The 115343-nt window shown below is 59.2% G+C and carries 105 protein-coding genes, 1 tRNA gene and 3 pseudogenes (2 of these 109 cut by a window edge); 65 read left to right on the top strand and 44 right to left on the bottom strand.

The features are described from left to right. Together C0617_RS12785 and C0617_RS12780 are read left to right on the top strand one after the other, a co-directional pair. Positions 1 to 1891: the 3' portion of a mechanosensitive ion channel domain-containing protein gene (locus C0617_RS12785; RefSeq protein ID WP_291317420.1), read on the top strand. 341 nt of this gene lie to the left of the window's left edge; 1891 of the gene's 2232 nt are visible here — the last part of the coding sequence; its start codon lies beyond the left edge, outside the window; the stop codon is at positions 1889 to 1891. 43 nt (positions 1892 to 1934) lie between these two features. After that, the gene (locus tag C0617_RS12780) at positions 1935 to 2111 is read left to right on the top strand and encodes a hypothetical protein (protein ID WP_291317419.1); all 177 of its coding nucleotides are present in this window, start codon (positions 1935 to 1937) and stop codon (positions 2109 to 2111) included. A 313-nt stretch (positions 2112 to 2424) separates the two neighbouring features. Here the strand turns inward: C0617_RS12780 and C0617_RS17185 are convergent, their stop codons facing one another. Then, positions 2425 to 3114: an ion transporter gene (locus C0617_RS17185; protein WP_365889320.1), complete on the bottom strand. Its 690-nt coding sequence runs from the start codon at positions 3112 to 3114 to the stop codon at positions 2425 to 2427. 48 nt (positions 3115 to 3162) lie between these two features. Here C0617_RS17185 and C0617_RS12775 point away from each other — a divergent pair. The 3 genes from C0617_RS12775 to C0617_RS12765 form a co-directional block, all read left to right on the top strand. Then, positions 3163 to 3450: hypothetical protein (locus tag C0617_RS12775; RefSeq protein ID WP_291317418.1), on the top strand; the 288-nt coding region annotated here is incomplete at its 5' end. A gap of 389 nt (positions 3451 to 3839) precedes the next feature. Next, a complete protein-coding gene (locus C0617_RS12770; RefSeq protein ID WP_291317417.1) occupies positions 3840 to 5240 on the top strand; it encodes a mechanosensitive ion channel family protein in 1401 nt (466 codons plus the stop codon). Between the two features lie 115 nt (positions 5241 to 5355). Further along, positions 5356 to 6579 (top strand): cation:proton antiporter, encoded by a 1224-nt coding sequence (locus tag C0617_RS12765; RefSeq protein WP_291317416.1) that lies wholly within the window; start codon positions 5356 to 5358, stop codon positions 6577 to 6579. Between the two features lie 158 nt (positions 6580 to 6737). On the opposite strand, the gene C0617_RS12760 is transcribed toward C0617_RS12765, so the two are convergent. The 4 genes from C0617_RS12760 to C0617_RS12745 form a co-directional block, all read right to left on the bottom strand. After that, positions 6738 to 7373 carry a hypothetical protein gene (locus C0617_RS12760; RefSeq protein ID WP_291317415.1) on the bottom strand — a complete coding sequence of 212 codons (636 nt, stop codon included), beginning with the start codon at positions 7371 to 7373 and terminating at the stop codon, positions 6738 to 6740. A gap of 21 nt (positions 7374 to 7394) precedes the next feature. Continuing rightward, positions 7395 to 8108, bottom strand: coding sequence for a HupE/UreJ family protein (locus C0617_RS12755; protein WP_291317414.1), 714 nt, complete (start codon positions 8106 to 8108; stop codon positions 7395 to 7397). 331 nt (positions 8109 to 8439) lie between these two features. After that, a complete protein-coding gene (locus C0617_RS12750; RefSeq protein ID WP_291317413.1) occupies positions 8440 to 8853 on the bottom strand; it encodes a MarR family transcriptional regulator in 414 nt (137 codons plus the stop codon). Between the two features lie 10 nt (positions 8854 to 8863). Further along, positions 8864 to 9613 (bottom strand): sulfite exporter TauE/SafE family protein, encoded by a 750-nt coding sequence (locus C0617_RS12745; RefSeq protein WP_291317412.1) that lies wholly within the window; start codon positions 9611 to 9613, stop codon positions 8864 to 8866. A gap of 525 nt (positions 9614 to 10138) precedes the next feature. Between C0617_RS12745 and C0617_RS12740 the strand changes: the two genes are divergently transcribed. After that, the gene (locus C0617_RS12740) at positions 10139 to 10537 is read left to right on the top strand and encodes a DUF302 domain-containing protein (RefSeq protein WP_291317411.1); all 399 of its coding nucleotides are present in this window, start codon (positions 10139 to 10141) and stop codon (positions 10535 to 10537) included. 150 nt (positions 10538 to 10687) lie between these two features. On the opposite strand, the gene C0617_RS12735 is transcribed toward C0617_RS12740, so the two are convergent. Further along, positions 10688 to 10774, bottom strand: a tRNA-Leu gene (locus C0617_RS12735). A 166-nt stretch (positions 10775 to 10940) separates the two neighbouring features. Here C0617_RS12735 and C0617_RS12730 point away from each other — a divergent pair. Next, positions 10941 to 11852, top strand: a complete 912-nt coding sequence (locus C0617_RS12730) for a proline dehydrogenase family protein (protein WP_291317410.1) — start codon at positions 10941 to 10943, stop codon at positions 11850 to 11852. Between the two features lie 3 nt (positions 11853 to 11855). On the opposite strand, the pseudogene C0617_RS17180 reads toward C0617_RS12730, so the two are convergent. The 16 genes and pseudogenes from C0617_RS17180 to dnaA form a co-directional block, all read right to left on the bottom strand. Further along, a pseudogene (locus C0617_RS17180) lies at positions 11856 to 12560 on the bottom strand (NFACT RNA binding domain-containing protein); the annotation flags it as partial. 1 nt (position 12561) lies between these two features. Further along, positions 12562 to 13543: NFACT family protein (locus tag C0617_RS17175; protein ID WP_365889319.1), on the bottom strand; the 982-nt coding region annotated here is incomplete at its 3' end. Between the two features lie 281 nt (positions 13544 to 13824). After that, the gene (locus C0617_RS12725; protein WP_291317409.1) at positions 13825 to 14058 is read right to left on the bottom strand and encodes a DUF2164 domain-containing protein; all 234 of its coding nucleotides are present in this window, start codon (positions 14056 to 14058) and stop codon (positions 13825 to 13827) included. A gap of 102 nt (positions 14059 to 14160) precedes the next feature. Further along, positions 14161 to 14784, bottom strand: coding sequence for a flavodoxin family protein (locus tag C0617_RS12720; RefSeq protein ID WP_291317408.1), 624 nt, complete (start codon positions 14782 to 14784; stop codon positions 14161 to 14163). Between the two features lie 243 nt (positions 14785 to 15027). Next, positions 15028 to 16260 carry a group II intron reverse transcriptase/maturase gene (gene ltrA, locus C0617_RS12715; protein ID WP_291317407.1) on the bottom strand — a complete coding sequence of 411 codons (1233 nt, stop codon included), beginning with the start codon at positions 16258 to 16260 and terminating at the stop codon, positions 15028 to 15030. 714 nt (positions 16261 to 16974) lie between these two features. Further along, positions 16975 to 17571 carry a hypothetical protein gene (locus C0617_RS12710; protein WP_291317406.1) on the bottom strand — a complete coding sequence of 199 codons (597 nt, stop codon included), beginning with the start codon at positions 17569 to 17571 and terminating at the stop codon, positions 16975 to 16977. A gap of 266 nt (positions 17572 to 17837) precedes the next feature. Then, entirely contained in the window at positions 17838 to 18488 is a 651-nt protein-coding gene (gene nth, locus C0617_RS12705; RefSeq protein WP_291317405.1) for an endonuclease III, read from the bottom strand. A gap of 159 nt (positions 18489 to 18647) precedes the next feature. Next, positions 18648 to 19382, bottom strand: a complete 735-nt coding sequence (locus C0617_RS12700; RefSeq protein ID WP_291317404.1) for an endonuclease/exonuclease/phosphatase family protein — start codon at positions 19380 to 19382, stop codon at positions 18648 to 18650. Between the two features lie 84 nt (positions 19383 to 19466). Further along, on the bottom strand, positions 19467 to 20036 hold the full coding sequence (locus tag C0617_RS12695; protein ID WP_291317403.1) for a peptidylprolyl isomerase: 570 nt from the start codon (positions 20034 to 20036) through the stop codon (positions 19467 to 19469). Positions 20037 to 20056: 20 nt separating this feature from the next. Continuing rightward, on the bottom strand, positions 20057 to 21058 hold the full coding sequence (locus C0617_RS12690) for an NAD(P)H-dependent glycerol-3-phosphate dehydrogenase (RefSeq protein ID WP_291317402.1): 1002 nt from the start codon (positions 21056 to 21058) through the stop codon (positions 20057 to 20059). Between the two features lie 23 nt (positions 21059 to 21081). Then, positions 21082 to 21963, bottom strand: coding sequence for a tetratricopeptide repeat protein (locus C0617_RS12685; RefSeq protein ID WP_291317401.1), 882 nt, complete (start codon positions 21961 to 21963; stop codon positions 21082 to 21084). Beyond that, positions 21896 to 24400: pseudogene (gene gyrA, locus C0617_RS12680) on the bottom strand (DNA gyrase subunit A). Before gyrA ends, C0617_RS12685 begins: the two are co-directional and overlap by 68 nt. Before the next feature lie 63 nt (positions 24401 to 24463). After that, positions 24464 to 26851 carry a DNA topoisomerase (ATP-hydrolyzing) subunit B gene (gene gyrB / locus C0617_RS12675; RefSeq protein ID WP_291317400.1) on the bottom strand — a complete coding sequence of 796 codons (2388 nt, stop codon included), beginning with the start codon at positions 26849 to 26851 and terminating at the stop codon, positions 24464 to 24466. Between the two features lie 16 nt (positions 26852 to 26867). Further along, a complete protein-coding gene (locus C0617_RS12670; protein WP_291317399.1) occupies positions 26868 to 27956 on the bottom strand; it encodes a DNA replication/repair protein RecF in 1089 nt (362 codons plus the stop codon). Positions 27957 to 28021: 65 nt separating this feature from the next. Continuing rightward, positions 28022 to 29140: a DNA polymerase III subunit beta gene (gene dnaN / locus C0617_RS12665; RefSeq protein ID WP_291317398.1), complete on the bottom strand. Its 1119-nt coding sequence runs from the start codon at positions 29138 to 29140 to the stop codon at positions 28022 to 28024. Between the two features lie 240 nt (positions 29141 to 29380). Further along, complete coding sequence (gene dnaA / locus C0617_RS12660; protein ID WP_291317397.1) at positions 29381 to 30736, bottom strand: chromosomal replication initiator protein DnaA; 1356 nt, start codon at positions 30734 to 30736, stop codon at positions 29381 to 29383. A 317-nt stretch (positions 30737 to 31053) separates the two neighbouring features. Between dnaA and rpmH the strand changes: the two genes are divergently transcribed. The 18 genes from rpmH (at position 31054) to C0617_RS12575 (ending at position 46360) form a co-directional block, all read left to right on the top strand. Next, entirely contained in the window at positions 31054 to 31203 is a 150-nt protein-coding gene (gene rpmH / locus C0617_RS12655; protein ID WP_291317396.1) for a 50S ribosomal protein L34, read from the top strand. Between the two features lie 12 nt (positions 31204 to 31215). Beyond that, positions 31216 to 31596: a ribonuclease P protein component gene (gene rnpA, locus C0617_RS17170; protein WP_365889299.1), complete on the top strand. Its 381-nt coding sequence runs from the start codon at positions 31216 to 31218 to the stop codon at positions 31594 to 31596. Continuing rightward, on the top strand, positions 31575 to 31787 hold the full coding sequence (gene yidD, locus C0617_RS12650) for a membrane protein insertion efficiency factor YidD (protein ID WP_291317395.1): 213 nt from the start codon (positions 31575 to 31577) through the stop codon (positions 31785 to 31787). The genes rnpA and yidD overlap by 22 nt, the downstream gene beginning before the upstream one ends. A 32-nt stretch (positions 31788 to 31819) precedes the next feature. Then, on the top strand, positions 31820 to 33424 hold the full coding sequence (yidC, locus tag C0617_RS12645; protein ID WP_291317394.1) for a membrane protein insertase YidC: 1605 nt from the start codon (positions 31820 to 31822) through the stop codon (positions 33422 to 33424). Positions 33425 to 33443: 19 nt separating this feature from the next. Beyond that, on the top strand, positions 33444 to 34082 hold the full coding sequence (gene jag / locus C0617_RS12640; RefSeq protein ID WP_291317393.1) for an RNA-binding cell elongation regulator Jag/EloR: 639 nt from the start codon (positions 33444 to 33446) through the stop codon (positions 34080 to 34082). 4 nt (positions 34083 to 34086) lie between these two features. After that, a complete protein-coding gene (mnmE, locus tag C0617_RS12635; RefSeq protein ID WP_291317392.1) occupies positions 34087 to 35454 on the top strand; it encodes a tRNA uridine-5-carboxymethylaminomethyl(34) synthesis GTPase MnmE in 1368 nt (455 codons plus the stop codon). Positions 35455 to 35540: 86 nt separating this feature from the next. Next, on the top strand, positions 35541 to 37400 hold the full coding sequence (gene mnmG, locus C0617_RS12630) for a tRNA uridine-5-carboxymethylaminomethyl(34) synthesis enzyme MnmG (RefSeq protein WP_291317391.1): 1860 nt from the start codon (positions 35541 to 35543) through the stop codon (positions 37398 to 37400). 4 nt (positions 37401 to 37404) lie between these two features. Next, complete coding sequence (gene rsmG, locus C0617_RS12625; RefSeq protein WP_291317390.1) at positions 37405 to 38067, top strand: 16S rRNA (guanine(527)-N(7))-methyltransferase RsmG; 663 nt, start codon at positions 37405 to 37407, stop codon at positions 38065 to 38067. A gap of 149 nt (positions 38068 to 38216) precedes the next feature. Then, the gene (locus tag C0617_RS12620; protein WP_291317389.1) at positions 38217 to 38984 is read left to right on the top strand and encodes an AAA family ATPase; all 768 of its coding nucleotides are present in this window, start codon (positions 38217 to 38219) and stop codon (positions 38982 to 38984) included. Between the two features lies 1 nt (position 38985). Continuing rightward, a complete protein-coding gene (locus C0617_RS12615; RefSeq protein WP_291317388.1) occupies positions 38986 to 39837 on the top strand; it encodes a ParB/RepB/Spo0J family partition protein in 852 nt (283 codons plus the stop codon). Between the two features lie 50 nt (positions 39838 to 39887). Continuing rightward, positions 39888 to 40259 (top strand): polymer-forming cytoskeletal protein, encoded by a 372-nt coding sequence (locus tag C0617_RS12610; RefSeq protein WP_291317387.1) that lies wholly within the window; start codon positions 39888 to 39890, stop codon positions 40257 to 40259. Positions 40260 to 40431: 172 nt separating this feature from the next. Next, positions 40432 to 40857: an ATP synthase F0 subunit B gene (locus C0617_RS12605; protein ID WP_291317386.1), complete on the top strand. Its 426-nt coding sequence runs from the start codon at positions 40432 to 40434 to the stop codon at positions 40855 to 40857. A gap of 23 nt (positions 40858 to 40880) precedes the next feature. Next, the gene (gene atpF, locus C0617_RS12600; protein ID WP_291317385.1) at positions 40881 to 41465 is read left to right on the top strand and encodes a F0F1 ATP synthase subunit B; all 585 of its coding nucleotides are present in this window, start codon (positions 40881 to 40883) and stop codon (positions 41463 to 41465) included. After that, complete coding sequence (gene atpH / locus C0617_RS12595; protein WP_291317384.1) at positions 41462 to 42004, top strand: ATP synthase F1 subunit delta; 543 nt, start codon at positions 41462 to 41464, stop codon at positions 42002 to 42004. Before atpF ends, atpH begins: the two co-directional genes overlap by 4 nt. A gap of 9 nt (positions 42005 to 42013) precedes the next feature. After that, positions 42014 to 43525, top strand: coding sequence for a F0F1 ATP synthase subunit alpha (gene atpA, locus C0617_RS12590; protein WP_291317383.1), 1512 nt, complete (start codon positions 42014 to 42016; stop codon positions 43523 to 43525). A 24-nt stretch (positions 43526 to 43549) separates the two neighbouring features. Next, entirely contained in the window at positions 43550 to 44416 is an 867-nt protein-coding gene (atpG, locus tag C0617_RS12585) for an ATP synthase F1 subunit gamma (protein ID WP_291317382.1), read from the top strand. Between the two features lie 58 nt (positions 44417 to 44474). Beyond that, entirely contained in the window at positions 44475 to 45881 is a 1407-nt protein-coding gene (gene atpD, locus C0617_RS12580) for a F0F1 ATP synthase subunit beta (RefSeq protein ID WP_291317381.1), read from the top strand. 56 nt (positions 45882 to 45937) lie between these two features. Next, the gene (locus tag C0617_RS12575) at positions 45938 to 46360 is read left to right on the top strand and encodes a F0F1 ATP synthase subunit epsilon (protein WP_291317380.1); all 423 of its coding nucleotides are present in this window, start codon (positions 45938 to 45940) and stop codon (positions 46358 to 46360) included. A 93-nt stretch (positions 46361 to 46453) separates the two neighbouring features. Here the strand turns inward: C0617_RS12575 and C0617_RS12570 are convergent, their stop codons facing one another. Next, positions 46454 to 47185 (bottom strand): FadR/GntR family transcriptional regulator, encoded by a 732-nt coding sequence (locus C0617_RS12570; RefSeq protein WP_291317379.1) that lies wholly within the window; start codon positions 47183 to 47185, stop codon positions 46454 to 46456. 106 nt (positions 47186 to 47291) lie between these two features. On the opposite strand from C0617_RS12570, the gene dinB reads away from it, so the two are divergent. Beyond that, positions 47292 to 48491 (top strand): DNA polymerase IV, encoded by a 1200-nt coding sequence (gene dinB, locus C0617_RS12565; protein WP_291317378.1) that lies wholly within the window; start codon positions 47292 to 47294, stop codon positions 48489 to 48491. On the opposite strand, the gene C0617_RS12560 is transcribed toward dinB, so the two are convergent. Both C0617_RS12560 and C0617_RS12555 read right to left on the bottom strand, forming a co-directional pair. Further along, positions 48450 to 49223, bottom strand: coding sequence for a sugar phosphate isomerase/epimerase family protein (locus C0617_RS12560; protein ID WP_291317377.1), 774 nt, complete (start codon positions 49221 to 49223; stop codon positions 48450 to 48452). The two genes, dinB and C0617_RS12560, sit on opposite strands and share 42 nt — an antisense overlap. Further along, positions 49216 to 50229, bottom strand: a complete 1014-nt coding sequence (locus tag C0617_RS12555) for a potassium channel protein (RefSeq protein ID WP_291317376.1) — start codon at positions 50227 to 50229, stop codon at positions 49216 to 49218. Before C0617_RS12555 ends, C0617_RS12560 begins: the two co-directional genes overlap by 8 nt. Before the next feature lie 181 nt (positions 50230 to 50410). Here C0617_RS12555 and C0617_RS12550 point away from each other — a divergent pair, with 181 nt between their 5' ends. The 3 genes from C0617_RS12550 to C0617_RS12540 all read left to right on the top strand — a co-directional run bounded on the left by C0617_RS12550 (position 50411) and on the right by C0617_RS12540 (position 52518). Further along, positions 50411 to 51106: a GntR family transcriptional regulator gene (locus tag C0617_RS12550; protein WP_298038104.1), complete on the top strand. Its 696-nt coding sequence runs from the start codon at positions 50411 to 50413 to the stop codon at positions 51104 to 51106. 82 nt (positions 51107 to 51188) lie between these two features. Next, positions 51189 to 52058: an EamA family transporter gene (locus tag C0617_RS12545; RefSeq protein ID WP_291317374.1), complete on the top strand. Its 870-nt coding sequence runs from the start codon at positions 51189 to 51191 to the stop codon at positions 52056 to 52058. 112 nt (positions 52059 to 52170) lie between these two features. Further along, positions 52171 to 52518 carry a PilZ domain-containing protein gene (locus C0617_RS12540; protein ID WP_291317373.1) on the top strand — a complete coding sequence of 116 codons (348 nt, stop codon included), beginning with the start codon at positions 52171 to 52173 and terminating at the stop codon, positions 52516 to 52518. Between the two features lie 93 nt (positions 52519 to 52611). Here the strand turns inward: C0617_RS12540 and C0617_RS12535 are convergent, their stop codons facing one another. Further along, on the bottom strand, positions 52612 to 52785 hold the full coding sequence (locus C0617_RS12535) for a 4Fe-4S binding protein (RefSeq protein ID WP_291317372.1): 174 nt from the start codon (positions 52783 to 52785) through the stop codon (positions 52612 to 52614). Between the two features lie 184 nt (positions 52786 to 52969). Between C0617_RS12535 and C0617_RS12530 the strand changes: the two genes are divergently transcribed. Next, entirely contained in the window at positions 52970 to 54064 is a 1095-nt protein-coding gene (locus C0617_RS12530) for an AAA family ATPase (protein WP_291317371.1), read from the top strand. A gap of 107 nt (positions 54065 to 54171) precedes the next feature. Here C0617_RS12530 and C0617_RS12525 read toward each other — a convergent pair whose 3' ends face one another. After that, positions 54172 to 54939: a hypothetical protein gene (locus C0617_RS12525; protein ID WP_291317370.1), complete on the bottom strand. Its 768-nt coding sequence runs from the start codon at positions 54937 to 54939 to the stop codon at positions 54172 to 54174. Between the two features lie 482 nt (positions 54940 to 55421). Between C0617_RS12525 and C0617_RS12520 the strand changes: the two genes are divergently transcribed. The 5 genes and pseudogenes from C0617_RS12520 (at position 55422) to C0617_RS12500 (ending at position 60027) form a co-directional block, all read left to right on the top strand. Next, complete coding sequence (locus tag C0617_RS12520) at positions 55422 to 56189, top strand: DUF1295 domain-containing protein (protein WP_291317369.1); 768 nt, start codon at positions 55422 to 55424, stop codon at positions 56187 to 56189. Between the two features lie 15 nt (positions 56190 to 56204). Further along, entirely contained in the window at positions 56205 to 57485 is a 1281-nt protein-coding gene (locus C0617_RS12515) for an FAD-dependent oxidoreductase (RefSeq protein WP_291317368.1), read from the top strand. Beyond that, positions 57482 to 58699 carry a DUF1365 family protein gene (locus C0617_RS12510; RefSeq protein WP_291317367.1) on the top strand — a complete coding sequence of 406 codons (1218 nt, stop codon included), beginning with the start codon at positions 57482 to 57484 and terminating at the stop codon, positions 58697 to 58699. Before C0617_RS12515 ends, C0617_RS12510 begins: the two co-directional genes overlap by 4 nt. 12 nt (positions 58700 to 58711) lie before the next feature. Beyond that, a pseudogene (locus C0617_RS12505) lies at positions 58712 to 59452 on the top strand (cyclopropane-fatty-acyl-phospholipid synthase family protein); the annotation flags it as partial. A gap of 20 nt (positions 59453 to 59472) precedes the next feature. Then, positions 59473 to 60027, top strand: a complete 555-nt coding sequence (locus C0617_RS12500) for a DUF2878 domain-containing protein (RefSeq protein WP_291317366.1) — start codon at positions 59473 to 59475, stop codon at positions 60025 to 60027. A 3-nt stretch (positions 60028 to 60030) separates the two neighbouring features. Here C0617_RS12500 and C0617_RS12495 read toward each other — a convergent pair whose 3' ends face one another. Then, on the bottom strand, positions 60031 to 60438 hold the full coding sequence (locus tag C0617_RS12495; protein ID WP_291317365.1) for a DUF2177 family protein: 408 nt from the start codon (positions 60436 to 60438) through the stop codon (positions 60031 to 60033). Positions 60439 to 60803: 365 nt separating this feature from the next. On the opposite strand from C0617_RS12495, the gene C0617_RS12490 reads away from it, so the two are divergent. Together C0617_RS12490 and C0617_RS12485 are read left to right on the top strand one after the other, a co-directional pair. Beyond that, positions 60804 to 61901 (top strand): radical SAM protein, encoded by a 1098-nt coding sequence (locus C0617_RS12490; RefSeq protein WP_291317364.1) that lies wholly within the window; start codon positions 60804 to 60806, stop codon positions 61899 to 61901. A gap of 35 nt (positions 61902 to 61936) precedes the next feature. After that, positions 61937 to 62206, top strand: a complete 270-nt coding sequence (locus C0617_RS12485) for a hypothetical protein (RefSeq protein ID WP_291317363.1) — start codon at positions 61937 to 61939, stop codon at positions 62204 to 62206. 163 nt (positions 62207 to 62369) lie between these two features. Here C0617_RS12485 and C0617_RS17165 read toward each other — a convergent pair. Further along, positions 62370 to 63034 (bottom strand): ATP-binding protein (locus C0617_RS17165; protein WP_365889285.1); only part of this gene is annotated, 665 nt, incomplete at its 3' end. A gap of 276 nt (positions 63035 to 63310) precedes the next feature. On the opposite strand from C0617_RS17165, the gene C0617_RS12480 reads away from it, so the two are divergent. After that, positions 63311 to 64051, top strand: coding sequence for a hypothetical protein (locus C0617_RS12480; protein ID WP_291317362.1), 741 nt, complete (start codon positions 63311 to 63313; stop codon positions 64049 to 64051). Between the two features lie 95 nt (positions 64052 to 64146). On the opposite strand, the gene C0617_RS12475 is transcribed toward C0617_RS12480, so the two are convergent. The 6 genes from C0617_RS12475 to C0617_RS12450 form a co-directional block, all read right to left on the bottom strand. Beyond that, entirely contained in the window at positions 64147 to 64764 is a 618-nt protein-coding gene (locus C0617_RS12475) for a recombinase family protein (protein ID WP_291317361.1), read from the bottom strand. A 144-nt stretch (positions 64765 to 64908) separates the two neighbouring features. Then, the gene (locus tag C0617_RS12470; protein ID WP_291317360.1) at positions 64909 to 65511 is read right to left on the bottom strand and encodes a hypothetical protein; all 603 of its coding nucleotides are present in this window, start codon (positions 65509 to 65511) and stop codon (positions 64909 to 64911) included. A 286-nt stretch (positions 65512 to 65797) separates the two neighbouring features. Next, entirely contained in the window at positions 65798 to 66307 is a 510-nt protein-coding gene (locus tag C0617_RS12465; protein WP_291317359.1) for a hypothetical protein, read from the bottom strand. 27 nt (positions 66308 to 66334) lie between these two features. Continuing rightward, a complete protein-coding gene (locus C0617_RS12460; protein ID WP_291317358.1) occupies positions 66335 to 66940 on the bottom strand; it encodes a hypothetical protein in 606 nt (201 codons plus the stop codon). 298 nt (positions 66941 to 67238) lie between these two features. After that, positions 67239 to 67631, bottom strand: a complete 393-nt coding sequence (locus tag C0617_RS12455) for a hypothetical protein (RefSeq protein ID WP_291317357.1) — start codon at positions 67629 to 67631, stop codon at positions 67239 to 67241. Positions 67632 to 67647: 16 nt separating this feature from the next. After that, a complete protein-coding gene (locus C0617_RS12450) occupies positions 67648 to 67941 on the bottom strand; it encodes a hypothetical protein (protein ID WP_291317356.1) in 294 nt (97 codons plus the stop codon). Between the two features lie 513 nt (positions 67942 to 68454). Here C0617_RS12450 and C0617_RS12445 point away from each other — a divergent pair. The 10 genes from C0617_RS12445 to C0617_RS12400 all read left to right on the top strand — a co-directional run bounded on the left by C0617_RS12445 (position 68455) and on the right by C0617_RS12400 (position 84399). Beyond that, positions 68455 to 69060: a DUF1819 family protein gene (locus tag C0617_RS12445; protein WP_291317355.1), complete on the top strand. Its 606-nt coding sequence runs from the start codon at positions 68455 to 68457 to the stop codon at positions 69058 to 69060. Further along, positions 69057 to 69668 carry a DUF1788 domain-containing protein gene (locus tag C0617_RS12440; protein ID WP_291317354.1) on the top strand — a complete coding sequence of 204 codons (612 nt, stop codon included), beginning with the start codon at positions 69057 to 69059 and terminating at the stop codon, positions 69666 to 69668. The genes C0617_RS12445 and C0617_RS12440 overlap by 4 nt, the downstream gene beginning before the upstream one ends. A gap of 16 nt (positions 69669 to 69684) precedes the next feature. Continuing rightward, complete coding sequence (brxC, locus tag C0617_RS12435) at positions 69685 to 73212, top strand: BREX system P-loop protein BrxC (protein WP_291317353.1); 3528 nt, start codon at positions 69685 to 69687, stop codon at positions 73210 to 73212. Positions 73213 to 73254: 42 nt separating this feature from the next. Continuing rightward, on the top strand, positions 73255 to 76764 hold the full coding sequence (gene pglX, locus C0617_RS12430) for a BREX-1 system adenine-specific DNA-methyltransferase PglX (protein WP_291317352.1): 3510 nt from the start codon (positions 73255 to 73257) through the stop codon (positions 76762 to 76764). A gap of 72 nt (positions 76765 to 76836) precedes the next feature. After that, positions 76837 to 78192: an ATP-binding protein gene (locus tag C0617_RS12425; RefSeq protein WP_291317351.1), complete on the top strand. Its 1356-nt coding sequence runs from the start codon at positions 76837 to 76839 to the stop codon at positions 78190 to 78192. Continuing rightward, complete coding sequence (locus C0617_RS12420; protein ID WP_291317350.1) at positions 78179 to 78763, top strand: RloB family protein; 585 nt, start codon at positions 78179 to 78181, stop codon at positions 78761 to 78763. The genes C0617_RS12425 and C0617_RS12420 overlap by 14 nt, the downstream gene beginning before the upstream one ends. 26 nt (positions 78764 to 78789) lie before the next feature. Beyond that, on the top strand, positions 78790 to 81288 hold the full coding sequence (gene pglZ / locus C0617_RS12415; RefSeq protein ID WP_291317349.1) for a BREX-1 system phosphatase PglZ type A: 2499 nt from the start codon (positions 78790 to 78792) through the stop codon (positions 81286 to 81288). Positions 81289 to 81309: 21 nt separating this feature from the next. Beyond that, positions 81310 to 81612 (top strand): hypothetical protein, encoded by a 303-nt coding sequence (locus C0617_RS12410; RefSeq protein ID WP_291317348.1) that lies wholly within the window; start codon positions 81310 to 81312, stop codon positions 81610 to 81612. Positions 81613 to 81642: 30 nt separating this feature from the next. Continuing rightward, positions 81643 to 83679, top strand: coding sequence for a BREX system Lon protease-like protein BrxL (gene brxL, locus C0617_RS12405; protein ID WP_291317347.1), 2037 nt, complete (start codon positions 81643 to 81645; stop codon positions 83677 to 83679). A 357-nt stretch (positions 83680 to 84036) separates the two neighbouring features. After that, positions 84037 to 84399, top strand: a complete 363-nt coding sequence (locus C0617_RS12400) for a hypothetical protein (protein WP_291317346.1) — start codon at positions 84037 to 84039, stop codon at positions 84397 to 84399. 361 nt (positions 84400 to 84760) lie between these two features. Here C0617_RS12400 and C0617_RS12395 read toward each other — a convergent pair whose 3' ends face one another. Continuing rightward, on the bottom strand, positions 84761 to 85273 hold the full coding sequence (locus C0617_RS12395; protein WP_291317345.1) for a thermonuclease family protein: 513 nt from the start codon (positions 85271 to 85273) through the stop codon (positions 84761 to 84763). 96 nt (positions 85274 to 85369) lie between these two features. On the opposite strand from C0617_RS12395, the gene C0617_RS12390 reads away from it, so the two are divergent. Beyond that, positions 85370 to 86095, top strand: coding sequence for a hypothetical protein (locus C0617_RS12390; protein ID WP_291317344.1), 726 nt, complete (start codon positions 85370 to 85372; stop codon positions 86093 to 86095). Beyond that, positions 86092 to 86913, top strand: coding sequence for a hypothetical protein (locus C0617_RS12385; protein WP_291317343.1), 822 nt, complete (start codon positions 86092 to 86094; stop codon positions 86911 to 86913). Before C0617_RS12390 ends, C0617_RS12385 begins: the two co-directional genes overlap by 4 nt. Here the strand turns inward: C0617_RS12385 and C0617_RS12380 are convergent. The 5 genes from C0617_RS12380 to C0617_RS12360 form a co-directional block, all read right to left on the bottom strand. After that, the gene (locus C0617_RS12380; protein WP_291317342.1) at positions 86910 to 88697 is read right to left on the bottom strand and encodes a hypothetical protein; all 1788 of its coding nucleotides are present in this window, start codon (positions 88695 to 88697) and stop codon (positions 86910 to 86912) included. The two genes, C0617_RS12385 and C0617_RS12380, sit on opposite strands and share 4 nt — an antisense overlap. 57 nt (positions 88698 to 88754) lie before the next feature. Beyond that, positions 88755 to 89099 (bottom strand): helix-turn-helix transcriptional regulator, encoded by a 345-nt coding sequence (locus tag C0617_RS12375; protein ID WP_291317341.1) that lies wholly within the window; start codon positions 89097 to 89099, stop codon positions 88755 to 88757. Positions 89100 to 89108: 9 nt separating this feature from the next. Further along, positions 89109 to 90218, bottom strand: coding sequence for a tyrosine-type recombinase/integrase (locus tag C0617_RS12370; RefSeq protein ID WP_291317340.1), 1110 nt, complete (start codon positions 90216 to 90218; stop codon positions 89109 to 89111). A 318-nt stretch (positions 90219 to 90536) separates the two neighbouring features. Beyond that, entirely contained in the window at positions 90537 to 91328 is a 792-nt protein-coding gene (locus C0617_RS12365; RefSeq protein ID WP_291317339.1) for a magnesium chelatase domain-containing protein, read from the bottom strand. A 149-nt stretch (positions 91329 to 91477) separates the two neighbouring features. Continuing rightward, entirely contained in the window at positions 91478 to 95953 is a 4476-nt protein-coding gene (locus C0617_RS12360) for a BadF/BadG/BcrA/BcrD ATPase family protein (protein WP_291317338.1), read from the bottom strand. Positions 95954 to 96148: 195 nt separating this feature from the next. Here C0617_RS12360 and C0617_RS12355 point away from each other — a divergent pair, with 195 nt between their 5' ends. Further along, on the top strand, positions 96149 to 96985 hold the full coding sequence (locus C0617_RS12355) for a response regulator (protein WP_291317337.1): 837 nt from the start codon (positions 96149 to 96151) through the stop codon (positions 96983 to 96985). Here the strand turns inward: C0617_RS12355 and trxB are convergent. Beyond that, positions 96972 to 97898, bottom strand: a complete 927-nt coding sequence (gene trxB / locus C0617_RS12350) for a thioredoxin-disulfide reductase (RefSeq protein WP_291317336.1) — start codon at positions 97896 to 97898, stop codon at positions 96972 to 96974. The two genes, C0617_RS12355 and trxB, sit on opposite strands and share 14 nt — an antisense overlap. Positions 97899 to 98158: 260 nt before the next feature. On the opposite strand from trxB, the gene C0617_RS12345 reads away from it, so the two are divergent. Continuing rightward, complete coding sequence (locus C0617_RS12345) at positions 98159 to 99118, top strand: cation diffusion facilitator family transporter (protein ID WP_291317335.1); 960 nt, start codon at positions 98159 to 98161, stop codon at positions 99116 to 99118. Between the two features lie 50 nt (positions 99119 to 99168). Next, on the top strand, positions 99169 to 99522 hold the full coding sequence (locus tag C0617_RS12340) for a hypothetical protein (RefSeq protein WP_291317334.1): 354 nt from the start codon (positions 99169 to 99171) through the stop codon (positions 99520 to 99522). Between the two features lie 137 nt (positions 99523 to 99659). Here C0617_RS12340 and C0617_RS12335 read toward each other — a convergent pair whose 3' ends face one another. Then, positions 99660 to 100451, bottom strand: coding sequence for a carbon-nitrogen family hydrolase (locus C0617_RS12335; RefSeq protein WP_291317333.1), 792 nt, complete (start codon positions 100449 to 100451; stop codon positions 99660 to 99662). A 368-nt stretch (positions 100452 to 100819) separates the two neighbouring features. Here C0617_RS12335 and nhaD point away from each other — a divergent pair, with 368 nt between their 5' ends. The 7 genes from nhaD (at position 100820) to C0617_RS12300 (ending at position 110417) form a co-directional block, all read left to right on the top strand. Then, complete coding sequence (gene nhaD, locus C0617_RS12330; protein ID WP_363324381.1) at positions 100820 to 102193, top strand: sodium:proton antiporter NhaD; 1374 nt, start codon at positions 100820 to 100822, stop codon at positions 102191 to 102193. Between the two features lie 59 nt (positions 102194 to 102252). Next, positions 102253 to 103374, top strand: coding sequence for a radical SAM family heme chaperone HemW (gene hemW / locus C0617_RS12325; RefSeq protein WP_291317331.1), 1122 nt, complete (start codon positions 102253 to 102255; stop codon positions 103372 to 103374). Positions 103375 to 103530: 156 nt separating this feature from the next. After that, positions 103531 to 104568, top strand: coding sequence for a heat-inducible transcriptional repressor HrcA (gene hrcA, locus C0617_RS12320; protein ID WP_291317330.1), 1038 nt, complete (start codon positions 103531 to 103533; stop codon positions 104566 to 104568). Positions 104569 to 104585: 17 nt separating this feature from the next. Then, on the top strand, positions 104586 to 105188 hold the full coding sequence (grpE, locus tag C0617_RS12315; RefSeq protein WP_291317329.1) for a nucleotide exchange factor GrpE: 603 nt from the start codon (positions 104586 to 104588) through the stop codon (positions 105186 to 105188). Between the two features lie 60 nt (positions 105189 to 105248). Continuing rightward, on the top strand, positions 105249 to 107165 hold the full coding sequence (dnaK, locus tag C0617_RS12310) for a molecular chaperone DnaK (RefSeq protein ID WP_291317328.1): 1917 nt from the start codon (positions 105249 to 105251) through the stop codon (positions 107163 to 107165). 173 nt (positions 107166 to 107338) lie between these two features. Next, positions 107339 to 108460: a molecular chaperone DnaJ gene (gene dnaJ, locus C0617_RS12305; RefSeq protein WP_291317327.1), complete on the top strand. Its 1122-nt coding sequence runs from the start codon at positions 107339 to 107341 to the stop codon at positions 108458 to 108460. 40 nt (positions 108461 to 108500) lie between these two features. Then, positions 108501 to 110417, top strand: coding sequence for a penicillin-binding protein activator (locus tag C0617_RS12300; RefSeq protein WP_291317326.1), 1917 nt, complete (start codon positions 108501 to 108503; stop codon positions 110415 to 110417). Between the two features lie 104 nt (positions 110418 to 110521). Here C0617_RS12300 and C0617_RS12295 read toward each other — a convergent pair whose 3' ends face one another. Next, positions 110522 to 111430, bottom strand: a complete 909-nt coding sequence (locus C0617_RS12295) for a putative 2-dehydropantoate 2-reductase (RefSeq protein WP_291317325.1) — start codon at positions 111428 to 111430, stop codon at positions 110522 to 110524. 185 nt (positions 111431 to 111615) lie between these two features. On the opposite strand from C0617_RS12295, the gene C0617_RS12290 reads away from it, so the two are divergent. From C0617_RS12290 to C0617_RS12270, 5 genes are all read left to right on the top strand, one after another. Continuing rightward, positions 111616 to 112101, top strand: a complete 486-nt coding sequence (locus C0617_RS12290) for a CarD family transcriptional regulator (RefSeq protein ID WP_291317324.1) — start codon at positions 111616 to 111618, stop codon at positions 112099 to 112101. A 76-nt stretch (positions 112102 to 112177) separates the two neighbouring features. After that, positions 112178 to 112879, top strand: a complete 702-nt coding sequence (ispD, locus tag C0617_RS12285) for a 2-C-methyl-D-erythritol 4-phosphate cytidylyltransferase (protein WP_291317323.1) — start codon at positions 112178 to 112180, stop codon at positions 112877 to 112879. Then, complete coding sequence (gene ispF / locus C0617_RS12280) at positions 112876 to 113376, top strand: 2-C-methyl-D-erythritol 2,4-cyclodiphosphate synthase (protein WP_291317322.1); 501 nt, start codon at positions 112876 to 112878, stop codon at positions 113374 to 113376. The genes ispD and ispF overlap by 4 nt, the downstream gene beginning before the upstream one ends. A gap of 63 nt (positions 113377 to 113439) precedes the next feature. Continuing rightward, positions 113440 to 115116: a glutamine--tRNA ligase/YqeY domain fusion protein gene (locus C0617_RS12275; RefSeq protein ID WP_291317321.1), complete on the top strand. Its 1677-nt coding sequence runs from the start codon at positions 113440 to 113442 to the stop codon at positions 115114 to 115116. Positions 115117 to 115182: 66 nt separating this feature from the next. Beyond that, positions 115183 to 115343, top strand: the beginning of a protein-coding gene (locus tag C0617_RS12270) for a CheR family methyltransferase (protein ID WP_291317320.1). Its footprint extends 1723 nt past the window's final position; only the first 161 of its 1884 coding nucleotides appear in the window; the start codon lies at positions 115183 to 115185; the stop codon falls past the right edge of the window.

Genomic DNA, 115343 nt, shown 5'->3' with positions numbered 1-115343 from the left:
GTGGTTGCGACAGCAGGGCACCGAACCACAGTTGCGCAGTTTCTGGGGAGAAGTCCTCCTCAACCTGACATTGGTTCTGCTGGCCGCCTACGGGACGGCCCTCCTCCTTCGAGCGCTGGTGCGCCGCCCCCGACGCACCCTTCAAGACCGGGATGTAGCCTCCGCGATGGGCCGTGCCGGGAGGCTGGTCCTGCTGCTCCTTCTTGATTTGATTCCCGTGGCCGGCTTTTTGGCGGCGGCCTGGCTCTACCTCGCGATCATCGATCCCCGGGAGAAGACGCGGCTGGTGGCCTTGGCCTGGGTCAACGCCTTCATTCTGGCCCAGGTTGTCATCGCCCTGGCAGAACTGATCACCGCCTCCGAATCTCCTCGCCTGAGGATTCCCAGACTCGCCGACGAGACGGCACACTACTTGAAAATCTGGGCAGGCCGCCTCTCGCGCACCGTCCTCTATGGTTATTTTTTCCTTCAAGCCGCCCTGCTCCTCGACCTGTCGAGATCTCTCTACGAGCTTCTCCTCGGCGCGCTGGGACTGGTGGTTGCCATCCTGCTGTTCGTGGTGGTATTGCAAAATCGCATAGAGGTAAGAGACTGGCTGCAAAGAGTCTCTGAAGAATCGCGCGCCGAGGGTTGGAGCCCCCGGGCTTTGCTGGGCCGTCTCGGCAAGATCTGGCACTTGTTGGCAGGAGCCTACGTCATCGCCCTGTATTTGATCTGGAGCCTCAAGGTGCCCGGCGGTGCCTGGTATCTGCTGCGGGCGAGTCTGTTGTCCGTGGTCGCCCTCCTCGCAGGTGCCGGGTTGCTGCGCCTTTTTGAGATATATATGAGCCGCGGCTTTCGCATCAGCGACGATCAAAAAAGCCGCTTCCCCGGCCTGGAAAGCCGTGCCAACCGCTACCTCGGCGGCGCCCATGTGCTCCTCAAGGCGGTGGTGTATCTTTTCGTCGCCCTGGCCGTTCTTCAGGCCTGGGGGGTTAACGTCCTCGAATGGCTGGCGAGCGAACCGGGGAAGGTGCTGGGAGGGACAGCCGTTCGGGTGGTCGGGATCATTGTCATTTCACTGGTGGTCTGGGAGGTCGCCAACAGCCTGATCCAGAGGTACCTGAACATACTCGGCGAAGACGGGGTTACTCCCGCACACGACGCCCGTTCACGGACCCTGATGACCATCGCCCGCAAAGCCCTGCTGGTCGTTCTGATGGTGATCTCCTCCCTGATGGTCCTGGCCGAGTTGGGAGTGAACATCGGCCCCTTGCTGGCCGGTGCCGGGGTCCTGGGGTTAGCGGTCGGATTCGGCTCGCAGAAGCTGGTTCAGGACGTCATCACCGGGGTCTTCATCCTGCTGGAGGATCAGGTCGCAGTCGGAGACGTGATCAAGGTCGGCGACAAGGGGGGGGTGGTGGAGGCCGTTTCGATCCGCACCGTGAGACTGCGAGACGTCGCCGGAACCGTCCATACGATCCCCTACAGCACCATCGACAACGTCAGCAACCTGACGAAGGACTTTTCCTACTATGTCATGGAAGTGGGGGTGGCCTACCGAGAGGATATGGACGAAGTCATGAAAGTGCTGAGGGAGATCGGCGCCGCATTGCAGGAAGACGAGGAATACGGGCCGAAGATCCTGGAACCGCTCGAGGTGCTGGGGGTGGATGCCTTCGCCGACTCGGCGGTCGTCATCAAGGCGCGGTTGAAAACGATCCCCATCAAGCAGTGGTGGGTGGGGCGCGAATTCAACCGCCGCATGAAAAAACGATTCGATGAGCTCGGCATCGAAATCCCCTTCCCCCACACCACCATCTATTTTGGCGAGAGCAAGGGTGGCGGCGCGCCGCCGGCGTTCCTGAACCTTCAGCAGGAGACACCTGTTTCACCACCTGCGGTAGAATAACTGCTCACAGGATACCCCCCAGAACCCGGCATGCTCCAGGAGAATGCTGCTCTTTGTGCATCCCCACATCATGGGCGGCGATCCCGCGGAGCAGGCGCCCCAGGACATCATCGTCCCCCTGGCGGCGGGAATGGACCTTCCAGCGGCAGACAACATCCCAGAGCGCAGGACCGATGTCCTTTTCAACCAATCGGCCGGTGGCAAAAAGCGTATGGATTGAGAGGCGTCCCTTCGAACAGAGCATCCCGCAGAAAGCCGTCAGCGTCGAGAACCAGCAGCGGTTCGCCGGTTGGGTCGGTGAGAATGACCCACTTCCTCCCCGAGGCCTGAACCTTGCGCAGAAAAGGGGCTCCAGGTGACCCTTCAAAATCGGGGGGAGACCGTCTGTCCGTCGAAAACAGCCAGGTTGAGCCCGGAGAACATGGCGGACCGGGTGATGCAGATGCCGATTCCGAGCCAGACAATGGTATTCATGACCGCGGTGTCGCCCCTTCCGTTGGTCCCATGCCAGATTCGATCCGGCAAGGCACAGATCAGGCCCCGTCAATCTCCCGCCCGCAGTGGGGGCAGCGCCGCCGTCCCTTTCTTTTCTGCATCTCCTCCACGAAACCGGCGCCCAGGATACCTGTAGGCAACGCGAAGAGTCCGATGCCAAGGATGGCTACGATTCCCGCAAGAAACTTGCCGAGCCCGGTCACGGGATAAACGTCGCCGTACCCGACCGTAGTGAAGGTCGCCACCGCCCACCACATGGTGTGGGGAATGTCAGAAAAATGTTCCGGCTGTACGGGGTTCTCCACATAGAACATGAAGCAGGAGGCGATGATCAACAACAGGAGCATCATGCCCAAGGTCAGAACCAGCTCTTCCCGCTTGGCCCCGAGAACCTTCGAGAAGAGTTGCAGCGCCTTCACGTAGCGCCCCACCTTGGCCACCCGCACGATCCGCAACAGGCGCAGGGAACGAATGAACCGCAGGTCGATGCCGACAAGGCCGATGTAGAAGGGCATGACCGCCAGCAGATCGACGACCGCCATGGGCGTTGCGGCGAATCGCAGCCGCCCGGCAACAGGGCGCACGTACCTGGGGTCGGTCACACACGACCAAAGGCGGCTCAGGTATTCAGCAGAAAACACGACAACGGAGAAGAGCTCGAAGGCCTCGAAGTACAACGCATACCGCTCCTCCAGGTCTCTGACCGAAACAAGGACAACGGCTGCCACGTTCAGAAAGATCAGCCCGAGAATAAAGATATCGAAGAGGCGACTGGNGCGACCTCAAGTATTTCCCAGGTCCTTTTTTTGAAAGCCATCGGGGCTCACCGAACATTCGGTCGGGAAAACGAAGCTTGCGGCAACGGACAGCTTCCTCAGACATGCCGCCGCCAGGGACGGGTCAGGACAGGTCATGCCATGAAAGTTTACCAAAAGATTGCCTCATTGGATTTGTTCCCCCCGTACCGCAAACCGGGCATTGATGGCAAGAAACAGGAATCGGCCTGCCAGCGAAGTCTTGCCTTACGAAAGCCTAAGAGGTTGGCGGCTTTGAGCCAGAGCTGAAGCTATTTTCCAGAGCCATTGAATGGGGAGACAGGGCAGAGAGGGACGAACAAAGCTGGGAACCTGACCAGGAGGGTTACCCTGCGGCACAAAAAAACGTTCAAAATCGACCGAACACGGTAAACTTCACATGTGGCGAAGAGCCGGCCCAACCTTTCGAATAACGGAGAGGCGACCAGATGTTTTCCGAGGAGTTCCTCTACAACTTCAGCAGCGCCTCGATTATCCCTGCCCTCTTTGTCTCATCCTGATTTCCAACGAGATCGGGTACCGTCGCGGCACTCGCACTATACGGTTTCAAAGGGCGTGGGCGCCACCGGCAAAGAGCATTGGGATGGTTATCGGCACCTCGAACCTGCGCCGCCCTCGACGAACCGGAAGGGGATACGATGAACCCTGGTCACGAAACAGATCCACGTCAATGGGCTGTCCTGCTCCTTCTGTTGCTGGGACTCGTCGCGCCGGTATCCTCAACCGCCCAAACGCCCCCAGCCGCAACCGGCGAAGACGAGGTCAAGTTCGCCACCCAGCCGATCGAAGTCAAACCGGTATCGGCGGACATTCACATCGCCAAACGCCTGGAACGGATCCTCATCTCCACCGGTTGGTTCGAAATTCCAGAGGTCAAAGTCTCAGAAGGGATCGTCTTCCTCGACGGCACCACCCTGCGCAAGGAATACAAAGACTGGGCGGGAGAATTGGCCCGAAACACCAAGGACGTGGTCGCTGTGGTCAACCGGGTGCGCATCGTCGAGCGCTCCCCCTGGGACTTCTCCGCCGAGGTCAGGACCCTGCGGAACCTTCTGCGGGAGTTCGTCCGGGCGCTGCCCCTGATCGGCCTCGGTCTCCTCATCCTGATCGCCTTCCTCTTCGGCGCCCTCGTCTGCGGCAGGCTGGCCCGCTTCATCCTGAGCCGCAGGGTCGCAAACCCCATGCTCCAGGAGGTCGGCGCCCGGGTAGTCGGCATCTTCGTCCTCCTCGTCGGCATCTACGTCACCCTCCACGTCGTAGGCCTGAGCCGCCTCGCCGTCACCGTCCTCGGCGGGACGGGGGTCGTCGGCCTGGTCATCGGATTCGCCTTCCGCGATATCATGGAGAACTTCCTCGCGGGAATCCTGATCAGCCTGCGCAACCCCTTCCAGGGCGGCGACCTGATCGAGGTCGCCGGACACCTCGGGGTGGTGCAGAAGGTGACAGCCCGCGGCACGGTCCTGATGGACCTGGACGGCAACCACGTGCAGATCCCCAACTCGACAATCTACAAGAGCACCATCCTCAACTTCACCGCCAATCCTCGAAGGAGGCTGAGCTTCGAAGTCGGCATCGGATACGACAATCTCATCCCGCGGGCCCAGGCCGTAGCCCTCGGAGTCCTGGCCGCCCACGACTCAGTCCTCGAGAAACCCGAGCCGCTGGTCCTGGTCGAGAAGCTCGCCGCCGCGACCGTCAACCTGCGCATCATGTTCTGGATCGACGGCAACGCCTTCGACGCCAACAAGATGAAGTCATCGGTCATGCGCCTGGTGAACAGGGCCTTTCAGGACGAGGGGATCTCCATGCCGGACGAGGAACGGGAGGTACTCTTCCCCGAGGCGGTGCCGGTCCGGATGGTGGAAGAGAGGGAGACGATAAAGGCAGAAGAGACGGTTCGCCCAGAAGCACAGGCCACGACGGAGGCAGCGGCGACCGTCGCCGAGGGGGGACTCACCAGCCAGGAGGAAAACATCCGCGAGCAGGCCCGCCTGTCGCGGGTGCCGGAGGCGGGACCGAACCTCCTCAAGGGGAATTAGGGCGCCAACAACGAACAAAGGCCGCACCTGTGCGCCGCCCTCCCCGCCCGGACTCCTTGTCGAGTGACAAGAGAAAGACCCGGCTGCTTGCGCAACCGAGGAAAGAGCGATCGGCATGTCAATTATCTACATACTCCTCGTGCTCCTGATCGTAACGAGGACCTTCGGCGAAATTTCAGAGCGCCTCGGACAACCTGCCCTCCTGGGCGAACTGGTCTCGGGAATCTGCCTCGGGATCCTCGTGCACCACTATGACCAGCAATTCCCTGTCCTCTCTGGCCTGACCGAGAATGAGGTGTTTACAGCCATCACCGACCTCGGGATTTTCTTTTTAATGCTCCTCGGTGGGATCGAACTAAACCCCGTCAAGCTCCTCAAAGCCTCAAAGACTTCCCTTATCGTGGCCACGGGTGGCATGGTCATTCCTTTTGCTCTCGGCATGGGGTTCGCCTACCTGGCACTGCCCCCTTCGGACCTTCGTACTGCACAGGCCCTCTTCCTTGGGACGGTGATGGCCGTAACGGCAGTCCCGGTAAGCATCAAGTCCCTCATGGACATAGGAAAACTCGAAACCAAAGTCGGTCAAACGATCATCTCGGCCGCCGTCATCGACGACACCCTGAGTCTCATATTGCTGGCCGTTCTGACCGGCTTTGTCCAAACCGGCACAATCCCAGACGGAACCGCCCTCGCCCTGCTGTTCGGCAAGATCGCTCTTTTCTTTTTGATCGCAAGCGCACTGGGACACTACCTGTTTCCAGCCATAGGCAAGTATTTGGATAAAAGCAAGGCAGACGAATTCGAATTCAGCATGCTTTTGATAGCGGCCCTATCCTATGCCATGCTGGCTGAATTCCTCGGGATGCACTTCATCCTGGGCGCTTTCCTCGCCGGCCTCTTTTTCCGAAGAAGGACGATTACACCTAAAATCTACCGCGATATCCTTGCCAAAACGAAGGGACTGACAACCGGGTTCCTTGCCCCGGTCTTCTTTGCCTCGATAGGCATGCATCTCGACATGAAGGCGATGCAGGTCGTGCCGGGGTTCGTTATCGCGATGATCGCCATTGCAACGGTAGGAAAGGTTCTGGGAGCAGGTGCCAGTGCACGTGTTGCGGGAATGTCGCCCAGAGAATCTCTCGCAATTGGGGTCGGGATGAACGCCCGCGGGGCGGTCGAACTGATCATCGCCGACATCGCCCTGCGTGCCGGAATCTTCACCATGCCGGAACCGGTCCACCCGATCATTCAGTACATGTTCTCCTCCGTGGTGATCATGGCCATTGCAACGACCTTGATGACACCTCCTGCTCTGAAACTGGCACTGCACAAACACTGACACACCTTTTGAACCTAACTCCCAGATATCGGGAGGAAAAGCCCCTTTGAAAAAAATGGCCCATCCAGCGAGGACGGGCCATTCTGCATCTTAATGATGGTCGGTCGTGATACGGCAGGCCAAGCTGATCTGACCACGGCTACCGATGAGATTAGGGATTAAGCCTCTTGGGTCATTTCCGTAAATTCACCTTTCACTTCGAGGGTAATGGTCATGGGCTTGCCGGTGCGGTTTCTCCAAAACCAGCCGTGCTTCCCATCGAACGCTGCTTCCAGCACGCCCTCATTGCTCTCGGATGAACCTTTGCTGTAGTTGAAATAATTGATATTGTGTTTTGCCGAGTCGCCATGAATATCAAAATTGGCTCGCCCGTTACTTGTCTTCCATTTATAACTGACCTTGCCTCCCTTTTCCATTTTGACCTTGACCTCCCTACCCTGATCAGGCTGGAGAGACAACGTAATGCTGTCGGATTTGACTGATTTTTGAACTGAAGTCCCAACGGCACTTTCGAATAGCTCTGCCAGCGGCGCGGCCACCTCTTTGGCCTCCGTTTTCAAGGCCTTGCCAGTAACCATTTCGGCGGTGGCCTCCTGAGCGAGCGAAACCTTGATTTCACCCATCTTGGTCAGGCCAAGAACGGTGCCGACACCGGTTGGATCGATGCCGTACTCGGCGGGAAGGACAGCGGTCACGAGAATGATTGCGGAAAAGGCGATAGCGGCGACAGTTGATTTGATGAGCCTGGCTGCCGAGGGGAGATCGGTGTTGGACGGTCTATTATGGTTGTTCATTATATTTACCTCTGTCATCGATTAAGAAATGAAAAAGCCGGTCAACTGGTAACCCACGAAGATAAAGCCGCCAGTCATCAGAGCGACATTGGCGTTATACGCGTGGCGAGTGAAACCGGCGGTACGCCGCCAAAAACCCATGACGATCAGGATCAGCCCCAATGCGATAAGTTGCCCCATCTCCACTCCAACATTGAAGGCGAAGAGATTGGGGATCAAACCATCCGGGGAGATCTTGTATTCCAGGATCTTGGTCGCCAGGCCGAAGCCATGAAACAGGCCGAAAACAAGGGTGGCAATCTTGGTGCTGGGCTGGAAACCGAACCAGCGCTTATATGCCCCCATGTTGTCCAGCGCCTTGTAGACAATCGAGAAACCGATAATCGCGTCGATAATATAAGCGCTGACGCTGAAATTCATCAGGACCCCGGAAAGCAGAGTCACCGAGTGTCCAAGGGCAAAGAGCGTCACATAGATGCTGACATCCTTTAGACGGTAGAGAAAGAAAACCACTCCGAACAAAAAAAGTAAGTGGTCATATCCGGTGACCATGTGTTTCGCGCCAAGGTAAATAAACGGGATAATCATGGTCCCCGAACTTTCCTGTATATAGCCTTTATCTCCGGCGGTCACGCCATGAGCGCCGACATCAACGACAAGAGAAAAAAATATCGCGACCAAAGCCACAAGTATAAACGAATCCTTAGCCATGGCTCTTTTGACAAAATGTACCATACGTCAACCTCATAAAAAGTTTCACGGAGACGGAACGTATCAGTAAAACTCTGAAGAAAATGTTTCTTTAATTGTCAGGGTGTTCGCTTAAAAGCAATTAGACAAGCTGGGGCGGACCGCGGATAATTCGAAAAGAGACATAACGCTCTTTCTTGGAAGACAGAGCTTGGAGAAAGGGCTCAAAATTCTCGAAATCTACGGGGGGCAGAGAGCAGGCAGGAAGGGGTGCCCCTACAGCGTCAAAGTTTAAACCCGATAAGGATTTTGCCCGTGTGACATTCCAGTCGGTATCTGTGTTTAGGTTTCACCTTTCCAGCCGCCTGAGTGGCACCTAAATCTGCTTCACCACCTTTTCCAATACCTCCCCAAAGGTCTCCAACTCCTCAGGCGATAGCACCGAGGCCATCTCCTCGGTAAGCTTTACGTGGTACTCGTGGTGACTGGTGAAGTGCTTCTGGCCCGCCTCTGTGAGCACCACCCTGTAAGAGCGCCGATCGGTTTCGTGCGGTCGACGTTCAATCAACTCCTTGCGTTCGAGTTTGTCCACCGTCACGGTCAGGGTTCCGGTCGTCACTCCTAACTTTTCGGCCAGTTCCTTCATGCGCAGAGACTTCTCGTGGCCTATGATCTCGATGGCGTGCATCTGCCCGGGGGTCAGTTCGCTGCCCCGCACCACCTCGTGCTCCCAACTGGAGAGCTTCTCGTAGAACTCGACAATCTGCCGAGCCAGCATCTTTACCGTCATCGACAATTTCCTAAGATAGGTGGCTCAGCAGTGAATAACCGGCGAAGAGAATCGTCACCACCCCGGCGCCGCGCATCAGGGCATTCTCCACCCAGTCCTGGGACAGCTTCTCCAGCAAGCGGGCGACGTGGAAGATGGCAAAGATGACTCCCCCCACGGCCACCGCCGTTCCGGCAGCATAGATGCCGAAGATCGTCGTGGCCTTCCAGGCGCTGCCCGAATCGATGGCGTAGCCGTACATGATGGCCACCGTCGGGCAGGGGATGATCATGTTGACGAAGCCGATGCCGAACAGGGCCAGGCCGGTCAACTTCTGCTTGCTGCTCTTGGGGTGGGCGTGCGGGTGCACCTGGCTGTGATCGTGGCCATGGTGATGTTCCTGTTCGTGGACGTTCTCCAGGTCGTGCGAGTGGTCGTGTCCGTGCTCTTCGTCGTGGTGGTGATGAATCAGGTTGGGCTTGATGATCAGCACGGCACCGAGAATGATCAGCAACAGTGAGGTGCCGACGTCGACCCAGTGCTCCAAGGGCTCAGGAATCACCTCCGAGATCGCCCCGAGTGTCAGGCCGAGAAGCAGACAAGCCACGGCCGTGCCGGCCAGAAAGGCAAAGGTCAGGTAGGCCACCTTGCTGCCGCGCTTCCGCCCCACCACGAAGGGAGCAAGCACCAGCCAACTGTGCCCGCAGGGGTTCACGCCATGCACTAGGCCAAGGATAAGGCTGCTTTGAAAAGCGACCCAGAAGAGGCTGTCGAGTTCCATCTGTTGCGGTCCTTTAGGTTGTCTAAAGTTCAATAGACTCAAGGTTGCCCCATCATAGCTTAAAAGTCAAGCTTCTTGACATTCAAGCTAACCACGCCCCATGACTCCTGCGAAACAGAACGGTCACCTCATTATTTTGGGCAACATTACCGGTTCCCACCTCTTCCCTTAGGCGGATGAGGCTTTTGCCGGCTTTTGGGAAATCCGTGCAGAAGTTACTTTCAGCATAGTCCTGTCCCCACCTCATACCAACGCGTGTTCCAACTAAAACCACAGTCCCAACATACTGGAAACTCAAGACATTCCGACAAAAGTCAGATTTACGCTAGCGAGCTTTATACAATATCCTCGACCAGCCTGTCGGATATTCCTCACTGCCGCGTTTTCACGGTCTGGAGGTCGGTCCAGTTTGGACTTTTCTCATCCGGATGTTATAGCTATTCGAAACGCCTCAGAAGATTTCGTCCTGCTAACAACCTGTCGCAGAGTTACGGACAAAACGGGAACTACGGGGAGGAGATAAGAATGGAAGAAGGAAGTTCGTACTATTTCGGAAAAAGATTGGAGTGGAGCTTTGGAGATGCACTCCCCAGGGTCAGGGAGGCCCTTGCAAAGGAGGGCTTTGGAATCCTTACCGAGATCGATGTCCGGGCCAAGTTGGGGGAGAAGCTGGGAGTCGATTTCCGCCCCTACGTCATCCTGGGCGCCTGCAACCCCAAGATGGCCTATCGAGCCCTGGGGCTCGAGATCAACATCGGGGTCCTTCTTCCCTGCAACGTGATCGTCTTTGTCGACGAGGACGGAGGAACAGTCGTCCGGGCCATGGACCCTGTGTGGGCGATGAAGGTGGTCGATAATCCCGAAGTGGAGGAGGTCGCGGCCGAGGTCAGAAAACTGCTCGGCAGGGCCCTTGAGAGTTTATAACGCCGCAGGCACACGGACTCGAACCCGCAGAGACACAACCTTACCGGGCCCCCTGCAGACATCAAGTCAGCGTTCGCTTCGCTTCGAGTCTCCCTGAAAACCAAAAACAAAAAAAGCCCGATCGCAAAAGCGACCGGACTTGTTTTTGTTTGGTGCCGAAGGGGAGACTCGAACTCCCACGCGCCTACGCGCACTAGACCCTGAACCTAGCGTGTCTACCAATTCCACCACTTCGGCTTGAAGCGAGGGTTTTTATAACAAAAGGATACCCCCTTTGCAACAAAAAAATCGACGGGTCCTGCAGTGCCCTCGCCCGCGTTGACTTGCCTCCCCCCGATGCTAATCTTTAAAGACCCTGCCGCCCCCCGAGGGCGGGACCGTTCAGGCCGAAAGGGGCAACCCCATGCTGCTGCGCCAAACCCTCCTGTTCCTCTCCCGGCGCAAGGAACTGGAGGACTTCCTCAGGCACAATCCGACCGCGCGACAGGCCTCCCGCCGCTTCGTTGCAGGGGAGACCCGCGCCGAGGCCCTGGAAGCGGCCTGCCTGCTCAACGCCGAGGGATTCAAGGTCACCCTCGACTACCTCGGCGAAGAAGTCACCGATGCCGACCGGGCCTCGGCGGCGACGGAGGAGTACGCCGCGGCCCTGGAAGAGGCGGTGGCGGCGGGGATCGACACGGGGATCTCGGTCAAGCTCTCCCACCTCGGAGTGCGCATCGACGAGGATCTGGCCTGGGAGAACCTGAAGACGGTCACCGAGCGCGCCCTGCAGGTCGACCGCTTCGTGCGGGTCGACATGGAAGGGTCCGACCTGACCGAGGTCTCCCTGCAGATGGTCCGACGGGCCCACCGCAGTTGGCCCAACATCGGGGCCGTTCTCCAGGCCAGCCTTCACCGCAGCGACGCGGACCTGGCGCTGCTCAACGAGGACGGGATCTCGGTGCGCCTGGTCAAGGGAGCCTACCTCGAACCGAAGGAGATCGCCCTTCAGGACCGGGAGGAGGTCGACCTCTACTTCATGCGCCTCACCGAGGCCCTCGTCCACAGCGGCACCCGCCCTGCATTCGCCACCCACAACGAGAAGCTCATCGAGTTCGTCATCGACATGGCCGACATCTTCGAGGTGGACCGCTCCCGGTTCGAGTTCCAGATGCTCTACGGGATCGGCCGCGACCTGCAGCGCCGCCTCAAGTCCGAAGGCTACCGGGTGCGGATCTACCTCCCCTACGGCGAGGACTGGTACGGCTACTTCATGCGGCGCCTCGCCGAGCGGCCGGCCAACATGATGTTCCTCATGCGCCACCTGAAACATTAAGCCTCAGGACTCTGTTTTTTCGACCTTTTCCTCAGGTCTACAGGGGCGAACAACGACCGTCCGGTAGCGGTCAACCGTCACCAGGCCGGGCCGCACACCCTTCGGCTTGCGCACCGCCTTTCCCTCCGCCACCATGACCTCGACCTTGCCGTCCCGCTTCCCCCGCGAGTGCCCCGCAGCGATAGAGGCGGCATAGAGGACGTCCTCCTCCGGGACCTCGTCCCCGCCCTTCCCCCGCTTCAGCACCAGGTGGCAGCCCGGCATGTTGTGGGAGTGAAACCACAGGTCCTCGGCCGCGGTCATCTGCTTGCTGACGTAGTCGTTGGTGCGGTTGTTCTTGCCCCAGAACAGGAGATAGCCTCCCGGGCTGAGAGTGCTGCGCACCTGCGCCTCCGGTTTCGCCTGCCGGGGCCGGGGCCGACGGCCGGCCTCGGGGCGCAGCACGCCCCCCTCCTCGAGTTCGGAGCGCAGCGCCGCCACATCCTCAGACTCGAGCGCCTCTTCCAAGGCCAGGGCCACCCCCTCCAGCCACTCCAACTCGGCCTCGGTCTCGAGGCGACGGCGCTCCGTGTGCTCCAGGCCCCGCTTCCCTTTGCGATGGCGACGAAAGTAGCGCTCAGCGTTCTCCTGGGGGGAAAGGGCCGGGTCGAGAGGGACGGTGATGCGTCCGGGCGGGTCGGCGTACCAGTCGTCGAGGACGACCTCGGCNCCTCGGCCATCCCCTTCCGCATCCGGTGCAGATTGCCCAGGAGCAAATCGCCGGTTTCCCGCATGCGCTCGGCCTGCAGCGCCTCGTCACGCTCCCCTGAGATATGCTCCAGGCGTTTGCGCAGCTTTTTGACGGCCTTGCGGACGACCCGATCCACCTCCGTCCGCCCGCCGCCGAAAACTTCGTCGACCCTCCCCTCCCCGAAGAAGGCATCGGCCGCCCCAGAGGCGCTCTGGAATGTCTGGACGTCTTCCGAAGCGATGTGCTCGGGGGTGAAAGCGGACAGCAACGGCTTGCCCTTCAGGGACGCGATGCAGGGGCTGAATTCCCGCTCCAACCAGCGCCGGCGGAACCGGCCAAGAACCTCGTCGGGAGAAGCTCCTGCCTCGACAGCGGAGGCAAGGTCCTCGGCGACCAGGGGGGTCATGGGGGAGACGTTCTCGAGGAGCCATGTGCGAAAGGTCACGTCCCGGGGGATCGTGGGCACTGCTGCCTCCAGGTCGGCGCGCAAGGAGCTTTCGGGGGGCAGGTACGGTTGCCCCGGGCGGATCTCCCTCCCCTTCTCCTCGCTGCGGCGCAGGGCATCGACGATCACCCCCTCGCCGTCGAGCAGCAGAAGGTTGGCCCGCGCCCCGAGCAGTTCGGCCACCAGGGTCCAGCGGCCCTCGCCCTTCTCCCCGGCGAAGACCATCCGCACGATCCGCTCGCCGGCCACCCGCTCGATCTCCAGCAGGCGGGTCAGGCGCGAGCGCAGCAGCTGGCTGAAGCGCGGCGGGTTCTGGGGGTTGGGAAGTTTCGTTTCGGTCAGGTGAATGCGGCTGGCGGCGGGTGATGTACACAGGAGCAGGCGCAGGTTCTCCCGGCCGTTCCAGAGGCGCAACACGATCTCGTGGGGCCCCGGCTGGTGCACCTTGTTGACCGCCGCGCCGCGGAGCGTGTCGCGCAGTTCGCAGACGACGGCCTCGATGAAGATCTGGTCCATAGACATGGATGGAGATTAGACGATTTTGGGGGATGGCGCAAGATGGGAGGGAAGGACGATCCCATGAGACCCGAGCGGCGCCGGAGGGAGGCTCCTCGCCGGTCTAGGTTCCGGGGAACCCTCCCCGGGGACTGGGCCAGCGAATGGGCCTATTTCAGCATGGCGAATTGGGTGTAGGCCAGAAACGCAGCGAGGGTGACAACAAGCGCCAGTATGGCGAATACGAGAATTTTTGACATGGTTATCCTTTTCCTGAGCGGTGTTGTAGAGGTTCGGGTGTTTTAGTCTTCTTCCATGCACAAGGCACCTTCAAGGTCAATCAACTTGTCTTGGATGAAGGCCTGGGAGTCATTGACCCCTTGGTTGTAAATGGATGGGCCGATTTCCTTCAGGAAAAACTCCAGAAGAAAACCGGCCCGCAACTCCCCAATGGACTCACCGAATTCTTCTTTTATATAGATTTGAACTTTTTCGATCGTTTTCTTGGATCGTTCTTTGTCCAGTTCAAATTTCATTCATCACCCATTTACTTCGCGTTGAGGCGTTAAGCGATGCCGGGCGGTGCGAGCATGACCCCGATGCCCCGGTCTGATGGCTAGCCGCAGTTCCTATTGAAATTACTGCATGATCTCTTTGGCCAGCTTTTCACCGTACACTTCAGCAGTACGGATTATCTCTGGGCAGCCAGCGACTTTGCCTTTTTCAAAAATGCCCAAAACGGGGAACTTCCGGCTCACCTCATAACCCAGGGCCTCGAGCGGCATCTGCATCGCTTCGAGAGTGAACCCCATGTCTTCCTTGGTCCGCTGTTCGGCAACGGCTGCGACGACCGCTTTCCGGCCCTGGTTTGCGAGTTTACTGCTCCAGTGACCCGGTCGAGGCTCGGCGAAATCATAGAAACAGTAGAGCCTGTCAATAAAGCCTTTCATCCATGCCGTGACATTGTAATTGTGTACGGGGGAAATCAAAAAAAGACCGCGAGATTCGACGATTTTTTGGTAGATACCGACCATGTCGTCATCAAAACGGGAACATTCGCCGGTTTTTCGACAAAGTTCACAACCGATGCATGGGGTAATTTGACAATCCCTCAGTTGAACTTCCTCTGTTTCAAGTCCGGCTTGATTCACACCCGCGCAAAAGTGACTGAGGAGGACATCGGAGTTCCCGCCTTTCCGGGGACTGGCACCGACAGCCAAAACTTTGGGCTTAATAAGGTCCGCTTTGATTTCAAGTGTCATGTCAGACTTTCGATGTTTTTGTGTGCTTTTGGTTAGTAGAGTAGAACCTCAGTGCACAGTAAACCGTCTGGCGAATTCGGCCTTTCGGCTCGGCCCTGTCCATTAAGCACCTGGCGGTGCCCACGTATTTACCGTTTCCCTTAGTCCCCTCGTCAAACCGTAAGTCGGGTTCTCCCCGTTACGGCTTACCGACGACCTTCCCCGTGTGCTTATCAGCAACCTTTGTCGTTGAAGTCTTCGCGATCAGCCGAACTGGCATACACCCAGTCGCGTGATCATCTCGCCGTGGACCCTTCGATAGCCCCTCGTCTCATCGCTGTACTTCCGCTTCAGAAAGATTCGGATTCGCTCCGATACATAATAGTTCAGCTTCAAGAGCCGCTCGCGTACGGGCCGGATGGCGGTGTGATAGTTGTTCCATCCCCGGATCACCGGGTTCAGTTTTCCAACGATCTCCTCCAGGCTGCTGCCGTACCTTCTGCCGAACGTCTGCTTGATTTTCTCCCGAACTGCCCGCAGGGAACGATCAGACGGCCAGAGGCGGGTAACGTATTTCATCCTGGCTTTGGGCGATTTGGTCGGGGTGCGCCGCAGGTGAATTCCGAGAAAGTCGAACCCGTCGTCGGCACTGACAATCCGGGTCTTCTCCGGATGCAGTTCCAGCCCGAGTCGTCCGAGCATCCCTCGTGCCTTTGCCAGCACCTTCTCACCGTCCAGATGGACCAAGATGACGAAGTCGTCCGCGTACCTGACCAGGGTGCCGGGGATGCCGGATTCGACGAACATCACGTCGAAACAGTGCAGGTACAGGTTCGCCAGCAGCGGGGAGATGACCCCGCCCTGTGGCGTTCCGGCACTGGACCTAACATGCTGCCCCTCATCCATGACCCCGGCTGTCAACCATCCGCGGATCAGCTTGAGCATCCGCGGGTCGCTGACGCGCTTTTGTACCAACCGCATCAGGATATCGTGACGAATGGCATCAAAGTAGCCTTTGATGTCGGCGTCAATGACCACCGTCTTCCTGCCAAAGGTGATCGCGGAACGGATCTTCTTGATCGCCATGTGGGCGCTGCGCCCGGGGCGGAAACCGCAGGAACAATCGAGGAAGTTGGTTTCGAAGATCGGCTCCAGCATCAGCTTGGCAGCCATCTGCACGACCCGGTCCTTGACGACCGGAATCCCGAGCGGGCGCTTCTCGGCTTTACCCGGTTTGTCGATCCAGCATCGCCGCACACTTTGAGGCCGGTAAGTCTTGCCTCGGAGTTCTTCGCCAAGATCGGCGAGAAACGCCTCGACACCGATGACCTCTTCGATGTGCTCGATGGTTTGCTTGTCGACGCCGGGGGCGCCGCGATTGACCCTGACCCGTTTCCAGGCCGTCCACAGTACGTCCTCACGATAAAGCTTGTCGTAGAGGGCGCCGAACCTCCTATCCAGCGACTGTTTCGCTGCACGGGAGAGTTTGCCTTGCAAAGACTGGACTTTTAATCGCATGTTCCTAGCCATAGGGCACTCATGCATCCTTATCTTGCAGACAAACGCGGTCGAAGTAGGGCCGTACGCTCGAGAAGAGTTATGTTGTCTCTTCCGTCATCACTTCAGGGCCCCTCCGACATCCCTCCGCCCGTCACCTGCGACTTGCCGGTTTCATCCGACTTGAGGCGGGCTTTCCGCCGTCGAAGAACGGCGGGGACGGTAGGACTTCAGGTCCAAGGTTCCGTATTCTGTCTCCGCATGCCGATGGCCTTACCCCGGGTCCTCTGCAGGTGCGCGTGCCCTTTTGCTTCCCTGCAGACACTGGCCTTCCCCAAAACCGTAGTGGGTCGGCGTGTATCCCGATTGCACGGGTTTATCCCGCTACCGGACTCTCTCAGCAATTTCCGTCCGGTCTTATCTGACGAGGCTGCACCATTCACTTTATGTTACGGCCTGCGGATTTGGCGAGCACCCCGGGCTGAGTACGACGGCCGTCAGATCGACGGTCGCCTTCGCGGCACAATGTCGGGGCAAGTTCAGCCGCCCTGTTACCAGAACGACCCGCCCCCAGCCTACACACCCAAAAAGGGCAATTGGTGTGGCAATCTCCTTTCAGATTGCGAGATTACGGTCTTGAAACCTCGTACACGGTTCGTGATAACCGGCGGCGACGAGCTGCTCGCCAACCACCGCAATTTTAGATTTTGCTTTTCAAATTTGCACAGACGCATTTTCCGTCCGGTTGATTAGTTTGTTAGACGCTTCTTGATTTTGAGTTGGAAGTTTTGGTAGCAGCTCAAGATAGTCACTAGGTAGATCGATATGGTATCGCGTTGAAAGAGCGAAAAGTATTAGATGCACTCTTGTGCGGAAAATCGATAAACTTTCAACTATTTGCTTGAGTTGTAAGTTGTTAGGGGTTTCTGAAAAATCGCAAGCCACACCTTCCAATGTGTGAGCTTGTGCAAATCCTTTGTCATGTATCCCTGTTACTTCTAATTCACTAAGGCATTCGGTACAACTTGTCCGAAATTGCGTTAAAATTTCGAAAAGTTCGGAACCTCTTGATAACTCAACCATTTCCCGTGTAAGTATTTCTCTGATTTCTTGAATTGAACTGATGGCACGGAGGGGGGTTATAGGGTTTAGTTGAGCAAACCGTGGTGTAATTACCCGCCGATCCTCGCACATGGTAACGACCCGTTCTGCAACAGCGATTTCGTTGACTGGGGGGGACCATGAGATTCCACCAAGAGGTGTTGATATGCCGGTAATACGCTGAAGAATCTTCTGAAATGAAATGAACATCAGGTCTTCCTTTGGTAGCGTCTAACAGGTATTAGGCGAATGCCGCCTTTAACAGATATTGCGAAGGTCCGCTTTTTCTAATATGGCGTGTTTCGCATATCCCGTTAAGGGCGAATCTTAATGATTTGAAGAGCTTTATCTTGGCCGATTCCACAAAGGGAGTCAAGGGCCAAAGCCCTGTAATTTCAGACTTATGGAGTTTCTTCTCCACCTTTTCGGGGTAGAAAACCTGGGACACTCCCCCGTTCTTTCTGCCGGGGACGCCCCTACTTCGACCGCTTCACCCCGACCCGCGGGCAGTGCTCCTGCACCGGGCAGGTGGAGCAGAGGGGGGTGGGGGCCTTGCAGACCTGGCGGCCGTGGAAGATGAGGACGTGACCGGCCTGCGTCCACTTCTCCTCCGGCAGCAGGGCGCACAGGTCCCGCTCGATCTTGTCCGGGTCGGTGTGCCGGGTCCAGCCGAGGCGGAAGGCGATCCGCTTGACGTGGGTGTCGACGACCATGCCGGGTACCCCGAAGGCGTTGCCGAGGACGACGTTGGCGGTCTTGCGCCCCACCCCGGGCAGCCGAACGAGCTCCTCGAGGGTGCCGGGGACCTCTCCGCCGTGCTCACCGGCGATCGCCGCGGCGCAGCCGATGAGGCTTCTGGCCTTGTTGCGGAAAAACCCGGTGGAGCGGATGTCCTCCTCGAGCTCCGCCGGGTCGGCCGTGGCGTAGGCGGCGGCATCGGGATATTTCGGGAACAGGCTTTCAGTGACCAGGTTGACCCGCACGTCGGTGCACTGGGCCGAGAGGATGGTGGCCACGAGAAGCTCCAGGGAGTTTCGATGACGCAGAGCGCAGGCGGCATCGGGGTAGGTGGCCTCGAGCAGGCCGAGCACCTTCAGGGCCGCAGCCGGGGAATCTGTGGGGGTCATGACACCTCGATATTCATGTTTTTCTTGAGCGCGCCGTCTTTTTCAAGCCACCGGGTGGGGGGCGGCGTTCAGCTCGGGGAGGGTGCCGAACCCATCGAGAAGGGGTGAACCCTGCGGCTTATCAACCGTTTCCACAGGCTTGTCCACAGGGGTGCCCTCCTAGCCGGGAGCGATCTCCATGCGGTTGCGGTGGATTTTCTTCAGTTTGAGATAGGTGCGGGGGTCGGTGACCTGCACGGTCAGGATCAGGGGAAGGTGGGAGGAGGCCATGCGGGCCATGCGGGTGCGCTGGATGTGGGCATCGACGATGCGGATATCCCCGCACAGGTAGGCGCGGTCCCTGCCGACGAGGGGAAATCGGGCCGGGAAGGTGGCTGGCCACAGGGGTCGCCGGGCCTTGCGCAGGGCGAGGGCCAGGTCGAAGTTGCCCGCCCCCCAGAAGGTGTCGGCGAAGTCCCCGAGCACCAGGGCCGGGCAGGCCATGGAAGGGTTGCCGAGCAGTTCGGGCCCGAGCAGACTGGCGATCTGGCCGCGGCGGCAGCGCGGCGGCGGCTCCATTCGCAGGTTGAGAAGGTGCAGCCGCTTGCCGCCCACATCGACGTCGGCCCGGCTGCAGCGCCCGCCTTCACCGAGGTCGAAATCCTGAAGTCCATGCAGGGGATAGTAGGACAGAAAAGCGTTGGCCCCGTTGCGCCCCGTGCCGTAAGCACGCATGCCGAGCCGCTCTGAGAGAATCTGGAGCTGGTCCTGGCCGGGGGAGGTGTCCAAACCCTGAAGGGCGACGATGTCCGGCGCTCCGTCGGCGATGACCTGGAGCACCCTCTGGGGGTCCACCCGGCCGTCACCGCCCCGGCATCCCTGAACGTGGTAGGTCATGATGCGCAGGGTGTTCACCCGTAAACCTCCCCCCCACTGCTGCCCGGCCTTTTTTCGCCGGCTCTCAGCGCCGCGGCGGCCGTCCGCTTCGCCGGCGATATATCACTGCTTCAGACGCCGGACGCTCTTGACGGTCACCGGCTCCACCGGCAGGTTCTGGAACGCAGGACCCTTTCTCTGGGTCTGCAGGCCGGCGATTTGATCGACCACCTCCATGCCGTCGATCACCTTGCCGAAGACCGCGTAGCCATAGGCCCTGGAAGAGCTGGTCCCCCGGTGATCGAGGGGGCCGTTGTCCACCAGGTTGATGAAAAACTGGCAGGTGGCGCTGTCCACAACGTTGGTCCGGGCCATGGCGATCGTGCCGCGCTCATTCTTCAGGCCGTTGCCGGCCTCGTTCTTGATCGGGTCCCGGGTCGGCTTTTTCTTCAGGTCGGCGCCGAAGCCGCCGCCCTGGATCATGAACCCCTTGATGACCCGGTGAAAGACCGTCCCGTCGTAAAAGCCGTCCTCGGCATAACCCAGAAAGTTCTTTACCGACACCGGGGCCTTGTCCGTGAAGAGTTCGAGGGTGATGGCGCCGAGACTGGTTTCCATGACGACGGTCTCCTTGGCAGCGGCCGTGCCGGCCAGCAGCAGGGACAGGGTCAGAAGAAGAAGCAAACGAGCCATAACAATCCTCCCTTGGGTTCCTATTCGCCCTCAGATTTGAGCCGGCGCAGCATCAGGTCACTGACCGCCTGGCGGGGGTCCTTGTCCTCGTAAAGAATGGAGTACATCTGTTCGGTGATGGGAACCTCGACCCCGAGCTTGCGGGCGAGCTGGTAGGCCGACAGGGTGGTCTTGACCCCCTCGGCCACCATCTGCATCCCGGCCAGGATATCGTCGAGCTTGCGGCCCCGCCCCAGCTCCATCCCCACGGTCCGGTTCCGGGACAGATCGCCCGTGCAGGTCAGCACGAGGTCTCCCATGCCGGCCAGTCCGGCGAAGGTCTCGGGCCGGGCCCCCATGGCCACGCCGAGGCGGGTCATCTCCGCCAGTCCCCGGGTGATCAGGGCCGCCCGGCTATTGTAGCCGAAACCGAGTCCGTCGCAAACCCCGGCGGCCAGGGCGACAACGTTCTTGAGAGCCCCCCCGAGCTCCACCCCGACCACGTCGTCGCCGGTGTAGACCCGGAAACAGTCGGTGTTGAAGGCCTCCTGAACCCTCCGGGCGACGCCGGCGTCGGAGGAGGCGGCGACCACCGCGGTGGGCATGCCGGCGGCCACCTCCCGGGCGAAGGACGGCCCGGAGAGAAAGGCGAGTTGTCCCGACAGGCCTTCGGGCAGAACCGCTTCGAGGACGTCGGACATGGGGAGCAGGGTGTCGTTCTCGATCCCCTTGGAAGCCGACACGATCAGGGTGTCCGGGCCGATGTGGGAGGCGGCCCCTTCCATCACCCGGCGCATGACCTGGGAAGGGGAGACCAGCACCAGCATCTCTTTGCCGGAGACCGCCCCGGCCAGATCCGAGGTGACCGAGAGGTTCTCCGCCAGGGTGAAGCCGGGCAGATAAAGGTCGTTCTCCCGGCTGCGCTCCATGCCCTCGGCCAGCTCCGGCTCGAAGGCCCAGAGGGAAACGGGGTAGCCTTTTCTGGCCAGCAGGTCGGCCAGGGTCGTCCCCCAGCTGCCGGCACCGATGACGCCGATATTCATGTCGCGGTCTCTTCCTGTGCTCTTTAGATGGCCTTCTTCTTCTTGCGGATGCGCTCCCGGACCTGGTCGATCTTGGTGGCCAGAGCCTCGGCGTTGGAATACCTTCCCCGCAACGCCTCCAGGATCTGGAGTGCCCGGCTCAGCTCTTCCTTCTCCTCGAGCACCGCGGCCATGCCGAAGCGGGCCTCCAGGGCGTAGGGGCTGTCCGGCCAGTTGCCCACCACCCGCCCGAAAGCCTCCAGGGCCGAATCGAGGGCCCCCTCCAGGGAGAGGGTGACGGCGATGCGGTACTGCACCTCGGCCACCAGGGAGCTGTCGGGGTAGTCCTTGAGCAGGCTGTCGAACTCGATGCGCGCCTGCTCGAAGTTGTTGAGCCGGAAATAGGCGTCAGCGATTTCGTACTGGATGCGGTCCCCCTCAGGGGCCCCGCGGTCGAGCAGCTTCTGGTAGCCCACCACGGCCCGGCCGTAATCCTGAAGGCGGTACTTGTAGATTTCCGCCGCCTGCCTCTGGGCCTCTCGGGCCAGATCGGTATCCGGGTAGTCCCGGACCACCAGCAGGTAGGTCAGCAGGGCCTCCGGGTAGCGCTTCAGGAAGAGATTGAGGGTCTCGCCGCTCTGAAACAGGGCCATGGGAGCCAGGTGAAAATCCGGGGCGCTGTCGTAGAGGTCGCGAAAGCTCTTCGTCGCCTCTTCGTACCGCCCCTGCCGAAGCTGCTCCTCGGCCCGGGCAAAGCGCCCGGCGCGGATCTCGTCGAGGCTGAGGAGATAAAAGGCCAGGCCGCCGAGAGCCAGAACCAGCAGCAGGGAAAGGCCGATGGCCCACAGGCGGAAGCTCTTAGAGCCCCTCCGGCGCCTCTTCCGTTCCTCCCTGAGCAGCTGCTTCTTCAGCCTCTTGATCTCCATCTCCCTCGTCCTTTTCGGCGAGTTTGGCCACCGCCACGATCCGCTCGTCGGCCTCCAGCACCATCAGCCGCACCCCCTGGGTGTTGCGCCCGATGACCGAGAGCGCCCCGACCCGGGTCCGCAGGATCTTGCCGCGGTCGGTAATGAACATCAGGTCGGAATCGTCGTCGACCAGCTTGATATCGACCACCTTGCCGTTGCGCTCCGAGGTCTTGATGGTGATGATGCCCTTGCCGCCGCGGCTCTGGACCCGGTACTCGTCGAGCTGGGTACGCTTGCCGTAGCCGTTTTCGGTCACCGAGACCAGGGTCGCAGCGGTCGCGTCGGTCACGACCTCCATGCCGATGATCTGGTCGTCCGCCTCGAGCATCATCCCCCGCACGCCGCGGGCGGTCCGCCCCATGGGGCGGGCGTCGGTTTCGGGGAAGCGGATCGATTTGCCGCCCCGGCTGGCGAGCAGGATATCCATGGTGCCGTCGGTCAGGCGGGCCGAGATCAGGCTGTCGCCTTCGTCGATGGTCAGGGCGATGATGCCGCCCTGGCGGGGATTCGAGTAGGCCATCAGGTCGGTCTTCTTGACCGTTCCATGACTGGTGGCGGTAATGATGAATTTCCCTTCCTCGAACGCCTTGACCGGAAGGATGGTCATCACGTTCTCGCCGTCCTGCAGGTTGAGCAGGTTGACGATCGCCTTGCCGCGCGCTGCGCGGCCGCCCTGCGGGATCTCGTGCACCTTCAGCCAGTAGACCTTCCCCTTGTCGGTGAAGACGAGGATGTAGCTGTGGGTCGAGGCGATAAAGAGGTTCTCGACGAAATCCTCCTCCTTCGGCCGCATGCCGGTCTTGCCCTTGCCGCCGCGCCTCTGCGCCCGGTAGAGCGAGACGGCATTGCGCTTGATATAGCCGCTGTGCGACACGGTAACGACCATGTCCTCCTCGACGATCATGTCCTCGATGGAAAGATCGGCCGACACGGCGATGATTTCGGTGCGTCGCGGGTTTCCGAAGCGTTCCTTGATGTCGAGCAGTTCGCCCTTGATGATTTTGAGGATTTCCATCTCGCTGGCGAGAATTTCCTTGAGACGTTTAATCAGGGCCAGCACCTGCCGGTATTCCTCGACGATCTTGTCGCGCTCCAGCCCGGTCAGCCGGTGCAGGCGCATGTCGAGGATCGCCTGGGCCTGGATTTCGCTCAGGGAGAAGCGGTCCATCAATCGTCCTTTGGCTTCGGCCGAGTTGGCGCTGGCCTTGATCACCTGGATCACCTCGTCGAGGTTGTCCAGAGCGATCTTCAGGCCTTCGAGGATATGGGCGCGGGCCTCGGCCTTCTTCAGTTCGAACAGGGTGCGCCGGGTGACGATCTCCTTGCGGTGCTCGATGAAGTTGTCAAGGACCTCGCGCAGGGTCAGAATTCGCGGTTGGCCGGAGACGATCGCCAGCATGATGATGCCGAAGGACGACTGCATCGCGGTCATCTTGTAAAGCTGGTTGAGCACCACCTGGGGGATGGTGTCACGTTTCAGCTCGATGACGATGCGCATGCCGTCGCGATCCGATTCATCGCGCAGGTCGGAAATACACTCGATCTTCTTGTCCCGAACCAGGTCGGCGATCTTCTCGATCAGGCGCGCCTTGTTGACCTGGAAGGGAATCTCGGTCACCACGATGCTCTCGCGGCTGGTGCGGCTGTTCTGCTCGACCATCGCCTTGGCGCGCATCAGGACGATGCCGCGCCCGGTGCGGTAGGCTTGATGGATGCTGTCCCGGCCCATAATGAAACCGCCCGTCGGGAAGTCGGGACCGGGGATATGCTGGAGCAGCGCCTCGGTTTCGAGTTTCGGGTCGTCGATCACCGCGATCAGGCCATCGATCACTTCGCTCAGATTGTGCGGCGGGATCTTGGTGGCCATGCCGACCGCGATCCCCTCGGAACCGTTAACAAGCAGGTTGGGGAACTTGCAGGGCAGAACCAACGGCTCTTCGAGGGAATCGTCGTAGTTCGGCCCGAATTAGACGGTCTCCTTGTCGATGTCGTTAAGCAGTTCATGGGCGAGCCGGTCCATGCGCACTTCGGTGTAACGCATGGCTGCCGCCGAATCGCCGTCTACCGAACCGAAGTTGCCCTGGCCGTCGACCAGCGGATAGCGTAAAGAGAAGTCCTGCGCCATGCGGACAATGGTGTCGTAGACCGCCGAGTCGCCGTGCGGATGGTACTTACCGATCACGTCACCGACGACGCGGGCCGACTTCTTGTACGGCTTGTTCCAGTCGTTGCTCAGCTCGTTCATGGCGAACAGGACCCGCCGGTGGACCGGCTTGAGACCGTCGCGCACGTCCGGCAGGGCCCGGCCGATAATCACGCTCATCGCATAGTCCATGTAGGACTTGCGCATTTCGTCTTCGATATTGACGCTGACTTTGTTCTGTTCAGAAAGCATTTAGACTTTCCTCCGGAAAATCAGAGGCGCGAAGCGTGGCGTTTCCCGCTTCCCACTTCAGAATTAAACATCCAGATTCGATACGTTCAGGGCGTTGGTTTCAATGAATTCACGCCGCGGCTCGACCTGGTCTCCCATCAGCACGGTGAAGATCTGTTCCGCCTCGTAGGTGTCCTCGACCTTGACCTGAAGCAGCACCCGTTTTTCCGGGTCCATGGTGGTCTCCCAAAGCTGCTCCTGATTCATCTCGCCCAGCCCCTTGTAACGCTGGATGTACTGACCCTTCTTGGCCCGGGCGAAGAAGTAGTCGAGCAGCTCCTGGCGGTCGCTTACCACCGTTTCCTCCTGCCCTTCCTTGCTTATCAGCGCATTCTCGCTCAGGCAGATTTCCTCGACTTGCTTGTAGGACTGCAGCAGCAACTTGTACTCGTACATCGACAGGCTCTCGAGCACCTTATGGTCGATGTAGGAGCGCAGGCTGCCGTTGTTGTAGAGGATTCTCGGGGGATCATTGAACACCTGGAACTCGACGTCCGGAGCGACTTGGCGCAACTTTGCGGCCAGCGGTTCGAGATCGACCAGGTCGGCAAAACCGTTCTGCAACTTTCCATGCACGAAGACCTTGAGAACCTCGGGGTTGATTCCCTTGTGCACCATCTTGCCGAAATGCTCGTTGTACTCGAGGATGTTGCGCAAAGTCGGGATGATCTGCTTGCCTCGAAGCACCTTGCCGCTCTTCTCCATCTTCACGGTCATCCCCTCGACGCCTTCGTCGAGCAGGTATTCGCGCAGAGCGTCCTCGTCCTTCAGGTAGAGCTCCTTCTTGCCGCGCTTGACCTTGTAAAGCGGCGGCTGGGCGATATAAAGATGACCGCGTTCGACCAGTTCCGGCATCTGCCGGAAGAAGAAGGTCAACAGCAGGGTCCGGATATGCGAACCGTCGACGTCGGCGTCGGTCATGATGATGATGCGATGGTAGCGCAGCTTGCTCAGGTCGAAATCATCTTTACCGATGCTGGTGCCCATCGCCGTGATCAGGGTGCGTATTTCGTTGGAGGTGATCATCTTGTCGAAACGCGCCTTCTCGACATTGAGGATCTTCCCCTTGAGGGGCAGAATCGCCTGATAGCGCCGTTCGCGTCCTTGTTTGGCGCTGCCGCCGGCCGAGTCGCCCTCGACCAGGTAGAGTTCGCACAACGCCGGGTCCTTCTCCTGGCAATCGGCCAGCTTGCCAGGCAGGGCCAGCCCATCGAGGGCGCCTTTGCGGCGGGTCAGATCGCGGGCCTTGCGAGCGGCCTCGCGGGCCCGGGCGGCGTCGATCCCCTTCTCCAGGATCTTGCGTGCCACAGCCGGGTTTTCCTCGAGGTATTCCGCCAGTTTCTCGTTCATCAGGGTCTCGACATATCCCTTGATCTCGGAATTGCCGAGTTTGGTCTTGGTCTGGCCCTCGAACTGCGGATCGGGAACCTTGACCGAGATGACCGCCGCCATTCCCTCGCGCAGGTCGTCGCCGGAGATCGATGTCTTGACGTTCTTCAGCAGGTTGTTGGCCGTGGCATAGGAGTTCATGGTGCGCGTCAGCGCCGACTTGAAACCGACCAGGTGGGTGCCGCCCTCGTGAGTATTGATGTTGTTGGCGAAGGCGAATATTTTCTCGTCGTAGGCATCGTTGTACTGGATGGCTATTTCGATATCGACGCCTTCTTTGGAGCCGCTGAAGAAGATCGGCTTGGGATGCAGAGAGTTCTTGGCCCGGTTGATGTATTCGACGAACGAGACAATGCCTCCCTCGTAATGGAACTCATGGCTCTTGTCGGTCCGCTCATCGACAATGTTTATTTTGACCCCGGCATTGAGAAAAGCCAGTTCGCGGATCCGCTGTGACAAGGTTTCGAAGGAAAATTCGGTTGTTTCGAAAATATCAGGATCGGGCCAGAACAGGATGCGGGTGCCGCGCCGTTTAGTCGTGCCGTCCTGTACCAGCTCGCCGGTCGGTACGCCGCGTTCGTAATTCTGCCGGTAAATCTTGCCGTCCCGGCGGATCTCCATTTCCAGTCGACTCGACAGGGCGTTGACCACCGAGATGCCGACGCCGTGCAGGCCGCCGGAGACCTTGTAGCTGTCGCTGTCGAATTTTCCGCCGGCATGCAGTACGGTCATGACAACTTCTGCGGCCGGCTTCTTCTGGGTCGGGTGCATATCGACGGGTATGCCGCGGCCGTTGTCGACCACGGTGACCGAATTGTCGACATGGATGATGACCTTGACCTCGTCGCAATGGCCGGCAAGCGCTTCGTCGATGGAGTTGTCGACCACCTCGTAGACCAGGTGATGCAGGCCCTGCACCGCAGTGGAGCCGATGTACATGGCCGGACGCTTGCGGACAGCGGAGAGCCCTTCGAGAACCTTGATGCTTTCCGCGCCGTATTCGCTGACATTCTTCTGGGTCATAGAAACCTCGTTCGTGTCATTCTGTCTCAAGGGAGCCGCCCACCACCCGGAAAAACCGGGCATGATCGAGTCCCTCGTTCAACAAAGGCTGGATATCGGTGGTAGTGACGAACACCTGTCCCCGGCGGCCGAGCAGGAATCGAAAGAAAAATCCCTGACGCTGCCGGTCGAGTTCGCCGGTCATGTCGTCCAGCAGCAAGACCGGAGCTTCACCAAGTTTGGCCTCCAGGTCCATGATCTGGGCGGTTTTAAAAGCCAGCATGAAAGATCTCTGCTGCCCCTGGGAACCGTACAGCCGCAAGGACAAGCCATTTACCATAAAATCGAAATCGTCCCGGTGAGGACCGCTCAGGGTCTGACGCAGCTGACGCTCCCGTTCCGAATCCCGCTCCAGTCTGCGCTTTAACGTTTCACAAAGCGCCTGCTCGTCGTCGTTTCCGGCGGGATAGAGCAGGTTGGCTCTTTCCTTGTTGCCGGTCAGATTGAGATAGGCTTCCTCCAGCAAAGGTCTCAATCCGGCCAGGTAAAGGTAGCGGTCCTGCCGGATGCGGGCCCCGGTCCGTACAAGTTCCTCGGTCCAGGAATCGAGCTCTGCCTGGGAACACCCGTTTTTGAGAAGCCGGTTGCGCTGCTTCAGGCAGCGGCTGTAATCCTGAGCCCTTTCAAGAAAGGACGGATCGATCTGAAAAACAGCCCGATCGACCAGGGACCTGCGACCTCCAGGATACCCCTTGACGAGATTAACCTCCTCCGGGGAAAAAAGCACCGTTTTAAGGACCCCGAGAAAATCTTTCGCTGTGCGAACCGTTTTGCGGTCGACCCGGGTGGTCTTGCCCCGTCCGTCGATAGTGAGATCGATGGAGCGTTGTACCCCGCGAAAGCTGAGTTCCGCCCCGACCGTGGCCCGCTCGGATCCGTGGCGAACTATCGCCTCGTTGGGCCCTTGCCGAAAACTTTTAAGATTTCCAAGAAGGTGGATTCCCTCCAGAAGATTGGTTTTTCCCTGGGCATTGTCTCCCCAGAGCACATTCAATCCCGGGTCAGGCTCGATAGTGGCCTGACCGATGTTTCGAAAGTCCCGCCAGGCCACTCTGCTTAGCAGCATGGCACAACCCTCTCATGGAAAAAGCCTCTTTTAAAGGCCTTTTTCGCTGGTGTTTGGATAAGGGTCTACAATCGCATCGGCATGACCACAGCCAGAAAATCGTCTCCTTCCGAGGGAGTTACCAGGCCGGGCGACAAATTGTCCTTGACGTTCAACTTGATTTTGTCTTCTTCGAGGGACTGCAAAATATCGATCAGGTAACGAGCGTTAAAACCGATAGAGAGTTCCTGCCCCGAATAATCGATTTCAAGGTCTTCCCGGGAATCACCGAATTCCGGATTGGAGGAGGAAATTTCAAGGAGTCCCGCCTTGAAGGCGACCTTGACACCCCGTGATTTATCGCTGGTGAGAATCGACATGCGGCGCAGAGCGTGAAGAAAAGGGTCCCGGGGAATGAGCAGAGAAATGTCGTTATTCTGGGGAATGACCCGGTTGAAGTCGGGAAACTCTCCGTCAACAAGGCGCATGACAACGATCGTCTGGTCCTTCTTGACGATAGCGTTGTTTTCCATGAAACCGATCTGTACGTCGCTGTCCCCCTCCTCGGCTATTTTTTTCAGCTCGAGAATGCCCTTGCGGGGAAAGATGACGCCCTTCTGGAGTTCCGGAATGGCAATGGCCTCCATTTTTTTCCGAATCAGGGCCAGGCGGTGGCCGTCGGTGGCCACCAGGGAAAGAACCCGGTTTTCCTCTTCATCCTGAAGACGAAAATAGATGCCGTTGAGGTTGTATTTTTTTTCGTCTGTCGACATGGAGAAAGCGGTCTTGTCGATTATTTCTTTCAGAAGAGGGCTTTCCATCCGGATGAAAAGCTCTTTTTCCGGTTGAGGAAAATAGGGGAATTCGTCGGCAGAAAGCCCGACGATGTTGAAAAGGGCTTTGCCGCAACGGATTTCGATCCAGCAGTTCTCCTTGGCGGTAAAGGATATTTCCTTCTCGGGAAGTTCTTTGATGATCTCGTAGATCTTTTTCGCCGAAACGGTCACTTTTCCCGGAGTGGTGACCGTAGCCGGAAAAGAGGCACGCATGCCGACTTCCAGGTCTGTAGCGGTCAGGTAAATTTCTCCCTCGCCGGCTTCGATAAGGACGTTGGAGAGGATGGGGATGGTATTGCGTTTTTCGACGATTCCCTGAACGCGGCCCAGCCCCTTGAGAAAAACCTCTTTTTCGATTTTAAATTGCATGGAGGCCTCCTTTACACAGGGATCTATTATTTAATAAAGATTGTTTTTAAAGATAGTCGATAGTAGTAAATGGCTGTGAATTTGTGAATACCCTTCTCTCAGGCCCATGTTTAGGGGGCTTGGGCCTGTGGAGAATATTGTGTGCCCAGCAGGGGCGAAAACGGTCATTTTGTGGATAACCCCTTTTGGCCATTCTGTCCCCAATCCTGTCCCCCTGCCAACCCACAGGGCGAAGGCTTTTTATTGGGACATGGAATTTTTAAGGGTATTAATGGTCGAGCGAAGTTGAAAATCCTCTTTCATGTTGTTTTCTATTTTTTTTATGGCGTGAATGATCGTGGAATGGTCCTTGCCACCGAAGCGGTTGCCGATCTCCGGGTAGGAGCATGAAGTCAGCTGCCGTGAAATGTACATCGCGATCTGGCGGGGAAGAACCAGGGCTTTGAGCCTCTTCGAGGAGCGCAGATCAGATACCTTGATATTGAAGTGCGAGGCGACAGTTTTCTGGATGTCATCTATTGAAATTTCCCGGTTTTTTTCTACCAGGATATCCTTGAGCACGTTTTTGGCCATCTCTAAAGAGACAGGAGTCGAGGTCAGGCTCGCGTAAGCACCGATACGGATAAGGTAGCCTTCCAGTTCGCGAACGTTGCTGCTGACTGAATTGGCGAGGAACAGGGTCACTTCCTCGGGAAGATGAATGCTGTTCTGCTCAGCCTTCATTTTGAGGATGGCCTGTTTCGTCTCGACGTCGGGGGCCTGGATGTCGGCAATCAAGCCCCATTCGAAACGTGATCGAAGCCGCTCTTCGAGACCGGGCATTTCCTTGGGAAACTTGTCCGAAGTCACGACGATCTGCTTGTGGGATTCGTAAAGAGCGTTGAAGGTGTGAAAAAACTCCTCCTGGGTGCGTTCCTTGCCGGCGATGAATTGGACATCGTCGATAAGCAGAACGTCCATGGACCGGAACTTGTTTCGGAACTCGTCCATCTTGGCGTAGCGCAAGGAGTTGATCAGTTCATTCATGAACTTCTCGGAGGTGTAGTAACAGACCCTCATGCGTGGGTTTTTCTTGAGAATGGCATTGCCTACGGCGTTGATGAGGTGGGTCTTGCCGAGACCGACCCCTCCGTATATGAAAAGGGGATTGTATGTGGTGGCCGGGTTATTGGCCACCGCCATGGCTGCGGCGAAGGCAAACTGATTGGACGATCCGGATACCAAGGACTCGAATGTATATTTTTCGTTGAGATTGTAGGCCCCGTTCCACGTTTGGGTCAGAATTTCTTTGTTTTCGTTGAGGGAGGGGCGGGCAGGTGACTTTTCTTCATCGCCATCGGAGGTCGCTGCCTGGGAATGGGGGGTGATGTCAATCTGGATGCGGTAAGAGACGGCCCCGGTCTGGGAAAGGGTTTCCCGGATGACGAGGCTGTAGTTTTCCCTGATCCAGTCCAGGACAAAACGGTTGGGTACCTCCAGCCGGACCAGATCCTTTTCAACGCCGACGAAACGGATCGGCTTGATCCAGGTGGTAAAGTTCTGGGGACTCATGGTCTGTTCCAGGTGAACCAATGTTTCGCGCCAGAGTCTGTTCATGGACCGTCTAGTGGGGTCGCCCAAGGGGGCTGTAAAAGGGGTGAAAAAAGAAAATATCCACAGTTTTATCAACAACTGTGAATAGCAAAAAAATACCAAGTTTCCGGGGGGTTGAGTAGACCATCATGAAATGACGGCGGTAACCTCACCGTAAGCTACCAAAGGCGTCGTGTATTTGCAACACATTTATTTGTCGGCAATCTCCCTCGAGCCGGTTTGGCCGGCAAGGTTTTGTCTTGACATAAGGCTGTAAATGTGATTAATTGTTCTTTTCGCCAGAAATCGTTTAGCAATATACCATAGGGAGTAGCAAGAAGATGAAAAGAACTTATCAGCCCAGTAGAATCAAAAGGAAAAGGACTCACGGTTTTCGGAAGCGGATGCAGAGCAAAACCGGGCAGGCCGTCATCAGACGGCGCCGGTCCAGGGGGCGCAAAAACCTGGTCGTCACCATTCCCACCAAGTAAATCGATATTCCGGTGTTGTCGAGGGTGGGGCAGACCTTTTCTTCCCGACTTCGATTGCTTCGTCGGCGCGAGTTCCTTCGGGTTTGGAGCAAAGGGAAAAAGCATCATACCCGTCATTTCATCATCGTGATGCAGGAGAGGGAAAGCGGTCCCACCAGGCTTGGCGTGACGGTCAGCAAAAAAGTTGGTGGGGCCGTAGTGCGTAATAGGGTCAAGAGGCTTCTCCGGGAATATTTCCGGATTCACTACGATCACCTTCCGCCGTCCTTGGACCTCTCCATCATCGCCAAAAGGGGCGCCTCTAGGGTTGAATATAAAGCGGTGTGCGAAGAGCTGAGGGTCCTTATAGACCGAACGGCAACCAAGACGCCATGCTCAAAAGATTTATCCTAGGCCTCATTCATTTCTACCAGCGCTTCCTCTCCCCTCTGACGCTGCCGAACTGCCGTTTTTATCCATCCTGTTCCTCTTACGCTTTGCAGGCTATTGGCAAGTACGGAGTTACTAAAGGGTCATGGCTTACCCTGCGGCGGCTCGGTCGCTGCCATCCCTTTCATCCGGGGGGGTATGATCCTGTCAAGTGACCTTGCTATCCCGCCGTCCGGAGTCCTTTCCCATGGAAAATAAGAATACAATCATCGCCCTTGTTCTCATGCTGGCCGTATGGGTCGGCTTTTCCGTTCTCTTTCCTGCAGAAAAGCCCCAGGCACCACTTGCCCCAGCCCAGGAGCAGCGCGCCGCCGTTGAAACGGAGGCGGTTGCGGCACCGGTCAATCCCGTCGCCTCTCCGGTCGGCTTTGAAGACGCCGGAGCAGTCCACCCGGAGCGGGAACTGGTCGTGGAGACCGATCACTACCTGGCCATCTTCACCAGTAGCGGCGCTCGCCTGAAGAGCCTTGCCCTGGTCGGTTTTCGTGCCAGCGCTGATACCGACTCACCCCCTATCAGCCTGATCGACGCACCCTCCCTCGACAGCGCTACCCTGCGCACCGCGGGGACCGAGGGATTTTCTCTCTCTTCAGAGGCCAATTATGCCTTGTCCTCGGCTGAGACCCAGATTCGTCTTTCCGGGCAGGACAGCCGTCAGGTTGTCTTTTCCACTGTCACACCGGGCGGTTTGAAGGCGGAGAAGATCTACACCTTTTACGGTGATCGTTTCCAGATTGACCTGCAGGTGCGGATGACCAACGGCACCGGGCAGATCCTGAGCGGAGGGGTGGCTCTTTCCATGGTGCAGCCTTGGGAGGAATCCCTCAAGGGTTCCCACTACGACTTCGTCGGCCCCGCGACCCTGGTCGGCGAGGAGATCCACACCGACGATGTCGAGGATCTCGAGGAGGACGGGGCCGTCTCCTACGGAAAAGATCTGGTCTGGACCGGTTTTGAAACCAAGTATTTCATGAGCGCGGCCGTTCCACTGGGCGATGGGGCCCAGGGAGTGCGCATCCAGAAAACAGCCGATGCCGTCGAAAATATTTTGGAAACTCCCCGGCGCACCCTGCAGGCGGGAGAGGTCGGGTCCTTCGAGTACCTGATCTACTTCGGGCCCCGGGACGTGGCAATCCTCAAAGAGGTGGGTCACCAATTGGCTCTGGCCATAGATTTCGGTTTCTTCGGAGTCATCGCACGGCCCCTGCATACCGTCCTCAAATTCTTCTATTCCTTTTTCGGCAACTACGGGGTTTCCATTATCCTGCTGACCGTGATCATCAAGATGCTCTTCTGGCCCCTGACCCAGAAGAGCTACACCTCGATGAAGGAAATGCAGAAACTGCAGCCCCAGATGCAGAAGATCAGGGAAAAATTCAAGAATGACCGGGATAGGCTCAACCGTGAGATCATGGGTCTATACAAAGAACACCGGGTCAACCCTCTCGGCGGGTGTCTTCCCATGCTGATTCAGATCCCCGTCTTTTTTGCCCTCTACAAGGTTTTGCTGGGGACGATAGAACTGCGCCACGCTCCTTTTGCACTCTGGATCACTGACCTCTCGGTCAAGGACCCCTACTACATCACTCCCATCATCATGGGGGCGACCATGTTCATCCAGCAGAAGATGACACCCAGCAGCATGGACCCCACCCAGGCCAAGATGTTCATGCTCATGCCGGTCGTCTTTACTTTTCTGTTTCTCAATTTTCCCGCAGGTTTGGTTCTTTACTGGCTGGTCAACAACCTGCTCACTATCGCCCAGCAGGTGATGATTCACCGCAAGGCCTGAGAGCGTTTATTGCCGTGCCATGAGACGGGTTAAGGACCTTCTGGAAATCGAAACGAGCGCTCCCTGTCTCGACTCAGCGGTCGAGATGGGGCTCGAGAAGTTTGGGTGCAGTCGGGCCGAGGTCGTTGTCGACGTACTGCAGGCTCCCTCCCGGGGGGTTTTCGGCCTCTTCGGGGTGCGTCCGGCCAGGGCTCGAATTCGCCTTGTCGACGCGTCCTGTATCGCCCGGAGGGTGACCGAACATCTTCTTCTGCTGGCCGGCCTACAGGCCAGTGTCCATGTGGAGGGGGTGGGGGAGGGGATCGAACTGCTCATTTCCGGCGAGGATACCCGCCTGGTCATCGGGCGGCATGGACAGACCCTCGATGCCCTCCAGTCCCTCGTATCGACCCTGACGGATCGGGTCGTTCCCGAGCGCACCAGAATCACCCTCGATGCCGAAGGATACCGGAAGCGGCGGGCGGTTTCCATTGCTCGCCTCGTTCGGCGCCTGGTCGGGCAGGTCCGGCGGTCCGGGCGCCCGGCCACCCTTCGTCCCATGCCCGCGGGGGAGCGGGAGATCGTACATCGGCTGGTCAGGGAAGAGCCCGGGATCGAGGTCCGCTCCATTGGGCCCGGTCCCGAGCGCAAAATGATTCTCGCCCGGCGGAAGGATTAAGGCGATGGATCGCGAACACACCATTGTCGCTCCCGCAACCCCGACTGGGGAAGGCGGGGTGGGGATTGTCCGCCTGTCCGGGGAGGCCGCCGAAGGCCTGCTGAAAAAGATTTTCCGCCCGACGGCAGATATCGGATCCCTGGAGTCGCACCGTCTTTACCATGGTTTTGTTCAGGAGTCCGAAGGCTCGGTCGTCGATGAGGTGATGGCCGTACTGATGCGCAAACCCCGCTCCTACACCCGGGAAGACGTGGCGGAAATCCATTGCCACGGCGGGCCCGTGGTCATGAGGCGGATTCTCGACCTGCTGGTCGAGGGCGGGGCCCGGATCGCCCGCCCCGGGGAGTTCACCCTGAGGGCCTTCCTCAACGGGCGGATCGACCTCGCCCAGGCCGAGGCGGTGGTCGAATTGATACGAGCCCGTTCCGAGGCGGCCTCCCATGTTGCTCTTGGGCAAATGGAGGGCCGCCTTTCGCGTGCCATTCATGGCTTCCGGGAGCGGACCGCCGATTTTCTCGCCGAAGTCGAGGCCCATATCGACTTTCCCGAAGAAGACATTCAGCCGGCCGGGTTCGATCGTCTGGAGAAGGGGGCCCGGCACCTTCAGGATGAGATGGATCGACTCCTGGCGACTTTTGAGTCCGGCAGGGTCTTGCGGGAGGGGTTGGCGGTCCTCATTCTCGGCCGCCCCAATGTCGGCAAGAGTTCTCTGATGAACGTTCTTCTCGGGGAGGCCCGGGCCATCGTTACGGACATCCCCGGAACCACGAGGGACACCCTCGAGGAAAGTCTTGTTCTGCACGGCCTCCCCCTTCGGCTGGTCGACACCGCCGGGGTCCGCAGCACCACCGACCCCGTCGAAGCCGAGGGGGTCAGGCGGGCCCGGGACAAGGTGGCGAGTGCAGACCTGGTTCTCCTCGTTGTCGACGGCAGTCGGCAGGTCGGGGACGAAGACCGTCTTGCGCTCCAGGCCTGCCGAGATGCCCAGGTTCTTCTCGTGGTCAACAAGGGGGACCTTCCCCAGGTCCCGCTCCCGGAGGCATTTTTGGATCTCCCTCGGGTGACCGTTTCGGTCCGTTCGGGTGAGGGGATCGCAAAACTCGAAGAGACCGTGGCCGGACGATTCGGGGGCGATGGCGGCACCGAGGGGCGCGAGACGACCCTTCTGAGCGATCGCCGGCACCGGGAGGCGCTTCTCCGGGCAAGCCAGTGCCTCGGTGTTTTTAGGGCGGGGCTGACGGGGAACTCTTCCCCCGAGTTTCTTGCCCTCGATTTACACGAGACCCTGGACGCTCTCGGTGAAATCACCGGCGAGACCGCACCCGACGAAATCCTGGAGCGGATCTTTACCCGGTTCTGTATTGGCAAGTAGGGCGATGTTTCACGTGGAACAGTTCCTCGTTTCTGTTTGGCGGGGGCGGGGCGCAGTGGTGGTCTTCGATTTGGGCGGATCGGAAAATGTCAACCTACGGTAAATCTTATTGTGTCATTGTGGTTGGAGCCGGCCATGCGGGGTGCGAGGCTGCCCTGGCTGCGGCCCGCATGGGGTGTCGGACTCTGCTGCTCAACCTTAGTCTCGACGCGGTCGCCCAGATGTCGTGCAATCCGGCCATCGGCGGCCTGGCCAAGGGACATTTGGTCAGGGAGATCGATGCGCTCGGCGGCGAGATGGCCCACAATATCGACGCAACGGGGATTCAGTTTCGCACCTTGAACACCAAGAAGGGTCCGGCCGTGCGCGCTTCCCGGGCGCAGGCCGACCGCCGCCTCTACGGAGCCCGCATGAAGGGGGTGGTTGAGGCTCAGGGCGGGCTCGATCTCAAGCAGGGGGTGGTGGCCAGGCTTCTGGTCGACGGCAGCCGGGTGTGCGGGGTGGAGACCCGTGAGGGGATCGTCTTCCGCGGTCGGACCGTCGTGTTGACCACGGGGACTTTTCTGCGCGGGCTCATTCATGTTGGGCTTTCTAGTTATTCCGGGGGAAGGGCGGGGGAGCCGTCTTCCGAAGGGCTTTCGGAGCAGTTGGCATCCCTCGGGTTGCGGGTGGGCCGTCTCAAGACGGGAACCCCGGCGCGCCTCGATAGCCACTCTATCGACTTCTCGGTGCTGGAGCCCCAGTACGGGGACGATCCTCCCAGGCCCTTCTCTTTTCTCGCGGGGCCCCTGGACCGGAAGCAGGTTCCCTGCCATATCACCTATACCAATCCCCGCACCCACGAAATCATTCTTGGCGGTCTCGACCGCTCGCCCCTTTACAGTGGGGTCATCGAGGGGGTGGGTCCCCGCTACTGCCCCTCCATCGAGGACAAGGTTGTCCGCTTCCCGGAGAAGGAGCAGCACCAGATCTTTCTCGAGCCGGAGGGGCTGGAAACCGCCGAGGTTTATCCCAACGGGGTCTCCACCTCCCTGCCCCCGGATGTCCAGTTGGCCTTCCTGCGGACCATTCCCGGCCTCGAACGGGTGGAGATCATGCGGCCGGGCTACGCCATCGAGTACGATTACGTCGACCCGGTGCAGCTTTGCCCGACCCTGGAGACCAAGGCTATCGCCGGACTTTACCACGCCGGTCAGATCAACGGGACCTCCGGTTATGAAGAGGCGGCGGCCCAGGGCTTGGTGGCGGGGGTCAACGCCGCCTGCCGGGTTCGCGACATGGAGCCCCTGGTGGTCGGGCGGGACGAGGGGTATGTCGGGGTCCTTATCGACGACCTGGTGAACCTCGGGACGTCGGAGCCCTACCGGATGTTCACGTCCCGCGCCGAATATCGCCTTCTGTTGAGGGAGGACAATGCCGACCAGCGCCTTACCGGGTTGGGCCGGAGGGTCGGACTGGTCAATGATGAGCGTTGGGAGCGTTTCGCCGCGAAGATGGACGGGGTGGAGAGGGGCAGGGGGCGGCTCGGATCGGCCCGGGTGGCTCCCTCGGCCGTCGATACGCTGGAGCGCCTCGGCATCAGCGACCTCAAAAACGGGGCCTCCCTGGAGGAGTTGCTGCGACGGCCCGAAATCGGAGTCGACGACCTGCTCTTTCTGGACGAGGGGCTTGCGGCGCTGGGGGGCGAGGTTCTCGAGCAGTTGGAGATCTCTACGAAGTACGCTGGCTATATCCGGCGGCAGCTCGAGCAGGTGGAGCGGTTCCGCAAGACCGAGATGGTGAAGATTTCCCCCGATTTCGACTACGACACCGTCGGGGGTCTCTCCATGGAGGTTTTGGAGAAGCTCAAACAGGTGCGGCCCTTGACCCTGGGGCAGGCCTCCATGATTCCCGGGGTTACCCCTGCGGCGGTGGCTATTTTGGCTGTTCTGCTGCGCAAGGGGTGATGCCGTGCACAGGGAAGTGTTGATCGGGCAGTTGGATCGGCTGCGGATCGAGGTGCCCGGGGAGGCCCTCGATCCCATGCTCTGGCTATTGGACGAATTGCTGCGCTGGAACCGGCGCATTAATCTCACCGCCATCACCGACCCCCTCGATGCCCTTGAAAAACACTTGGTCGATTCCCTGTCCCTGGTGCCCCTGCTGGAGGGGACCGAACGCCTTCTCGACATAGGATCCGGAGGCGGTTTTCCGAGCCTCCCCGTAAAGCTCGCCCTGCGGGGGTTGAAAGTGGTTTCGGTGGATGCTGTGGGCAAGAAGGTCTCCTTCCAGCGTCATGTGGTGCGCAGTCTCGGCCTCTCCGGATTCGAGCCCCTGCATGCCAGGGTCGAAGGGTTGGCCGGGCAGGCGGGGCGGGCGGCCGGTTTCGACCTGGTGGTCTCCAGGGCCTTTGCGTCCCTGGGGGATTTTGCCCGACTGGCCAGGCCCTTTTTGGCCTCCGGGGGGCGGATCGTGGCCATGAAGGGGAGCGAAGGTGAGAGGGAGTTGGGAGAAGATCTTTTCCGCCTGGAGGCTTTGGGGCTGCGGTGCTCGTCCCTGGAGCGGTTCCGGTTGCCCGCCTCGGGTGCGGAGCGCACCCTGGTGGTGATGGAGGAGTCGATCTCCCGTCCCTAGACCCAAGATGTGGGGTGGGGGTGGGCTGTATCCCCAATATGTGCTATTTGACTGAAAAGGCTCGGGTTTTGCGAGCTTTTTGCTTTTCAGGGGTGCGGGCGATATGTTAATCTTTCGAGCCCCGAAATAGGACGCAAGGAGAGGAAAGCATGGCCCAGACCATCGCGGTCGCGAATCAAAAAGGGGGGGTGGGGAAGACCACAACCGCGGTCAACCTGGCCGCCTCCCTGGCCGCGGCAGAGAAGCGGACCCTGCTGGTCGACATGGATCCTCAGGCCAACGCCTGCAGCGGGGTCGGTATCGACAAGGGGGCCCAGGAGTTGACCATCTACCACGCCCTGCTGGGGGAGGTGGAGACCCGGGAGATCCGGGTGCGCACCGCGCTGGAGCATCTGGACGTTCTTCCCTCCAACCCTGACCTGACCGGCGCCGAGATCGAACTCGTCTCGGCCATCGCAAGAGAGGTCAAGCTCCAGGGGGTGCTCGGTTCGATTCGGGACGAATACGATTACATCCTTATCGATTGCCCCCCCTCCCTCGGCCTGCTGACCGTCAATGCGCTCACCGCTGCGGATTCGGTGCTGATCCCCCTGCAGTGCGAGTACTACGCCATGGAGGGGTTGAGCCAGTTGACCAAAACCATTCGCCTCATCCAGAAGCAGCTCAATCCCCGTCTCGGTATCTGCGGCATCCTGCTGACCATGTTCGATGGGCGCAACAACCTCTCTCATCAGGTCAGCGACGAGATCCGCCGTCATTTCGACGGCCAGGTCTTTCAGACCGTGATTCCGCGCAACGTGAGGCTCTCCGAGGCGCCCAGTCACGGTCTGCCGGTCCTCCTTTACGATGTCAACTCGCGGGGCTCGAACGCTTATTTGGACCTGGCAAAAGAGATCATCCAGACATCAGGACACTGACATGGCCAAACGACCTGCACTCGGAAAGGGCATCGGCGCCCTGCTCAGTTCGGCGACCCAGGACGGCGGACGTAAGTATTTCCTCTGCCCCGTGGAGGAAATACGCCCTCACGCCCTGCAGCCCCGGAAAACCTTCAGCGATGCCAAAATGGCGGAACTGGCGGCATCGATCAGGGAAAAAGGGGTTATCCAGCCTTTGGTCGTGAGGCGTGAGGAGGACCACTACCAGATTATCGCCGGGGAGCGGCGCTGGCGGGCGGCTCAGAAGGCCGGCCTGCGCGAGGTCCCGGTGGTCATCCAGGACGTTTCCGAAGACTGGGCCCTGGAGATGGCCCTTATCGAGAACATCCAGCGCGAGGACCTCAACGCGATCGAGGAGGCCGAGGCCTATAGACACCTGATGGAGAGCTTCGACCTCAAGCAGGAGGAGGTCTCCCGGAGGGTGGGCCGGGAACGGTCCACGGTGGCCAACGCCCTGCGCCTGCTGAGGCTCCCCCGGGCGGTCCAGGAGGACGTCATCGAGACCCGCCTCTCCATGGGGCATGCCCGAGCGCTCCTCGCTCTGGAGGAAGATGACGATATCCTCGAAGCGCGGGACCAGGTGGTCCAGAAGAAATATTCGGTTCGCGAAACCGAGGCTCTGGTGCGCCGCATCAAGAAGTTCGGATCGGTGCCCAAGCCCAAACCTGTGAAACGGCCTGACCCGGAACTCCTTGACCTGGCCGGAAAACTCAAGCAGGCCCTCGGAACCCAGGTGAAGATCCATCCGAAGGGGAAGGGGGGGAAGATCGAGATCTCCTTTTATGCCCCCGAGGACCTGGACAGGCTCCTGGAGATTCTGAATATCGCCTGACCCGGCGAAGACGGCATACACTTATGTTCAGCAAGAAGGACAAGGCGCCCATGAAGAAAGACACATCCCTCGCAAAGAGCGATATCAAAGCTTTTTTGGGACCCGGCAGTCAATTTGACGGAAAGCTGGTCTTCAACGAAATCGTTCGCCTGGACGGCACCTTTCGTGGCGAGATCTCTTCAAAGGACACCCTCATTGTCGGCGAGGGCGCCGACCTGCAGGCCGAGGTCTTGGTCGGCACCCTGGTCCTGAGCGGGCGTTTTCGGGGGACCATCAAGGCTGCAACCCGGGTGGAGTTGCGGGCCCCGGCTCGGGTCGAGGGAAGCATCGAGACCCCGGTCCTGACCGTGGAGGAGGGTGTCGTCTTTAACGGTACCCTCAATATGTCGGGCGAAGAACCGTCCGCGGTCGAGGGGGACTGAAAGACGGGCAATCAGCGAAACGATGGTAAAAGATCTTGACAATACGCTGAGCATCATGGTAAGCATTGCCTGTTTTGCCCCTCCGGCGGGGCAATTTTTTTAATCATTCATTTTTTGTATACAGTATACTCTTTATCGGCTCCGGCCCGGAGAACCCCGAAGAGGTGTTGCAGTGATCAATCTCGACTGGACCTTGTTGCTTCAATTTTTCAATTTCTTCCTATTGATGGCGATTCTCCACTTCGTCCTGTATCGTCCCCTGCGGGCCATCATGAGTCAGCGTCAGCAGACCATGGACGGGTCCTACCAGAAGGCCAAGGACCTCGAGGCCCAGGTGGCTGAGAAGATGGATCGTTACCAGGCGCAGCTTCAGGAGGCCAAGCAGAAGGGAAGCCGGGAGCGGGCCCAACTGCGTCAGGGTGCCGCCAAGGAGGAGTCGGTGATCATCGGCGCAGCCCGGGAGAAAGCGGCCGACCAGCTTCAGGTCATCAAGAGCAAGGTGGCTGCCGAGGCACAGGGGGCCCGCAAGGCTCTGCGCAGCGAGAGCGAAACCCTGGCGGCTCAAGTCGCCTCCAAGGTTCTGGGAAGAAAACTCTAATGGAGCGGACCAGAGGTTTGAAAATGAAGCGGAATGTTACGGCAATTGTCACGGTTCTGGCGGTTACGGGTTTGGCTACGGCCGCCTGGGCTTCAGGAGGGGGCGGGGAGCACCACGCCGACAGCGGGGCCCTGCTCAAGGACTTTCTCTACCGCTGCCTGAATTTCGGCGTGACCTTCGGACTGCTCGCCTATTTCGTCACCAAGCCGATTCGCAAAGGCCTGGCCGGGCGCCGCGAGGGGATCGAAAAGTCTCTGCAGGAGGCCAAGGTCGCCCAGCAGGCGGCGGAGGCCAAGTTCGCCGAGTACGATCAGAAGCTCGCCAAGGCATCGTCGGAGATCGATGACATCTACGCTTCGATCAAGCGAGAGGGTGAGCTCGAGAGGGACAGGATTCTGGCTGAGGCCAAAGAGACGGCCAAGAAAATCGAGGCGGAGGCCCAGCAGGCGGCGGCTCTCGAGGTGTCCAAGGCGAGCGGCGAACTGCGCCAGGAGGCGGCCCGGCTGGCCATCGAGATTGCCAGGGAGATTCTCAACAAGAAGATCACCGAACAGGATCAGACCCGTTTGGTCGATGAATACATGCAGAAAGTGGGAGAGTTACATTGAGTACCAGCGCGATATCCCGGAGATATGCCAAGGCCCTGGTCGAACTCGGGTCGGAGCAGAAGATGATGGAGACGTACGGGGAAGAGCTCGTCCAGGTCAGTTCCGTGCTGGCCGCGGAGGACATGCTTCGCCTGATCCTGGAGAGCCCGTCGTTCCACAGGGAGAAGAAGGCGGCCATCCTCGGCGACATCATGGGCGCCCTCAAGCTCTCGGACGGAATGGTCAAGTTCCTCGGGTTGCTTCTCGAGAAGGACCGTCTCAAGTACCTTTCCCAGATCGAGGGTAATTTTCGCGGCCTGGCCGACGAACTCTCGGGGACCTTGCGCGCCAATATCACCTCGGCGGCGCAGCTCGCCGAAGGCCAGGTCAGCGCAATCGGCTCCGGCCTGGAGAAGCAGACCGGCAAAACGGTGAAATTGACGGTGGAAATCGACCCCTCGCTGATCGGCGGCCTGCAGGCCCAGATCGGGGGCAGGGTCTTTGACGGAACAATAAGAACTCAGCTGAAGCGGATTGAAGATACCTTACAGAAGGGGTGATAAGGTCCTATGGAAATCAGAGCAGAAGAAATCAGCGCCATCATCAAGAAGCAGATCGAGAACTTCGGCCGCGAGGTGGAGGTCAGCGAAACCGGGACCATCATCTCCGTCGGTGACGGTATCGCCCGCATCCACGGCCTCGACAAGGCCATGGCCGGCGAGCTCCTGGAATTCCCCGGCGGGGTCATGGGCATGGTCCTCAACCTCGAGGAGGACAATGTCGGCGCCGCGATCCTCGGCGAGGCGGAGCACATCAAGGAAGGCGACACCGTCAAGCGTACCGAGCAGATCGTGCGGGTTCCGGTCGGCGAGGCCCTGAAGGGTCGCGTCGTCAACGGAATCGGGATTCCGATCGACGGTCTTGGCGAAATCAAAACCGATAATTACAGCCAGGTCGAAATCAAGGCGCCCGGAATCGTCGCCCGTAAGTCGGTTCACGAGCCGATGCAGACCGGCCTCAAGGCGATCGACGCCATGGTCCCCATCGGCCGCGGCCAGCGCGAGCTGATCATCGGTGACCGCCAGACCGGCAAGACCGCCGTCGCCATCGACACCATTATCAATCAGAAAGGCCAGGATGTCGTCTGTATCTACGTCGCCATCGGCCAGAAGCGTTCCACCGTCGCCCAGGTTGTCGACAAGCTGAAGCAGCACGACGCCATGGACTACACCATCGTCGTCGCCGCCACCGCCTCCGACCCGGCGCCGCTGCAGTTCATCTCCCCCTACACCGGGGTCACGATGGGCGAGTTCTTCCGCGACAACGGCAAGCACGCTCTGATTATCTACGATGATCTCTCCAAGCAGGCCGTTTCCTACCGCCAGCTCTCCCTGCTGCTGCGTCGTCCCCCGGGGCGCGAGGCTTACCCCGGCGACGTCTTCTACCTGCACAGCCGGCTCCTCGAGCGCGCCTGCAAGGTTAACGACAGCCTCGGTGCCGGCAGCCTGACCGCTCTGCCGATTATCGAGACCCAGGCCGGTGACGTCTCCGCCTACATCCCGACCAACGTCATCTCCATCACCGACGGCCAGATCTTCCTGGAGACCGACCTGTTCAACTCCGGTGTCCGCCCGGCCATCAACGTCGGCCTTTCGGTCTCCCGCGTCGGCGGCAGCGCACAGGTCAAGGCGATGAAGCAGGTCGCAGGCACCCTGCGTCTGGCTCTGGCTCAGTACCGCGAGATGGCGGCTTTCGCCCAGTTCGGTTCCGACCTCGACGCCGCCACCCAGCGACAGCTCAACCGCGGCGCCCGCCTGGTCGAGATCCTGAAACAGGGTCAGTACAAGCCGCTGCCGGTCGCCAAGCAGGTCCTCGGCATCTACGCCGCCAACAACGGCTATGTCGACGACTACCCGACTACGGCCGTTCAGCGCTACGAGCAGGAGCTTCTCGCTTTCCTCGAATCGAGCAAGGCCGATCTCATCGCCGACCTCGGGGAAAAGAAAGCCATTGACGATGAGCTCGAAGGGCGCATCAAGGAAGCACTGGAAGAATTCAAAGGCCAGTTCGTTTGCGAATAAACCGTAAACAGAAGGTTTAGATAGATGGCAAATCTGAAGGATATAAAAAAGCGGATCGGCTCGGTCAAGAACACCCAGCAGATCACCAAGGCGATGAAGATGGTTTCCGCGGCCAAGTTGCGCCGCGCCCAGGATTCCGTAGTCGCCGCCCGCCCCTACGCCGGCAAGCTGCTGGAGGTCCTTTCCAGCCTGGCGTCGAGGGAGGAGGCCGATGCCCATCCCCTGCTTCAGGAGCGGGGCAAGGGGCGCGCTTTGTTGGTCCTCATGACCGGCGATCGCGGTCTCTGCGGGGGCTTCAACGCCAGCGTCTCCAAGGCCGCCGAGAAGTTCATCAAGGACAACCCCGAGGGCTATGAGGCCGTCGATGTGATGATCATCGGCCGCAAGGGCAAGGAGTACCTCAAGCACCGCACCCCGGAGAACATCGCCAAGGTCTACGAGAACATCACCGGCGATATTTCCTACAGCACGGGGGCCCTTATCGGGCAGGAGGTCGTCGAGGGGTACGCCAGCGAAAAGTACGATGCCGTCTATATCCTCTACAATGCCTTCCGCAGCGCCATCTCTCAGGACGTGACCCTCTCCCAACTCCTGCCGGTCGTGCCTCAGGACGTCGAGGAGGGTGAGCATCAGGTCGGGTACCTCTACGAGCCGAGCCGCGGGGCTGTCCTGGAGCAGATCCTGCCCAAGTATGTCGAGGTGCAGATCTTCCGCGGCCTTCTCGAGTCGGTGGCATCGGAGCATGGGGCGCGGATGAGCGCCATGGACAGCGCCAGCAAGAACGCAACGGAAATGATCGGCAAGCTGACCCTGCAGTACAACCGGGCACGGCAGGCCGCGATCACCAAGGAGTTGATGGAAATCATCTCCGGTGCCGAATCGATCAAATAAAGAAAAAGAACGACGACTCACACCTTGTCAAGGGTGGAAAAAGGAGGAACGGTTCATCATGAATAAAGGAAAGATCACTCAGGTTATCGGCCCCGTCGTCGACGTGGAATTTGAGGCCGGTAAGCTCCCCGAGATTTACCACGCCCTCAAGATCACCAACCCCGCCCTTGGCGAAGGTGAGTGGAACCTCGTCGTCGAGGTTGCCCAGCATCTTGGCGAAAACACCGTCCGGACCATCGCGATGGACTCCTCCGAGGGTCTGGTGCGCGGCCAGGAGGTCATGGACACCGGCAAGCAGATCGTCATGCCCGTCGGGAGCGGCACCCTCGGCCGGATCCTCAACGTCGTCGGGGAGCCCGTTGACGAGGCTGGACCGATTAAAACCGACCTGGAGTGGGAGATCCACCGTCCTACCCCCGCGTTCGTCGACCAGTCGACCAAGGTCGAGTCGTTTGAGACCGGGATCAAGGTCATCGACCTGCTCGCTCCCTACGTCCGCGGCGGCAAGATCGGCCTCTTCGGCGGCGCCGGCGTCGGCAAGACGGTTCTGATCATGGAACTCATCAATAACCTCGCCCAGCAGCACGGCGGCTTATCTGTTTTCGCCGGTGTCGGCGAGCGGACCCGCGAGGGGAACGACCTCTGGGAAGAGATGAAGGAATCCGGCGTTCTCGGGAAGACCGCTCTGGTCTACGGCCAGATGAACGAGCCCCCCGGGGCCCGCGCCCGTGTCGCCCTCTCCGCTCTGACCGTCGCCGAGTACTTCCGTGACGAAGAAGGTCAGGACGTGCTCCTTTTCGTCGACAACATCTTCCGCTTCACCCAGGCCGGCTCCGAGGTTTCGGCGCTCCTGGGCCGCATCCCCTCGGCCGTCGGTTACCAGCCGACCCTCTCCACCGAGATGGGCGAACTGCAGGAGCGCATCACCACCACCACCAAGGGCTCCATCACCTCGGTGCAGGCGATCTACGTCCCCGCCGACGACCTCACCGATCCGGCGCCGGCGACGGCCTTTGCCCACCTCGACGCCACGACGGTTCTCTCCCGGCAGATCGCCGAGCTCGGCATCTATCCCGCGGTGGACCCCCTCGACTCCAACAGCCGGATCCTCGATCCTCAGGTTGTCGGCGAAGAGCACTACACGCTTGCCCGCGAAGTTCAGTTCGTCCTTCAGCGCTACAAGGACCTGCAGGACATCATCGCCATCCTCGGCATGGACGAGCTCTCGGAGGAAGACCGGCTGGTCGTCGCCCGGGCGCGCAAGATCCAGCGTTTCTTGTCCCAGCCCTTCCACGTCGCCGAGGTCTTCACCGGGTCTCCCGGAAAGTACGTCGAGCTCAAGGACACCATCAAGGGTTTCAGGGAAATCGTCGACGGCAAGCACGACGATGTCCCCGAGCAGGCCTTCTACCTGGTCGGCACCATCGACGAGGCCCTTGAAAAGGCCAAGAAGCTGGCGGCCTAACCGAAGCAGCAGCGGCGGGGCAGCCTTGCCCCGCCTACCGATAAAGGACGTTTGGCATGGCAGAGACACTCAAGCTGGAAATGGTCACGCCCTATAAAAAGGTGCTCTCAGAGGACGTTGATGAGATCACCGCGCCGGGTGCGGTCGGCGAGTTCGGCATTCTTCCCGGTCACACACCGATGCTGACCACCCTCAAGATCGGTGAGCTCTCCTACCGCAAAGGGGGTGAGGACTTTCATGTGGCTGTCAACTGGGGCTACGTGGAGGTTGAAGCTGGCAAGGTGACCGTTCTGGTGGAGACCGCCGAGCCTGCGGACGAGATCGACTTGGAGCGGGCCAAGGCCGCCCTCGGGCGCGCCGAGGAGGCCCTCAAGAAGCTTTCTCCCGAGGACAAGGGCTACAAGGTCATGGAGGCGGCCCTGGAGCGGGCCATGATCCGCATCCAGGTGGCCGGGCGAGACTCTCGGCGGGGCCACTAGGTTTCACCCCGGTTTCGGAAAATAAGGAAACATTCAAAGAAAAGGGCGGTCCGAAAGGGCCGCCCTTTTTGGTTGTTCCGGAGGGGGAGGGGGTCAGAGATCCTTGAGCGATTCGGCCTCGAGAATCCGCATCTTCTCTTCGACGAATTCAAGGTGTTCCCTCATTTTGGTTCTGGACTCCTCGGGATCGCGGTGGGCGATGGCGTCGTAGATGTCCCGATGCTGATCGAGGAGGGGTTTTAGATACCCTTCGCGGCTGTAGAACTCGGTGAGGGCCACGTGGATGGTGGCATCGAACAGGCCGTGAATGGTGTTGAGAAGGTGGAGTTGAATGGTGTTATGGGTGGCGTTGGTTATGACATAATGGAACTTGGAGTCGATCTTGGGGTCCCACCCTCCCGAGGCGGCCTGGTCTTTCATCTCATTGAAGATCCGGCCCAGTTCGGCGATCTCCTCTTCGGTCGCCCGGGTGGCGGCCAGATAGGCCGACCAGCACTCGAGCCCCTTTCGGACCTCCACGAGGGCCTGGAGCATGTGGGGGTTTTTCTCAACCATGGTGGTCAGGGGGTCGGCCAGGGAGGCCTCGGTGAGGGACCGGACAAAGGTTCCCCCGCCCTGGCGTGACTCGACCAGGCCCATCGCATCGAGGACCATCAGGGCCTCGCGCACCGAAGGGCGACTGACTCCGAACAGAGAGGCCAGATCCCTTTCCGAGGGGACCCTGTCGCCCGGCTTGAGTTGCCCCTTCGAGATCAGGCCTTTGATCTGTTCGACAATCTCCTCGGAGATCTTTTTGGGTCGGATCGGTTTGAACAGTTTGGTCACGCCACTTCTCCCCGGAATATTGGTAAGACCATTTTTTAACATGGCGCCGACTTCAGGTCAAGACACTTCGAGAACCGAATGAAAGAGGGCCGCCCGGAGGTGCCCGATGAAAAGCTGTATCCTTCACCTTGACATGGACGCCTTTTACGCCTCCGTGGAGCAGCACGATCGTCCCGAACTGCGCGGCCGTCCGGTCCTCGTCGGAGGCAGCCTGGGGCGGGGCGTCGTTGCGGCCTGCTCCTACGAGGCGCGGCGCTACGGTGTGCACTCGGCGATGGCCATGGCCCGGGCGTTGTCTCTCTGCCCCCGCGCCGTTGCGCTGCCGGTACGCATGGAACGCTACCAGGAGGTCTCCCGGCAGGTGTTCGCTATTTTCGCGCGATATACCGACCGCGTCGAGCCCCTCTCCATCGACGAAGCCTTTCTCGATGTGTCCGGGTGCGAACGCCTGTTCGGGCGTCCCGCCCGGATCGCCGAGGCAATCAGGGATGATGTCCGCCAGGAGACGGGTCTGGCGATCAGCGCCGGGGTTGCCCCCAACAAGTTCCTGGCCAAGCTCGCCTCCGAGGCGGGCAAACCGGACGGCTTGATGGAGGTCCCTCCGGAAGAGGTGGACGCTTTTTTGCTGCCCCTGCCTTTGAGGGCCCTGTGGGGGGTGGGAAAAACCACCGCGGCCAAACTTGAGAGGTTCGGCCTGCGCACTGTGTCAGACCTGCGCGGGGTGCCTCGGGAGCGCCTGGTTGAATGGCTGGGGCGCCACGGCGAACACCTCTATCGTTTGGCCCGGGGGCAGGACGACCGCCTTGTGGAGAGCCGGGGGGGGATCAAGTCCGTGGGGCATGAGGAGACCTTCAGCGAGGATTTGCGCGGGGGGGATGTGTTGCGGCTGGAGCTGCTCGCCCTGGCCGAAAAGGTCGCGAGCCGGTTGCGCAGCAAAGGGCTCGCCGGTCGCTGCGTGACCCTGAAGGTGAAGTACGCCGATTTTGTGGCCGTGACCCGCAGCATTACCCTTGGCCTGGGGGTGGACAACGCCCTGGAGATCAATCGCGAAGCCGTGGGCCTGCTCCGCCGCACGGAGGCGGGCCGCCGGCCGGTGCGCCTTCTCGGGATCAGCCTGAGCGAGTTGAGGGCGGCGGGGGCGGGACAGCAGGACCTGTTCGATCATGAGCGGGAGCGTGCCAGGGTTCTCGACCGGACGGTAGACGAGGTCCGGGAGCGTTTCGGATCGAGCGGGGTGCGGCGCGGTTCACTGCTGCCTCGCCCGTCAGGGGGCAAGAAAGGGAGCGACGGCGGCCAGGGAGCGTAGCAGGGAGGGCCGGTCGTGGGCCTCGAGGGTCATCCTCGGGGGAACGGTGATTTCGGCGATGAGTCGGAACACTTCGCCGAAGTCGATGCTCCCCTCGCCGACGGGAAGATGTTCGTCCCGGTCTCCCCGGTTGTCGTGCAGGTGCATGTGAATAGTGCGCCTGCCCAGTGCGGCGAACCAGTCGGGCAGGGGGGTGTCGGCGAACAGGTTCCAGTGCCCTGTATCGAAGCAGTGCCCGAGCCAGGGCGAGTCGATTGCCTCGAGCAGGTCGACCAGGGGCTGCGGGCGGGTCTCGAAGATGTTCTCCAGGGCCACGGGGCAGGCCAGTGCGGCGGCCCGCTCCAGGAGGGAAGGCCAGAAGCGCAGGTTCTGCTCGAGCCACAGGTGGTCCTGTCCGCCGTACTTCCAGCGGTCGTAGCCTGGATGGAGGACCACCAGGCTGGCGCCGAGGCGGCCCGCAGCCTCCAGGGTCTGGTCGAAGCGCGACCGGGTGACCTCGCTCACCAGCGGCTCCAAGGCGCCGGGGTTGAGGTCGTGGAAGGGGCCGTGAACGGTGATCGCCAGGCCCGCCGAGGCCAGGCGGCTCGCCACGCGCTCCAGTTCCTTCGGGCTCACCTCGTCCAGTTCCGGTCCCCGGAAGGCGATTTCCGGCTGCAGGCCGCGCTCCAGGAGAAACGGCAGGGTCTGGTCCACCATGCGCCAGGGAAGGTGAACGTGAAGGAGGTCAGACACCCATTTTCTCCCCGCAGGCGATGCGCTCCAGTTTCTCGATGGCGGCCGGCTCCCCGAGGGTGATGAGAATGTCTCCCGGCTCGATGGTCGCCCCAGGCTCGGGGTTGAAGATCATCTTGCCGTCGCCTTTCTTTATGCCGACGATAATAATCCCAAGTTCCTGGCGAATCCCCGAGGCGGCGAGGGTTTTCTCCTTAAGGGCCGAGGCGGGGGCGATCCGGATCTCTTCCATCTGCAGTTCCAGGTTCCGTCCCGCAGTGGCGATCTCGATGAAGTCGACCACCGAGGGGCGCAGGATGGCCTGTGCCATGCGCGAGGCCCCGATGGTGTAGGGGGAGATGACCTTGCTCGCTCCCGCCCGCAACAGCTTCTTTTCGGCCTCGACCTCCCCCGAGCGGGCAAGGATGAACAGGTCGGGATTCAGGCCGCGGGCGGTGAGGGTGATGTAGACGTTGTCGGTGTCGGACGTGACCGCAGTCACCACTCCCCTGGCCCGGCGGATGCCGGCGGCGATCAGGGCCTCGTCGTCGGTGGCGTCTCCGCGGACGAAGAGGTGCCCGTTCCGCGTCAGCTTTTCCCAGTGTTGCGGGTCTTTCTCCACCACCACGAAGGGGACCGGACGGGTCTGCAGTTCCTTGCAGATGAGGGCGCCGATGCGCCCGTAGCCGCAGACGATGTAGTGCCCCTGAAGCTTCCCGATCTCTTTTTCCAATTTCTTCCTCCCCATGAGCTTGCGCAGCTGCCCTTCCACCATGAGCTGGATCAGGCTGCCGACCGCGTAGGCGATGATCCCGGCGCCGAACACGATAAGCAGAATGGTGAAGGCCTTGCCTTGATCGGTGAGGGGGTGGATTTCCTGGAAACCGACCGTGGCCAGGGTGATGACGGTCATGTAGAGGGAGTCGAACACCCCCCACCCCTCGATGAAGGTGTAGCCCAGGGTTCCGCACCCGACGACGGCGACCAGGATGAACAGCGAAAAGCGCAGGTGGCGAACGGGATCCATTGCCTCTCCAGTCGTTTGAAATTATTTGGATGATAGCCTTGAGAGGGCTGAAAGGCAAGGGAATATAGGCCCTTCGGGAGCCCCGGGGGGGAAGAAAGGCCTTGACAAAAACTGTATACTGTATACAATTGACGCCATTTAATATTGTGATCGCTGGAGGCCTTCATTGAAAAAGAAACCGATGGAACATCATCAGACCCTGCGGGAGAAGATCCTCGAGACGATCCGCGAGGCGATTCTCCGGGGGGCCCTGAAGCCGGGCGAGAAGGTGGCCGAACCAGAGCTGGCCGAGCGCTTCGGCATCAGTCGCACTCCCATTCGCGAGGCCTTCCGCCAGCTCGAGTCGGAAGGTTACTTGACCGTTATTCCCCGCAAAGGGGCCGTCGTGACTTCCCTCTCCGAGCGGGACGTGGAGGAGTTCTACGCCATCAAGAGCATTCTCGAGGGCTATGCCGCCCGCATGGCCGCCGAGAATATGAGTGAGAAGGAGGTTGAGCGTCTCGAGACCATCAACGACCGTCTGGAGCAGCTGGCTCTTGACGGGGACGTCAAGACCTTCTTCAGGGTGCACAACGAATTCCACGAACTGTTCATCCGTGCCGCCGGCAACGAGAAGCTCGAGGAACTCATCAACCAGTTGATGATGAAGTTCAACCGCCTGCGTATGGCCTCCCTTTCCCTGCCCGGGCGGATGCAGATCTCGGTTCAGGAGCACCGCAAGATCATCGAGGCTTTCAAGAGCCACCACGGCGACAAGGCCGACAACCTGGTGCGCAAGACCGCCGCCATCGGCGGCCAGGTGCTGATCCAGAGCATGGCCCAGCAGGAGGGGCGCGATGTTGAGAAATCGGTCCTGCGGCGGTCCGTGGATGTCTGAGGGACGCAACGCATAGATGCAAACCGTACGACCGGCGCCCCCTCCCGAGCGGGCGCCGGTCGTTTGCTTTCCGGAGGCCCGTTTGAGCTGGCCCCTGTTTGCATTCCTGACCGCCTTTTTCGAGTCCGGCAAGGACGTTTTCGCCAAGCTTTGCCTGCAGAGGTGCGACGAATACCTGGTGGCCTGGGCCTGGCGCCTGCTGGCCCTTCCTTTTCTCCTTCCTCTGATTCCGGTGGTCGGCGTCCCCCCTCTGGGGGCTCCCTTCTGGGGCGCGCTGTTGGTCAGCGGGGGCCTCAACGTGGTGACCGCGGTCCTTTATGTCCGGGCCATCAGGCTATCCGACCTTTCACTCACCGTTCCCATGGTCGCCCTCACCCCCCTGTTCCTTCTGCTGTCCTCCCCCCTGATCCTGGGCGAGTTTCCTGGGCCGGTCGGCTTGGCCGGGGTTCTGCTGATCGTGGCCGGCTCCTACCTGCTGTATCTCGGGCAGCGCAGCCGGGGGGTGCTGGCCCCCCTCCGGGCCCTGCTCGGCGATTCGGGCCCACGCCTGATGCTCTTGGTCGCCCTGTTGTGGAGCATCACCGCCAATGTCGACAAGATCGGCCTGCGCCACTCCTCTACGACGTTCTGGGCTCTGGCTGTCAATCTCTTCATCGCATGCGCCATGCTCCCCCTCGTGCTGAGGCGCCGGGGCGCACTGGCAGGCATGGGAGGAAGTTTCGCCCCCCTGTTGGGCCTCGGTTTCTGCGGGGCCATGACCTCCCTGTGCCAGATGACCGCGATCAGCATGGCCCTGGTTCCCTACGTGATTTCCATCAAGCGAACCAGCACCGTGCTGAGTGTGCTCTGGGGGCATTTTCTGTTCGGCGAGCAGGGCTTTCGTGAGCGTCTGGCCGGAACCTGCATTATGGTCGCCGGGGCCGTTATGATAACTCTTGGCCAGGGGAGGTAAGGTTTGATATAAAAGCCTTGATTTCGAATATAATGGACGCATGGGACCCGGAGCCGTATTGGCCCGCCGAAGGCACAGGGGTGAAACGAATAAAGCCGCTGGAGGGAAGGGCATGAACGAAAAGCGCCATGAAAGCCGGTTCAAGGAAAGGGTGCAGGTTCGTTACGGCGAACAGCGCCCGGTCAAGATCGGGTTCACCGACGATCTTTCTCCGAAGGGGTTTTTCATCAAGACGGCCACGATCTTTGCCCCCAAGACCGAGCTGAAGATCGATCTGTGCCTGCCCGGGGGCGAGACGGTCAGCCTGGAGGGGACGGTGCGCTGGGCCAAGCGGACCTCCCCGGACCGCATTCGCCTCGGCCAGAAGGGGGGGATGGGGATTCACGTTTCCCGCTTTGTCTCCGGGGAAGAGGAATACCTCAGGCACTGTGCCGAAATCCAGGCGAAGCGCATGGGATGATTTCCGGCCGACCCAAAGGGGCAATCGGCAAAAAAAAGAGGCCCGCAACGGGCCTCTTTTTTCGCCCGCGAGGGGCGAGAGGTGGGAGACAGGTCATTCCCACTTGATGGCCTCCACCGGGCAGGCGTCGTCGCAAGCGCCGCAGTCGGTGCAGGCGTCCTGGTCGATGGCATGCACTTCGCCGGTATCGCTGATGGCGTCCACCGGGCAGACGTCGGCGCAGGCTCCGCAGTTGGTGCAGTCGTCGGTGATGTAGTGAGTGCCCATGTTCTCCTCCTTGCGTGGTTTGGTGTAAACGTGAACAAGCATAGCGGTTCCTGAGGGTTTGTCCAGTCGGAGGCACGCCTGCTTTTTCCCTCCGCGGTTTTTGCCCCTGGCGCCTTCGGTCCTGACAAATCGCGTCCGGGATGGTACCTTTTTAACAACCCATTCCGATGGAAGGAGCCCGTTCATGGCGAAGAAGATTTTCGTGGCTGCCACGGGGCAGAACACCGGCAAGACCACCACCAGCCTTTCATTGCTTCACCTGGCCCGGAAAAAATACGGGCGCATCGGCTTCATCAAGCCGATCGGTCCGAAGGTCATCGAGCTTTACGGTCTCCGGGTGGACAAGGACCCGGCCCTGATGTCCCAGGTCTACGGCCTGGAGGAGAAGCTGGCGCTCATGTCTCCGGTGGTGCTGGGATCCGGCACCACCAAGAAGGTGCTGCGCGGCGAGATCAATCCCCAGGAACTTGAGGACAAGGTCCTCTCGGCGGTGGCGGCCCTGGAGCGGGAGTGCGACCTGCTCGTCATCGAGGGGGCGGGGCACAGCGGCGTCGGATCGGTGATCGGGCTGAGCAACGCCCGTATCGCCCGCCTCGTCGATGCCCCGGTCATGCTGATCACCGGAGGCGGGATCGGCAACGTGGTCGACGCGGTGGCGATGAACCTCGCCCTCTACCGCCAGGAAGGGGCGGAGATCCGGCTCATCGTCTCCAACAAGATCATCCCGGAGAAGCGCGAGGAGACCCTTCGTTACCTGAAGCTCGCCTTCGAACCGATGGGGCTGACGTTGCTGGGGGGGTTCAACTACCAGCCGATCCTGGCCAACCCGACCCTGCGCCGTATTTCCAAGATTCTTGAGTTGCCGATCCAGGGCAGCGCAGTGGAGGACATGCGCATCGTCAACCATGTGCAGATCGGGGCCCCTTCCACCCAGCGAGTGGTCGATCTGCTGCAGGAGTCGACTCTTCTGCTGGTGACCAGCTCCCGGGACGAACTCCTGGTGACCCTGGCCAACCTCTATACCATGCCCGAGTACAAGAGCAAAATCGCCGGCCTGATCATTCCCGGCGTGGCACCCGTCTCCCGGATCACCCAACAGATTCTCGACCGCAGCGCCATCCCCTACATGCGCACCACCCGCACCACCGCCGACCTTTTTTTGACCATCAACGACGACGTCTCCAAGCTCTCCGCCGAGGACACCCAGAAGATCGCCCTGATCCAGGAACTCGCCGAAAAGCGCTTCGACTTTGAGGAGGTCGACCGGCTCTTCTCCTGAGGCCCGTTCGTCCTTCGACCCGCCGGAATGACGAAGGCGCCGAGATTGCAATCTCGGCGCCTTCGTCGTTCTGTTGTGAAACTGTTGTGCGGTGCGCCTTCGGGGGGTTAAAAACGCATCTCCGCAAGAGTGCCCAGGGCGAAATCCGGTCCGGAGTCGAACAGGCCTGCAGAGACATAGGGGGCCAGGCGCACCTGGCCGGCAATCAGGACGTTGGCGCCCAGGAGAAGGTCGAGGACGTTGGCCGTGGTGCCCTCGTGGGCCTCTTCGCCGCCGAGTTCAACGTTGATGGTCACGGCCCTGTCGACCGGGTAGGCGTATCCGAGGCCGTAGCTGAAATAGTGGTTGTCATCCAGATTCCCGCCCTGCACCGTATAGCCGATTTCGCCGTACAGAAGACCCCCCTCAATCCGTCGCTGCAGCGCAAGGTCGGCGAACAGGTCGAGTCCGTCGCTCGGGTAGGGGTAGACGTCTTCGTCGCCGAACAGGATCAGGCCGGCCCGCAGGGCGGCATATTCATTGACCTGCATCTTGCCGAACAGGGAGAGCCCCTCCAGGCCCGAATCGTCCGGTGCGCCGGCCCCTTCGCCGTCGTTTGAGGAGAATCCGAGACTGCCGCCGACCTCCAGTCCCGGGGCCAGGCCGTAGCGCACCCCGAGCGGGGCGAGGCGAACGTTGTCGTATTCGCGGCGCTGCCATTCCCGGTCCATCTCGAAGGCCAGCCCCGCTTCGAGGGCCACCTGGCCCAGGGGAACCACGGCGGCGCTTTCGATTTTCACCGGACGCACGGTGCCCGGAACCGCCTGGGCGAGAACCGTCGAAGCGCTCAGCAGGGTCAGCAGCAGGGTACAGAAAAGCGTTTTCCTCAAAGTCATGGCAAACTCTCCTTTCGAACGTTGGCGGGGTGAAGCCCCCCCGGTCGTGACAGACCACCACATTAGGGCCATCCAAATGATTGGTAGCTTAGCCGATTTGAAATCGAGGGTCCAGAAGAACCGCTCAGAAGGCTTTCGTTTCTGGAGGAGAACAGAGAGCCCCGCCGATCGGGGCTGACGGGGGTGCCGGGGCCGCCCCGGGGATGGGGGTCCTTTCCCCCCGTTTCGGTAGACCGTCCCAACGTTTCACGTGCAAGGGGCGCTAGGGGGCCCTGTTTCCCGTTTCCTGCAAAAGGAGCGACCGGGGGAGCCCCTTCCGGTCCGGGAAAAGGGATCGGGAGCTCATCCGCTGTCCCCTCAAGGGATCAACTAGTTAATAATATTGCGAAACCGTCTTGACCGGTTAAGCTTGTTAATGTCAGGGATCTGCCGGACGGTAGGGATCCCCCGGTCTTCTTTTCGGCGCTGCGAAAGGGCCGTCTATGCATGTCTTCCTCCTTGCCGCAGGCGTCCTGCTGGTTTTCATGACGGCGGTTTTTGTCCTCGCCCTGTGTCTTCGGGACAACAGCATCGTCGACGTCGCCTACGGCCTCGCCTTTGTGCTGGCCAGCTGGAGCGCCTACCTCTTCTTCGGAGAGGGGCATCCCCGGCAGGTCCTCGTTCTGCTCCTCGTGACGGTTTGGGGGGCGCGCCTGGCGGCCCACATCTTTCTGCGCAAGCGCGGGGAGGGGGAGGACTTCCGCTACCGGAAGTGGAGACAGGAGTGGGGCGACTCCTTCGTCTGGCGCAGCTACCTGCAGATCTTCCTTCTCCAGGGGGGGGTGGTCCTGGTCGTCGCCCTCCCTGTCCTGACCGTCATCGACCGCTCCGGCGGGCCGCTCGGCCCCCTCGACCTGCTCGGAGTGCTGGTCTGGATCCTCGGCTTCGGCTTCGAGGCGGTCGGCGACTGGCAGCTCCTCCGCTTCAAGGGGGACCCCGTCAACCGGGGCCATGTAATCCAGACCGGCCTGTGGCGCTATACCCGGCACCCGAATTACTTCGGCGAGGCGACCCTGTGGTGGGGGCTGTTCCTGATCGCCCTCGGCGCCCCTTGGGGGTGGGCCGCCCTTCTCAGCCCGGCCCTGATCGCCTTTTTGCTGCTGAAGGTCTCCGGGATCCCGATGCTCGAGGCCAAGTACGAGGGGAATCCCGAGTTCGAGGCGTACCGGGAGCGGACAAACGCGTTCTTCCCCTGGTTTCCCAGGCGATAAGGGGGTCTGAGGGTGATGGCGGAGAGGCTCGAGCGAGGACAGAAAGTAGCCGTCGTCGGCGGAGGGGTGGCCGGCATCGTCGCCGCGTACCTGCTGCAGGGGCTGCACGAGGTCACCCTCTTCGAGGCGAACGGCTACCTCGGCGGGCACACCCACACCGTCGAGATCCCCGACGGACCCGACGCGGGGCTCGCCGTCGACACCGGTTTTATCGTCCTCAACGATGCGACCTATCCCCTCTTTCAGAGATTCCTGGCCCGGCTCGGGGTGGCGACCCGCGTCTCCGAGATGTCCTTCGGCTTTCATTGCCGGCAGACCGGCCTGGTCTACGCCGGGACCGATCTCAATGGCCTCTTCGCCCAGAGGCGCAACCTGGTCAGCCCGGCCTTCTACCGTTTCCTTCTGGAGATCGCCCGCTTCTGCAAAAAGGCCCGGCTGGACCTGGGCCGGGGGGCCGTGCCGCAGGTGACCCTCGGCCGGTACCTGGAGGACGGCCGCTTCTCCCCGTTCATGGCCGAAAACTACCTGGTGCCGATGGGCGCCGCGATCTGGTCGACGCCCGCCCTTCGGGTCGCCGACTTTCCCGCCGAGCCGTTCCTGCGCTTCTTTCAAAACCACGGACTGCTCTCCTTTCGCAACCGCCCGGACTGGAGAACCGTGGTCGGCGGCAGCCACGCCTACGTCAAGGCGTTCCTCCGCGGTTTCGGGGGCTCCGTTCACCTCCGGAGGCCGGTGCGGAAGGTGACCCGGGAGCCCGGAGGGGTCCGGCTCGCCCTTGCCGGCGGCGAGACGGCCTTCTTCGACCAGGCCGTCATCGCCACCCACGCCGACCAGGCCCTGCGCCTGCTGGGCGACCCGAGCGAGACGGAGCGGCGCCTCCTCTCGCCCTGGCGCTACCAGAGGAACCGCACCGTTCTGCACACCGACGCCTCCCTGCTGCCCCGGCAGCGGCGGGCGCGGGCCGCCTGGAACTTTTCCCGGGAGGCTGGCGCCGCCGGCGAGCGGCCGGTCTTCGTGACCTACGACATGAACCGCCTCCAGGGGCTCTCGGCGCAGAGGGACTACTGCGTCACCCTGAACCGGGATGCGCCCTTCCGGCCGGAGACGGTGATCGCCGAGATGGACTATCACCACCCCCTCTACACCTTCGAATCGATGGCGACCCAGGCCGAGCTGCCCCGGCTGGGCGGAAGGCGGCGGACCTGGTACTGCGGCAGCTACTTCGGCTACGGCTTCCACGAGGACGCGGTCCGGGCCGGGGCGGCGGTGGGGCAGGCCTTCGGGGGGGAGCTATGAACTCGAGGATCTACCTCGGCGAGGTCAGCCACGCCCGGCTCTCCCCGGTCCGGCACCGCTTCGCCTACCCCCTCTACTTCTACGCCCTCGACCTGGACGAGCTCGCCGCGCTCGACCGCGCCAGCCCCCTCTTCGGCTACAACCGGCGGCGTCCGGTCGCGGTCCACGACCGCGACTACCTCCGTCCCGGCGAGGCCCCGATCCGGGAGAAGCTCGAGGCGGTCCTGAAGGGGGCGGGGCTCGACGCCCCGGGGCGGGTCCTCCTGGTGACCGCGGCGCGCTACTTCAACTACGTCTTCAACCCGATCAGCTTCTTCTACTGCCACGACGCCGGGGGCGAGCTGGCCTGCGTCCTGGCCCAGGTCAACAACACCTTCGGCGAGATGCACCTCTACCTCCTCGACGCCCGGGGGGCGGAGATCGACCGGGGCCGGATCGTGTGCCGGGCCGACAAGGCGTTCCACGTCTCCCCCTTCTTCCCCCGCGAGGGCCGCTACGAGTTCCGGCTCAGCCCGCCCGCCGAGACGATCGACAACGCCATCTCCTACTACCTCGGCGGCGAGCTCTCCCTCGTCGCCCGGATCCGCGGCGAGGCCCGGCCCCTGACCCCGGGCGAGCTGGCCCGCACCGTCGCCCGCCACCCCCTCTGCGCCGCGCTGACGGTGCCGAGGATCGTCTGGCAGGCGGCGCGGCTGCACTGGCAAAGGAGGCTCCCCGTGTACCGCAAACCGGTTCCGGCCAGCGCCATGACCGTCCGCCCGGCCCCCCCGGCCCTCCTCGACCGGCTCGGCATGAGGGCCGTCCTCCCGTTCTTCTCCCGCCTGCCCCGGGGCGAGTTGAGGCTGACCCTCCCCGACGGCCGGGAGCACCGCTTCGGCCGGGCCGGGGAGGAGCCGCCGGTCCGCCTCGACGTCCGGGAATACCGCTTCTTCCGGCGCGCCATGCTCTTCGGGGACATCGGTTTCGGCGAGGCCTATACCGACGGCGACTGGACGAGCACGGACCTGCCCGGCCTGCTGACCCTGCTGGCGGCCAGCGAGCGGGTCATGGACGACCGCAGCATCACCGCCTCGGCGGCCGGCCGGCTGGTCAACTACCTCCGCCACCTGGGGCGGCCCAACACGCTCGGCGGAAGCTCCCGCAACATCCGGGAGCACTACGACCAAAGCAACGCCTTCTTCGCGACCTTCCTCGACCCCTCCCTGACCTACTAGTGCGCCCTCTTCGAGGGGGCGGAGCAGAGCCTGGAGCAGGCCCAGCGCAACAAGCTGCGGCGGGTGGCCGAAAAGGCCCGGATCACGGCGGCCGACCACGTGCTGGAGATCGGCTGCGGCTGGGGGAGCTTCGCCATCGAGGCGGCGCGCCGGACCGGCTGCCGGGTCACGGGGATCACCGTGTCGCGCCGGCAGCTCGAGCTCGCCCGGCAGCGGGTCCGGGAGGCCGGCCTGGAGGAGCGGGTCGAGATCCGCCTCTGCGACTACCGCCGCATCGAGGGGCGCTACTCGAAGGTCGTCTCGATCGAGATGCTCGAGGCCGTCGGCCACGCCGGGCTCGGTCCCTTCTTCGCCGCCTGCGACCGGGCCCTGGCCCCCGGGGGGCGGGCCGTGGTCCAGGTGATCACCATCCCGGACCGCAAGTACAGGGCCTACCGCGCCAGCTGCGACTGGCTCCGCAAGCACATCTTCCCCGGCGGCCACCTGCCGTTGGTCGGGGCCCTCTCGGCGGCGATGGCGCGCTCCTCGACCCTCAACCTGGCGGGCCTCGAGACCTACGGGAGCGACTACGCCCGGACCCTCGAGATCTGGCGCCGGACTTTCCTGGAGCGACGGGGGGAGGTCCTCGCCCTGGGGTTCGACGAGGCGTTCCTGCGCCAGTGGGAGTACTACCTGTCCTACTGCCAGGCGGGGTTCGCCGCGCAGATCATCGACCTGGCCCAGCTCGTCCTGACCAAGCCGGAGGCCCCCTGAGGGCCTCCCCGGGAAATCCGATGAACCCTCTGGCGGCCAAGATCCTCAACGTCGCCCTTTACCAGGCCGGCTGGTTCTGCTGCGTCCTCGGCGCCGCCTGGGGCCTCCCCGTCTCCGGCGCCCTCGGCGCGGCGCTGCTCGCCGGCGTCCACCTTCTGCTCGCCCGCTCCCGCGGGGCCGAGGCCCTGCGGATGCTCGTCTTCTGCCTGATCGGCGTCACCGTCGACGGGGCCCAGCAGGCCCTCGGCCTCTTCGCTTTTCGGGCCGACCCCGCCTGGCCCTTCTCCCTGCCCCTCTGGGTCTTCGTGATCTGGGCCCAGTTCGCCACCCTCTTCCGTTACGCCCTCCTCTGGCTCTCCGGCCGCTACCTCCTCGCCGGGCTCTTCGGCCTTGTCGGCGGGCCTCTCGCCTACGGGGGGGGCATCCGCCTCGGGGCCGCCGCCTTCGGCGGGGACCCGCTCCTCGGCCTGCTGGCCCTCGGGGCGGTCTGGGCCCTGCTCACCCCCGCCCTGCTCCGGATCAGCGACCGGATCGGTGGGGGGGAGGGGGGATATCGGTGGTTCGGGGGGAGGTGAGGGTCAGGTCAGCCAGCGGCCGACGAGGTAGCTCGCCGAGGCGACGAGAGCGCAGAGGAGCGTGCCCCAGGCGATGTCGACGAGGACGACCCGGAGCGGCCAGTCCCGGAGGGTCGCCAGGTTGGTCAGGTCGTAGGTCGCGTAGGTGAAGAAGCCGAAGAGGGCCCCCCAGAGGGCGGCCCGGGCGACGGAGGGGTCGGCGAGGGCCGGACGGACGGCGAAGAGGATGATGCCGGCGATGTAGATGAAGTAGAAGGCGAGGGCGGCCGGCCAGTTGACCGCCGGGGCGAGGAGGTGGGAGAGGTTCTTCTGGTAGAGGTTCTTGGCGACGACCCCCAGCCAGAGCAGGTCGATGGCGAAAAAGACCGGGATGGTCATCAGGTAGAGCTTGAGGTAGAAAAGCGCGTTCATGGGGCCCCCATTCCGGGTTCCCTATCACTAATACCCCATTCCGATGAAATCGCAACTTCGGGGCGGTGATGACCTACAACGAGCCTTTTGATGCAACGGGTGGCAGTCGGTTGCTGGCCACTCGTTCAGCTGAACGCGCAGGAACTTGACACGGAGTTGTTAAGAAAGTATCTGACCCCTCATCCTTTGTTAAACTTGCATCCTCGTAAAAAGGTGATAAAAGCGAACCTATGTAACCCAGACGAAGCCATTCATATGTGATTGGCGACCAATATGGTGAGGTTTTGATTTAATATCTAAAATATCTTTGTGGCAAGAGGGTAATCTTCAAAAGCTCTCTTACTTTTAATAAGCAAGGAAATGCCGTGTTCAATGATGTTGATGTAATCCGTTGGGATATTACCCGAAAATGCAACCTTGATTGCATACATTGCTACGCGAGTTCTATCAATCGGGGCGGATATTTAGATCTTTCGTTAAGGGCCATACGGGATGTCGCGAAAAAATTATCCGATGCCAATGTGGGTGCAATTGGACTGTTGGGGGGCGAACCGTTCCTACGCAGTGACATTCTGGAGGTTTTCCAGATTTTCAGCGATCTAAATCTGTGCACAACTGTGACAACCAACGGTACCCTGCTAAACTCCAAAATCATTGAAAAGCTGGTTTCCTTGCCCCAACCGACATCAATTACGTTCTCTTTTTCAGGACATAAGGCGGAGATGCACGATTTTGTCCACGGAGCGGGTTCTTTTGACGCCATAATGAAAGCGATACGTGGCCTGAGAAAAGCTCTTGTAGAGAGCAAGTTTGAAAAAAAACTACTGGCCAATTTCATTATTTCAAAGGTCAATTATTTGAATTTAGTGGAAGTTTGCCAGTTTCTTGAAAACGAAGGCTTCGATAAAATTCTGTTTGAGGATGTCGCTTGGGTCGGGAGCGCTTTAGATCATTATGACGATCTCTATGTGGCTCCCAAAGACATTGTGGAATCGATTAGCCACTGTCTTGAGGGAAAAATAAGAGGAGACATTAAGGCGGAACTCAATTTTTTCTGTCTGCCGCCACTGGCCCGTGACTACCTCGCCACCAGAACGGGTTTCCCTCTTGATTCGGGTTATTTTGGTTGTCCTTTGCCAAATGAGGCCTATCTTTCATCAGATGGACATTTGTACCCTTGCCAGCAGATTCATGAGATGGAGGCTTCGGGTAAGGTATGGACAAACCCATGTGAGAATAACGACCTGACCAAGAAAACATTAGCTCAGATCATGACGAGCAAATCCTTCGTAAACGAGAACCAGTTAGCAAACGGTCGACCCTACAAAACAATTCCCCCATGTGATCAATGCAGTTATGTCGAATCTCTCTGCAGGCCATGCATCAGGCATCTGCAAATGAAAACATTGCACCCCTTTGACTTGTGTACCTTTGCTCGCGAGGCAATGGTGTCGACCGGGTAGGTGCTCTTTTCTCACCAACGATAAAGGAGGAAGAAATGGCAGATTTAAAGGACCTTATCAACACCATGCGTAAAGACAAAAAACTCGCAGCGGAAATCCTGTTTTCGCCTGATGTCGTTGCCGAAGCTAAGGCCAAGGGATTCACGTTGAAGACAAAAGACGAAGATTTGCTGAGAGAAACTGCCGCAAAGGTCATGAGTTATGTCGGTGACCAGTTCCGAGTCATGGCCTTTAAATCGGCAGGAGTCAAGACTTTGGGCGGCATCTACGACCCCGAAAGTAGCCCGAACGGATCTGGTTGGTAATAGCGCAGTTAATTGAATAAGAAGGGGGGCGAGGGGTCTGATCTTCCCTTGCCACTTTTTGTCGATGCTTCACCAATAGCACAGTGCTGGTTTTAAGACCGGGCCGAATTCCAGAACCTGACTCCCAATGCCATATCAATCCCAAGAAGAAAGGGGCGCCCANCGGTACTGGATCGCCTCGGCGAGGTGGGCCTGCTCGATGGCCTCGCTGCCGGCGAGGTCGGCGACGGTGCGGGCGACCTTGAGGATGCGGGTGTAGGTGCGGGCGGAGAGGCCGAGGCGGTCGGTGACCGCCTCGAGGAGTTTTTCCCCGCCCTCGTCGAGGGCGCAGAATTTCCGGATGTGGCGGGCTCCCATCTGGGCGTTGCTGTGCAGGCCTTGGTCCTGCAGGCGCTCGCGCTGCACCGCCCGGGCCCCCTCGACCCGGGCGCGAATCGTCTCCGAGGGCTCGGCGTCCTTCGGGTCGGCGAGATCCTTGTGGGCCACTCGCGGCACCTCCACGTGGAGGTCGATGCGGTCGAGCAGAGGGCCGGAGAGGCGCGAGCGGTAGCGCTGGAGCATCGGCGGGGTGCAGGTGCAGGGGTGCTGGGGGTCGCCGAGATAGCCGCAGGGGCAGGGGTTCATCGCCGCCACCATCATGAAGGAGGCGGGGTAGGTGAGGCTCTGGGCGGCGCGGCTGATGGTGACCATGCCGTCCTCGATGGGCTGGCGCAGCATCTCGAGGACGTTCTTCTTGAATTCGTACTGGGAAGTGCTGGTATTGTCCAGTTGAATTTTCAATATTCTTGCGGAATGTTCAATAATCAGCAAAAAGTTTCCATTTTCCATTCTTGTTCGTCGAATTTTTCAGTTCCTTGAATGAATAAGCTCTACTAGGAATTTACATTGCATCAAAAAAGTGTTAGTAATATCTGGCGCTTAGGGGGGGAGCATACTTTTATCCCTCCCTTCGCGAATCCAACAGACATCTAGAAACCCAGCCACAACCTTTGATTGATTTTTGGCCTCTGGCTAGGGGGCGTTTTTATGCACTATGGGCGCACTATTCGAAAAACAAAGAGCGACCCTCTCTAATCGCAGGCGGCGAGAGAGGTTACTGTGAGAATGGCTATCGGAAAAGCTTTGCTTGGAATTGTACAGTGCCTGCCTTTCAGGGTGCAGGTTTTTTATTTGTGGGAAAGGGAGAATCCTATGAAAAAAATCAGTCTCTTACTTCTAGTTGCTCTGTTTGTTCTTCCCATTGTCTCGTTTGCGGATGAACTGGATGATCGGGTGAGGGTTGGCGCCAAAATCTATTTCGACGATGAGTCGGTTATGCAACTGCTGAATAGGGATCATCTCGATATGTCGTCAGGCTATTGGTACGGGACGGTCCAAGCGCAAGCGGAATTCTCTGCACGGACCTTCGGGAACCACCATCCTGTTCTAAAACAACTCGGTATCACCGCCTACGATGCCTCTCAGTACAGTGCCATGTTTATGAATTTCCCCGGCTTTGCCAATCGAGTCACAGTGGCAGAACTTAGGGGTGTGGTTCGGATTGTTGGCGGATTGCTGGAGGGGGATGCGTTCTCTAGGGAACGTTACCGTCTTGGCTATATTTTCTATGCAACAGCAGTTATTGATTCAGTCGGTGATCGCCTCAACCCACACACATTAATTCAGGCCTTAGTCGACAACTATCAAAGGCATCCAAACGGTTATAGCAAGGAGGTTGTCGATTTTTATCGTGCCCTTTTCATGGGAGATGCGATGGGCATGTTGCGGGCTTCTCGCACAGTCGGTCCGAGCCCAGAACAGCTTCTCGCCTACAAAGCCGAGGCAGAGAGCGCTGGCTACCTATAACCGTTCAGAAAACCTGAGTTGAATCACTTTTCGCTTGGTATGTCTTGTTTAAGGTTGCATATTTAATTGGTGAAGTATTTATGTTGAGGGAGATGTCATCCGACAGAATCTTGGCTGAGATATTTGAATAAGGTTCTCTTCGCAATGCCAATTTGACTGCAGACTTCTGCTGCAGACATATTGGAGTTCCGGTACATAATGGTTGCTTGATTAATCTTCTCAGGAGAGATGCGCGGACGACCACCAGTGCGTCCCCTTGCCTTTGCGGCGGCACGCCCTGCTGCCGCCCGTTCAGATTTCAGCTCGCGTTCCATCTGCGCGATTGCCCCCATAATAGAAATGAACGCACGACCCGTCGCTGTTTTCGTATCAATGTTTTCTCTCAGCGAGATAATGGTCACACCCCGAGTTTCAAGTTCTTCGACGATCTGAAGTAGGTGGCGAAGGCTTCTCGACATTCTGCTTAATTCTGTAACGACCAAAGTGTCACCTGCCCGCACATAACCCAAGAGGTCATCCCAGCCTGGCCGACTTTCCTTTGTTCCGCTGATCGTGTCGGAATAAACCTTTTCACAACCGGCACCGTGAAGATCGTCCATTTGTGAATCGAGATTCTGCGTCGGGGTACTAATTCTGGCGTAGCCGATCTTTTTTCCTTCACTCACGTAAGTAGCTCCTTCTTCAATTATGCACAAAAGCAAAATGATACGCATTTTATGCTCTTAGATTTTAGCACTAGTTTATGCACCGATTCTCGGTTGATTTCACTATCAGACGAGTCGCCGAAGACACAGTGCACAAAGTAGGGTTTTGTGCACGCATCTAAAGCGCTCCTTTTCCTGCTGCCCGCCCTTCTCCTAGTCGGAGGGTGGGTGGGGATGCAAATGAGGTTGCTTCTGTAGCATTTGTACCATCTCGCTCAAGGCGGCAATTTTTTCTTGAGCCGCAGCATCTCTACTGAGTTGGACCTCGTTCTCAAGGGCTTCAATCTTCCGACTTTTTCCCTCCAGGGCTTTCTGGGCTGCTGCCAATCTCTCCTGGGTCGCGGCGAGCTGCTGAACCAGATCGAGCCTGACGCCCTCGAATTTCTCTCGTTCCGTCGCCAACTCTTGCTCCAAGGCACCTACCTCGCCTTGGGCCTCAGCTAGGGCACTTTGTACATTGGTGAAGTTTTCGCCCTGAAACTGAAGACTCTCTTCTATATCCCTGACGGCAATCTCGACATTGCGATTGACCAGCGCTTCAGTAGCTTCCTGAAACCACGCAGGGAAATCCACTTTTCGCTGGGCGCTCTTCGCCTTGATTTCTTGAATTTTCTGGTAATGCGTTAGCAATACCCCCATGTCGCCGCCGGTGCTCTCCAGAATCTTTCGCGCAGTCGCCTTAACACCCTGCTTTTCCAGCAATTCCCAAGCTAGTAGAACCTGCTCAAATGTAGGCTTCAGTGCATTATGTTCCATTTTTTTCCTTCCCATCCCGCTCCCTTCCAATGCCTGCCGATAACGGATAACGTTATCGGATGTTATGAAAAACATGCGCCTCACTGCCCTTTAAAACACGACCCATTTTAATTCTCATCCGACCTGCATTCAAGGTTTTATTTAGTGATTTCAATATGTTCCACACCACGTGTGGTATCCATCTAATAAATACAATCACTTGAAGGCAGAGAAAAATAATTCCCGGAGGTCCCGTGAATCGCAGAAGACGCTTGCGCCTTGGACTGCGCAGTATAGATGTCAAACTTTAAGGCAGAGATTCAAGGAGGATGCGGAGTTCTTCGCAACTCTCCGCAGAAAGATGCTTCCACTTATCCCGAGTTTGATCCTTTCTTTTGAGGTAATCACTCAGGAATTTCAAGCGAATGACATTCACATTCAGGGGAGAGAATTTCTTGCTATGATGGAAATCAACATAACAATCAGGAAAGACAAGAGAACCCTGGATGTGAACCTCATCGCGGAGGTTTTGGCGAAGAAAATCCTGCAGATAAAAAAACTTCCTGACAACTTTGTGGACGGGATCACCGCCGGGAAAAGGGCCGCCGCTTAGGGCCAGAACTCGCCGCGGCCAGTCAGCATAACATTTGACGATTCCCCTCTCCGCACGAAATTCAAGAAGGAAAAGCCCACCACCAGAACTCAGGACTGTCGGCCCTATTATCTCCCCATTATTCTCGAACGGCTGAAACACTAGATTGCCAGCATCAACAAGAGCAGAAAATTCATGGGCATACTCGATAGTTGGATCGTCCATATCAGTTCAGACTCCTATCTGGAAAAATCAAAGGTCGGCGTGCGGATATAGAGTCTTAAGAACATCGAAATACTCCTGGTCCAGAAAGGAGGAACTGACGCCTCCCCCCTCTTCAACATTCGGCGGCTTATGATCGAGGCCTTGATCTTGTCGTTTCAATTTAGCCTTGTCTCTATAAGCTTTCTTTCTGATGATTTTGATTGTCGCGACGACCTGCGGTGTAGGCTTAAGATTGAACATTTGTTCAAGGGTATTGCAAAGAAGCCTTATTTTAATTATTCGCTCTGGGTTCAGCATCCGCCCGCCGGTTCCACGTTCAATATCTGAATCCAGATACTGACGATACACCCACCGCTGCCACTTTTCTGATAACTCCGGGCGGTCCAGGATCAACCGTTGGCGCTGCGCCTTGGAATATCTCGATACCTGCTGTCGTATATACCAAGGTCTGGACCAAACTTTCGAGAGACCTTCCAAAAAACGAATATCTCGCCGACAGATCGGCTTTCCAATCAACTGGTCGCGCTGCAATCGAATAAGAACTTTGGTGGTTAGTCCGTATTGCTCGGCAATTCCCTTAAGACTCAAACCCACGGCCAAGTCCATATCGTCATCTGTTTCTAGCTGACTCATTCTCTTGCCTCCACTAATCAGAAAATGTCTACAAGTAGAAATTGGGAACTCAGTGCACATTTCTAGTCAAAAAAGTCTCGATGGAGGACAAATACGATCATCTCTTTCTATCGTCGCAAATACCGTCGCGTGGCGGCTCAGGTTTAGTCAAACGAAAGTGACTAATTCGGCGGCTGCTTAAAAGAGGATGATTATTGTGTTGCGGATAACAAGGAACAAGGCTTTGTTAACAAAGTGGCAGGTGAGAAACAAATAGAGACAGTCAGTAGTCATTCAAATAAGGGTACATTCAGACAGTTTAGTCATGTTCTTGGATGGTTTCATTTGAGTAAGGAAAGGTAAGAATCCGGCACTGACTGCTTTGCTCATTATGGTCATCAGTTCTGTCACAGTCACTAAGATCGAACGGAGGATCTTCATGTGACGTGAACATTGTTCTGATCCGAGCTTTGGCCATCGCCTTTTCTGCACGCGAGGGGTTTTTACCGAGATTGACTTTTATCCTACAAATAGTGTCTAGAGAGATTTTCTTAAAACAACATGCTCCCGCCGCAACCCAGCGGCTGTCCGCTATAGTCTGTGCGATAAACACCATGTCATCATCCCCCAACCCATGGTTGCAAACCAGGCACTTGTTATGTTTTCGGCGAGCCATAAATTTCACATAGGCCGGAGCCTTTTCTAGCAGCATTCAATTTCCTCCACTTTTATAAATCAGTGTAAAATCCTTTAAGATCCAACCCTCCCCCTTGATAGAAGCTCGCGAAAGCAACCTCCGCGTCTTCGGCGGCCTCGCAATAACTGACGTAAGGCTCCGGGGTCTTTGACTGGTTTAATTGAGTAAATGTCTGCCGGGGGATCTTGGAGGGGAGGTCCATCGTCTCAACCGTGATCTCAAGAACGCTTTTAACGAGATTGGCACCCGCGGTTGCTATGGCTGCCGGGTCAAACTTTCCGGCAAAAATTGACAGAGACAACATGGTCAGGATTGCGCTTCGCATCGTAGCCCCTTTCATAGTAAGTCTGGCCATTCAATCTATTAACATTTTATCAATTCCGAGCCGGAAAGTCAAGCATTTTCGTAGTAATTTCAGTAACTTAAGTAATGCCTTCAAGCATATTCCCCAAGAGAAAATGACCGTCTCAGCATTGCGGAAACGGTCATTTTCTTCGTCATGAATTCACCTAACAAACTGTGCCGAAGGCGCGGTTATTGAACACAAGAAAAATGGATGGGCTTAAACTACCCTCGCTATCGGAAGGGAGAGCTACATATGTCCAGATATCTTTCGACAATAAAAGATTGAGGTGATATTATCCTGAGTCATGTTTGGAGGGGCAACACCAAGAAAATACAATTCTTTTTAGCTTTTAAGACAGGTCAGCCGGCAAGATTCTGGCTAGAATTTGTCCTTATAGCGACTTCTCCAAACCAGAAGACATAAATTGCTTATTGCCGTGCGGGCACTGGCATTACGGCATGAAATCTATAAACGATCAATAGGTGATTTTTCATGGCATATCGGATGTCGTTTACCAACGGGAGCCTGTTCTACACGGAGTCTCTGGCTCTGTTAGCTATTTATCGGGAACTCGGTTCCTGGGAAGAGACCAAGGTTGCCTCGAATGAGCGGAACATCCTCCAGTCTAGAAAGAAAAGTTCAGAGACGAGAAATATACGCGAAATTTCTCACAGGCTACGCGAGCTGACAGAAGAACAGCTCGTGCTTCTGAGCGAAGGTGGCCGCACAGAACAACTGCAAATGCTTTGGCTGGCTGCAGCCAAGAGATATCAATTTATCCGGGAGTTCGGCGAAGAAATTGTCCGTGAAAAGTATCTAAAACTCGACTATTTGCTGAGCTACGATGATTTTGACAGTTTTTTCAATGCCAAGGCCGAATGGGATGACGGTCTGGATGGCCTTTCCGAATCGACTCGGAAGAAGATTCGCCAGGTTCTGTTCCGCATGCTTCACGAAGCGGAAATTCTTACGGCTGGAAACATGATTGTCCCGACGATTCTTGGTGCCGAGACAGCCAGGGTGATTCAGGCTGACGACCCGGCCCTTTTTGCAGTTTATCCGATTTCGGATATGGATATTCAGGAGTGGACCCGATGACCACAGGCTATGACCTCCGTCCGCTTGGCGAACAGTTCCAGCACCTGTTTGATCTGATCAGCAGCGAGCGTTTTCTGAGGATGCAGGGGCTGGGGAATGAAGTTCCGTTTTTTATCTGTCCCTTCAAGCCAGGTGACGCGGTTGAGATGGAGAGAATACAGCGCCAGCTCGTCAATAAGTTGTCCCAGCAGGGCATCCAGGTGCTCAACATTAATCTCTATGATCTGGCGGTGGAGATCCTCAAAGAGAATGGTGACTGGGGCTGGTACCTTGAGAATGAAGGGGATATGTCCAAGCAGGATCTGAAAGAGGACCTGCAGGGGATTCTTGATGCGAGGGATTCTTTGATCCCGGCCATTGCCCGTAAAATGCAAGCCGAGACTTTCGACGTTATGTTTCTGGGGGGAGTTGGCGAGGTCTTTCCCTATATCCGGTCACACAATGTGCTGAACAATCTGCAAAGTACCGCCAAGCACAAACCCACAGTCATGTTTTTTCCGGGGGAATATACTCACTCCCTAGAACAAGGGGCCTCGCTCGACCTGTTCGGCCGCCTGCGTGACGACAAATATTACCGGGCATTTAATATCTTCCATTGCGAAGTTTGACGGAGGGAATCGTTCAATGAAGTTACAGACTATTTTCGAGAAAAAGGTCGATCGTCATATCGAAGGTGTCATCAAGGCGGATGACGAAGAGAGCCTGAAGGTTGAAATTGATGAATATGTTCTTACGAATCAGATAATCAAGCGTCTGGATCGATTTCTTGATGCCTATCTGAACTATACGGGCGCTAACGGCGTCTGGCTTTCCGGCTTCTTCGGTTCCGGTAAATCGCACCTGTTAAAGATGCTCGCCCTGCTGCTCGAAAATCGTACGGTTGAAGGCTCTTCGGTTCTGGATCTTTTCCTGTCCAGAAAGGAGATACAGGACGAAGAAATCCTGAAGAAAGACCTGGAACGCGCGGTAACTATCCCTTCCCGCAGCATTCTCTTCAATATCGACCAGAAGGCCGATGTTATCAGCAAAACCGAGATCGATGCACTGCTTTCGGTGTTCGTCAAGGTCTTTGACGAGGCCTGCGGCTACTATGGCAAGCAAGGTTATGTCGCCCAGCTCGAACGGGAACTGGATGAAGCCGGAAAGCTGGACGATTTCAAAGGTGAGTTTCAATCCGCCAGCGGCAAAGACTGGGAGTTTGGTCGTCAGCGTCTGCAGCGCTTTTCCGAGGCGACGGATCAGGCCTACGGCAAAGCTACAGGCCAGAACACTATTGGTGTCCTGTCCAAGTACAAGGCTGACTACAAGGTATCCATTGAGGATTTCGCCGAACAGGTCAACGATTACGTCAATCGGCAAGGGAAGGATTTTCGGCTCAATTTCTTCGTCGACGAAGTCGGGCAGTATATCGCCGAAAACACCAAGCTGATGACCAACCTTCAGACCATTGCCGAAAGTCTGGCGACCAAGAGCCGTGGCCGTGCCTGGATCATCGTCACCGCACAGCAGGATATGGATGCGGTGGTCGGTGAAATGGGCCAGCAGCAGGGGAACGATTTTTCCAAGATCATGGCGCGTTTCGCTACCAAGATGAGTCTGACCAGTGCCAATGTCGATGAAGTGATTCAGAAGCGGCTGCTGCTGAAAAACGAGGCGGGCGTTGGCTTGCTCTCAGACCTTTATCATCAGCAGGAAAACAATCTCAAGACCCTGTTCGACTTTGCCGATGGGGCCAAGCACTATAAGAATTTCAAGGATCGTGAGCATTTCATTCGTTGCTATCCTTTTATTCCCTACCAGTTCACCCTTTTTCAGGTCGCTATCCAGAGCTTGTCAAATCACAGTGCCTTTGAAGGCAAGCACAGCTCGGTCGGCGAACGGTCGATGCTGGGGGTCTTTCAGCAGGTGGCCGTACATATATCCTACTGCGGCGTCGGCGATCTGGCCACTTTCGATCTCATGTTCGAGGGCCTGCGCTCATCGATCAAATCGCAGATCCAGCAGGCGGTCATTATCGCCGAGAAAAACCTCGACAATCAGTTCGCGATCAAGTTGCTCAAAGCACTCTTTCTGGTCAAATACGTCAAGGATTACAAGGCCACCATCCGCAACCTTTGTGTTCTGATGCTCGACAGCTTCGACCGCGACCTGTCCGACCTGCGCAAAGAGGTCGAAGGGGCCTTAAATCTTCTTGAGCAACAGACCTATATTCAACGCAACGGTGAAGAGTACGAATTCCTGACTGATGATGAAAAGGATGTCGAGCAGGAGATCAAGAACACCGCAGTTGAGCCAGCGGATATTGCCGGTGAACTCGCCAAGGTTGTCTTCGACCAGGTTCTCAGAAGTAAAAAGATTCGGTATGACGACAATGGTCAGGACTATGCGTTCTCTCGCAAACTGGATGACCAGCTCCACGGCCGCGAGTCGGAGCTAGGAATCCATGTCATCAGCCCTTTCCATGACCATGCAGGCAAAGAAGAGATCGTGCGCATGCAGTCCATGGGACGAGATGAACTTCTGGTTGTCATGAATCCGGACGAACGTCTGATCCGCGACCTGATGATGTACAAGCGCACCGAAAAGTACGTGCGCCAGAATGTCTCGGTCACCCAGCAGGACGCCATCAAGAAGATTCTGACCGAGAAGTCATTCCAGAACCAGGAGCGCTATCGCGATCTGCAGCAGCGCGTTAAAACCCAGCTTGGAAAAGCACGCCTTTTTGTGAACGGAGAAGAGATCGAACAGGGGGGCGAAGAACCGATCGGGCGTATCACCAAAGGATTCTACCGCCTGATCCAGGCGGTTTATCCCAACCTGCGCATGCTGCGTGGTGTGACTTATTCTGAAAGTGATATCAACGGTTTTCTACAGCAGGGGGAAGCCGGTCTGTTCGCCGATGACAAAGCGACGGTTAGTGAGGCCGAGCAGGAGATCCTTGCTTTCATTCAGACCAACAACCAGGGTGGTGTTCGTACCAGCCTCAAGTCTTTGATCGAACGTTTCGAGAAAAAACCTTACGGCTGGTACCAGGCTTCTATTCTCTGCATTACCGCCAAGCTTTCCGCCCGTGGCAAGATCGAAGTAAGAAATGACAGCGACGTTCTTGAAGATGCCACCCTGGAGCGGGCGCTGAAAAACAGTCACGGATATCCTCAGGTATTGATCACACCACAGCTCGCATTCAGTGCCGGTCAGGTGCGCCTACTCAAGGATTTCTTCTCCGATTTCTTCGATTCCCCTGCAACGAGCGGCGAGGCCAAGGCTCTAGCCAAGGAGACCGGCGAAGCTTTTCAGAAACTGCAGACGGAGCTTGCTCAGCTCGCAAGCCATATTAAGGAGTATCCCTTCCTGGCCGCGCTTGGTGAACCCCGTGAACGCATTCAGGAGATTGCCGGCAAACCCTATACCTTCTATCTGGCCGATCTCGGCAAAGTCGAGGACTCCCTTCTCGACCTGAAGGAGCAGGTGCTCGATCCGATCCGCCAGTTCATGAGTGGTTCTAAAAAGGAACTGTACAACCAGGCTCGGCAGTTTCTGCAGGCTCAAGAAGCTAATTTCGCCTACGTCGGTGGTGACAAGGGGCAGAAAATTCGCGAGCTGCTGGAAAGCTCTGACTGTTACAAGGGGAATACCATCCAGCAGGTCAAAACGCAGGTTGAGTCCCTTGGGCAGGAAATCTTCGCCCAGGTTCAGGAAGAGCGTAACAGGGCGATGGAAACGGTTCAGGGTCTGCGTGATCAGCTTGAGGCCATGTCCGAGTACCGGCAGTTGAGCGAAGATCAGCAGCAGCAACTGGGCCAGCCGTTCGAGACCTTTCTCCGCGATAGCGAAGGTCAGCCGCTGATCGCCGTTCTGCGTGAAAGCGCAAGCCGCTTCAAAACCGTTACCTATCCTCAACTACTCAACCGGATGACAACCTTCCTTGAACCTCCCCAGCCAGCGGGCGAGTACGAGGAGACCGGCGAACACGACGACGAACAACCGGGTGTTAAGGAGCCGCCACCGGTGCAGTTTGTGTCCAGCAGCACCCTGCCGATCTGTTTCGCTAAAAGCTGTCTGAGCGATTCTCAAGATGTCGAAGAATATCTTGATGCATTCCGCAAAGTTCTGCTGCAGGAAATAGAGGCTGGTAAGCGTGTCACCATTTAATTGGCATCCGAGCCAGTTTGTTCTACGGAGTATTGAATTGCTATGAATACAGGAGCATTGAAAAGATTCGCCCAGGCCGCTCGTCGCCAGTTGCGCGAGCAGGTTGCCACCAAGCTCGAAAAGGTTATCTCCACCGACTCGGCCGAGTTACGCGAAAAGGGCAAGGCGCTGGAGGATCTGAAAAAGCTTATCGCCGACACCTCGAAGAGCGCGGTCATTGATCAGGTTGCTTATATCTGGTTCAACCGTTTCTGTGCGTTGCGCTTCATGGATGCCAACGGCTATACCCGCATCGGTGCCGTCTCACCTGCGGTGGGGAATACCCAGCCCGAGATTTTGTTGGAAGCCAAGCAGGGGGTTATTGAAGAGAGCTTGGAAGCCAACCTTGACCGACAGAAGGTCTTCGATCTGTTGAGCGGAAAATTGCCCTCCTCAGACCCGCAGCAGGAGGCCTATCTGTTGCTGCTGGTCGCGGTCTGCAACAGCTACCATGGCAGCATGCCATTTCTGTTTGAACGGATCGCTCACTTCACCGAGCTATTGATGCCGGATGACCTTCTTTCCGAAGCGTCGATTCTCACCTCTGTGCGTGAAACCCTAACCATCGACGCCTGCCAGGATGTCGAGGTCATCGGCTGGCTCTACCAGTTCTACATCTCTGAGAAGAAGGACGAGGTGTTCGATGGGCTGAATAAAAACAAGAAGATCACACCCGAGAATATTCCGGCCGCCACCCAGCTCTTCACGCCGCACTGGATCGTGCGCTATCTAGTGGAAAACTCCCTCGGCCGCCTGTGGCTGCTCAATCGCCCAAGTTCAAAGCTGATTGAGCGGATGGATTACTACATCAAACCTGAGCAGGCCGAGGCCGATTTCCTGCGCATCGGTAAGCCGGAAGAGATCAAAGTCTGCGACCCGGCATGCGGTTCGGGACACATGCTCACCTATGCCTTTGACCTGCTGTATGCCATCTACGAGGAGGAGGGCTATGAGTCCGCCGAGATCCCGACAAAGATTCTGACACACAACCTCTATGGCATCGAAATTGACGAACGCGCCGGAGAACTGGCCGCCTTTGCTTTGACCATGAAGGCCCGCGCAAAGCAGCGGCGCTTTTTTCGCAAGCCTGTGCAGCCCAATATCTGTGTGTTACGGAAGATCGAGTTTGCCGAAGGTGAACTCAAGGAGTACATGGATTTCATCGGGCGCGACCTGTTCACATCGCCACTGCAGACCACTTTACGACAGTTTGAAGAAGCCGATAACTTCGGATCTTTGATCCGTCCGGATATCACTGCCGTGGAGGGGATGCTGAAGATTCTGGAGTCGAAGGACGTCTCCGGGCATCTGTTTATAAGCATGACACACCAGAAGATGCTGCAAGCTCTGCGGCAGACCGAATACCTCTGCCCCCAATATCATGTGGTGGTTGCCAACCCGCCGTATATGGGTGGTAAAGGGATGAATGGCCGTTTAAGTGCCTGGGCCAAGAATAACTATCCGAACAGTAAATCAGACCTGTTTGCTATGTTCATTGAGCGCAATCTCGACCTAGCTAAAAAACAAGGTTCTGTTGCTATGATTACGATGCAAAGTTGGATGTTCTTGTCGTCCTTCGAGGGCCTTAGAGCACGACTTCTTAGTCAGGACACACTGTTGTCAATGGCACACCTAGGGGCAAGAGCGTTTGATAGCATCGGTGGTGAGGTGGTATCGACTACCGCTTTTGTTCTGGAAAATGCGAACAGGCTTGAATACAAGGGACGTTATTTAAGGCTGGTTGATGGTGACTCCGAAGCAGAAAAAGAAGAATCTATTCGAAACGCTATCAAAAATCCGGATTGTGGGCTGCTCTACCTCGCCTCTGCCGCTGATTTCAAGAAAATTCCTGGGAGCCCGATAGCATATTGGGTTAGCAAGAAAATTGCCTCCATTTTTTCCTCTGCTCAGTCTTTTGATGGAATTGGAAAGACGAGACGTGGACTTCAAACCGGAGATGCTGGGAGATTCATTCGCTGCTGGCATGAAGTTTCATTGGAGCGTATTGGTCGAAACCTTGAAAAAATAGAGGCGGGCAGCAGTGGTTTTAAATGGTTCTTCTTTAACTCAGGCGGTACATTTCGGAAGTGGTATGGAAACATTGGAGATGTTGTAAATTGGGGAAATGATGGTGACGAGATAAAAGCAACAGGAAAAGCAATCATCCCTAGTGAACATCTATATTTCAAAGAAGCTGTTACTTGGCCCAAAGTCAGTAGCGGCAGATGCAGTTTTAGATGGTTTCCCGATGGAATCATTCCAGGGGATGCCGGGCCGTGCTTTTATGACGAGTCAGGGCTACAGGATACGGTTTTATGTTTTTCAAATTCAAAGGTTGCGCTTTCTTTTCTTCAGTTTTTGTCGCCGACACTGAATTTCGAAGTTGGTGTTATGGCGAAGATGCCGATTTTGCAGCCTGATAGCAAAGCGACGAAGCATGCAAGTGGTGAAGCCATTAAGGTTCATCAAATTGATTGGAATGCATACGAAAACTCATGTGACTTCACGAGCCTACCGCTATTGCAGTGCGACTATCGGCAAACTACCCTGAAGGCCACTTACCTGAAGCTCCGAGCCCAATGGAAGGAGATGACGCTGGAAATGGAGCGACTGGAGGAAGATAATAACCGCATCTTCATCGAAGCCTACGGCCTGCAGGCTGAGTTGACGCCCGAGGTACCACTCAACGAAATCACCCTGACCTGCAACCCGCACTACCGTTATGGCAACGGCAAAAATGAAAAAGAGCTGGAGGCGCTGTTGCTGGCCGACACCATGCGCGAGCTGATCTCCTACGCCGTGGGCTGCATGTTCGGCCGATACACACTGGAAAAGCCGGGTCTGATCTTGGCCAACCAGGGCGAGACCATCGAGGACTATCTGAAGCGGGTACCCGAAGCGAGCTTCCCGGCGGATGACGACAACGTCATCCCCATGCTTGATGGCGACTGGTTTACTGACGACATCTCTGACCGTTTTCGCACGTTCCTGCGTATCACCTTTGGCGTGGAGCATTATGAAGACAACCTCAAGTTTGTTGAAAAAGCGCTGGGCAAAGATGTCCGCAAGTATTTTCTCAAGGATTTCTACAATGATCACATTAAGCGCTACAAGAAGCGTCCCATCTATTGGCTGTTCAGTAGCACCAAGGGGAGCTTCAATGCGCTGATCTACATGCACCGCTACCGCCCGGATACGGTCAGCGTTGTGCTTAACGACTACCTGCGCGAGTTCCGCACCAAGCTTGAATCGCGACTTGAGCACCTTCAGGGGGTCAGCATCAGCGTCTCCGCCACTCAGGGTGAAAAAACCCTGGCTCTCAAAGATATCGAAAAACTCAAAAAGATCATCGACGAACTCGAAGACTACGAGCGGGAAGTTCTTTATCCCCTGGCAACCAGACAAATCGAAATTGACCTCGATGACGGCGTTAAAGTGAATTACCCGAAATTCGATGACGCGCTGAAGAAGGTGACTGGGCTGAGCCGATACTTGAGAGATAAAATCACTTAAAAAATGTAATAAAATCTACAAATATGCTACTCTATCTCCATTAGGGGAAAATTTCTCTCAAGGAGACAAGGCATGCTCATCAATTTCACTTTAAATAATTGGCGTTCGTTCCGTCAACAGGCTGAGTTCAGCATGGTGGCCAGCCGCGAAAAGCAGCATGGTGACCGACTTGCGCGAATCGAACGCTACAAACTGCGGCTGTTACCTGTCGCCGCTATCTACGGTGGTAACGCCTCGGGAAAAACCAACTTTTTTGCCGCACTCAATTTCGCAAAAAACCTAATAGTTGATGGTACGCGACCAGACGAACTGATTCCGGTGGAGTCTTTTCGACTTGATGCCGGCGATGCAAAGAAAGCAACCTATTTTAAATTTGAACTGCTGGTTGACGAAACCATTTATGAGTACGGGTTTGCGGTTAGCCAGGAACGAGTGTTTGAAGAACGCTTGGTCGAGGTGCGACCCACAACAGAAAAAGAACTGTTTGTTCGCGAGTTGGATGAAATCAGATTTAACCCTACGCTGAATGAAGATCAATTCCTCCATTTTGCCTTCAAAGGAACGCGTGAGAACCAACTCTTTCTGACCAATGCCGTTCAGCAGAAGGTTGAGAATTTCAAGCCGGTTTATGACTGGTTCAAGAACGATCTTGTGCTGATTGCGCCGGATACGCGATTCGAACCCTTTGAACAGTTTCTCCAGGAAGACAGTCCGCTGTATGAAACGATGAACAAGTGTCTTGGTTTGCTAGACACTGGCATCGCTCAGTTGGGTGGCGAAGACGTCAGCTTTGACAACCTCGCATTGCCCGAAGAAATTCGCACCAAGTTACAAGCTTCACTGAAAGATGGGATGACATTACGGGTGATGTCGCCTTTTCATGAGCGGTATGTTTTTACTCGCAAGAAAGGCGAAATCGTCGCCCGGAAGTTGGTGACCTATCACGAAAACCGTGGTGGAGAACTGGTCAAATTTGAAATGGGACAAGAGTCTGATGGTTCCAAGCGGGTTATTGATTTACTGCCGGCCTTTCTTGAGATGTCTTCTCGAAAGTCAACACAGGTTTATGTCATTGATGAGGTCGATCGCAGCCTTCATACTCTTTTGACCCGGCAATTGCTTCAGGGCTATCTGTCTGCCTGCTCCGCCGATAGCCGTTCACAACTTCTGCTGACCACCCACGACGTACTATTAATGGATCAGGATATTCTCCGCAGAGATGAAATGTGGATTGCTGAACGCGATGCAGATGGCGGCTCATCACTCCTTTCCTTCAGTGAATATAAAGATGTGCGTAGCGACAAGGACATTCGCAAGAGTTATCTGCAGGGAAGGCTTGGCGGTGTTCCACGTCTTTTGATCTCTGGTGCGCTGGCCAACGGAGACTTGGACTTACCTGAAAAGGAGGCGGCTGTTGGCGAGGCGTAGATTCTCGCGCCCTTTAGGTGAGCGGCGTTATAAGAGGATGTTTGTTCTGGCGACCGAGGGGGCGGAGACAGAGCCCCGCTATTTCAAAATCTTTGAAGATGGTGACAAGGTAATCCATGTACAGTTGCTGAAAGGTGGACATAAAAGCTCTCCGCCTCAGGTCTTGAAACGCATGGATGCTTACCTCAGGAAAGAAGGGCTGCGCCCTGAAGATGAGGCTTGGCTGGTGGTCGATACGGACCAATGGACTGAATTACAGCTTCAGCAGTTGTATCAGTGGGGACAGACGAAGGAAAACTATGGGCTTGCCGTAAGCAACCCTCAGTTTGAATTCTGGCTTCTGCTCCATTTTGAAGATGGTAATGGTGTCCGAACATCACGGGAATGTGTGGAACGCCTCCTGAGACAAATCCCCGGTTATCAGAAGGGGGCTTTTGATGCAAAACAATTTGCTTCCGGCATTGCCAATGCCGTGGATCGCGCCCGTCGCCGTGACACCCCTCCTTGTCAGGACTGGCCGCGCGACTCCGGAACGACCGTCTACCGATTGATCGAGAGATTGACTGCATAGTGATTGATACCGAACTGGGATGATATATGAGTGAACAGATACTTCCGGCATTGAAACGGCACTTTGATCGTCATCGTATCATCTTCTGGTACGACACAAAGAAGGAACTGCGTGCCGACTTCGATGCACTGGAACTGCCGGGGATTGAAAAAGTCTTTCTCTACAATAACGAGTTCGCAGTCAAATACCGCATTCTTCGCGAGCAGCCGGAGCAGAAGTTCCTCATCTACAAGGAAGGGCCACAACCTGAGGATCTGCATAACTGGCTGTTGGATGTGCAGTTGGCTCATGGCGAATTTCGTACTGATCAAATCGGACTCTGGCTCTCTGAGCTTGAGCTTGGCCCTGAGTTCAGCGGGTTGGCTCAGGAGCATGCCGAATTTTTTCAAGCGGCCAAGCGTCGCGAATCCCTCGGCAAGAAGCTTAAAAAGGATGATACCGCCGGTTTGCTTCGCCTGAAGATGCTTGCAGTTTGTGCCGCTGCCGAGCCGCGCGTGGATGAAATCCTCGAAACCCTTTTGGCCGAGTTGGCTGACTGCAAAGAGGAAAAGATTCGTCTGATTGAGCGCTGCGGTCTGGGCCCGTTTTTGTGGGAGAAGCTCAAGCGCTTTTATGGTTATTCCCCTGAAAAGGCCACCGTCCGAGATTTTGTCATTGAGCTGTTCAAATCGTGCTACGCCATGCAGACCGACGGCGAGGCCCGGCTGTCTACCGAGGCACTGGTTTTCCTGAGGCGCTGGAAAGACAATGTCCGCCACCAGGGGAATTTCGAGACACTATCTGCAGATTGTGCCGGGATTCTGAATATTGAAAAGGATCTGCAAAAGCGGGACTACAAGCGACTGGTTGAACTCGATTATTTCGAACTGATTGACAAGAAAATCCTCAGTGACCTGGTCAAGGAAGTTTCGGCACAAGCTATTTCTGCTGGAGACTGTGCTCTGGTCGTACGTCAAAGGAGACAGAGTCACTGGTATACCGGTTTTCAGGACATCTATGGTGCTCTTGAGACCGGCGCTCAGTTTCTGAATTCACTGAACGAGATGGACCTGACGATTAATTCCCCGGCTGAAGGGGTGCAGCGCTATGCCAGGACCTGGTATCGGATTGATCAGCTCTACCGTAAATTTACTTTTCACGTGCGCAGGTCTGGTCAGTCGACCCTGCTCGGTCCGTTGGTGGACCTGATTGAAAACCATTATTCAAATTCCTATCTGCTCAAGTTGAACAACGCTTGGCAGGAGTGTATCGATAATCTGAAGGTCTGTGATGCCTCGCCGATTCCCTTGCAAAACAGCTTCTACAGCAAATGGGTTGACCCGTTTCTGAAAAAGGATCGTAAGGTCTGCGTTATTATTTCTGACGCTATGCGTTATGAAATAGGGGAGGAACTACTGGGGCTGGTGCGGCAGGAAGATCGCTATGAAGCCAATATCGAGCCAGCACTGTCGATGCTGCCAAGTTACACCCAACTGGGAATGGCCGCGCTGCTGCCGCATAAGGAATTATCCGTTGCAGAGGATGAAAGTGGGACGGTTTTTGCTGATGGCATGAGCACCCAGGGTCTGGTGAATCGAAACAAGATTCTTCAGCAGAACAATCCCGATGGTGCCAGGGCATTGAAAGCGGATGAATTTCTGAAAATGCAGCGGGATGAGTTCCGCGACATTCTGCGCTCGACGAATATCGTCTATATCTATCATGACCTTATCGACGGGACCGGGCATACGCGTGAATCCGAAGAGAGGACTTTCGAAGCAGCCCAAGAGGCTTTGCAGGAGCTGATGCGTATCATCAAGAAGCTAACGGCGGCCAATGCCAGCAACCTCTTGGTGACGGCCGATCATGGCTTCATCTACCAGAACCGTGAGATTGATGAGAGTGATTTTTCCACCGTAGCTGCTCAGGGGCAAAAAGTTCTTTACCGGGACCGCCGCTTCGTGTTGGGGCAGGGACTTCAGGACCAGCCCGGATTGACCACTTTTAAATCTGAAACCCTGCAGATCAAAGGGAAGATCGAAATTCAGATTCCCAAGTCAATCAACCGCCTGCGGCTCAAGGGCTCAGGTAGTCGCTTTGTTCACGGAGGGGCCTCATTGCAGGAGGTGGTGATTCCTGTGGTGCAGATCAATAAAAAACGCACCAGCGATATCAGCTTGGTCGGGGTCGATATTTTGCGTGGATCTTCGGAAGTGATTACTACCGGGCAACTGTCCGTAGCCTTCTATCAGGACCAGGCGGTCGGTTACAAGGTGCAGGCCCGATTGCTTCGGGCCGGAATTTATTCAAAGGCAGGCGAACTTATATCAGATCAGCATGAGTTGACCTTTGACCTGGTATCTGACAATCCACGCGAGCGGGAGCTGAGGGTTAGATTTGTGCTGTCTCGCAGCGCTGATGACCTGAATGGCCAGGAAGTCTATCTGCGGCTGGAAGAATCCGTTTCCGGAACCTCACATTTCAGTGAGTACAAATCGAGCAAATATTTGATGAGAAGATCGTTTGCTGGCGACTTCGATTTTTAACCATCTCAAGGAATAGAAGTCATGCAAAAAGTTGAGATTACAGACACCGCCGAGCTTAAGGTTCACTGCCCTTTTTGCGGTAAGGTTGCACTAAAGCCAGACGGAACAGAGGCATGTGAGCATACGTTGTTTTTGGCCGCAGATGAGGGCGGGTTTGTTTATGTCAGCCCCAGGCTTGATTTTGATGCTGACGTTGATCTGGACGAGCAAACCATGGATGAGTTTACCGATGCAATTGAGTTTCCCGATTCTGTCAAGTTTGCTATCTACCAGCCTGCTCCTAGCTTCTTCGGCGGTTACGTCGCTTTTGCACCGGTTAAATAATGTCGTAGGTGTTGCATGAGGGAGGAAACATTGTCTGAACTCGACAAAAAAATAAATGAACATTTCCCCGGTTTGGTGGTCCGTAAGGATCTGGTCAAGACTGTCAAGGGGAATGCCATTGTCCCATCCTATGTCCTCGAATACCTTCTAGGCCAGTATTGCGCCACTAGCGACGAAGCGAGTATTCAGACCGGGATTCAAACCGTTCGGGAGATCCTGCGCAAGCATTACGTCCATCGTAATGAAGCAGGGTTAGTTCGTTCTACGATTAAGGAGAAGGGGCGTCACAAGGTCATCGATAAGGTGACCGTCGATCTCAACGATTCAAAAGGGGTTTATGAGGCAACCTTCTCGAATCTCGGAATTAAAAAGGTCCTGGTTACGACCGACACCATCAAGAAACATCCGAAATTACTTGTCGGAGGTGTCTGGTGTATTTGCGATCTCGAATACGATCTGGTGGAAGAGAAGGATGCCTGCCCGTGGATCATGGCGTCGATCAAACCGATTAAGCTTTCGCATTTCGATTTCGACAGCTACTTGGAAGCTCGACAGAAATTTTCAACTGACGAGTGGATTGATCTACTGATACAGAGTATTGGTTTCAATCCTGATTTGATGGGGCGCCGCAGCAAAATGTTGCAACTTGTCCGTCTGATTCCTTTCTGCGAGCGAAATTTTAACCTGATAGAGCTTGGGCCAAAGGGGACTGGAAAGTCCCATATTTTTTCAGAATTTTCTCCACACGGAATCCTTATCTCCGGCGGTGAAGTCACAGTACCCAAACTGTTTGTCAATAACTCCAACGGTAAAATTGGTTTGGTTGGTTATTGGGATACCGTTGCGTTTGATGAGTTTGCCGGTAAGCAGAAGCGGGTAGACATGGCGTTGGTCGATATCATGAAAAATTACATGGCCAACAAGACATTCTCGCGCGGAGTTGAAACCTTGGGAGCCGAAGCCTCAATGGTCTTTGTCGGCAATACCTCCCACACTGTTCCGTATATGCTTAAACACTCAGATCTGTTCTGTGATCTCCCCGACAAATACCACGACTCTGCATTTTTGGACCGTCTGCATTTCTACATTCCTGGCTGGGAAGTTGACATTATCCGTGGAGAGATGTTCTCGGACGGCTATGGATTCGTGGTCGACTATCTTGCAGAAATTTTACGATCACTCCGTAACCACGACTATTCACAGCAGTATAAAGGTAAATTTGATCTGCTGAGCGATATCTCCACACGTGACAGGGATGGAGTACATAAAACCTTTTCGGGGCTGATGAAGGTTCTTTTCCCGAGTGGCGAAGCAAGCCCTGAAGAAATAGAGGAGATTCTGACCTTTGCGATTGAGGGCCGTAAGAGGGTCAAGGATCAGCTTTTACGGATTGATAAAACCTATACAAAGGTTCGCTTCGGCTACGAACGCGCCGGGGGGGACACGATATTTGTGAAGACCCTGGAAGAAGAAGAGTACCCTAGACATTACGGGACTGATGAAGAAAAACAAACTGAAGCCGATGCTGGCTCCGAATCAGCAACGGAGCATGCGACGGATCAAAAATCAGAAACTGATGAACCGAAAGCTCAGCATCTACAGTTTAAGGAAAATCAACGTGGGGTCTCCTATGACATGCTTTTTACTCCTTATCTGAGGGGTGCAACCCGGATAGAAATCACGGATGCCTATATTCGTCTCTTCTATCAGGTCAGAAACCTTATGGAGTTAATGGAGACGGTTGCTCGCTGTAAAGCCGAAGACGCGGAGCCTAGTGTCCACCTTGTGACGATCTCGGATGAATTTAAAGCAGAGCAGCAGCACGAAATGCTGACTCAGATCCAGAATTCGTGCGCAGCGATCGGAATACAATTCACTTGGGAGTACGACCTCAGCAACAGTATCCACGCGCGTCACATTGTGACTGACAACGGATGGAAAATATCTCTAGACCGTGGGCTGGATATTTTCCAACAGTATCAGATGAATGACACGTTTTCTTTTGGTAACAGGATGCAGGAATTCCGGACTTGCAAGGCGTTTGAGGTGACCTATTTGAGGCCATAATATGTTGATGTCATAGCGGCGCCCTCAGTTTGATCTGTAGAGGGCCTATTAACGGGAGGGGATTATGGGTGGTAATTGGCCGGAGCAGGAATGTCGTAACTGCGGACTTGATATAAGACTTGTTAAGACCAGATATGGCTGGAAACCCTATGAAATTGACGTCTTTGAGCCACATAGCTGTGGATCTGATGTCTATGATCTTCCTTCCAAAAAAATACGTCCATTATTCAACCCTGGCACAAAGAAATGAAAGAGATGGATTGCACTGACGCGTCCTATGACATTATCGATGCGAGGATGGCTGAACAGATTACATTGTTCCCCATCAGCCTGCACACGAAGTGTCAGTAAGTAGACTTGTCGCTCTGGACGGTTGAACAGCTATACAAAGAAGGCTTTCTCAGTTTCAACCCCGATAAAAAAGAATCCCTGGAGGAATGGGAGTGCGCAGAACTAGATTTTCTTGGCCCTCTTATTAATGCAGGTGTTGACGATGATTTATTGAAACATCTGTTGAAAGGGCTAGCAAAACCATACCGCTTCTTCCCGGGTTCTGTATATTACAACTGGAGTCAGCAGCGTTGGTTGTCATTACCTGTCCCTCCGGACCCCGCTGATCTTTTTTCTGAATGGATCGAATCACTTTCCGAACAGAATGATGAAGAGACGCTGCAATGGATAATTTCTCAGGCCCAAGAGCTAATCGACGTCAACACCTGAGGCTGACGTAATGGTCGAGGTCGGTGCTTGTATCAATGCCTCAGCACAGATTTGCCAATTTGATAGTGTCTCTTCTGCTGTGTCTCCGCTGACCTGTAATACGATAGGCCACTCGTCAACGAGCGCAAAACTATCAAGATCTTGGCCGCTGTAGACGATAGACGCATAGAGGCCAAAATCTTCCCTGCTTACTCAGCATCTTCCCTACGAGTAATCGTATGGACGAATATCACAAAAGCTGCTACAGTTTTTGCTACGGAATTGGGGAACCCTTGCCCTTCGCGACGAAGGCGCAATCTCTCTTTTCAACTACTTAGAAATCAAAGGCGGAAGTAGTTAGTATCCCATCTACTCCCGCCACCTACTGATACTTTTTTCTCTGTCTTTTAAGGCTGCGCCACTCCCAAGGAGGCATTGGATTTTCTCCAAACCATAAGCCTCGTTTACCTTCCCGAGCCTCCGCTTCCAGCTCTCCGATTGAAATATCGCTTGAATATTTACGGTACCACCAGGCATACCCTTCTTTTACCAGCAAGCGGTTAAGGGATTCCCCGTTTGCCAAGAAGACCTCCCCAACGGTTCTCCCGTATCGGTATACCGTCCGCACCTCGACTCGGACGATTTTCCCTGCTGTAATCGAAGACGCGAACTCCTTGGACTTTTTCCCAAAAGCTTGCCCGCGTTCCGGGCAGTCGATCTCCGCCAGTCTGACTTTCTCGGGCCGGCCCTGATGCAAGACAGAGATCGTGTCACCATCAGTGACCTTCACAACTTTTCCGGTAAAGGTCTCTCCAATACAAGGTAGGGCCAGAAACAGCAACAAGGCTGCGGCAAGGAAGGTTTTCTGAAGTTGCTTAAGTGAGAAGAGTCGCATCGCGTTACTCCCGGAAAAGTTGACAAGCTGCCAATTGCCTTCTATTTTGGGCGCCTCATATGTTTGTTGCCACATATTGCCATGCGGTGAAGTGTTATGAAAGAACCAACCTATGTTTTGAACCGGATTCTAAAAACTCGCCGCCAAGGGATTACGGCGCCTGCAAATTGTCGGCTTAATGCCATTCTCAAGCGGGATGGTCTCGAATCCCCTGACTGCGTGTATATTGAAAAGGTCGCGGTGCGCCTCGCCCAGACTTTTCACGTGCCGGTCGCCGACGGCGTCCTCACTGAGGCCGAATGGGAGCTGGCGTTCGCCAGTCTGGAAGTCGCGGCTCCGCGTATACCTCTTCCCGATCTGCTCAAAAGCCAGTTCAAGAAAACCGCCGAGAAGTATCCCGATCAGGTCGCCGCGCTCCTCGTTTTCGATCTTCTGATCGGGAACCGAGATCGTGCCAGCAACCTCAAGGCCGCCCTGAACACTCCCGGGACCAGCCTCTTTCGGGGGTTCGACCATTCTCACGTCCTGCTTAACATCGAGGACACTCCAGAAAAAAGTATCGCTGCCCTCAAAGCTCGCCAGCTCATCGTTCTCTTCCATCCGTTCTTCGGATTGGTAATGCGGGTGTTTCTCGATCTCTGGGTGGAGCGGATCTCGGCGGTCGATGACCGGCTGATTCGTGAATGCTGCGTCTTCGGCCGGAAATTCCAGAACGTCTCCTCGACCACCCAAGAGGCCCTGGCGGACGCGTTGGTGTGGCGCAAGAACACCCTTGCCGACATCGTCTCCAGTCATACGGACCAGATTGATCCGCAGCTATGATTGAACTCTGGACCGTGCAATACATCGCGGACCCGATCCGCTACGAGACGAAAAACGTCGGCGTTCTGGTGCGCAAGCCCGCAGGGGCGGATTGCAGAATGCTGGGGGCAGAAGACCCGGTGCGGATCGACCTGGAACCGTTTCGAAAGTTAGCTCGGGATGCCGGCGAGGATGCATGGGCCTACCGTGAGTGGGTCGCTTGGTTTGACGAATTGTGTCGCGCGTACGGCCGCGTCGTCGAGAGCGACGGCGACTATTTCAACGACCGGCGTAGGCATCTGGAGGAGACCAACGCGCCGTTTGTCGCCCGCTATGTGGGACCGGTGGCACCGATCAAGGGTGAAAGCTCGGATGCGTTGATACAGGATCTGTTCGAGGCGATGGTCGACCCGCCGCGCGTTAAGCCAAAAAATCCCTTTCAAAAACGCCTGGAGCGCCTGGTCGATGAGGTTGGCTTGCGAGATCTCGAAAAGTTCGAGGAGAACGTGGAGGTCGAGTTTTCGGCCATAAGAGGCCGTCCCGAAGAAACAGTGCGCCTTTCCTTTTTGGTGGACGGCAGCCCCCGCACGCTCTTTAAGGTTGTGCGCCTACGCACCAGCCGTCAGTCGCTGCTGCGCCAGGTCAACGACGCTCTCTATACCTTCCGCCTGACCGCCGATAACGGGTTCGCCGAAAAAGAACGCTGCGTCGTTCTGACCGAGGCGCCCCCGCCGGGGAAGGGCCACTATCTTGGCCGCTTGCGGGAAGTTGCTCACGTGGTAAATGTCACTTCCCCCGAGGCGGCGCGGACACTTCGCCAGATCCTGAAACCCCTCTAGCTCCCCACCTCAAGAAAAAACAGTGGGCCGTCATTGCCGCGCATTTTCCCCGACACCTCGTCGAACAGCCGAGCCCCGAAAACCTCGTAATATCCCGCAGCGGTCATGTCGCTTACGCCGAATGCCCGCTTCAGGGTTTTGGCTTGTCGCAAGCCGTTGGAGAGGGCGTTGAACATCCATGTGGCGAACAACATCGCGGCGCTGACCTGGTAGCGGTGCAGATACTGTGTGACGCTCGATTCGCTCAGGTGGCTTCCGACACGCCGGCCTGGGAACAGGTAGGGTTCGAGGTCGTGGCCTTCGCGTGCCCGTTGCTTTTCCCGTTGTTCCAGGTGGCGTTCGATCAGAGGGGTCAGGATCTCGCTCAAGGGGATCTCGACGTCACCGAAGGTCGTGGAAAAGCTCCCGTCGGGGTTATGGTGCAAGTCTGACAACCGCATCCGCAGGACGCGGCGGGCCTTCTGCGCGTAGAGCATCATGAAAAGGGCGATCAGCGCGGTGTTCACCTCCCGGTCCGGAGCGTGCGACCAGGATTCCAGCAGGTCGTGGAATTTGTCCTGACCCAGGACCAGGGCGATTTTCCTACCCTGTTTTGTAGTCGGGATTTTGAAACGTACGAACGTTTTTTCGTGCTGGTTGAGGTGCCAGATAAAATTCCTCAGCCCGTTTCGGTAGCCGGGGTGGTTGAGCAGAAACGCGTCCAAGTGCTTTTCGGAGATCTCCTGGATCGACCCGATTTCAGGCGGCAAGAACTTGAGGAACTTGACCGCGGCCTTCAGATCCTGGGTGACCGAACGCGGCGCGTAGCGCTGGAACTCTTTTTCCCAGCCTCGCGACTCGAATCGCTTGCGCCGGTTGCTTTGGGAGAGATGGAAGCGCTTCAGCACCGGATGGAACCACGCGTCTTCGGCGTCCTCCAGTATCGACTCCTGGCGTTGGAACTCCGCTTCGCGCCGCAACTCCTCGACCAGCATCTCCGGAAGATAATTTTCGCTGACCAGAAAGCCGAAGGGCAGGCTGGCGCGGCGTAGCCCGTCGAGGCCGAAGACGCGGATCAGTTCCCTGGGCCTGACCTCCTCCGGACAGGAAAAGTTTTGGTCCAGCAGGTGGAAGAATTTCACATGCCGGTCCAGGTCCACCGCGATCTTTTGCGCCTTGCCGTCAATCCGCATCCGTCTGCCGAACTCCTGGAACGCGTCGCGCAGCCACCTCTGGTTCATGATCCACAGATTATCGGAGATCTTTTTGCCGAGGCGGTCTCCCCAGTAGCAGTCGCTGCAGCGTTCCTGGCTGTGGTAGCGCCCTTGCCGGCCGCAGCGCGGGCAGGTGAAAGGCTCTTTCCTCTTCAGGCAGCCCTGGCAGAGGGGCCGCCCTTCATCGTCTTTGCCGGCCGGAGCACGGTGCTTGCCGCAACAGGCGCAGGTGGCGTGCCCTTTGCGACGGCATTTTGGGCAGACCGGTTCCTCAAACCCCAGCTTGAAGTCTCTGGCCAGATGCTGACTTCGCTGTCCACAGTTGGCGCACGCTTTCGCCGGTTTGTAATAGCGGGCACATGAAGGGCAGGCGACCCCGTTATCTAGGGTCAGCGCCGCTCGCGGCACCGGCTTGCCACAGCGCAGGCATGAGCGGTTCTTGCTGCGACAGCACTTGCAGGTGGCTGGACCGCGCCCCTGAAGCGTGCGCACGGTGCGACCGCACTCGGCGCAGGGAACCGGCTTGAATTCCCGCTTGTAGCAGGTTCCGCAATAAGCCTTTCCCTCGAAAACGGCGTGTGCCTTGGCCATGTCGCGGCCACACGCGTCGCAGCGGCTGTGACGTTTTTATTCAGCCACCCTTTGGCCCTAACGGTTTTCGGGGCCGGAAAAGGGCGCGGGGCCGGTCACCCGCGAGGTGGCGCCCTTGCGAGGCGTCTTTTTCGGTGCCGGTTTTTCGCTTTCCTCTTCGGGGTCGCCGGCCACTAGCAGGTCCTCAATGTTGCAGTTCAGAACCGTGACCAGCCCGTCCAGCACCTCGGTGTTGATCCTCTTCGGCCGCTGGCTGACGATCCGCGAGAGCTGGGTGGTCGAGATTTCGACGCCGACCTCCTGCAGCATTCGGTGCAGGTCGGTGATCCGTTTGATCCGGCGTTCCGCCATCAGGATGTGCAGTCGCCAGTCGAGGTATTTGCGTGGAGCGGTTTCTGCCATTAGGTCCTCCTAGTAGTGATGCTGCTGTCGCTGGGGGTTGTTGACACGATGGGCGATCTCGTTTTGGACCGCACGGTCACCGACGTGGGTGTAGCCTTGGGTTGTGCTGGCAAATGCGTGCCCAGCCATCCGCCGGGTCGCTTCTAGGCTTAGTCCCGTATCTTGAGCATGGCTGATCTGTGAGTGGCGCAGGCAGTGCGGGGTGAAGCCGAGGCCATCCAGCCCCGAGAGCGTCACGGCCTCCTGAAAACGGTTGTCCAGGCTGGAACGGGTCAGACGCGTACCCCGTTCGCTGAGGAACAGCGCCTTTTCGTTGGGGGCGGCGTGCTTGAGCAGTCGGGGACGGATTTCTTCTATATACCAGCACAGAGTTTCCGCCACCCATTCGTACATGATCTGGACGGTGCGGAACTTGGGTCCGGTTCCACGGCTTCCCTTACCGGTGACCCGGGTGAATCCGAACCGGCCAAGTTGCGGCAGGTCGGAATTGGGATAGAAATCCTCAAGGTCGAGGTTGCAGGCTTCCGACGCTCGCAAGCCCAGCCCGTAGACCAAGCTGAACAGCGCTTTGTCGCGCTGAAGCGGAATGAGAGCTTTGCTGGTGAACCGCCAGGCCAGGTCGATACCTTCAGCGATACCGTCGAGGAGATGTTTGACTTGCTCTTCGGTGAGGGCCGGTTTTTTGCGGGCCAGCTCGCGGTCGAGCTTGTGCTGGATCATGTTGTCCCTATGGCAGATCTGGCGCGGAGCCACGCCACACAGTTCCTTGACTTTGTTGCGCAGACCCTGGTTGTTGACAAGGTAGTCGAGAAAGATCTTCACCGCGCTCTGGTATTTGCGCTGGGTGGAGACGGCCAGTTTGCGGTTCACCCCGATCTCATTGCACCAGGCCTCGAAATCCGAATCACCCCAGTGCCACGGCGACATCTGTGAGTGGTTGATGAAGTCCCGGACCACCGCCAACTCTCCTTCGACACTCTTCTTATTGTATCGCCGGGCACCGATCCGCCGGGCTTTATAGCCTTCAATGATCTCATTTAGCAGCGCCGTATCTTCGGCGGGCAGTGTGAAGTTGCCTTCGGTGTGGGGAGCCAGTTTCAGGTGGTGGGGATGGGTCATGGGGTCTCCTTTCCGGTCGAGGGCCGCCGATCTGGAAAGTCGAGTAATCGGCAACTCTAAGTGAATCAAAAACGCATTTAGTGGGACAGAAGTGCATTTAATGAATGTGGCCGGAATTATATGACACTTCGCGCTGGTGTCAACCGTTAAATGCATTTCTTGTTTTTAGGGTGGTTCAATCGGCTGAAATGACTGTGTTTTTTGGTGCTCTAGGTACGCAAAATCTGCTGTCACTTTTGACATTTAATGCCCCTTTCCCGCATTTAACGCCCCTGACGCAAGGCGGTTTTACGCCGATACGCCTGCGAAAACAGTCGGTTACGCCCTCTGGGGCCTTCTGGGGGTATTATTAGGAAGTTTTGGGGGATTAAAAAACAGCTGGCAACTCGTCGAGAAAGAGGACCCCGTTGTGGGCCGCGACAGCATTGTCTTGCCGCTGCCCGGCGGGCCGACCATCATCACGTTGTGGCCGCCGGCCGCGGCGACCTCGAGGGCCCGCTTGACGTGCTCCTGGCCCCGGACCTCGGCGAAGTCCTCGGGCGCGGCGGCGGCCCGGGCGAAGATCTCGCCGCTGTCGACCCGGCAGGGGGCGAGTTCCCGCTCGCCGTTGAGGAAGTCGACGACCTCCCCCAGGTCACGCACCCCGTAGACGGGGAGCCCCTCGACGATGCCCCCTTCCCGGGCGTTTTCTTCGGGGAGGACGAGGCCGGCGAGGTTCCACCCCCGCGCCGCCACCGCCACCGGCAGGGCGCCGCGCACCGGCTTGACCCGCCCGTCGAGGGAGAGCTCTCCCATGAAGAGGTAGGGGCGCTCGGACTGCCCCTTGACGACCCCCGTCGCTCGAAGCAGGCCGATCGCCATCGGCAGGTCGAAGGCGGCCCCGTCCTTGCGCACGTCGGCCGGGGCGAGGTTGATGGTGATGCGCCGCGACGGGAACTCGTAGCCCGAGTTCTTGATCGCAGACTTGACCCGGTCCTTGCTCTCCTTGACCGCCCCCTCGGGCAGGCCGACGGTGGCGAACTGGGGCAGGCCCATGGCGATGTCCACCTCCACCTCGACGGGGTAGGCGTCGATCCCGATCAGGGCCCCGGATAGTACCTTGGCCAGCATGGTCCCTCCTGATAAAATTAAACCAGCCCAATCTTTACCAGACTTTCACCCCCGAAGGCAAGCCCCATCGGTTTCGGGGCACCGGGCCCATGCGTCGGTGTGCCTTGAAAGAATCGGGAATGTCGAAAAAATTTGATCCGGCGGGGCGTTCAGGGGGTCCGGGTGCGGCGGGCGTAGGCCTTCACCTGGCTGGCGAAGGTCTCGATGCGCAGCGAGCGGGAAGCGGTGAATGAGCCGTCGAAGTTGGCGTCGAGGACCGGCTTGGTAATTTCGGGGTCGTGCAGCAGGGTGGAGGCGACCTTGCCCGGCATGCAGCCGAAGGGCCCGATGTGGACCATGCCGTGCAGGGCGGGGCTGTGCTGGACCTCCCGGGCCAGGCCCCAGGAGAGGATGAGTTCCCCCTTGATGTGCTCGGTCACTTTGGGGCGGGCGGCCTCGACCGTCGCAGAAACCGGCGGGTCGGGCAGCCAGCCGGGGAGGGCTTGGAAGGGGGACTCCAGCCTGGCCAGGCGCCGGGGCAGCCAGCGGTGGCGGACCCGGTCGGCGAGGTGGCGGGGGTCGAGAAGGCGGCCGAGCCCGCGCTGCTGGCCTCCCCCGGTCCGCCACCTCCAGAGGGCGTCGTGGTTGAGGTAGCGCAGCCACTCGTTGATCGGCGCCAGGTAGGTGCGGATGCCGTGCTCCTCCAGGCGTTCGATCAGGAACTCGTTGATGAAGGGCTCGCTGCGCACGTAGATCTCCCCGAACATGCCGACGTTGGCGATCTCCCTCTCTCGGACCGGGTCCCGTTCCAGGGCCGCGAAACGCCGGGCGCACCGGTCCATGAGCGTCTCTACCGCCTTCTGCTGGGCGCGCAGGAAGCCCCAGCCGCCCCCGGGGCGCTCCAGCAGGGAGAGGAGCTCGTCCATGGCCTCGCGGTAGAGAGCGTTGGCCGTCTCCGGCTCCCGGGCCAGGGGGCGCACCGTGCGCAGGGCTTTCTGCAGGGTGTCGATGGCGCAGATCCCCTCGTATGCGAGAAGGATGCCGAGGACCGCGTCCCGGCGGTCGCGGAAGATGTCGGCGTAGTGGTTTTTCACCCCCGAGCAGAGCATGCCGGCGGGCAGGCCGAGCTCGGCGAAGACCTTCCGGTATCCGGCGTTGTACTGCCCGAAGCGGCAGGGCCCGGTTGCGAAGGGGTCGAAGAAGACGACGTCCTCCGGCCGCCTCTCGCCCTCCAGGACGAACTCTTCGCCGGGCCGGAGCTGGCAGCGCTTCTGCTGCTCGGTCAGGAACAGGAGCTTGTCGCCGAGGGTGGCCTGGTAGGGGACGCACTCCTGCCCCGAGCTGTGGCGCTTGCCGAGGGCCAGGCTCCGGGCGGTGGTGCGCGGCAGGACGACCGCATCCAGGCCCCGGGCGCGGAAGATCGCCGCCAGGGCGAAAACCGTGTCGCCCATGTGGCAGAAGGCGAGCACCTTGCCCCGGCGCAGTTGGCGGCCCGAGACCTCGACCCTCGGAGCGGCCGGTGGCGGGCAGGCCCGCGGGGAGGGGATCGTCTGCCGGTGATTGCGCCAGGCGTCGAAGAAGGCCTCGATGCGCGTGACGAGGCCGGCGTCGGCGCTGTGCTCGTCGAGTTCCAGTTCCAGGTAGGGGCGTTCCCCCATGAGATATCGGACTTCCTTGCGGATGAAGGAGTCGGGGCCGCAGCCGAAGTTGGTGATCCAGACCGGGATCAGCCCCGGGTGCTCGGCGGCGTAGCGAAAGGCCGAGAGGATCCGCTCGCCGTTCTTCCAGTACATGTCGGCCGTCCCCGGAGCGAGGGGCAGCTCTTCGAGGGGGAGCAGGTCCATCGGTACCGCCCGCGGGCCGAGGCGCTCGAGCTTGGCGAAGAGGTCGAGGCAGAGGCCGGGATCGCAGCTGTTGTAGGGGCGGCCGATGACGAGGAAGGCGGGGCGCTCCGGGCTGGCTTCGGCGAGGGCCTTCCGGCCCAGTTCCACGCTCCGGACCCGGTTCATGGTCACTTCTTCGAGGCCATTTTTCAGGGCCTTGAGCACCCGGGAGCGGGGCAGGCCGAGGCTTGCGGTGAGCTCTCCGGCGAGGGCTTCGAGGCCGCCGTCAGGGCGGCGGAAGTCGCACACCGGGGCGAGGAGTCTGACCCCGAGGGACTCCAGGTCGAAGGCCTGGCCGGCGGCGATCGGCAGGCTCTGGGTCCAGAGGCAGGCGTAGGGAATGGCCTCGGGGTTGCGCCGGGGGTAGGAGACGAGGTGGGGGATGAAGAGGATATCGGGGCGGGTGCCGGATTCAAGGAGTTCGTGCACCGCTCCGTGGGCGGCGCGGACCGGCGAGCAGTAGTCGGAAAGGGCGGTCGCGGCGCCCCGGCCGACGGTCGCCTTGGTGGTCGGGCCGGAGAGGACGACCTCGAAGCCGAGTTCGGTGAAGAGGGTGGCCCAGAGGGGGAAGTACTCGCCCCAGCTCGACATGGCCCGGGGGATTCCGACCCGGAGACCGTTGGGCTTTCGGGGGGCGAGAGGGCGGTCGAAGAGGAGGCGGTTGCGGAGTTCGAGGAGGGTGTCGCCCTTGGGGGCCCGGTCGCGGCCGAGATTCAGCTCGTCGCAGCGGTCCCCGTAAAAGATCTGGCGGAGCCTCTGCACCGGTTCGCCGCCGGTCCCGGGAACGCTCTCGGTGACCTCCACCACCTGAAGCTCGCAGCTGTTGGGGCAGGCGGTGCAGGTGCGCTCGGCGAAGCGGTAGGGTTTGGCGACGGCGTCGAGCAGCCCGCCGAAGGGGGTCCGGCAGGCCGGGTCGGCAGTTCGCAGACGGGTCAGCTCGTCCTTGGCCAGGCAGGCGGCGCCCACCGCCCCGGTGACCTCGTGGTGGGGGGTCACCCGCACCGGCCGGCCGAGGATCTTCTGGAAGGCGAGAACCACCGCCCGGTTGAATGCGGTCCCCCCCTGGAAGAAGATGTTCCCCTCCAGGGGACGTCCCTCGACGACCCGGTTGAGGTAGTTGTTGGCCACCGAGTAGGCGAGTCCCGCCACCAGGTTCTCCCGGCGTTCGCCGGCGCCTCCCAGGTTGTCCATCACCGAGTCGATGAAGACCGTGCAGCGGTCGCCCAGGTCGGCGGGGTGGGGGGCCGCGAGGGCCTGGGCGGCGAATTCCCCCTGCAGGTCGATGGCGAGCTTTTCGCACTGCTCCTCGAGGAAGGAGCCGCAGCCGGCGGCGCAGACCTTGTTCATGACGTAGTCGCGCACCCCCCCCCGGGAGTCGAGGCGGATGTACTTTGAGTCCTGGCCGCCGATCTCGAAGATGGTTCCCACCGATTCCCCGGTTCCCCGAAAGAGGCGTACCGCGCCGACGGCCTGGGCGGTGATCTCGTTGCGGACGCTGTCGGCCTGCAGGAAGTGGCCGGCGACGAAGCGGCCCGATCCGGTGGAGCCGACGCCGACGATCTCGACCCGCTCCTCGACGGCAGCGGCCCGCTCGGCGAGGCTCCCCGAGGCTCCGAGCCGAGCGGCCAGCGCCTCGGTCAGCGCCCCCAGGCACCTTTTCAGGGCCTCGATAGGCCTGCCCGCGGTGGGGCCGTAGTCCTTGGCGAGCACCTCTTCGCTCTCTTCGGCGATCAGCGCCACCTTGGTGCTCACCGAGCCGATGTCGATGCACAGGTAGGCCCGCACCCGGGGGCCGTCGGGGGGGAGGGGAGCGAGTCGTGGGGTGCCCGGTCCTTCGGTCGCCGCGTAGTCGTCGGCCAGCCGGGGCCAGACCGGGGGCCTGCTCTCTCCCCCGGGACGGTGATCGAGGTCGGCGGGGTCGAAGGGGTCCGCCTCGGCGAGCAGGGCCGCGCCGATGGCCCCGGCGGCGTAGGCGAGGTCGTGGCAGAAAATACGCTCGGCGGGGAGGTCCAGCTGGCTGGCCAGGCTCTGGCGCATGGTGGGGTTGAGGGCCAGGCCTCCCTGGAAGGAGAGGGTTCCTGTGAAATCCTTCAGGCGGCTCTGGATGACCGTCGCCTGGATGTTGCCCGCCATCGCTTCGTGGAGGCCGCCGACGATGGCTTCCATCGGCACCGCCTTTTGCTGCTGGTGGATCATGTCCGACTTGGCTAACACCGAGCAGCGCCCGGAGATGGGGACGGTGCGGCCGGAGCGGATGGCCTCCAGGCCGAGGGTCGGGAAGTGCCGGGACGGGTCCGAGGGGTCGTCGGTCTCCAGCAGCAGGCGCTTGGCCTGCACGTCGAGGAAGCTGCCGGCCCCGGCGGCGCACTCGGGGTTCATGGCGAAGTCGGTCGTGCGTCTCTCGGCGTCGATCCTGAAAAACTTGATTTCAGCGCCGCCGCCGTCGAGCACCGCGCCGACCTCCGGGTTCAACGCCCGGGCGCCGGCGGCGTGGGCCTCGACCTCCGGGACCCGGACCGTGGAGTGCCACGCGCGGTGCAGGGCTTGGCCGGTGCTCCCGGTCACCGCTACGGTCCGGACCCGGTATCGCTCCAGCAGGTAGCGCAGCAGCTCCCGGGCCACCTCGGCGTAGCGGTTATGGTGGCGCCGGTAGGGAAGGACCTCGAGCCGCTCCCGGGTAACGGCATCGATCACGGCGACCTTCACCCCCGTCGATCCTGCATCGAGTCCGATGACCGCTTCCGGTTTGTCCGCTCCCTCCATGAGCCGTGTCCCCCGCGTTGTGGCAGTAAATAATTTCGCAGTTTATCACAAAAAAGAAACAATAATACCGGTGATTTAGAAAGAGGCGATCTTCCAGAGGACTATTTTTTCCGGCACGCCCAGGAAAAATATTCAAGGACTGTTATACTGCAAAAGTTACATGTTTTTAACCACCTTTTTCCCAGGAGAGTTGCAATGAAAGATGACAACAGGATTGTCCTCGTTGCTGACGATCATGAGACTTTTGTAATGTATATATCGATTCTGCTGCGTCGCATGGGGTTCACGGTGATTCCCGCCGAGAACGGCAAGGCCGCTCTCGAGTTTCTCGACATGGTGGTCCCCGACCTGGTGCTGCTCGACATCAACATGCCGGTCATGGGCGGCCTGGAGACCCTCGATGCGATCCGCTGCCAGGAGCGCTTCGCCGATTTGCCGGTGGTCATTATCACCGCCTATTCGAAGCAGTTGACCTTCGAGGAGTGCCGCAAGCGGGGCGGCTTCGATTTCATGACCAAGCCCCTCAGTCTTCTCGATCTCAACCGGGTCGTACAGCGCTGTCTCGACCACGAACGGACCAAGGTCAGAAGGAATCTGCGCTGCTCCTTCCAGAAAAAGGTCGAACTGCGCCATGGCGAGCAAACCAGGGACTATTTCGCACTGACCCTTTCCGAGGGAGGCGTCTATCTGCGCACCATGAATCCCCTGCCGGTCGGCACCGAGGTGGACCTGACCCTGTCCCTGAAAAAAGGCCAGAGGCTTTCCGTGAAGGGGAGGGTCCTCTACCATGTGGGCATCTTCAGCGACATCTGTCGCGTCGACCCCGGCATGGCGGTGGAATTCCAGGCGCTTGAACCGAACCAGGAGGCGGCCCTCCGGGCCTGCATCCTGGAACTGCTGGCGGGGGACCTGCTCGAGGAACAGCAGGAGCAGGTCCTGACCCTGAACGGTCCGGGCAGAAGGCCGGTGGAGGCGGTCTGGGACCTGGTGGGGAAGGAAGGGGAGGAGCGGGGGCGGCCTACTCCTCCATGAGGTATTTTTCGGCCATGATGGCGGCGACGGCGCCATCGCCAACCGCCGTGGCGATCTGCTTGAGGATCTTCTTGCGGACGTCCCCGGCGGCGAAGACTCCCGGCATGGAGGTGCGGCACTCGGCGTCGGTGAGGATGTGGCCGTCCGGGTCGAGCTGAAGGATGTCGGCGAGGAACTGGGCCTTGGGGGTGACGCCGATGGCGACGAACAGACCGTGCAGTTCCAGGGAGCGCCTCTCTTCGCTGACCGTGTCCCGCACTACCGCCGCCGTCATGCCGGAGGTGTCGCCCTCGACCCGTTCGACGGACGAATTCCAGAGCACTTCGATCTTTTCGTTGGCAAAGAGCCGATCCTGGAGGATCTTGGTGGCGCGCAGTTCGCCCCGTCGGTGGATCAGGTAGACCTTGCTCGCGAAGCGGGTCAGGAAAAGGGCCTCCTCGACCGCCGTATCCCCCCCCCCGACGATAGCCACAGGCACCTCGCGGAAAAAGGCGCCGTCGCAGGTGGCGCAGTAGGAGACCCCTCGCCCGGTGAATTTCTCTTCGCCGGGAACCCCGAGCTTGCGCGGTTCGGCTCCGGTGGTGATGATGACGGCCCGGGTCCGCACCTCGCGGCCGTCGATCACCACGATCTTTTCCTTGCCCCGCTCCAGGAGGTTCTGCACCTCGCCCGTTTCAACTTCTAGGCCGAATTCCTGGCAGTGTTCCTGAAAGCGGGTCATCAGGTCGGGTCCGTCGATCCCTCCCGGAAAGCCCGGATAGTTCTCCACCTTGGTGGTCGTCATGACTTGCCCACCCATGATCATCCGCTCTACGAGCAGGGACCTGAGCTTGGCGCGCGAGGTATAAAGGCCGGCGGTGAGCCCCGCGGGGCCCCCTCCGATGATGACAACGTCGTAGACTTCCTGGTTCATGCACATCTCCAGAGTGGAATTTTCCTACAGTCCTATCAGCGACTGCGCGCTTCCCGCTGCGGGCAGGTGGGTGGGGTCTGCCCCCGCCCCCCCTTTTATCGGGTAACATTAAGTGGGAATTATATTTCGCAGAACCATACCACAGGGTCCGCAAAAAGTGAACCGGGCAGTCGAGGGGACACGCACCGGACAAGGCCCTTGCTTTCGGTCACTCCTGGGACTAAAATGCGACAGCGGAGGGCCGGGAAGGAGCGTGGAAGATGGGTGAGGCGCGACATCTGGACAGCAGTATCAGCCGTGGTTTCGCCTTCGCCATCGTCCTGACCGCGGTCACCCTCGTGACCGAACTGGTTGGCGGATTCTGGACCAATTCCCTGGCTCTGCTCTCCGACGCCGCTCACGTCTTCATGGACCTGTTCGCGCTGGTCCTCTCTCTCGTGGCGATCCGTCTGGCCACCCTGCCCGCCACAGACCGCCGCACCTACGGCTGGCACCGGGCCGAGATCTTTGCTTCCCTGATCAACGGCGGCACCCTGATACTCATCGCTTTCGGCATCCTTCACGAGGCCTGGGGTCGATTCCAGAGCCCGGAGGCGGTCAAGAGCAAGGAAATGTTCGTCATCGCCACGATCGGCCTGGTGATGAACCTGGTGGCCGCCGGCCGGCTTCACGGCCATGCCCACGACGACCTCAACGTGCGAAGTGCCTTTCTCCATGTCTTGGGGGATGCCATCGCCTCGGTGGGGGTCATCATCGGCGGCCTGATCATGCTTTTCACCGGCTGGTTCGTGATCGATGCCCTGATTTCAGCAGGCATCGCCCTGATCATCGTGTGGGGAGGGGTCCGGGTTGTCCGGGAGGCCGCCCACATTCTGCTTGAGGGAGTGCCGCCCGGGGTGGAGGTCTCCGAGGTGGTGGAGAGGATGCGCGCGGTCGAGGGGGTCAGCGACGTTCACCATCTGCACGTCTGGTCGATTTGCTCCCACATTTCAGCTCTTTCGGCGCATATCGATCTTGAGCCCGGTTACCGGTTGCGGCAGGGGGAGGTCACCGGCGTGATCGAGGAGATGCTGGAGCATGATTACCACATCACCCACACCACCCTGCAGGCCGAGTGTTCCCGCTGCATGACCGAGCCGCTGATCCAGCAGCTCGAGCACCGCCCCCGGCGTTCGAGCCTTTGTTCCCACGGTCACCGCGGGCATGACCACCATCATTGAGCAGCCTCCTCCTTCTTTGGGGGGGCCGGCTTCGGGAAAGAAGATAGACCATGAAAAGCCTGCTCCGGTTTGTTCTTTGGACGGTGCTGTTCTTCGCCCTGTTGCTGGGGGCGGATCAGCTTTTGACCCGGGTTCCCCTGAGTCCGCCCGTTCTCAATGAGGCGCAGAGGTTTTATCGGGATTTTCGCATCCGCCTGATCGGCCTGGGTTGCCGCGGTGGAGAGACTGTGGAGGGGGTCATCGAGGGGAACGCGGGGCAGGTCGGCGACTCCCCCGCGGCAACCTCGGGAGAGGGAACGCCCCGCTATTTCTACCTGGATCGGGAAGGGGCTCTGCGGTTTGTCGACGACCTGAAGGACGTTCCTCCCGAATATCGCGGTGAGGCGCAGGTGCTGGTCCGCTGAGAGTCGAAAGCTTTCCGGGGCCTTCTCCGAGCTTCGCAGGAAAACCCTTTTCGGCTTTTCTCGAGGAAGCCTAAGAAAAACCGGTCCGGAAGATCTCTGTCGGTTGTCTGAAAAAGGGAGGGACGGCCTCCGGTGTCTCAGGGCAGGGAACCGTAGATCTCGGGACGGCGGTCTTTAAAGCAGGGTATCTGAAAGCGGTAGTTGGCCATCTCCTCGAAATCGAACTGGGCGCTCAGTTCGGCGTCGGTCTCCCCGGCCTCGGCGAGCACCTCCCCCCGGGGCGAGATGAGAAGGCTCATGCCGAAGAAGTCAAGCTTGCCCTGGACGCCGCAGCAGTTGGCCGCGGCGACGAAGACCTGGTTTTCGATGGCTCGGGCGCGAAGCAGGGTACGCCAGTGCTCCTGGCGGGGCTTGGGCCACTCGGCGGGGAGGCAGAGGATTTCTGCACCCTCGAGAGCCATTTTGCGGAAGAGTTCGGGAAAGCGCAGGTCGTAGCAGATAGCGACCCCGAGGCGGCCGACGGAGGTCGGCACGACCAGAGTCCGGTCGCCACCGGTGAGAAAACGATCCTCTCCCATGGTCGAGAAGAGGTGGAGTTTGCGGTAGCTTCCGGCCACCGTCCCCTGGTCGATGACATAGGCGGTGTTGTGGAGCGTGTCCCCTGCCTTTTCGGGAAGGCTGCCGACGATGACCATTCCGAGTTCGGCGGTAATCTCCTGCAGTGCGGCGATCACTCGCGGGGTTTGTTCGGCCAAAGTCGAAAGGTGTTTGTAGGCGTAGCCGCAGCTCCACATCTCCGGCAGCACGGCAAGAAGGGCGCCCTCCCCATGGACCCTGCGGATTCTGGACAGGGCCTTTGCGAGGTTGGCGTCTACGTCGCCGAGGGTGATGTTGAACTGCACGGCCGAGGCGCAAAGCTTCCGGTTCATTCCTGTCTCCCAAGTATAATAAAATAGTGTTATAAAAAATAGAGAGGATTGTTCGGCCCCTGATCAAGGGGGCATTATAGATTAGCCCGCTCTCCGGGGCAAGCCCCTTGCAACCGGCGCTTTCCCTTGACACCGCCGGGGCAGAGTGCTAGTAAATAAACTGTTTTATTCGAACGGAACACGTCTGGGGTACGGGGCCTGATGTCCGAGGGGCAGAGGGGCGTCGGGCCCTCATTACTATTTTGTTCCGGCGATTTTTTCGCCGGGCACCGGGAAAGGGCGGATTTGTGAAAAGATGTATATTGGGTCTCTTTGGCCTGTTGGTAACGGCTGTGCCGGCGGCGGCCAGCGGCGGGGCGGAAATCAACATGAGTCTCGCCTCTTCGGCCTATGGCTATCTCGGGCTGGTCCTCTTTGTCGCCGCCTACTCTCTGGTCATTTTCGAAGAGCAGCTTCACTTGCGCAAAAGCAAGCCGGTGATCCTCGCCGCCGGGATCATCTGGGTCCTTGTGGCCCTCGCCTACGCGGCCATTGGAGACACCCACACTCCCCACGACGCGATCAAGCACAACCTCATCGAGTACGCCGAGCTCTTCCTCTTCCTGCTGGCGGCGATGACCTACATCAATGCCATGGAAGAACGCAACGTCTTTCAGGCCCTGCGCTCCTGGCTCGTCTCCAGGGGATTCACCCTGCGGGTCGTCTTCTGGATCACCGGCGTGCTCTCCTTCCTCATCTCCCCCCTGGCTGACAACCTGACCACCGCCCTGCTCATGGGCGCCGTGGTGATGGCCGTCGGGGGCAGCAACAGGCGCTTCGTGATCGTCGCCTGCATCAACGTGGTCGTCGCGGCCAACGCCGGGGGCGCCTTCTCCCCCTTCGGCGACATCACCACCCTGATGGTCTGGCAGAAGGGGAAGGTGGAGTTCGTCGAGTTCTTCGCCATCTTCCTCCCCTCCCTCGTCAACTGGCTGGTGCCCGCGGTGATCATGAGCTTCGCGGTGGCCAAGGAGCGCCCCGCGGCCCTGGCCGAGGCGATCCAGATGAAGCTCGGCGCCAAGCGGATCATCGGCCTCTTCCTGTGCACCATCGTCACCGCCGTCTCTTTCCACAACTTCCTCCACCTGCCTCCGGCGACCGGCATGATGCTTGGCCTCGGCTACCTCGGCTTCTTCTCCTATTTCCTGAAAAAACGGGAAAACCGGCTCCTGAGCGGCGACCAGCCCCTCGACGTGACCGGTCACAACCCCGACGAGCATTGCGACCCTGCTCCTCACGGCGGCCATGGGCAGGCCTCCGGCTTCGACCTCTTCCGCAAGATCGCCCGCGCCGAGTGGGACACCCTCCTCTTCTTCTACGGGGTCATCCTCTGCGTCGGCGGCCTCGGCCAGTTCGGCTACCTAGCGATGGCGTCCAACTTCATGTACCTCGATCTCGGCCCGACGACCGCCAACGTCCTGGTCGGGATCCTCTCGGCGATCGTCGACAACATCCCGGTGATGTTCGCGGTGCTGACCATGGACCCCCACATGAGCCACGGCCAGTGGTTGCTGGTGACCCTGACCGCCGGGTGCGGCGGCTCCATGCTGTCGGTCGGTTCGGCCGCCGGCGTGGCCCTGATGGGGACCGCCCGGGGCATCTACACCTTCGGAAACCACCTCAAGTGGACCTGGGCTATCGCCCTCGGCTATGCGGCGAGCATCGCGGTGCACCTGTTCCTCAACGCCAAGTACTTTCACTAGTCGGCCGGCCCGGCTCGATCAAAAGAGGAGGCGGGGGGAGTCATCCCCCCGCTTTTTTCATGTCCGGACTCTACCTTCACATCCCCTTCTGCCGGCGCAAGTGCCCCTACTGCGACTTTTACTCGGTCCAGGAGAGCGACGAGGCCCTCGCCGGCTATCCCGACCTGCTGATCGGGCAACTTCAGTACGAGGAGGGCTGGGGTCCCTTCGACAGCGTCTTTTTCGGCGGCGGCACGCCGTCCCTGTTGGCCCCGGCGGATGTCGGCCGGATCCTGGCGGCCGCCGACAGGCGCTTCGGCCTGGAGGCCGGGGCGGAGGTCTCCCTGGAGGCCAACCCCGGAACCCTCTCCTTGCAGTCGCTGGCGGGCTACCGGGCCGCGGGGGTGAACCGCCTCTCCCTGGGGGTTCAGTCCCTCTCCGGAAGGCACCTGCAGCGGCTCGGACGCATCCACAGCCCGGGGGAGGCCCGCCGGGCCGTCTCCTTGGCCCGCTCCGCCGGATTCGACAACCTCTCCTGCGATCTGATGTTCGCCCTGCCCGGCCAGAGCGCCGCAGATCTGCTTCGGGACCTGGAGGAGGTACTGGCCTGGGCGCCGGAGCACCTCTCCTGCTACGGCCTGTCTATGGAGGAAGGGACCCCCTTTCACCATCAGCACCGTGCCGGAGGGTTGGACCTGCCCGACGAGGAGCGTTACGCCGAGCTTTTCTGCGCTTTGCACGAACGGCTCGCCGGGTCCGGGTACGGGCACTACGAAATCTCCAACTATGCCCTGCCGGGCCGGGAGTGCCGCCACAACCTTCGCTACTGGCAGCGGCTGCCCTACTTCGGCCTGGGAGCCGGGGCCCATTCCTTTGCGGGGCGGGGATGGGGCGAGCGCCGGGCCGTTCCTCCTGATCTTGGCGCGTATGCCGCGGCCCTAAAGCGGGGCGAGGACCCGGCTCAAACCCTGGAGCGCTTCGACCGCCGGGGGGCGATGGCCGAGACCCTCTACCTGGGTCTGCGCACCGCGTCGGGGGTCGCGGAGGCCTCCTTCCGGGCCCGTTTCGGACTCGGGGTGGCCGAGGCCTTCCCGGCGGCGGCCGAGCATCTCGGGGGGCGGCTGCGGCTGGAGGGGGGGCACTGGCGGATGGACCTTCAGGGGTGGCTTCTCTACGACCACCTGATAAGCGCTTTTCTCTAGGGACGGCGGTGATTTTTCCCGCCCCCTAAGCCTTGACAAAGGGGTAGGGCGTTGTTATTTTGTCTTCGGCTGGCACTCTAACCCCTGGAGTGCTAAACGAAATTGAAGGGCCGGGTTTTTCCGGCTTGAGTTTTTTCTGGGGGGGCGGTGACGCAGATGAGCGAAAAGCTCAACGATCGCAGTCGCAAGATCCTCGAGGCGATCATAGAGGATTATATCGACTCGGCGGAGCCGATCGGTTCCCGCACGGTCAGTCGGCGCCACCGCATCGGGCTCTCCCCGGCCACCGTCCGCAACGTCATGGCCGACCTGGAGGAGATGGGCTACATCGTCTCCCCCCACACCTCTGCGGGCCGGATTCCCACGGAAAAGGGCTACCGCTTCTACGTGGATACCCTGCTTCAGGTGCGGGAGTTGAGCGAGCAGGAGCGTTTGCGCATCGAGAGGAAGTACCGTCTCGACGGGCTCCGCATGGAGGAGCGGCTGCGCGGGGCCGGCAAGGTTCTCTCCCAAATCTCTCACTACGCGGGGATCGTCATGGCCCCCCGGCTCAACACCACGGTCTTTCGCCATATTGAGTTCATCAGCCTCTCCAGGGGCAAGGTCCTGGTCGTCTTTGTCACCCAGTCGGGGCTGGTGCAGAACAAAATCATCGAGGTCGAGGAGGAGGTCACCCCCCGCGAACTCGAGCAGATCACAAACTATTTGAACCGCACCCTTTCGGGGTTGACCATCCAGGACGCGAAGCTGCGCCTGATCGCCGAGATGGCCAAGGAGAAGGCCCTCTACGACAAGCTTCTGCAGCGCGCCCTGAAGCTCTCCCAGGAGGCCCTGAGCGACGAGATGGGCGGCCAGGTCTTCATCGAGGGCGCCTCCAATATCCTGGAGCAGCCCGAAATCGCCGACATGGGGCGGATGAAGCGCTTGTTTCGGGCCTTCGAGCAGAAGAGCCAGCTGGTGGAACTGCTCGACAAAAGCCAGCGGGCCCAGGGTGTGCAGATCTTTATCGGAAGCCAGTCCGAATACAGCGAACTGGAGGGTTTCAGCCTCATCACCTCGACCTATTCCAACTGCGGGGGGGCGATCGGCACCCTTGGGGTCATCGGGCCGAGCCGCATGTCCTACTCGCTGGTTATTCCTATTGTCGACTATACCGCCAGGCTGGTTAGCCAGGTTCTGGAACTGGACACATAAACGGGAGAAAAAAGACGTTGGCCAAGAAGAAGAAACAGCAAGAGGAAGAAAAGCCGGTTACGGTCGAAGAGCAGACGGCGGCCCGGGAGGCCGCTGAGTCCGAGGAACAGGACGCTGCGGGCGAGCCGGGCTTGGAAGAGGAGCTCGCCGCCAGCCGGGAGGAGGCCGAGAAGAACAAGGACCTCTACCTGCGGGCCCGGGCCGACCTCGAGAATTACCGCAAGCGGACCCAGCGGGACAAGGAGGAACTGGTTCGTTTCGCCAATGAGAACATGCTCCGGGAGGTCCTGCCGGTGCTCGACAACCTGGAGCGGGCCGTGGACCACGCCCGCCAGAGCGAGGGGGGCGGCGAGGGGCTCCTGGAGGGGGTGGAGATGACTCTCAGCCAGTTCCAAAAGGCCCTGGAGAAGTTCGGCGTGACCCCCTTCAGCGCCGTGGGGGAGGCCTTCGACCCTTCGCGTCATGAGGCCATGGGCCAGCTCGAGAGCAGTGAGCATCCCCCCAATACCGTTGTACAGGAACTGCAAAAGGGATGCATGTTGAACGACCGGCTGCTGCGGCCGGCCCTGGTCATGGTGGCCAAGGCGCCCGCACCGGAAAAGGGCCCCGACGCCGAATGAAAAGACGTGGGCCGGCAGTCACAATTTTTACAACCAAGAGAACAAAGGAGGATATAAATCATGGGTAAAGTCATCGGTATCGATCTCGGCACCACCAACTCGTGCGTGGCGGTCATGGAGGGGGGCGAGCCCGTCGTCATCGCCAATGCCGAAGGATCGCGCACTACCCCGTCCATGGTGGCCTTCACCGAGAGCGGCGAGCGCCTGACCGGCCAGCACGCCAAGCGTCAAGCCGTCACCAACCCGGAGAACACCCTGTTCGCCATCAAGCGCCTTATCGGCCGCAAGTACGATTCCGAGGCGGTCCGGAAGGATATCAAGATCAGCCCCTTCAAAATCATCAAGGCCGATAACGGCGATGCATGGGTCGAGGCCCGCGGCAAGGGCTACAGCCCGCCGGAGATCTCCGCCATGGTCCTGCAGAAGATGAAGCAGACCGCAGAGGACTACCTGGGCGAGGAGGTCACCGACGCCGTCGTCACGGTCCCGGCCTACTTCAACGACTCCCAGCGCCAGGCCACGAAGGACGCCGGGAAGATCTCCGGCCTCAACGTGCTGCGGATCATCAACGAGCCGACCGCCGCTTCCCTCGCTTACGGCCTGGAGAAGAAAGAGGAGGAGAAGATCGCCGTATTCGACCTCGGCGGAGGCACCTTCGACGTCTCCGTCCTGGAACTCGGCGACGGGGTGTTCGAAGTCAAGTCGACCAACGGCGACACCTTTCTCGGCGGCGAGGATTTCGACCAGCGCATCATCGACTACGTGGCCGACGAGTTCAAGAAGGAGCAGGGGATCGATCTGCGGGGCGACAAGATGGCCCTGCAGCGCCTCAAGGAGGCGTCCGAGAAGGCCAAGTGCGAACTCTCCTCGAGCATGGAGACGGACATCAACCTGCCCTTCATCACCGCCGACCAGAGCGGCCCCAAGCACATGAACATCAAGCTCAGCAGTGCCAAGCTCGAGAGCATCTGCGGCGAACTCCTGGGCAAGCTTGCCGGTCCGTGCAGGACCGCCCTCAAGGACGCCGGCCTGTCGGCTTCGGAGATCGACGAGGTGATCCTGGTCGGCGGCATGACCCGCATGCCTGCGGTGCAGGCCAAGGTCCAGGAGATCTTCGGCAAGGCCCCCAGCAAGGGGGTCAACCCCGACGAGGTGGTTGCCATCGGCGCCGCCATCCAGGGCGGCGTCCTCAAGGGCGAAGTCAAGGACGTCCTGCTTCTCGACGTCACCCCCCTCTCCTTGGGCATCGAGACCCTCGGCGGGGTGATGACCAAGCTGATCGACAAGAACACGACCATCCCGGCCAAAAAGAGCCAGACATTCTCCACCGCCGCAGACAACCAGCCCGCCGTTTCGGTCCACGTGCTGCAGGGGGAGCGGGAGATGGCCGGCGACAATAAGACCATCGGCCGCTTCGAGCTGGTGGGGATACCCCCGGCGCCCCGCGGCGTGCCTCAGGTCGAGGTGACCTTCGACATCGACGCCAACGGCATCCTCCATGTCGCCGCCAAAGATCTCGGCACCGGCAAGGAGCAGTCGATCCGCATCACCGCCTCCAGCGGTCTCTCCGACGAGGAGATCGAAAAGATGGTGAAGGACGCCGAGTCCCACGCCTCCGAGGATCAGCAGAAGCGGGAACTGATCGAGGCTCGCAACCAGGCCGACGGCCTCGTCTACACCACCGAGAAGTCCGTTTCCGAGCATGCCGACAAGATCGACGCCGAGACCAAGGAGAAGATCGAGGCGGCCCTCGCCGAGCTGAAGAAGGCCATGGAGGGGGACGACGCCGAGGAGATCAAGAAGAAGACCGAGGAGCTGGCCCAGGCCTCCCACAAACTGGCCGAGGCCATGTACGCCCAGGCCCAGGCGGCCGGCGCCGCAGGGGAGGGCGAGGCTGCCGAAGGCGAGGCCGCCCCGGCCGAGGAAGACGTCGTGGAGGCCGAGTTCGAAGAGGTGGACGAAAGCAAGAAGTATTAATATCCCCCTTTTCCAATCCTCATCATTGACAGCAGGAGCCGGGGTATCCCCGGCTCCTGTCGCTGTTCGATTCGAAGGGGTCCCGGAAGCCCGCGCGCAGAACCGATGGCGGATGGGCCCCTGAGTGCCATTTCGGCTTAGAATTGCTGTTTCCCCGATAAGGAAAGACCACGTTGTCCAAACGCGATTATTACGAGGTGCTCGGCGTCAACCGGAACGCCAGCGAGACTGAAATCAAGAAGGCCTACCGGCGCCTGGCCCTGAAGTGCCACCCCGACAAGAATCCGGGGGACAAGGAGGCCGAAGAACGCTTCAAGGAGCTTTCGGAGGCCTACGCCGTCCTTTCCGACGGCCAGAAGCGGGCCACCTTCGATAAGTTCGGCCATGCCGGCCTGGGCGGTCAGGGCGGTTTCAGCTCCGAGGGTTTCGGCTTCGGCGGCAGCCCCTTCGAGGACATCTTCGGCGACATCTTCGGGGATATCTTCGGAGGAGGGGGCGGGGGCGGCCGGCGCGGGCGGGGGCGGCGCGGGGACGACCTGCGCTACAACCTCAGCATCTCCTTCGAGGAGGCCGCTTTCGGCCTGGAGACCAAGATCCAGATCCCCCGCCACCACGCCTGCGAGCCGTGCGGGGGCTCAGGGGCGAAAGAGGGGACCAGCCCCAAGACCTGTCCCACCTGCCAGGGGGCCTGGCAGGTCCGCTATCAGCAGGGTTTCTTCTCCCTGACCCGGCCCTGTCCGGAATGCTCGGGGGAGGGGAAGATCATCGACAACCCCTGTCCCGAATGCCGGGGGGCCGGCCGGGTCCGGGGCAAGCGGTCCATGTCTCTCAAGATCCCCGCCGGGGTGGAGACCGGCAGCAGACTCAAGCTCAGCGGCGAGGGGGAGGTCGGCGCCCAGGGGGGGCCTCCGGGAGACCTCTACGTGGTGATCACTGTGAAGGAGCATCCCATCTTTCAGCGCGAGGGGCAGGACGTGATCTGCGAGATTCCCGTCTCCTTCTCCCAGGCGGCCCTCGGAGCCGACCTGGAGGTCCCCACTCTCGACGGCAAAGTGAAGATCAAGGTGCCCGCCGGGACCCAGTCCGGCAAGGTGCTGAATCTCTCCGGCAAGGGGATACCGGTTTTGCAGGGTTACGGACGGGGCGACCAGCTGGTGGTCATCCGGGTGGAGACTCCCACCCATCTGACCTCTCGGCAGAAGGACCTGCTGGAGGAGTTCGCCCGGGAGAGCGGGGAGGATGTTCACCCCATGGGAAAAAGTTTTTTCGACAAGGTCAAGGAACTTTTCGGTTAATCCGGAACGGGGCCGGGTGCCCCGGGGGAGCGGTGCGGTTATGATGAAGGCGATCGGCACGATCATCGGCGCATGTCTGCTGGTGAGCGCAGGGCTATGCCTGGTGCCGCCGGCAAGTGCCATCCAGCTCACTTTCACCGAGCAGCAGGCGCTGGTGCTCCAGAAGGCCGAGCTGCGCCAGGCCGAGGAACTCTACCGGGCCGGCAGGGCCGAAGAGGCCCTCTCCCAGCTGCGCGGCTTCGTGGTGCGCTATTTTGACTCCCCCCTCCTGCCTCCCGCTTATCTGCTCATCTCCCGCATCTTCCTCGACGGGGGCCAGCCCGACGAGGCTCTCCTTTATCTGGGACGGATTCCCCCCGAGGGGATGGTCCCCGAGGTCCGGTTGCTGGAAGGAGCGGCCCTTGTCGTCACCGGCAAGGCCGAGGCCGGGGTCGCCATTCTCGAGGGCCTCGCCGGGGCGGAGTTCACGGGAGAGGACGAAGCCCGGCGCCTTTCCGCCCTGACCGAAGGAAGAGCCCTTCTGGGCGAGCCGCTGCGGGCCCTTCTTTTCATCCACCAGAAGCTCTCCGGGGCCGATCCCGGGCAGCAGTCAAAGCTTCTGGAACAGGCTCACCTCCTGCTCCAGGATCGTGCCGGGGCCGGAGAGGTCGCCGAGGCGGCCTTCATGTTCCAGGGGACGGCCCTTGGTGCGGATGCCAATTTGCAGCTCGCGAGGCTGGCGGCGCTTCGTGGGGATGCAGTGCGGGCCCGGGAGCTGGTGCGCCCTCTCCTGCAAGGGGTTCCTTTCCCGTACCGCTCCGAAGCGGTCCAGCTCTGGGAAGAGCTTACCGGGGAGGCCTTTCTGCAGCGCGCGGTCGGCGTGCTGCTGCCCCTGTCGGGGCGTTACCGGGCCTTTGGGGAGCTGGTGCGGCGCGGCATGGACCTGGCTCTGGAGACCCATCATGGGGATCAGCCTCCGCCGCGCTTCATTTTCCGCGACACCGGCGGCGATGCCCTGCGCGGCGTCGAGGCCCTGGACGAACTGGCCAACGGCGAGCGGGTCATGGCCGCCATCGGCCCCCTCACCGGGGGCGCTGCTGCGGAGGCCGCCGTCCGCGCCCAACTCGAGGACCTTCCCCTGCTCGCCCTCTCCCAGAGGGAAGGGCTGGCCGAGGCGGGTGATGTGGTTTTCCGCAACTCCCTTACCAGCCGCCTTCAGGTCCAGACCCTGGTGCGCCATGCCATGGATGAGGGCGGGACGACCACCTTCGGCATTCTGTATCCGGAAAACAAGCTGGGGTTGGAGATTACCGACCTCTTCACCGAGGCGGTTCTGGAGCGGGGGGGGCAGGTGGTTGCCCTGGAGGGCTATCCGGCGCAGGCTACCGATTTTCGCCGCCAGATCAAGCTCCTCATGGGGCTCGATCCTGATGCCCCCGACGAGGAGGCAGAGCCAGCCAGCGAGGCGGAGATGCTGGAGGGGCTCTTCCTGCCTGACACCCCTTCGGCCCCTTTTGAGGCCCTCTTCATTCCGGACTACGCCGACCGGGTTGGCCTTATCGCTCCTCAGTTGGCGTTCTACGGCATCGAGGATCTGCTTCTGCTGGGGATCAACGGCTGGAATTCCCCCGAACTGACCCGCATCGCCGGATCCTACGTCGAGGGATCCATCTTTGTCGACGGCTTTTTCCGCTTTAGTCCTTATCCATTCGTCCGGGAGTTTGTGGATCTTTATTTCCAAAAATACGGCGAGGAGCCTTCCATTCTCGAGGCCCAGGGGTTCGATGCGGCGGGAATCCTACTCTCCCTTCTCGACCGTCCTGAGGTCATCTCCCGTGAGGACGTGCGGGCCGCACTCTCCGCCCTGCGCAACTACCCCGGCGTGACCGGGGCGACCAGCTTCGGGCCGAGCGGGGATGCGGACAAGGTCCTGTTCCTGCTCCAGGTGCAAAACGGCAACATCGTTCAGATTAATTAGAGGGGGGCGCGGCGGCTTTGCGGCGGTCGGCCGAAGATTAAACCAAAAAGCCCTGCCGCTCTTTGCCGGCAGGGCTTTTTGGTTGGTCCCCGGAGGTTTGGGGGCTATTCCCCTAGTTTCAAAAGGGCTTCCAGCAACCGCACCCGGGTCATCTCTACGCCCTTTTCCGCTGCCCGTCGCAGGGGCGTGCCGAAGATGGCCTCCAGTTCCAGGGGGCGCCCCTCCTGGCGGTCGATCATCATGCTCGGCCGATAGCGGTCCATCCCCTCGGTCAACCCCATCATGCGGGCGCAGAAGGCGTTCCCGTCGATCGGATTGCTGAGCCCCTGGGCATTGGCGGCCTCCACCACCTCCCCCATCAGGGCGAGGGCCTGTTCGCGAACCGCCGGGCTGGCCAGCAGGTCACTGGTCGTCTTTCCGGTCAGGGCGCAGAGGCCGTTGAAGGGGATGTTCCACACCAGTTTTTCCCATCGGGCTTTGACCAGGTCCGGCACCGACTGGCAGGGAATCCCTGCGGCGCTGAATGTCGCCGCAAGGCCCTCGGCCCTGGCGCTGAACTTTCCGGAGAACTCGCCGAGGCGGACGGCTCCCTCGCCCAGGTGATGGACCGTCCCCGGAGCGCCGCGGTTGGAGCAGAGAAAGGCCACTCCGCCGAGGACCCTCTCGGGGCCGAAGGCTTCGGCCAGCAGTTCCTCGTTGCCGAGACCGTTCTGCAGGGTGAGCACAGCCGTATTTTTCTGCATCAGGGGCCGGACCAGTTCTGCAAGGCGCTCGTTGTCGATGGTTTTGAGCCCCACCAGGACCAGGTCCGCCGGACCCATCTCGTCGGGGTTCCGAAAACCGAGGACCCGGGCCAGGTGGAAGTCGCCCTTCGGGGAGGTCACGGTCAGGCCTCGGGAGCAGACGGCCTCGAAGTCCCGCCGCAGCAGGAATTGGACTTCGTTTCCGGCGCGTTGGAGCATGGCTCCGTAGTAGAGTCCGAGGGCTCCGGCGCCGATGATGGCTATTCGCATGGTTTTGTCTTCCTCGCGTGAGAGCAGGTGCGGCGGCCAGGGAAGAAAATCGTAGCACAGGGGGGTCGCCGCGGCCAGGCGAAAAAGGGCCGGGCTCTCTAAGTCCTTGTTTCGCCGGACGTTGAGCATTGACGGGCATGGATTTTTGTGTTAAATTTTAAGGATGCGAAAGGGAGGAGAAATCCATGTATAAGATTGGTGACATGGCGGTTTATCCAACCCAAGGGGTCGGGGTGATCGAGGCGATCGAATCGAAGGAGTTCGCCGGCGAAAAGCACGACTTCTATGTCTTGCGCATCGTCGATGGCGACATGACGATCATGGTTCCGGTGGGTAACGCCAGACAGGTGGGAATGCGCACTCTTATCGACAAAGACGGGGTCGCTTTGGTGTACGACGTTCTTGAGGAGGAGCAGGAAAACGGTCGCAAGGTCGCCTCTTGGAGCCGCCGCCAGCGGGAGTACAACGATAAGATCAAGTCGGGCGACCTGATGGAGGTGGCCCAGGTTCTCCGCGAATTGTACCACATCAAAGAGGATAAGGAACTCTCCTACGGCGAGAAGAAGGTGCTGGAGCTGGCTCGCAAGCTCCTGGTCAAGGAGATCGCTTTTGCCGAGGGCGCAGAAGAAGAGGCGGTCATTCAGCGCGTCGAAGACATTCTCATCAACTGATCCCGCTTACCTTTCTTTTCCGGGCCGGGCGCGGCGGCGCCTGGTCTTTTCTTTTGCCATCCCCCTCCGGAGGCCCATGAGCGTTACCGTCCTGGTTCCCGCAGCTGGTATGGGACGCCGCATGGGCGCCACCGTCAACAAGCAGTACCTGGCTCTTGATGGCCGCCCCATTCTGGCCCATACCCTGGCTTTGTTCGACAGTCACCCCCAGGTTGACCATCTTTTTGTGATATCCCCCCCCGCAGAGATCGATTACTGCCGCGCCGAGGTGGTGGAGCGCTATCGCTTTGGCAAGGTGCGCGCGGTGGTCCCGGGGGGGGGCGAGCGCCAGGATTCGGTTCGCAACGGCTTGCTCGCCTGCGGGGCCGGCCCCCAGGACACGGTTCTCGTACACGACGGGGTGCGCCCCCTTTTCCCGCCGGAACTCATCCCCGTCGTGGTGGAGGCCGCCCGGCGCTGCGGGGCCTGCGTAGTGGGGGTTCCGGTAAAGGACACCATCAAGGAGGTCGTGGAGGGAAGGGTGCGGGGCACTCCCGACCGGGAGCGGCTCTGGCAGGCTCAGACGCCCCAGGCCTTTCGTTTTGACCTGATTCTCAAGGCTCACCGCAAGGCTCTGGAGGCGGGTTTTCGGGTGACCGACGACGCCGCTCTGGTGGAGCGCCTCGGTCACCCGGTGGTGATGGTCGAAGGCAGTTATCGCAACATCAAGATCACCACCCCGGAGGACCTGGCCTTGGTCCGGGCCCTGCGTGCTTTTTCGAAAGGGGAAGAACCATGATCCGCATCGGTCACGGCTATGACGTACATCGTCTGTCTCCGGAACGCAAACTGATCCTTGGCGGGGTGGATATCCCTTACGGGCTTGGCCTGCTGGGGCACTCGGACGCGGACGTGCTGCTTCACGCCGTCTGCGATGCCGGGCTGGGGGCCCTCGGGGAAGGGTATATCGGCAAGCACTTTCCGGACACCGATCCGGCCTACCGGGGCATCTCCAGCCTCAAGCTGCTCAAGGAAGTTGTGGCCCTGGCCAGGGCGAGGGGGTACACTCTGAGCAACCTGGACGTGACGGTCATTGCCCAGCGGCCCAAGCTGGCCCCCCATGTCCGGGCCATGGTCGAGAAGGTGGCGGAGGTGTGGGGCGCCGATCCCGCCCGGGTCAACATCAAGGCCACCACCACCGAGGAGCTGGGCTTCGAAGGGCGGGGCGAGGGGATTTCGGCCCATGCCGTTATTCTGCTGAGGACAATTGACATCGAGGAGGAACTGGAGGTCTGAGGCCCGCCCCGCAGGGGCCGGTCCCGCTCCAGCCGTGAACCGACCAAAAGAGGTATGCGCCATATGAGCACCAACGACACATCGTCGGCCACCAACTTTATCCGCAACATCATCGAAGACGACTTGAAGAGCGGCAAGCGCCAGGAGGTGGTTACCCGCTTTCCCCCGGAGCCGAACGGCTACCTGCATATCGGCCATGCCAAGTCGATCTGTCTGAATTTCGGCCTGGCCGCCGCTTTCGGCGGCCGCTGCCACCTGCGCTTCGACGATACCAATCCGGTCAAGGAGGAGGACGAGTACGTCCGGGCGATCAAGGAGGACCTGCGCTGGCTCGGCTTCGACTGGGGGGAGCACCTCTACTACGCCTCGGATTATTTCGAGCAGCTCTACGAATGGGCGGTCGAACTCGTTCGCAAGGGCAAGGCGTACGTCGACAGCCTTTCCGCCGAGCAGATTCGCGAGTACCGCGGGACCCTGACCGAGCCGGGCCGCAACAGCCCCTACCGGGAGAGGACGGTGGAGGAGAATCTCGACCTCCTGGAGCGCATGCGGACCGGGGATTTCCCCGACGGCGCCCATGTGCTGCGGGCCAAAATCGACATGGCCTCGCCCAACTTCAACCTGCGCGACCCGGTCATGTACCGCATCCTGCACGCCTCCCACCACCGCACCGGGGACAGGTGGTGCATCTATCCCATGTACGATTTCGCCCACGGTCAGTCCGACTCCATCGAGGGGATCACCCACTCCGTCTGCACCCTGGAGTTCGAAGACCACCGGCCCCTCTACGACTGGTTCCTGGAGCAGCTCGGGGTTCACCGCCCCCAGCAGATCGAGTTCGCCCGCCTCAATCTCTCCTACACCGTCATGAGCAAGCGCAAGCTGCTCGAGCTGGTCAGCGAGGGGCGGGTCGGCGGCTGGGACGATCCGCGCATGCCGACCCTGGTGGGGATGCGCAGGCGCGGCTTCCCCCCGGCGGCCATCCGCAACTTCTGCGAGCGCATCGGGGTCGGCAAGAGCGACAGCTGGATCGACGTCGGAACCCTGGAGGACTGCGTCCGCGAGGACCTCAACGAGCATGCCCCCCGGGCCATGGCGGTGCTGAACCCCCTCAAGGTGGTCATCGAGAACTATCCCGAGGACCAGGTCGAGGAGTTCGAGGCTCCCAACCATCCCCAGAAGCCGGAGATGGGAACCCGCACCGTTCCCTTCTCCAGGACCATCTATATTGAGCGGGACGATTTTCTGGAGGATCCCCCGAAAAAGTTCTTCCGTCTCGCCCCCGGGCGCGAGGTGCGCCTGCGCTTCGCTTACTTCGTCCGCTGCGAGGAGGTGGTCAAGGACGAGGTGGGCAACGTCGTGGAACTGCGCTGCACCTACGACCCCGCCACCCGCGGGGGCAACGCCCCGGACGGGCGCAAGGTCAAGGGGACCATCCACTGGGTTTCGGCCCGGCACGCCCTCAACGCCCAGGTGCGCCTCTACGACCGGCTCTTTCTGGGAACGAACCCCGGCGCAGGCCGCCAGGGGGGTGACTATCGGGAGGACCTGAACCCCGACTCCCTGCAGATTCTCGATTCCTGCCACTTCGAGCCGAGCCTGGCGAAAGCCGCTCCGGGAGACCGGTACCAGTTCGAAAGACTCGGCTATTTCTGTGCCGACCGCGAATCGACTTCGGCGACCCCGGTCTTCAACCGCACCGTCACCCTGCGCGACACCTGGGCCAAAATCGCCAAGTAGCAGCCGGAACGGGTCGGCCTCCCCGGGGTTGCCCGGGGCGGTGCGGACCCCCGGCGGAGACGCCCGATGGGGATCAAAGACACCTTCGAGGTGCTCATCGTCGACGAGGACCACGAGCTGTGCCGGGCCCTCTCCCAGGTCCTGGTAACGGCCGGCTACGGGGTGGAGTGTCTCTCCGCCAGTTCCAATCCCTTTTCCGCCATCCGCAAGATCGACCCCGATCTGCT

Source organism: Desulfuromonas sp. (genome assembly GCF_002868845.1).
Classification (GTDB): Bacteria; Desulfobacterota; Desulfuromonadia; order Desulfuromonadales; family BM501; genus BM501.
This window is presented reverse-complemented; position numbering and strand designations above follow the sequence as displayed.

Bases quoted from the DNA above. Each gene is read 5' to 3' on its own strand.
- C0617_RS12780 (WP_291317419.1), top strand. From the start codon at position 1,935: ATGCTGCTCTTTGTGCATCCCCACATCATGGGCGGCGATCCCGCGGAG.
- C0617_RS12770 (WP_291317417.1), top strand. From the start codon at position 3,840: ATGAACCCTGGTCACGAAACAGATCCACGTCAATGGGCTGTCCTGCTC.
- C0617_RS12765 (WP_291317416.1), top strand. From the start codon at position 5,356: ATGTCAATTATCTACATACTCCTCGTGCTCCTGATCGTAACGAGGACC.
- C0617_RS12760 (WP_291317415.1), bottom strand. From the start codon at position 7,373: ATGAACAACCATAATAGACCGTCCAACACCGATCTCCCCTCGGCAGCC.
- C0617_RS12755 (WP_291317414.1), bottom strand. From the start codon at position 8,108: ATGGTACATTTTGTCAAAAGAGCCATGGCTAAGGATTCGTTTATACTT.
- C0617_RS12750 (WP_291317413.1), bottom strand. From the start codon at position 8,853: ATGACGGTAAAGATGCTGGCTCGGCAGATTGTCGAGTTCTACGAGAAG.
- C0617_RS12745 (WP_291317412.1), bottom strand. From the start codon at position 9,613: ATGGAACTCGACAGCCTCTTCTGGGTCGCTTTTCAAAGCAGCCTTATC.
- C0617_RS12740 (WP_291317411.1), top strand. From the start codon at position 10,139: ATGGAAGAAGGAAGTTCGTACTATTTCGGAAAAAGATTGGAGTGGAGC.
- C0617_RS12730 (WP_291317410.1), top strand. From the start codon at position 10,941: ATGCTGCTGCGCCAAACCCTCCTGTTCCTCTCCCGGCGCAAGGAACTG.
- C0617_RS12725 (WP_291317409.1), bottom strand. From the start codon at position 14,058: ATGAAATTTGAACTGGACAAAGAACGATCCAAGAAAACGATCGAAAAA.
- C0617_RS12720 (WP_291317408.1), bottom strand. From the start codon at position 14,784: ATGACACTTGAAATCAAAGCGGACCTTATTAAGCCCAAAGTTTTGGCT.
- C0617_RS12710 (WP_291317406.1), bottom strand. From the start codon at position 17,571: ATGTTCATTTCATTTCAGAAGATTCTTCAGCGTATTACCGGCATATCA.
- nth (WP_291317405.1), bottom strand. From the start codon at position 18,488: ATGACCCCCACAGATTCCCCGGCTGCGGCCCTGAAGGTGCTCGGCCTG.
- C0617_RS12695 (WP_291317403.1), bottom strand. From the start codon at position 20,036: ATGGCTCGTTTGCTTCTTCTTCTGACCCTGTCCCTGCTGCTGGCCGGC.
- C0617_RS12690 (WP_291317402.1), bottom strand. From the start codon at position 21,058: ATGAATATCGGCGTCATCGGTGCCGGCAGCTGGGGGACGACCCTGGCC.
- C0617_RS12685 (WP_291317401.1), bottom strand. From the start codon at position 21,963: ATGGAGATCAAGAGGCTGAAGAAGCAGCTGCTCAGGGAGGAACGGAAG.
- gyrB (WP_291317400.1), bottom strand. From the start codon at position 26,851: ATGACCCAGAAGAATGTCAGCGAATACGGCGCGGAAAGCATCAAGGTT.
- C0617_RS12670 (WP_291317399.1), bottom strand. From the start codon at position 27,956: ATGCTGCTAAGCAGAGTGGCCTGGCGGGACTTTCGAAACATCGGTCAG.
- dnaN (WP_291317398.1), bottom strand. From the start codon at position 29,140: ATGCAATTTAAAATCGAAAAAGAGGTTTTTCTCAAGGGGCTGGGCCGC.
- dnaA (WP_291317397.1), bottom strand. From the start codon at position 30,736: ATGAACAGACTCTGGCGCGAAACATTGGTTCACCTGGAACAGACCATG.
- rpmH (WP_291317396.1), top strand. From the start codon at position 31,054: ATGAAAAGAACTTATCAGCCCAGTAGAATCAAAAGGAAAAGGACTCAC.
- yidD (WP_291317395.1), top strand. From the start codon at position 31,575: ATGCTCAAAAGATTTATCCTAGGCCTCATTCATTTCTACCAGCGCTTC.
- yidC (WP_291317394.1), top strand. From the start codon at position 31,820: ATGGAAAATAAGAATACAATCATCGCCCTTGTTCTCATGCTGGCCGTA.
- jag (WP_291317393.1), top strand. From the start codon at position 33,444: ATGAGACGGGTTAAGGACCTTCTGGAAATCGAAACGAGCGCTCCCTGT.
- mnmE (WP_291317392.1), top strand. From the start codon at position 34,087: ATGGATCGCGAACACACCATTGTCGCTCCCGCAACCCCGACTGGGGAA.
- mnmG (WP_291317391.1), top strand. From the start codon at position 35,541: ATGTCAACCTACGGTAAATCTTATTGTGTCATTGTGGTTGGAGCCGGC.
- C0617_RS12620 (WP_291317389.1), top strand. From the start codon at position 38,217: ATGGCCCAGACCATCGCGGTCGCGAATCAAAAAGGGGGGGTGGGGAAG.
- C0617_RS12615 (WP_291317388.1), top strand. From the start codon at position 38,986: ATGGCCAAACGACCTGCACTCGGAAAGGGCATCGGCGCCCTGCTCAGT.
- C0617_RS12610 (WP_291317387.1), top strand. From the start codon at position 39,888: ATGAAGAAAGACACATCCCTCGCAAAGAGCGATATCAAAGCTTTTTTG.
- atpF (WP_291317385.1), top strand. From the start codon at position 40,881: ATGAAGCGGAATGTTACGGCAATTGTCACGGTTCTGGCGGTTACGGGT.
- atpA (WP_291317383.1), top strand. From the start codon at position 42,014: ATGGAAATCAGAGCAGAAGAAATCAGCGCCATCATCAAGAAGCAGATC.
- atpG (WP_291317382.1), top strand. From the start codon at position 43,550: ATGGCAAATCTGAAGGATATAAAAAAGCGGATCGGCTCGGTCAAGAAC.
- atpD (WP_291317381.1), top strand. From the start codon at position 44,475: ATGAATAAAGGAAAGATCACTCAGGTTATCGGCCCCGTCGTCGACGTG.
- C0617_RS12575 (WP_291317380.1), top strand. From the start codon at position 45,938: ATGGCAGAGACACTCAAGCTGGAAATGGTCACGCCCTATAAAAAGGTG.
- dinB (WP_291317378.1), top strand. From the start codon at position 47,292: ATGAAAAGCTGTATCCTTCACCTTGACATGGACGCCTTTTACGCCTCC.
- C0617_RS12555 (WP_291317376.1), bottom strand. From the start codon at position 50,229: ATGGATCCCGTTCGCCACCTGCGCTTTTCGCTGTTCATCCTGGTCGCC.
- C0617_RS12550 (WP_298038104.1), top strand. From the start codon at position 50,411: ATGGAACATCATCAGACCCTGCGGGAGAAGATCCTCGAGACGATCCGC.
- C0617_RS12540 (WP_291317373.1), top strand. From the start codon at position 52,171: ATGAACGAAAAGCGCCATGAAAGCCGGTTCAAGGAAAGGGTGCAGGTT.
- C0617_RS12535 (WP_291317372.1), bottom strand. From the start codon at position 52,785: ATGGGCACTCACTACATCACCGACGACTGCACCAACTGCGGAGCCTGC.
- C0617_RS12530 (WP_291317371.1), top strand. From the start codon at position 52,970: ATGGCGAAGAAGATTTTCGTGGCTGCCACGGGGCAGAACACCGGCAAG.
- C0617_RS12525 (WP_291317370.1), bottom strand. From the start codon at position 54,939: ATGACTTTGAGGAAAACGCTTTTCTGTACCCTGCTGCTGACCCTGCTG.
- C0617_RS12520 (WP_291317369.1), top strand. From the start codon at position 55,422: ATGCATGTCTTCCTCCTTGCCGCAGGCGTCCTGCTGGTTTTCATGACG.
- C0617_RS12515 (WP_291317368.1), top strand. From the start codon at position 56,205: ATGGCGGAGAGGCTCGAGCGAGGACAGAAAGTAGCCGTCGTCGGCGGA.
- C0617_RS12510 (WP_291317367.1), top strand. From the start codon at position 57,482: ATGAACTCGAGGATCTACCTCGGCGAGGTCAGCCACGCCCGGCTCTCC.
- C0617_RS12500 (WP_291317366.1), top strand. From the start codon at position 59,473: ATGAACCCTCTGGCGGCCAAGATCCTCAACGTCGCCCTTTACCAGGCC.
- C0617_RS12495 (WP_291317365.1), bottom strand. From the start codon at position 60,438: ATGAACGCGCTTTTCTACCTCAAGCTCTACCTGATGACCATCCCGGTC.
- C0617_RS12485 (WP_291317363.1), top strand. From the start codon at position 61,937: ATGGCAGATTTAAAGGACCTTATCAACACCATGCGTAAAGACAAAAAA.
- C0617_RS12480 (WP_291317362.1), top strand. From the start codon at position 63,311: ATGGCTATCGGAAAAGCTTTGCTTGGAATTGTACAGTGCCTGCCTTTC.
- C0617_RS12475 (WP_291317361.1), bottom strand. From the start codon at position 64,764: ATGCGTATCATTTTGCTTTTGTGCATAATTGAAGAAGGAGCTACTTAC.
- C0617_RS12470 (WP_291317360.1), bottom strand. From the start codon at position 65,511: ATGGAACATAATGCACTGAAGCCTACATTTGAGCAGGTTCTACTAGCT.
- C0617_RS12465 (WP_291317359.1), bottom strand. From the start codon at position 66,307: ATGGACGATCCAACTATCGAGTATGCCCATGAATTTTCTGCTCTTGTT.
- C0617_RS12460 (WP_291317358.1), bottom strand. From the start codon at position 66,940: ATGAGTCAGCTAGAAACAGATGACGATATGGACTTGGCCGTGGGTTTG.
- C0617_RS12455 (WP_291317357.1), bottom strand. From the start codon at position 67,631: ATGCTGCTAGAAAAGGCTCCGGCCTATGTGAAATTTATGGCTCGCCGA.
- C0617_RS12450 (WP_291317356.1), bottom strand. From the start codon at position 67,941: ATGCGAAGCGCAATCCTGACCATGTTGTCTCTGTCAATTTTTGCCGGA.
- C0617_RS12445 (WP_291317355.1), top strand. From the start codon at position 68,455: ATGGCATATCGGATGTCGTTTACCAACGGGAGCCTGTTCTACACGGAG.
- C0617_RS12440 (WP_291317354.1), top strand. From the start codon at position 69,057: ATGACCACAGGCTATGACCTCCGTCCGCTTGGCGAACAGTTCCAGCAC.
- brxC (WP_291317353.1), top strand. From the start codon at position 69,685: ATGAAGTTACAGACTATTTTCGAGAAAAAGGTCGATCGTCATATCGAA.
- pglX (WP_291317352.1), top strand. From the start codon at position 73,255: ATGAATACAGGAGCATTGAAAAGATTCGCCCAGGCCGCTCGTCGCCAG.
- C0617_RS12425 (WP_291317351.1), top strand. From the start codon at position 76,837: ATGCTCATCAATTTCACTTTAAATAATTGGCGTTCGTTCCGTCAACAG.
- pglZ (WP_291317349.1), top strand. From the start codon at position 78,790: ATGAGTGAACAGATACTTCCGGCATTGAAACGGCACTTTGATCGTCAT.
- C0617_RS12410 (WP_291317348.1), top strand. From the start codon at position 81,310: ATGCAAAAAGTTGAGATTACAGACACCGCCGAGCTTAAGGTTCACTGC.
- C0617_RS12395 (WP_291317345.1), bottom strand. From the start codon at position 85,273: ATGCGACTCTTCTCACTTAAGCAACTTCAGAAAACCTTCCTTGCCGCA.
- C0617_RS12390 (WP_291317344.1), top strand. From the start codon at position 85,370: ATGAAAGAACCAACCTATGTTTTGAACCGGATTCTAAAAACTCGCCGC.
- C0617_RS12385 (WP_291317343.1), top strand. From the start codon at position 86,092: ATGATTGAACTCTGGACCGTGCAATACATCGCGGACCCGATCCGCTAC.
- C0617_RS12380 (WP_291317342.1), bottom strand. From the start codon at position 88,697: ATGGCCAAGGCACACGCCGTTTTCGAGGGAAAGGCTTATTGCGGAACC.
- C0617_RS12375 (WP_291317341.1), bottom strand. From the start codon at position 89,099: ATGGCAGAAACCGCTCCACGCAAATACCTCGACTGGCGACTGCACATC.
- C0617_RS12370 (WP_291317340.1), bottom strand. From the start codon at position 90,218: ATGACCCATCCCCACCACCTGAAACTGGCTCCCCACACCGAAGGCAAC.
- C0617_RS12365 (WP_291317339.1), bottom strand. From the start codon at position 91,328: ATGCTGGCCAAGGTACTATCCGGGGCCCTGATCGGGATCGACGCCTAC.
- C0617_RS12360 (WP_291317338.1), bottom strand. From the start codon at position 95,953: ATGGAGGGAGCGGACAAACCGGAAGCGGTCATCGGACTCGATGCAGGA.
- C0617_RS12355 (WP_291317337.1), top strand. From the start codon at position 96,149: ATGAAAGATGACAACAGGATTGTCCTCGTTGCTGACGATCATGAGACT.
- trxB (WP_291317336.1), bottom strand. From the start codon at position 97,898: ATGAACCAGGAAGTCTACGACGTTGTCATCATCGGAGGGGGCCCCGCG.
- C0617_RS12345 (WP_291317335.1), top strand. From the start codon at position 98,159: ATGGGTGAGGCGCGACATCTGGACAGCAGTATCAGCCGTGGTTTCGCC.
- C0617_RS12340 (WP_291317334.1), top strand. From the start codon at position 99,169: ATGAAAAGCCTGCTCCGGTTTGTTCTTTGGACGGTGCTGTTCTTCGCC.
- C0617_RS12335 (WP_291317333.1), bottom strand. From the start codon at position 100,451: ATGAACCGGAAGCTTTGCGCCTCGGCCGTGCAGTTCAACATCACCCTC.
- nhaD (WP_363324381.1), top strand. From the start codon at position 100,820: ATGAGTCTCGCCTCTTCGGCCTATGGCTATCTCGGGCTGGTCCTCTTT.
- hemW (WP_291317331.1), top strand. From the start codon at position 102,253: ATGTCCGGACTCTACCTTCACATCCCCTTCTGCCGGCGCAAGTGCCCC.
- hrcA (WP_291317330.1), top strand. From the start codon at position 103,531: ATGAGCGAAAAGCTCAACGATCGCAGTCGCAAGATCCTCGAGGCGATC.
- dnaK (WP_291317328.1), top strand. From the start codon at position 105,249: ATGGGTAAAGTCATCGGTATCGATCTCGGCACCACCAACTCGTGCGTG.
- C0617_RS12300 (WP_291317326.1), top strand. From the start codon at position 108,501: ATGATGAAGGCGATCGGCACGATCATCGGCGCATGTCTGCTGGTGAGC.
- C0617_RS12295 (WP_291317325.1), bottom strand. From the start codon at position 111,430: ATGCGAATAGCCATCATCGGCGCCGGAGCCCTCGGACTCTACTACGGA.
- C0617_RS12290 (WP_291317324.1), top strand. From the start codon at position 111,616: ATGTATAAGATTGGTGACATGGCGGTTTATCCAACCCAAGGGGTCGGG.
- ispD (WP_291317323.1), top strand. From the start codon at position 112,178: ATGAGCGTTACCGTCCTGGTTCCCGCAGCTGGTATGGGACGCCGCATG.
- ispF (WP_291317322.1), top strand. From the start codon at position 112,876: ATGATCCGCATCGGTCACGGCTATGACGTACATCGTCTGTCTCCGGAA.
- C0617_RS12275 (WP_291317321.1), top strand. From the start codon at position 113,440: ATGAGCACCAACGACACATCGTCGGCCACCAACTTTATCCGCAACATC.